This is a genomic window from Neobacillus sp. SuZ13 (assembly GCF_030123365.1).
GTDB lineage: Bacteria > Bacillota > Bacilli > Bacillales > Cytobacillaceae > Neobacillus.
Genome location: NZ_CP126107.1, coordinates 5,197,501 through 5,312,843 on the forward strand (window position 1 = coordinate 5,197,501; position 115,343 = coordinate 5,312,843).

Consider the following 115,343-nt stretch of genomic DNA (forward strand, 5'->3'; position numbering starts at 1 on the left):
GAACTATTTCACTCCCCTTCCGGGGTGCTTTTCACCTTTCCCTCACGGTACTGGTTCACTATCGGTCACTAGGGAGTATTTAGCCTTGGGAGATGGTCCTCCCTGCTTCCGACCGGATTTCACGTGTCCGGCCGTACTCAGGATCCACTCAGGAGGGAACGAAGTTTCGACTACAGGGTTTTTACCTTCTCTGACGGACCTTTCCAGGTCGCTTCATCTACCCCGTTCCTTTGTAACTCCATGTTGAGTGTCCTACAACCCCAAGAGGCAAGCCTCTTGGTTTGGGCTATGTCCCGTTTCGCTCGCCGCTACTCAGGGAATCGCGTTTGCTTTCTCTTCCTCCGGGTACTTAGATGTTTCAGTTCCCCGGGTATGCCTTCTATACCCTATGTATTCAGGTAAAGATACTGTTCCATTACGAACAGTGGGTTCCCCCATTCGGAAATCTCCGGATCAAAGCTTACTTACAGCTCCCCGAAGCATATCGGTGTTAGTCCCGTCCTTCATCGGCTCCTAGTGCCAAGGCATTCACCGTGCGCCCTTTCTAACTTAACCTAAAAGGTTTATAACTCTTACTAAATAAGAGAGAAAAACTAAAATGGCGATTACTCGATGTTTACTTTGCTTCTTCATTACGATTATCTAGTTTTCAAAGAACGATTAAAAAAAGCTTTGAGAGAATTGCTCCCTCAAAACTAAACAAACAAAGATCGTGTACAAACTGTTTTGTCTGGCTCACAGGTCCAGCTTTATCCTTAGAAAGGAGGTGATCCAGCCGCACCTTCCGATACGGCTACCTTGTTACGACTTCACCCCAATCATCTGTCCCACCTTAGGCGGCTGGCTCCTTACGGTTACCCCACCGACTTCGGGTGTTACAAACTCTCGTGGTGTGACGGGCGGTGTGTACAAGGCCCGGGAACGTATTCACCGCGGCATGCTGATCCGCGATTACTAGCGATTCCGGCTTCATGCAGGCGAGTTGCAGCCTGCAATCCGAACTGAGAATGGTTTTATGGGATTGGCTAAACCTCGCGGTCTTGCAGCCCTTTGTACCATCCATTGTAGCACGTGTGTAGCCCAGGTCATAAGGGGCATGATGATTTGACGTCATCCCCACCTTCCTCCGGTTTGTCACCGGCAGTCACCTTAGAGTGCCCAACTGAATGCTGGCAACTAAGATCAAGGGTTGCGCTCGTTGCGGGACTTAACCCAACATCTCACGACACGAGCTGACGACAACCATGCACCACCTGTCACTCTGTCCCCCGAAGGGGAAAGTCCTATCTCTAGGAGTGTCAGAGGATGTCAAGACCTGGTAAGGTTCTTCGCGTTGCTTCGAATTAAACCACATGCTCCACCGCTTGTGCGGGCCCCCGTCAATTCCTTTGAGTTTCAGCCTTGCGGCCGTACTCCCCAGGCGGAGTGCTTAATGCGTTAGCTGCAGCACTAAAGGGCGGAAACCCTCTAACACTTAGCACTCATCGTTTACGGCGTGGACTACCAGGGTATCTAATCCTGTTTGCTCCCCACGCTTTCGCGCCTCAGCGTCAGTTACAGACCAGAAAGCCGCCTTCGCCACTGGTGTTCCTCCACATCTCTACGCATTTCACCGCTACACGTGGAATTCCGCTTTCCTCTTCTGCACTCAAGTCCCCCAGTTTCCAATGACCCTCCACGGTTGAGCCGTGGGCTTTCACATCAGACTTAAAGGACCGCCTGCGCGCGCTTTACGCCCAATAATTCCGGACAACGCTTGCCACCTACGTATTACCGCGGCTGCTGGCACGTAGTTAGCCGTGGCTTTCTGGTTAGGTACCGTCAAGGTACCGGCAGTTACTCCGGTACTTGTTCTTCCCTAACAACAGAGCTTTACGACCCGAAGGCCTTCATCGCTCACGCGGCGTTGCTCCATCAGACTTTCGTCCATTGTGGAAGATTCCCTACTGCTGCCTCCCGTAGGAGTCTGGGCCGTGTCTCAGTCCCAGTGTGGCCGATCACCCTCTCAGGTCGGCTACGCATCGTCGCCTTGGTGAGCCGTTACCTCACCAACTAGCTAATGCGCCGCGGGCCCATCTGTAAGTGTCAGCCGAAACCGACTTTCAGCTTTTCCTCATGAGAGGAAAAGGATTATCCGGTATTAGCACCGGTTTCCCGGTGTTATCCCAGTCTTACAGGCAGGTTGCCCACGTGTTACTCACCCGTCCGCCGCTAGACTCCGAAGAGTCTCGCTCGACTTGCATGTATTAGGCACGCCGCCAGCGTTCGTCCTGAGCCAGGATCAAACTCTCCAAGAAAGTTGATTAGCTCATAAAGTTACGTTGGCTTAGTTTCTTAAAAGAAACTAAAATTTATTGTTTGTTTGCACGATTTTGTTTGTTTAGTTTTCAAAGAACAATACGATAAGACAACTTTTATATCTTATCACTTTTTAATAGTGATGTCAATGATTTTTTAATGCTTTTTTTTAAAAAGATTAATAGTTTCGATGACAACTTTTATACTTTAACATTTTCTAAACGATGTTGTCAACAACTTCTTTGAAATATTTAGTGTCCCGCTGACAACTTTTATATCTTATCACCTCCCAGATAATTAGGCAACAAAAATTTTCCCCAATTTTAAACTTACTTCTATTGGGGATAAATTATCTTTTATATATTATGATAGAATGAGATAAACTTTAAGCATTTAAAGGGGTGTGAAAATTGCTTTCTTTTATATTAGTAGTAATCGTATTATTTCTCATTCCAGGTCCAGCGGTTTTACTTACCATATCTCAAACGGCTCAAGGCGGAAGAAAAACAGGTATCATCACAGGCATCGGGATTGCTGTAGGCGACCTGATTCATACGGTTGCTGCCGTACTCGGACTTTCAGCCATTTTGATGACTTCGGCTCTTGCATTTGAAATCGTAAAATATTTAGGTGCGGCATATTTAATCTTTTTAGGAATTAAGGCGCTCCTTGAAAAGTCCAAGAAACAAGAGCAGCCTGTCGTGAAAAAAAGCTCTTCTGTCACTTCGTTTCGTCAGGCTTTATTAATTGAATTACTCAATCCGAAAACAGCTCTTTTCTTCTTAGCCTTCTTACCGCAGTTCGTTCACAACAATGGGACCCCAGTTGTCATTCAGTTGCTTACTCTAGGGCTAACTTTCGTGTTAATGAGCATCTTGTACACTACCCTTCTTGCATTCCTAACAAGTTCCTTAGGAGAAAGATTTTTCGCAAACAAAAATGGCAAACTCGCACGATGGCAAGGGAAAGTTGTCGGATCAATCTATATTGGCCTTGGCCTGCAGCTCGTACTTCAAAATCAAAAATAAACGGCATATTAAAAGCGATACCATCGAAGTATCGCTTTTAATATTGCTCAAGTTTTTTGAACAGCCCATGCCCTGCTTGGTTTGAGGTTTGCTTCGATGATGCAGTGGTCACCGCAGTTGGTTATGCCGATGTCTAGGCCGATTAAACGGGAACTTTGATAGTATTCACCTAATTCGTATGCTGATCCCCACTACGTGGGACCGCATCATAAATATATTTTACTACTCTTTAAATCCAGCCTTTTTGTTTGGCGATGCCGGCGGCTTCGGTTCGGTTTTTGTGTCTAATTTGTAGTAAGCATTGTCACCAATATGAGGAGACAAATGTCATCTTTATCAGGAAATTTTGATGATAGCGAAGAATTAATAGAGAAAGTTTTTGAGGACCGCAAAAGGTGTTTGTAGCCAAATGGGAGAAATTTGCAGATATTAACAACGTTATCAACATTAATACTGATTATATCCACATGATTTTCAGAAATATCCACAATTTTTCAAATTTTATACACAGATAATGTGAATAAATTTTGAATTTTTCCAATATATTAATCAATGGATGAAATTATCCACAAAACCCACAGTTTTATCCACAAAATTAACAAGTTTACCCACAATTCGTATTAATATATCCACATTATTGATGAATATTATCCACTTTCCACATTACAAATGGCCTAGCGAGATGGCTAGGCCATTGTCATTATCTATTCGAGTCTTCTGCCGGGTTTTCACTGTCATATCGATCCACAATTTCCTTTATCTCGCCCGTGTCGCCTTTTGCATTAATAATTTCAAAAATTTCATTTAAGCCTTCACTAGTATTATCTTCATTCTGCTTCATCACGGCACCCCCTTTTTTTATAGGATGCCCGATGTTGATTGAAACTATTTCTGGAAGAATTATGTCGAAAACAATCTGGTCAAGGCTGACAGGATTCTTCTTTTTTCCGGGTGGTTATTTGCTATCTTAGAAGAAAATCATCATTTGGAGGGCAATCTCATGTATTTTGAGTGCTTGTTAGATGCCATATTGGTGGAACGACAAATTTTCCATATTATCGATTGCTCCATTTGCGGGTTTGAAGAAATATATTATGAATGCCCAACTGCCAATCAACTGATTGGACGAGCCTGCTCAAATTGTAATTTTGTTCAAAGATTTGAGTAAAAGAGGCGCGAATCAACGGAATTGTTCTAATTAAAGGGCTTGGATTTGACCAAGCTCCTTCCATCATTTTACGATGGCCCCTCTTAATTGGTTAATGCCAAACTCCAAATATCCCTTTAAACAGGTCAGCATAAAAACCCAGCCTTCTTTATTATCGAGCAGATTACTCATTAACTCGTCATCATCTTCTCTAAATCCTTCTTCGGTGATTTCTATGATGGTGCTCGAAGAATCCAATTCTTCAAGTAAAATCGTTACAATATTTCCTTGTCCATCTGTACCCCAGCGGTACACAATTTTCTTGTTGGGCAATACCTCGATGACTTCGATAACTACTTCGGCATTATATTCCTCATATCTAAGTGTAACGGTCTGGCCCTGTTCCCATCTTGCAGCTGATGAGAACCAGAAATTCTTGATTTTTGCAGGATCCACAAAAGCTTCAAACACTTCATTCGCTGGTTTCATGATTTTAAATTTTGTCAGATTGTACATTTAGATAATCCCCTCTCAGTCATTAACGTTTCTACCTGTAATGGTTGTCCTATGGAAATATTTTATACGTTAATACGTAAAAAAAGCCGGTATTAATATACTGGCTTTCTTCAAATACGGTTTCGCTTACATTTTTAAAGAAAATTCAACCGCTTTACTATTATGATAACTGGCTCTTACTTTTAACTTTGCTCTTAATTCCTCATCCAGACAGTCTTGCTTTAAAAGTTCATTGTGGCGGTGCTGGATTAAATGATAGTAATATCTGCCTTTTATAAACATTTTCAACACAAAAAATCCCCCTCACTAGTGATTAACATAAATCGCAGGAGTGATCGTGTTCGGTAACTGGCAAGCATCGTTCTTAAAACCTTAGCCCCTGTAGTTTTGCGTCACCACTTTTCAATGGCTTTGCCGTTTCGTACGATTTATGTGTTTATTTAGAATATAAGCAACTAATTTATAAAATAAAAGTGCCTTTGGACCCACTATCTATCAACAGTTGGTAAGTTATACTTCTTTTTTGTTTGCAAATAAATGCTAGATTAGCCGGTTAATGCATCTTAAAATTCTCACTCCGTATAGGATCCCTATGGAACAGAGCGGAAAAGACGTTTTAAAATCTATGTTCCTGTCCATGATGTTACTGGGGTGAATTTTTAATTATGATTAAGATACGGTTTATTTTTTTATTTCTAGTTGTGTTTACACTCTTATTAGCAGGCTGCACAGGGAAATTGCACTTTTTTCAGAATGAAGGGAACTTGTCGCAGAATAGTTCTCCTCGTGCTGAAGTTCAACAACAGGATAAGGATACTAGCAGCCAATCGATTTCCTCGCAAGAAGTTATACCTGTTCTTGTGAATAAGAGCAATAAACTGCCAGATCAATATCAGCCAAGCGATTTAATTTATCCTGATATCCCCTTTATGTTTAATCAAAAATCAGAAAAGCGGCAAATGAGAGCTGATGCAGGTGCAGCGATTGAAAGATTATTTGCAGGCGCTAAACAACAGGGCGTGAATCTATTAGGGGTGTCGGCCTACAGGTCCCATGCTTCCCAAGCAGCTTTGTTTAACTACTATGTGAACCAAGATGGATACGAGGCAGCAAGAAAATATAGTGCCATACCTGGAACGAGTGAACATGAAACCGGCCTTGCGATTGATGTAACGGGTGGTGATGGTAAATGTGCCGCTGAGGACTGCTTTGCAGGAACTGAGGAGGCGGTTTGGCTCGAGGATCATGCCGCGGATTACGGCTTTATCATCCGCTACCCAAAAGGCAAAGATGAGATCACCGGCTATCAATACGAACCATGGCATCTGCGCTACGTCGGCAAAGAAATCGCCAAAGAAATCATGGAACGCGGCATCACGCTTGAAGAATACGTGGATGCAACCGTTGTGAATAATTGAATGACTTTGGTGCCTGACACCATAAAAGGCCCTCGCTGCACTTAATTGGTTGCATCGAGGGCCTATTTTTTATTTCCCTTTAATCTCTAGTAGTTTTAATCGAAGATCGTTTTCCATTGATGCCAGTTCCTGCTCGGCTAGGCGGCGCTTATGGCGGCCTTCCTCTTGGATTCGCATCGTTTCTTCGAGAGTTGTGATCAGGCTTTCCTGTGTTTTCTTTAAGGTTTCAATATCAACGATGCCACGCTCGTTTTCTTTCGCCGTCTCGATGGTATTGGTTTTTAGCATTTCTGCATTTTTCAACAGCAGCTCATTGGTTGTTTTCGAAACTTGCTTTTGCGCCTCGACGGCATGACGCTGGCGAATCAAAGTTAAGGCAATCGCGACTTGATTTTTCCATAATGGAATCGCCGTCATAATTGAAGATTGAATTTTTTCCACAAGCGCCTGATTCGTATTTTGAATCAAACGAATCTGAGGTGCGCTTTGAATCGTAATTTCTCGGCTTAATTTCAAATCATGCAGACGTTTATCCAACCGATCGGCAAATTGAATCATATCGTTAACTTCTTGGAACTTCATTTGATCATTGGTCTGTTCCGCTGCTTTTTTCAGCTGAGGAATCGTCTTTTCCTGCATTTCCTCCAGCTTAATCTCCCCAGCGGCAATATAGACATTCAGGGCATGGAAGTAATCTTTATTCGTCTCATACAACTGTTCGAGCAATTTAATATCGGACATCAGGACATTTTTGCTGCGGTCCAGTTTTACACTGATTCGGTCAATTTGGGCGCCTGTTTTTTGATATTTGGAGAGTACTTCTTGAACCGAGCTTGAAATTTTTCCAAACATACGAGCAAATAAGGATGGCTTCCCATCCTTCAAATCATCGGGATTCACTTCATCCAACCGCTTCATTAAATCACTAATGATCTGCCCGATTTCACCCACATCCTGTTTCTGCACATGTTCAAGCATGGTATGTGAGAATGACAGCAGCTTTCCTTGGGCCTGGGTACCATATTGAATCATCGACTGATGATTTGTCGGATCGATTTGCTCAGCAATCTGATAAGCTTTGGCCCGATGTTCTTCCGGGATTACATCAATTAATTTAACAGGTTTCGCATCGCTTGTTTGCTGAACTGGATTTTTGGCTAACTCTAGGTTCTCGCCAAAAGGATCAGCAAGGATATCATCTAATAAATTACCAGTTTTATTTGGTTGATTCGGGTTGTTTTCGTTCATTTTAGCCACCTATTTTCTTCCGGGAATTTAGCGTCCTTTTCCTTATTGAGAGTATGCTTCGCGACGTCAATTTCAAAATTCAAGTGATCGATATCATCGGAAATCACCTTGTATAAATCCTCTTCCACTACCCTTGTTAGTTCATCTAGAGTATGGCGGGTTTCAATGAGAGATTGGCCCATCTCCATGTTCTTTTTCGGCTGGGAAGATAAGAAGCTGTATTTTTCGGTAAGTTCAACAATGGAGTCCAAATGGGAAAAATAAAATTGCTCCGCTTGGTAAAATCGCTTCGGTTCTTTGGTTGTCATCTTGTGTATTTTTTTTGTAATTCTAAGGAGATCAATTCTTTGTTTGACAGATGAAATATCGCGAATTGAGAAAAGATTTTTATTCAAGCGATTGATTTTCTGTTTGGCTTCCATAAGGTTCTTCCTTATGTACCGATATTCTTTTCTGGATATCTGATGCTTTTTTAAAAAGCGGGTGTTCATCACAATGCCGAGAATGAAATGGGTGAGAAACCCTGCGGTTAATGCGATTCCCGTTGCTCCCCAAAAGGTTTGGTCAAAAGGGAAATAGCTGATTAGCCACGTTAAGAAAGTTATTGGGACGGCTGCAGATGAGCGGATAAGAAACGACAAAACCGGGTTCATATTTGATCGACTCCTGACTTAAGACATCTTTATATTCCTACGATTGAAAGCAATGGAATGTTTCATTTCCCTCCAAAATATATGTCAAAAAGAAAATTATTTCCATTTACTACTTCCACAATACATGAAAAAACTCCTCCTCGCCATAGACCTCAAACGGAAAGAATTCTAGGACTTGAGACGTATTTTTCATACGTGTGGGTGCGGTAGCCTCGATTATGTGGGCTTGTGCCCAAGAGTAGGTTAGTAAGATGCATAGGATAGATAGGATAGTGAGGAGAGAGGAGAAGAAATATGTATAATCCTTATTATATGCCGCTTGAGTATCAAAATAGTGTAGTAAATCAGCTGAATCTGCAAAGACAATATCATGGTGGCGGGATGCAGCATAATCATGGCGGGCACCATCATCATGGCGGTCAGCAGCACAATAACGGTGTGCAACATTACCATGGTGGACAGCACCACAACCATGGCGGACATGGCGGACATTCAGGATTTAATCTTGGATCATTAGGTTCAAGCCTTCTCGGGCTTGGATTAGGGTATTTAGGTGGGGCGGGGCTGGCAAATGCAACTAATCCAGGAGGTTATGGATTGGGCGGTGGTTATGGCGGCTTCCCTGGATACGGTGGATTCGGAGGATACCCTGGAGGACCTAGTCAAGGTTATAATCTATATGGTCCCGGGCTTGGCGGAGGCTATCCGACTGGCAGCAGCCCGGGTTACCCAGGAGTTGGACCTCATATGAACAAGTACGGCCAGCCTTTCCAACCAGCTCCTAGTTTAAGCGGCTATGGAACATGGTCTCCAAGCGAATATGGCCTGCCAAGTCCAAGGCAGGGATTGGGTAGTTTTTAGTTTTTGCACAAAACACCACTCATTTTACATCTAAAAAAAGAGCAAGATCACGGGTCCTGCTCTTTTGGCATTTAATTTGGGTACTGAATTAGGTAAAACTACCGTTCATACAGTTCAATCGGCAGTCCATCTGGGTCTGCGAAGAAGGTAAATTTCTTGTTTGTTACTGGGTCAACACGAACGTCTTCAACATTCACTTGATGATTGGTCATAAATTGAACCGCCTCTACGATATCATCTACTTCAAAAGCAAGATGCCTCAAACCAGCGGCTTCAGGATAGCTTGGCCGTTCAGCTGGGGTCGGGAACGAAAACAATTCAATTTGATATTGACCATTCACTGCTAAATCAAGCTTATAGGAATCTCGTTCCTCCCGATATACCTCATTTATGGGAGTGAGCCCAAGAATTCGCACATAAAAATCCTTTGATTTTTCATAATCCGAACAAATGACCGCCACATGATGAATCTTATTTAACTTCATCTAACCATATCCCCTTAATCAATCATTCTCAAACAACCACCGCTTGTCCAGAGACAAGTGGTTCCATTTAAACTTAACATGTCCCCCTCCAAACGGACAACACATCAAAGTGTCCACGGATGGTGCCTGACACCACTCTATTCTCCTAAGTCCGATGGCCGTTCTTCTTTTTTGAAGTGGTGGAGGATGGCTTTAACGATGCGTTCAGAAGCGTAGCCATCTCCGTAAGGATTGGAAGCGTGAGCCATCTTGTCATGGGCGGCTCGGTCTGAAAGCAGCTCATCTGCAAGATCAAATATCGTTTCCTCATCTGTTCCAGCAAGTTTAAGTGTGCCCGCTTCAATTCCTTCAGGGCGCTCGGTGGTATCACGCAACACTAGCACCGGTACACCTAAGGATGGCGCCTCTTCCTGGACACCGCCAGAGTCCGTTAAAATCAAATAGGCTCTTGAGGCAAAGTTATGAAAATCGATCACATCAAGAGGTTCGATAAGATGAATCCTTTCATGTTCGCCCAGCACACGATTGGCAATCTCGCGAACGACAGGATTCATATGAACTGGATACACCACCTGAACATCCTCATGCTTTTCAACCAATCGTCGAATCGCACGGAACATGTTTTCCATTGGCTCCCCTGTGTTTTCCCTGCGATGGGCCGTCATGAGAATTAATCGATCACTCCCAAGGCGGTCTAAAACAGGATGTGAATAATTTCCCCTTACTGTTGTTTTTAGCGCATCGATGGCCGTATTTCCAGTGATATAAATGGATTCTTCCCGCTTATTTTCCAACAAAAGGTTTTGCTTCGATTGGGAGGTTGGCGAAAAGTGAAGATCCGCCAACACTCCCGTCAACTGACGGTTCATTTCCTCCGGGTACGGGGAATATTTATTATGAGTCCGGAGTCCAGCTTCAACGTGTCCGATCGGAATCGAATGATAAAAAGCAGCTAAGCTCGCGACAAAGGTGGTCGTCGTATCACCATGGACCAGGACAATATCTGGCTTAACGTCGGCAAGAACTTGATTGAGCCCTTCTAAACTCCGGGTTGTTACTTCTAGCAACGTTTGTCGTTCCTTCATTATATTTAAATCATAATCAGGAGTAATTTCAAAAATTTGCAACACCTGATCAAGCATCTCCCGGTGCTGCGCGGTAACCGTAACAATCGGCTTAATGTGATCAGGGTATTTCCCTAATTCTTTTACTAAGGGAGCCATTTTTATCGCTTCCGGTCTCGTTCCAAATACAGTCATTACCTTCAATTGATTCTCCATAGCGGCCTCCAACGATCTCTTCCATCCAATATAATTTTCATTCACTAACATGATACCAAAGATTGCTCAATTATGAAAAAATCATATTCCTTCACTTCCAATGTCATCTTGATATTTTCTAAATATTCCTTTGTACAATATTACTTTTCTTGTCAGGGCGAATATATTGCATAGTATATTTTGAAAAATATCCAACCTAGGAGTGAATAATATTTTGAAAAAAAGGGCCCTTATTACCATACCTATCACCTTGCTGCTTATTGCGGTCATGGTGGCTTCCATTTTCCTAATGAATCTCAAACCAGCAGCCGGGAAAATTGCTCAAGCCCAAAAACTTGCTGAATACTCGAAGCCAGCAGTGGTTCGAATTCTCGACTATGCTGTTGTACAATGGCAGTTTAATAATCCGTATGATCCAGAAGTCATTGCCATATTAGAACAGCTAAATAACCAATCTATCGTAGGCGGCTCAGGTTCAGGGGCCATTATCAGCTCTAACGGCTATATCGTCACAAATGCACATGTGGTGGAAGCGACTCAACAGGAAGATGAGGAAATTGCCAATGCCGCATTTGAACAACTAGTAACGATCATCGCAGACTATTTTAAGGTAGAATATGATACAGCCTATAATTACATGGTCCAATACACGCAATACTCTGGAATTCAAAAAGTAATCAAAGTAATTTTACCCGGCGGAGATGTCCTTGATGGCGAAGTGAAAAGCTACGGGGCTCCTATTAATGAAGGAAAAGACGTCGCGGTTCTAAAAATTGAAGGAAAAAACTTACCGACTTTACCGCTTGGAGATTCAGATAATATCCAGAACCAAGATAATATTTGGGTCAGCGGATATCCAGCCGCTGCTGATTCGGATCTATTATCTCCTGATTCATCGTTAGTTTCTTCAATGAATGCTGGTCAAATTTCAGCAACTTCTAAAAAGACAGACCAAGGAAGCCCGGTCATTCAAATTAATGCTGCAGCTACCCATGGGAATAGCGGTGGACCTGTCATCAATGAAAACGGTGAAATCATTGGGTTGCTCACCTTTAGGGGGGACACAGTCAATGGCCAAGAAGTTCAAGGGTTTAACTTTGCCGTTCCTGTTAATACCGTCAAAGAATTTGTAAACCAAGCTGGGGCGAAAAATGCGAAGAGCGAAACGGATAAGCTTTATCAAGAAGGACTTAATCTATACTGGGGCGGCTACTATAAGCATGCGTTAGAAAAATTTGAGGCGGTTCAGCGGATTTACCCAAATCATTCTGAAATCAAACAATATATCGCAAACGCTGAGAAAAGGATGGGCAACAGTAAGACACTCTGGTCGGATTACGCCACAATCTTCTATATAGTGGACGGTGTTTCTGGCGTTCTCATCATCATTCTTCTGTTGTTTACGTTTGCTTTTAGACCGAAGCAGCCAGCAGTTGCTCTGGCACCGCCGAAAGCAGAGCCAGAAAATACACTAACCGACCTTAACAACGATGGAAAAATCGACGTTCAAGACATCCTCCTTGCCCTCCAAGAGGCACAGAAAAAGCAGAAAAAAGACGAGGAATAATGTGGTACCTGACACCAATATAATATATTGAGATAAAACCGATAGAACAAGGGGATGTAGCGGAAACTACGTCCCCTTTCTATCATACGGATTCAGTTCATGAAGGAGTGATCACAATGACTGAAAATTTGGTATTAGCCTTTGGATTAACATTGTTTGCAGGGCTGGCCACAGGAATTGGCAGCATTCTTGCCTTCTTTACCTCACATACCAATACTAAATTTTTATCCGTAACTCTCGGATTCTCTGCAGGTGTCATGATCTATGTATCAATGGTTGAAATTTTTGTAAAGGCCAAGGTAGCTCTTGTTGATTCCTTGGGCATTGGATTAGGAAACTGGTTAACGGTTGGTGGATTTTTTGCTGGGATGGTGTTAATTGCTAGCATTGATAAATTTATTCCTAAGCAAAGCAACCCCCATGAACTAAAGAAAGTTGAGGACATGACAACGGGAGGAAGTACGAGTACAGGGGAAAAGCCCGATTTATTAAAAATGGGTACATTTACAGCTCTTGCGATCGGAATTCATAACTTTCCGGAAGGGATTGCCACCTTCACTTCGGCGTTGCAAGACCCTACACTTGGGATAGCCATTGCCGTCGCGATTGCGATTCACAATATACCAGAAGGCATCGCCGTCTCCGTACCTGTCTACTTTGCGACTGGTGATAAGAAGCGGGCTTTTAAACTATCATTCTTGTCTGGTTTATCTGAACCGGTTGGGGCGTTAGCCGCCTACCTCTTTTTAATGCCGTTTCTCAACGAAATCATGTTTGGGATTATTTTTGCAGCAGTGGCGGGGATCATGGTCTTCATCTCCCTCGACGAATTACTGCCTGCCGCAAAAAGATATGACGAAGCACATCTATCAATCTACGGATTAATTGGCGGGATGGCAGTAATGGCCCTCAGTCTGTTATTATTCATATGAGAGTCTAAAGTCTGTTGGTGGTGTTTTTGGTGTCAGGCACCATGTGTATTTTTCACATGGTACCTGATACCGTAACTCCTCTTTATTTTAGAGTTTTAGCCAGCAATGCTTCTACTTCATGCTTATATGGCATGGCCGGTGCTGTGCCTATTTTTGTGACGGATACGGCAGCAACAGCGTTAGCAAATTCCATGGCATTTTTAACCGAATAACCATTGCTAATCGCATGGGCAAAGCCACCGTTAAAGGCATCTCCTGCTCCCGTTGTATCGACCGCTTCAACCGTAAAACTCGGAATCAGTTCCCCTTTTTCTCCTCCGGTGTAAAGGAATGCTCCCTTGCTGCCCAAGGTTATGATAACTGATTTAACTCCCAGTCCATGAATTATTTGTGCGGCTGATAGTGCCGTACTTTCATCTCGTACTTCAATCCCTGTCAACTCAAAGGCCTCAGTTTCATTTGGAGTGATGTAAGCAACATCCCGCAGAATTTCCCTAGGAAACTCTTGATATGGGGCTGGATTTAAAATGATTGGTACGCCATGATTCCTAGCTAATTTCACTGTTGTCACAATTGCTTCAATGCTTGTTTCTAATTGGATCAACACAATATCTGCTTCCTTTATTTTTTCTTCTGCTTCTACTACCTCTTCTTCCGTTATTGTTCCACATGCCCCCAGAGCAACCACGATACTATTTTCGCCCTTTTCATCTACTTCAATTAAAGCAGCCCCTGTAGCCTGATTCGGATCGACTTTAATATATTCCGTATTCACATTTTCTTTCGTAAAGTGCTTCAATGCTTCTCTTCCAAATACATCATCACCCAATTTGGTTAAAAACGTCACTTCAGAACCGCTCCGAGCAGCAGCAGTTGCCTGGTTTCCACCTTTCCCGCCAGGCCCCATTTGAAATGGCCCGCCAAGAACTGTTTCCCCCGGTTTCGGAAGATGAGGAGTACGACTCATTAAATCAACAACATAACTCCCGACAACAACAACTTTTGACATATAATTCCCCGCCTCTACTATATTTTTGAAGAATATAAAAGTAAAAACGCAATACGATTGCGTTTTTACCTTATAAACTATGATTATTTCGTTTTAACTTCATTCACGTTTTCTTTTGTAACAAGTGTAGAATCAAGAATGACTTCTTTTTCAACATTTTCTTTCTTAGAAATTTTTTGAGCAGTAATCACTGCTTCTTTTCCAAGGAAGAACGGCGGCTCAGCAATTGTTGCTTCTAATTTACCAGCTTTTATGGCTTCAATCGATGGGTCAATGGCATCACAGCCAATTAACGTGATTTCATCTAAACGGCCTGCCGCTTCAATTGCAGCTAATGCGCCAAGTGCCATTTCATCATTTGCTGCGTATACTCCATCAATCTTAGGGTTTGCTTGAAGAATATCTTCCATTACTTTCATCGCTTCACCGCGGTCAAAGTTTGCTGCTTGTCTAGCTACAACTTTAAAGCCAGAATTAGCATCCATAATTTCATTAAAGCCTTTGCTTCTTAACTGTCCTACGTTTGTTCCTAAGATTCCTTGTATCTCAACGATGTTCCCTTTACCTCCAAGTGCATCCTTTAAGAAAGTACCTGCAATATTACCAGACTTAAGTGCATCAAAACCGATATGAGTGATTACTTCTCCACCATTAGAAGAACGGTCGATTGTAAAAACAGGGATATCTGCATCGTTTGCTTTTTTAACTGCTTGGACAATCGCGTCACTATCCGTTGGGTCAATGACTAACACATTGATATTTTGTTGTAAAAGATTTTCTACGTCAGATAGTTGTTTACCAGGGTCGTTTTGCGCATCTGTTATAACGAGCTCAACCTTATCTTCTTTGGCTTGTGCTTCTGCTCCTTCTTTCACTGCAACAAAGAAAGGATTGTTTAACGTATTCATGGATAAACCAACTTTTAGCTTACCGTTATCCTTTGCTTTTGAATCTGGTTTCGTGCTAGACGCTTCATCCATACTACATCCAACAAGACCAATAATGACCATAAACATTGCCAACAATGAAATAATTTTTTTCATCGTAAAACCCCCAATTTCTTATTTTTTAATTTTTGAAAACTTACTATCAACTAATACAGCAACTAATATAACGAGACCTTTAGCAATACTTTGGTAAAAGGGAGACACGTTCATCAAATTCAAAATATTATCAAGAACGCCCATAATCAAAGCACCAATCAGCGTTCCGGTAACTGCTCCTTTTCCTCCTGCCAAACTTGTCCCACCAATAATAACTGCTGCGATAGCATCTAACTCAATTCCATTTCCCGCAGTTGGCTGTGCTGACATTAATCGTGAGGTGTAAATAATAGCGGATAGGGCTGAAAGCAAACCAGCAATTCCGAAGACAGCTATTTTAATAGCCTTAACGTTAATCCCTGCCAGAATAGCCGTTTCTTCATTGCCACCGATGGCATAAATGTAACGGCCAAAGCTGGTGTATTTTAACATCCAATACATAATTCCAAAGATGACAAACATGAGAATGATGGGGACTGGGATACCAAAAATCCGTCCACTTCCAATAAAACGGTAAGCTTCATTACTAACAACCAGCGGATATCCCTTTGTATAAACCAAGGTCATTCCGCGTGCAATAACCATAATTGCCAATGTGACAATGAAAGAAGGAATTCCAAATCTTGCTACAAAGAAACCATTACAAAGACCAAATAATAGACCAACTCCAAGAGCGGCCAGTAATGCAAGTGGAAGCGGCCAGCCAGCGGTTAAGGCACCAGCTAAAATCGCACCAGAAAAAGCCATTACAGCACCAACGGAAAGGTCAATTCCCGCAATTAAAATAACAAGAGTCATTCCACTAGCGATAATCGCAATAATAGAAACCTGCCGAAGCACATTCATTACGTTACTCATCGTAAAAAAGACATCAGACAGAAATCCTGCAATTACACATAACACGATAAAAATTAATAGTACACGGTATTTTTCAATGAGGGAGAGCGAATTGAACTCCGCCTTTTTCTCCACTTGTTTTTGAACTGATGTTGTACTAGGCATTCATTACACCTCCGGATGCGTAATAAAAGATTTTTTCCTGCGTCGCTTCATTTTGGCTTAGCTCAGCGGTAATTCGACCTTCATTCATCACCAAGATGCGGTTACTTAATCCAAGCAATTCCGGCATTTCGGATGAAATCATAATAATCGAAATACCCTCATCTGTAAGCCTTTTCATAATTTGATAAATTTCGGCCTTTGCGCCAACATCAATACCCCTTGTTGGTTCATTCAAAATGAGCACCTTTGGATTCATTTGGAGCCATTTCCCAAGAACCACTTTCTGCTGGTTACCTCCGCTCAGGGTTCTTACCTCTACTTTTGGATCATGGACCTTTATTTTTAAATCGTTTACCCATCGGTTGACAATCTCGTCCTTCTTGCGTTTTTGCTGAATACCAAATCTGGAAATTTTCCGATAAGTGGGTAACAGTAAGTTTTCATAGACTGATAACCCAAGAACAAGACCTTCCTGCTTTCGATCATCTGTAACTAATGCAATTCCGGCATCAATCGCACCTCTAGGGCTGTTTACTAGTTTCGAATCAACCTTCACATACCCCGTCATATTCCTATACATCCCGAAGATCGCCTTCGAAAGTTCCGTTTTGCCGGACCCCATTAAACCAGCAATTCCGAGGATTTCACCTTTTTTCACGGTGAAATTAATGCCTTCAAGGATACCTGGCACCGAAACATCTTTCACTTCCAGGCAAAGTTGCTTAGATGGTTTACTTTTTTCAGGAAATAATTCCGTCAGCTCACGTCCAACCATCATTGTCACCATATCATCCTTTGTAACGTCCTTCACCAGAGCACTTCCAATATACTTTCCATCCCTTAAAACTGCGATCGAATCGGCAACCACTAGTACCTCTTCCAACCGGTGAGTAATAAAAATGACACCCATTCCCTGTTGCTTCAATTCTTTCATAATGGTTAAGAGCTTATTTGTTTCTTCATCATTTAAAGCTGCCGTCGGCTCATCCATAATGATAATTTTCGAATTAAACGACAGTGTTTTTGCAATTTCAACCAACTGTTGCTCGGCTACTGATAAATCGGCGATTAATGCGTCAGGGGAGATCTTAGTCAAACCAACCCGATCCAGCCACTTCCTTGTTTCCTGCTTAATTTGTTTGCGATCTAAGATACCTTTTGTTTTACGTGGCTCCCGCCCGATAAAGATATTTTCAGCAACACTCATATGCGGGATAAGGTTAAATTCTTGATAAATGATACTTATTCCAAGGCTTTGTGAATGCTTTGGCCCTTCGATTGTTACTTGATTTCCATTTATGTAGATTTTCCCATTGTTTGGCTGGTGAACACCAGCTAGCACCTTCATTAAAGTAGATTTTCCGGCACCATTTTCACCAAGCAAGGCAAGAACTTCAGACTGGTTTACGCGGATAGATACTTTATCAAGTGCCTTCACTCCAGGAAATTCCTTCGATATATCTTTCATTTCCAGCAATGCTGTACTCACTTGCCACTCCCCCTTTGAATGAGGTCAAATTATTAATAAACGACACCAGCGACTAAGATGACATTCGCATATCCGGTAAACTCACCTGTTCGAATTAATCCCCTTGCCTGTTTTGTTTGCTGCTTAAATTCCACATGTGGAACATATTCAATCGGAAGATTTGGGAATCTGCTAACGATTTGGTCATGCATCCCAGGACTGGCCGTTTTAACTTCTTCGGCTAAAATGACTTTTTCCACTTCCAGCTCGGTTAGTACCGCATCAAGCGTTTCTAAAAAACCTGGCAGGCCTTCTTTCAACGCTAAATCAATCCGATGGGTCACATTTTCAGGAATCGGTAAACCAGCATCTGTCACCACGACGTAGTCAGTATGACCAGTTTCAGAGATTAATTGATTTATTTTGGGATTTAATATACCACCCTTTTTCATAGTTTTCTTCCTCCTAAAATTGATAAATGTAAACGTTTAGATTTTATGACATGACTCGCGAATTTTTAATTCTGGTTTCAATAAATACTCCCTTTTAGGAAGGTTTTCTTTAAAATGAATACGTTCGTACACCAATTGAAAGGCAATTTCACCAATGGTCGTCATCGGACGTGAAACAACAGATAGTTTTGGTTTGATGAAGGTAGCTATTTCAACATCATCAAAACCGATAAAGGAGACTTCCTCCCCCAACTTCCAATCCAGCTCGGTTAGTGCTTTAACGCAGCCAATCGTCATCTGGTTATTCGATGAAAATATCGCAGTAGGTCTATTTTTTAAATAAAACAATTGCAACGCACCCTTATAGCCGCTGTTTTCCATAAAATCCCCCTGATAAACCAAACTGGGGTCAAAGGGAATATTATATTCCTCGAGCGCTTTCTTATAACCAAGGTAACGTTCCCGACCTGGCGTTGTGTTTTGTGGACCGCAAATAATTGCAATGCTCTCGTGTCCCTGCAAAATTAATTGGCGAACAGCCTGGTAGGCTCCATTGACATTATCAACCAAAACCGTATCCACTTCAAAATTCTTAATTGCCCGGTCAACCGCAACAATTGGGATTCCTTGATCTTGTAACAACTTGATATGGTCCCCTGTTTCATTTGCAGTTGTTATGATGACTCCATCTACCCCTCTTTCAATAAAGATTTTCACAATCTCTTCTTCAATAATTGGGGATTCGTTGGTACTGCTAAGTATAGTATAATATCCTTTTTCTCTTGCCTTCTGTTCAATTCCAGCAACTACGTGAGGAAAAAATGGGTTAGTAATATCAGGCACAATAATACCAATGGTGTTTGTTTCCTTTCTTTTCATGCTCCTCGCCACAGCACTACGGATATAACCAAGTTCACTGATAGCGCTTACAATCCGGTCTTCAGTTACCTTCCGAACTCCACCTTGGTTATTTATTACCCTTGATACAGTTGCTATTGAAACTTTTGCAAGCTTAGCTACATCCTCAATTGTTGGTTTGTACTCCATAATATGTAAACTCCTAAAATATAAAATCCCAAATGTAAACGTTTAGATTTTCTAAAACAACATCTCTTCTTTTAAAGAGTTTAGAAAGGTTTTCTATCTTTAATAAAAATGTAAACGTTTAGATTTTTATAAATTGATAATATCACCGCTTATGAATGTAGGCAAGAACGTTTTTTATAAAAATTTACAATTAATTTTGTATCTTTAAAATAGGATAATAATATGATAACAATTATTCACATAAACTACAGTTCCATTTTCCCTGCAAATATGGATTCTTTTACACTCAAGAAAGTAGAACTACTGTGTAATAGGCATTCTAGAAGTGATCACTTGAAAGTCGGGAGTTCATTTACTCATTAACGATATTTTAAAAAAGTAAATCCCTTCTAAAATTTCAAGGTGAAAAATTTTTCAATCGGATTAAGCTTTGGTGCCTGACACCAAAATTGTAATTGAAGGTGATACGGATGATTTGGTTGTATTTTGTTTTATCCTACTTAATTGGAAGCTTCATGTTTGGATTTCTTGTTACAAAAACATTGTTTCATAAGGATATCCGCCGTGAAGGGAGTGGAAATGTTGGGGCCAGGAATGCCGGCCGCCTACATGGGAAAAAGGCATTTGTGTTGATATTTCTAGGTGATGCTCTAAAAGGGGTTCTCGTTATATTGATCGCTCGCTATTTTGGTTTCTCTGCCCAGATTCAACTTGTTGGTTTAGGCTTGGCCATATTAGGACATTTGAAACCAATTACGTTGAACTTTAAGGGAGGGAAAGGGATCTCAACCTTTATTGGCGGGATCATCATGTTTGAACCGCTTCTTGTTTTCGTGATTGCCGGAGTATTTCTTGTCCTTTTTCCCTTTACTAAGAGTTTCACCTTTTCAGGCCTAGGGGCATTCCTTTTCATTCCCGTTTTTCTATTATTCTTAGATTATGATTGGATATGCTTTGCTGCAGCATTAGGAATCTTATTCTTCATTTTTCTGGCCCATTGGGAAAATATTAAGCTGAGACTAAGAAGGTAGAAATGTATGGATCTCACCGGTGGCTTAGATTGGCATATAACTGGTCCACAATGACCATTTAAGGAATACAAAAGCTTCTATAACTCTGTTTTTCAAATTGAACGGGCATCATACATTTCCTATGGTTACTGTTCACACTGTTTTTTTATTGAACGGGTATTATACACCTCCTATGGTTACCGTTCTCACTGTTTTTTTGACTGAACGGGCATCATACACCTCCTATGGTTACCGTTCTCACTGTTTTTTTGACTGAACGGGCATCATACACCTCCTATGGTTACCGTTCTCACTGTTTTTTTGCCGAACGGGCATCATACACCTCCTATGGTTACCGTTCTCACTGTTTTTTTGACTGAACGGGCATCATACACCTCCTATGGTTACCGTTCTCACTGTTTTTTTGACTGAACGGGCATCATACACCTCCTATGGTTACCGTTCTCACTGTTTTTTTGCCGAACGGGCATCATACACCTCCTATGGTTACCGTTCTCACTGTTTTTTTGACTGAACGGGCATCATACACCTCCTATGGTTACCGTTCTCACTGTTTTTTTGACTGAACGGGCATCATACACCTCCTTTGGTTACCGTTCACACTGTTTTTTTGCCTAAACGGGCATCATACGCCTCCTTTGGTTACCGTTCACACTGTTTTTTGCTCGAACGGGCATCATACGCCTCCTTTGGTTACCGTCCACACTGTTTTTTTAACTGAACGGGCATCATACACTTCCTATGGTTACCGTTCACACTGTTTTTTTGCTTGAACGGGCATCATACACCTCCTATGGTTTATACGATGGCGCCTTTGCTTAAACTCAATAGCAACCTGATATCCTAACCATAACTCTTAACAAAGCTCTTCCAACAGTACCTTAACTGTAAAGACTCTTAAAAAGATGTATAAAAAGACCTAGGATGTAATATTTATTTTGTGTGGCTTTATTTTTCTTACTTATTATTTGGGGGTGGATGTCTCTGAACGCGGTAAGAATAATTCAATGGCTGTTGGGTGGATTGCTTCTCATCTATGGGATTTATCTTATTTTTGGAGTACAGGAGTTCTTTGGAACCTTAGCTATAATTGCTGCCTTTTTTATCTTTCCGAGTATTAGAAAAGGACCAAAAAAATCTTATAGCAACGATTATCAAAATGATACAGACTACTCCGATAACAATGTCGATACCGATTCCAGCGGGGATTCTGGAGGAGATTCCGGTGGAGACAGCGGCGGGGATTAATGACCACTGATAAACACAAATAAAAATACCCTTGCCTTTAGAGACAAGGGTGAACTTTTGCCCGTTAACCATCTGGGTTTACTTATTTTTAGAATAATAGTACAAAAACCAGACTGCATGATTTTGCTCATCAGCGGCCGCCCTTCGAAATGCTTCTTTTATGGAAGGATCCGAAGCACCATCAGCAACTTCCAGGTAAAAATCCACCGTCATTTGCTCATCTTGTAAAGCAAACTCTAATCCTTCTAAGTAAACATCTGGACATTCTTCACTGAGCTTTGGTTGTTGTGGCTTTCTTCCGGTCAGCTGAGTATAAATCTGTTCAAATTGTTTATGGTGCTTTATTTCATCTTGGCGAATTTCAAGGATTTGACTTTTCTCCTTCTCATTGGTAGCTAATTTTGCTAATTTACTATAACAATGGATGGCATTGTACTCACCATTAATTGCTTTTTCAACTTCTCTAATCAGTTTATTATTTTGTCTATATAAAGCATCGTAATAATTCGTGTACGGATACATAGTAAAACCTCCCCGTTTTCTCTCAAAAATATCCTACGTGAAACGAGACTCTCGGGTGCCTACTATTGAGTACTTTTCCCTAAAAACATTATGAAAATATCAACAATGGTGCCTAACACCGTTTAGAATTTTATACTTTTAGAAAGAATGGATTAGGGGATGCTTCAAGAAGTATGTGGAACTTCTAACTTAACAAAGTTCCTATTATTTTTATTGATATTAACTTACTGAACTGCTTATGCATTAGCAACAAAACAAATTTTTATCCATATGATAATGATAGGATTTTTCATGGACGTGGATTCAATTAACATCACGTTCGGCCCCTTCATCAGCATATTTTGCTTCTCAAAAACTGATAAAACGGAGGTTTCTACATGAAAAAGAAGGTATTAGTATTCGCTGCTGCAATTTTATTTCTCCTGAGTGGTTGTTCTTTACTAAATGATGCAAAAGATACTCTCTCGTATGTGAATGATGCAACGGACTATCTAAATAAAGCGACAGCTTTTGCAAATGATGCTCCATCTGTTGCGCAACAAGCCGTAAGCGACCAGCAGGCCACCGCAGAACTAAAAAAGATGCTCCAGGAAATGAAACAAGAAATCAATACATTCAATAAACTCCAAGCACCAGAAATAGCAGCCGACTTACATCAGCAACTTGTTGACCAAAACAACAAATTAACAGCTGGCATAGATCTATATTTAAAAAATATCCAGAATGGATTACTCGACCCTTCTACCCTTGAAAACACAGAAATTTTTCAAAGTGTCCAAGAAATAAGCAACATCCTTGATCAAATAAAACAACTAGGTCAGTAATAGTTAATTCAAAACCTCAGTTCAAGTAATATCTTAAGGTGGTCACATTGAAAGGAACTTCTCGATGTGACCCATTTCATTTTATGCACTCTTCTCTATTTCTTCATAAAAACCCCCCTCTTCATTGCCTCGAAAATTAGCTCACCATATTTGCCTATACCAAAGAATTTGATGTTATTATAGTAACAATATTAGAAATTAGCATTTAACATATTGGGAGGTGCTGTCTCTCATATAAGGACAGTTGTCGATAAGCGGTGCCTGACACCAAACACGAAAGGAGATTGATAAGGCTATGAGTTCTTATATTCAGGAACGAGATGGTGTTTTTCATGGGGTTTGCCCGCTGGATTGCCCGGATCAGTGTGGTTTACTTCTACATAAGGAAAATGGGAAGATTATTAAAGTGGAAGGAGACCCAGAGCACCCGGTCACCAAAGGGCATATTTGCAACAAAGTCCGGAATATGACGGAACGAATCTATGATAAAGACCGCTTGAAATACCCGCTAAAACGGACCGGCCCCAAAGGAGAAGGCAAGTTCGAACGAATCAGTTGGAAGGAAGCCATCGAGACCATTTCCTCCCGGTGGACCAATTTAATAGAATCTAGCGGACCGGAAAGCATCCTTCCCTACAGCTTTTACGGAAATATGGGCCGGCTTAATGCTGAGGGTATGGACCGCCGCTTCTTCCATCGCCTCGGGGCTTCCCGCTTGGATCAAACGATCTGCTCTGCAGCCGGATCTGTAGGCTATAAGTATACGATGGGCGGCAGCATTGGCATCGACCCGGAAGATACGATTCATTCCAAGCTATTCCTATTTTGGGGGATTAATGCCGCCAGCACCAACATGCATCAAGTCGCCCTTGCCCAAAAAGCCCGTAAACAAAACGGTGCCAAAATCATCGTTATTGATGTTCTCAAAAATCAAACTGGTAGATTAGCAGATTGGTTTATTCCGATTTTACCTGGCACGGACAGTGCCCTCGCTTTGGGGATGATGCACATCCTATTTGCCGAAAACCTGGTCAACCAAGATTTTTTAGAAAAGTATACAATCGGTCACAAGGAACTGCGTGAGCATGTCATCCAATACGACCCAAGCACCGTTTCAGCAATCACAGGTGTCCCAGTAGATGATATATACAAACTGGCCCGAATGTACGGTGAAACATCACCAGCATTTATCCGCATCGGAAATGGACCACAGCATCATGACAATGGCGGCATGTTCGTCCGGACTGTCTCCTGCCTTCCAGCCCTTACAGGCCAATGGCTTGTCAAAGGAGGCGGCGCAATCAAAGGAAATTCGGCCTATCTGGCACCGAATACCGCGCACTTACAACGACCGGAATTATTGAAAAATAAACAAACCCGCGTGATTAACATGAACGTACTGGGCGACACGTTGCTCTCACTAGACCCACCCGTGAAATCACTCTATGTGTACGGGTCTAATCCTGCCGTAGTCGCACCTAATTCCACTAAGGTCAGAAAAGGTCTAGCGCGTGAAGATTTATTTACGGTGGTTCATGATTTATTTTTAACAGAAACGGCCAAATATGCGGATATCGTTTTACCTGCGACATCCTCCTTTGAAAACACTGACATGTACACATCGTATTGGCATCATTACATTCAGTTGCAGCAGCCGATCATTGAACCATTTGCTGAGTCAAAATCCAATGTTGAGGTGTTCCGATTGCTTGCCAAGGGGATGGATTTCACGGAACCACTTTTTCAGGAAACGGAAGCGGTGATGATTACACAAGCCTTGGATAATCCGTGCAATCCTTATTTAAACGGGATTAGCTATGAATCTTTAGTGGAACAGACATTCATGAAAGCCCAGGTAAAACCGATATTCCCTGGCACACTTGAAACCCCTAGTGGAAAAATTGAGTTATTTTCTGAAAAGATGAAAGAAAATGGGTACCCCCCATTGCCAACCTACGTACCATTAGAAGATGATGGAAACCACCGATACCAATTTGTTCCAGGCCCAAATCATAATTTCTTAAATTCTACCTTTTCAAACAATCAAAAGCATATGACGTTGGAAAAAGAGCCGAAAGTCTATATGAATCAACTTGATGCCTTAACGGAGGGTATTGAAGATGGCGATACGGTTCGAATCTGGAACCAGCGCGGTGAATGCGAACTGAAGGTTTCTGTAGGGGACCAAGTCCTGCCAGGAGTCGTGGTGACGCAAGGTCTTTGGGCTGATACAGACGACTCGAAACAGCTAGTAAATGCACTCACTCCCGACCGTATCGCCGATATGGGCGGCGGCGCCACCTTCTTCTCAGGGCGTGTAAGTGTATCAAAAAGATAAAAATGGTGCCTGACACCATCTTGGGTATCAGGCACTAACTTTTAACTTGCCTTATAACCATGCCCGATCATCTCGTGGACATTGTGGACGGTGACGTAGGCGTGTTTATCTGTTTCTTTTATAATACTTTTCAGCTGAACGATTTCCTGCTTATTGATGACGATGTATAGAACTTCTCGGTTCTGTCCTGTGTAGCCGCCACGGCCGTCGAGTACTGTCAGCCCGCGCGACATCTGGCTCGTAATGTTGGCCAACACCTGCTCAGGCTCATTCGAAATAATCAGCACTGCTACCTTTTCATCCAATCCCTCGACAATGAAATCGATCGCTTTCGCCCCAATAAACACAATCAATAACGTATACATTCCTTTTTCTAAGCCAATGATAAAAATCGACCCAACTACGACTAAAATATCAATAATTAACATACCCTTACCAATGCTCCAGCCTAACAATTGGTTGGCCAATCTTGCTAAAATCGTCGACCCTCCAGAGGTTCCTCCTGTCCGAAAAATCAATCCCAGCCCTACACCGACCAGCAAACCCGCAAACATGGATGCCAAAAATGTATCCTCGGTGAGCCGATGTCCAGCATCCTCAGTTAAATACAAACACAACGAGCAGGCGGCAATCGAAATCAGTGTATAGACAAAGGTTCTTTTTTCAAAAAATTTGTACCCAACTGCTAACAGCGCCACATTCAAGACAAAATTCACAATACCGGGCGACCAATCAAACAAATAGTGGGTAATAATCGTTATCCCTAAAATACCGCCTTCTGAAAGATGATTAGGAATCGTGAAATAATTAACCCCTAAGGCAAAAATGAGCGCTCCTAGTAAAATATAAAAAATATCCTTTAACGTCCTCTTCATAAAAAATCCATCCTTTATTTGTACCGCATATGACCTATCTTACCCTAAGAATTAATAGCCATCAATTCACATTTGTGCTCCCAAAAACAAAAAAATACTGCAAGAATACATACATTCTTACAGCATTTTTAACAACTTGATGGTGTCAGGCACCAAGTTCTTCGCTTTTAAAAGATCGGTCGAGCCAGTTCTTCCCTTCGACTAATCGTGTGACAAGCATCGCGGAGACGGTGTTTCCTGTGGAGTTGAGCAGGGTTGCTGGTGCATCAATGATCGTGCTGATTACGGCAATAATCGGCAAGGTTTCTGGCGGGAAGCCAGCATAGTAAATTATTATACTGACCATCTTCATCATCATTACTGCTGTTGCTGCCGACAAAAAGCTTGCCACGGGTCTCGCTTTTTCCCCAACCGTGAATGTGGCAACAAGATGATCGAGAAAATGATAATTTCCCAAGATCTGTCTCAACTGATGAGTTGTTCATCACTCTTGAATTTAGGAAATATCAGCATTTTCAATCGGATGGATAATGAAGGCTCCTGTTAAGCCACGGATTGCAGCTATAGTGGCCGTCACCAGGAAAACAACCAGAATGCTGCCCATGATTTTTCCAAGCCGTTTCATTCCGTTCATATTTGGGTATGCTTTTCACAGGGACATATTGAAGGGTTGTGGAAGGTTTGAAATTATTCTATAAAACTTCGATTTACACTTATCCTGCTAACTACCATTATTGCAGGGGGGCGGCAGGTTTGATATTTGGACCGTAGGCTGCACTTGTTAAGCCATTGGGGGATTTATTTTTAAATTTAATGTTCGTGATGATCGTTCCATTGGTGTTTTTCAGCATCGCGTCTGCGATTTCAAGTTAGGTACACAGGTAAATGAGCAATTAAGTCTAAACCTTGAATTTTATTAACCAAACATAATTCAACAAAAAAGCCGCATCCCCTATAATTCTACAAATTCTAAACGTGGGCAAGCGCGGATATTGTCTATTTTTTTGTATTTATATTCATTTATTAATAGATTCCACTTCCATACAATTAAGATAGAAACGGAGGGATTATTTTGAAAATATTCACAAAAGTACTGATCGCACTAACACTGTTCCTAACGATCCTCATGCCCTTTCAAACGGTTTCCTACGCAGCTTCTACATCTTCTGCAACCGTAAATACGAAAGCACTAAATGTACGTGAAAAGCCTACAACTCACTCCAAGAAAAAAGGCGTCCTTAAAAAAGGCACCAAAGTAACGGTTTATTCGAAAACCAAAACAGGCTGGTCACAAATTAAATACAAATCCAAAACAGCGTATGTTTCCACAAAGTATTTGAAGTTCATCTCCAAACGGGCAAGCTTCCTGCTCGATAAAACCAAGGTCTATACTTATAAAGGGACGGAAGGATCCTATCAATTAATCCCTACTAGGAAAAAATATGATTCGTGGGACATTTGGTACTACGCTACTTCTTCTGATAAGCAAAAATTCATTGTCGGCGAAGATAGTAAAGGACTCTATACCGGGTATATTGACTCCGAATATTATATCGATATCAAATATCCTGCGAAGGTCGGCCAGAAATGGGATATCGGCTATGAAGGAGACGGACAAGCACGGATTACTTCCATAAAAGAGACCGTGAAAACACCAGCCGGTACGTTTAAAAACTGTATCGAGGTAAAGGAAGATTCTGGGTATATTTACTACTATGCGAAAAATATCGGGCAAGTAAAAACGGTTCGAGACGGAATAACAGTCATGGAGTTAGTGAGTTTGAAGAAAAAATAACCATATTGATACAAAACAAGGTAACTCTTCACCTAAGAGAGTTACCTTGTTTTTGTTCTTAGTATGATTTTTGTCTTTTTGAAATTCTGATAGACGCAAATCTTTTTTAATAGGTTTTGCACCTGTAATATTCTAATTTGGTTAGTGTCTTAAATGAACCTACCTCAGTGGCCCCAATGTTGATTTAAAACTGCTGTTGTTGGTGCCATTTCCAGGCATCCTCAATGATTCGTTCTAAGTTCCGTTCAGCCTTCCAGCCAAGTTCGGAATTGATCTTTTGGGAGGAAGCGACAAGCATGGCTGGATCTCCGGCACGGCGGTCGGCCATTTCGACGTTCGCCTCTTTACCTGTTACTTTTTCACATGTTTCAATAACTTCCTTTACCGAATAGCCAAGACCGTTGCCAAGATTATAAATCTCAGTTGACTTCTTTCCGGTTAATAATGCTTCTAGGGCAAGGATATGCGCACTCGCTAAATCAGTGACATGGATATAATCACGAATACATGTACCATCAGCCGTATCATAATCAGATCCGAAAACAGATATCTTCTCCCTCTGCCCTAACAGCTGTTGAAGGACAATTGGGATTAAATGAGTCTCTGGGTCATGACTCTCGCCGATTACTGCTGATTCATGGGCTCCTGCTGCATTGAAGTATCTTAGAATCACATAGTTTAGTCCATAGGATTTCGAGAAATCAGATAGGATTTGTTCAATCATCAGTTTGGAATGTCCATAAGGATTAATCGGTCTGGTTGGAGTTGTTTCATCAATAAGTTCCACATCTGGAATTCCATAGGTAGCAGCAGTGGAAGAGAAAATAAAGTTTTTTATATTGTTTTTGTTCATGACTTTCAACAAGGTAAGCGTAGCCGCCACGTTGTTCTCATAATATTTCAACGGATCAACAACAGACTCCCCGACCAAACTAAAGGCTGCAAAGTGCATTACGGCCTTGATGGGATAACTTTTGAAGATCATTTGTAAATCCTCTTCATTACCTAAATCACCTTCAACAAAAACCGCACGGCTATCGACAGCTTCACGGTGACCGGTTGATAAATTATCGAGGACAACCACTTCTTCTTTTTCAACTAATTCCTTCACAAGATGGCTACCAATGTAACCTGCTCCGCCAACGACGAGAATCATATTCATTTCCCCTTAGCTAGAATTTCAATTACTATCTTTATTATAGCATTTTGTCGAAAAAACAACATAATTTGTGCAAATGCATTGAAAAGCGGAGTGGCCAAAAAGGGTGTCAGGCACCATATGAATTTGTACTGCACCCCAAAAGTTAGAGTGATATCTGACTTTTGGGGTGTATTTTTATGACTAAATATAGTGAAAAGTTTAAGTTAATGTTAGTAAAAGAGTATCAAAAAGGTAAATTGGGATATAAGCTTTTAGCTGAGAAGTATGGTATGAAAGACAGCACGCCAATTAAGAGATGGGTTAAAGTTTACGAGAAATTCGGAGCAGAAGGATTAATGAGTAAGAACCATAAGGAAACTTATTCTACTCAATTCAAGCTAGATGTATTAAGATACATGGAGAGAACAGGTTCTTCAGAAATGGATACCGCCATTCAATTTGGGATAACCAGCCATTCTACAATAGGTCCGTGGAAGAAGGCTTATTTGGAAGGTGGTCCTGAAGCCCTGGATAAATCGAAAGGACGGTCTTCCATGTCTGATGAAGCAAAGAACAAAAAAAGGAAAAAACCTCTAGAAGAAGCAGAAATGACGTACGAACAAAAATTAGAAAGAGAAAATGAACTTCTACGTTTAGAGGTAGAATACTTAAAAAAGTTGCGAGCTTTTCAGATGGATCCGGAGGGCTATCTCGAAGAGCACAAGCAGCGCTATCATTCGAACTCAGAGAAACCTTCAAACTAAAAGATGTTTTACAAAGAGTCGGAATTCCAGAATCCACCTACCATTATCATATAAAAATGATGAAAAAGGAGAATCCAGACCAAAAGTTAGAAGAACTTATTCAAACCATTTTCGAAGAAAATAACAGAAATTATGGTTATCGTCGTATTAAATTAGAACTTAACAATCTTGGATTTGAAGTGAATCATAAAAAGGTGCAACGCATCATGAATAAATTCGGAATCAAAGTGGAGAAGTTTAGTAGAAAATCACGTAAATATAGTTCTTACAAAGGTACGACAGGAAGAGTTGCCAAGAACCTTATCAATCGTCGTTTTCACACTAACGTGTGTCATCAAAAATTAACCACAGATATAACAGAATTTAAGTGTTCGGATGGTATAAAACTGTATCTAAATCCAATTATGGATATGTTCAATGGAGAAATTCTTTCGTTTGGGATTAGCATGCGTCCAACCTTAGAATTAGCGATAAAACCTCTCGAGGAAGCACTAAATATTGTAAAAGATTCAAAGTTTAGAACGACTATACATTCTGATCAAGGATGGCATTATCAGCATAATAAATGGGTAAAGACCCTCAAGGATAACAATGTGTTCCAGAGCATGTCACGTAAAGGGAACTGTTTAGATAATTCGCCCATGGAGAACTTCTTCGGATTACTGAAACAAGAAATGTATTATGGGGAACCTCGGTGCTCATTTGAGGAATTAAAAAAGAGAATTGAAGAATATATCCAATATTATAATAACAAACGAATAAAACAAAAATTGGCAGGCATGAGTCCGGTTCAATACCGTATCCATACCAGCCAATTAGCTGCTTAATATAAAACTCTAACTTTTGGGGGTCACCTCAATTTTTTCACATGGTGCCTGACACCCAACCTTAACTGTACTCCTGAATTACGCTACTTGCCCTTCAGTATTACGTTTTCTTCTCTTTTTATCTGCTTTGAGGACTTTCATGGATAGGTAAATGCCTGAACCGGTTAAAAAGATTAACGCGATCGCCACTAAGTCGACCAGCCATTTTACATTCGTTGTGCCGATTTTTCCTTCGTGGAGACCCCTGATAATCCCTGTGATTGAAGTAGTTCCTCCTTCACCGCCGGCTCCAGGTCGGCCTGGGAATTGAGTTGGCACTGCCGCTTGACCAGTTTGGCCTGTTTGACCGTTTGCGGTTGTTCCAGTTTGTGCTTGAGCCTGCCCTTGGGTTTGTCCTGAATTGCTTGTTGTTCCTTGTGGCATAGCTTCTCGATTAAACTGTCCTGGCTGGAAATTACCTTTATTTCCTTCCATTTGGGTCTGGCCAATCAGCCAAGGTTCATTCATCAACAATCCCGTTACCGACTCGATTAAAATAAAGATAGAGCAGATTAAACCGATCCATAAGTGTGCTTTTCTTGTTTTTTTCATATACATTCTCCTCGTTTTTTAGCTTTGTTTTGACTATTTCGTTTAAAGTGTGCTCTACTCTGTCTGAAATCCTACTGATAGCGAAGTGCCTGAATCGGATTCAATTTAGATGCCTTATTGGCTGGGAATACTCCGAAGACCACACCCACGGCGAGTGAGAATAGGAACGATGACAGAATTACGGTTGGTGAAAAGGCGATACTTAAACTCATCAGAGATGAGACCATTTTTCCTACCCCTAACCCAAACAGAATTCCAATCAAGCCCCCCATCGAACTTAGCACCACAGCCTCAATTAAAAATTGTAAGAGCACATCTCGACGTTTGGCGCCAATTGCTTTTCTAATCCCAATTTCTTTTGTTCTTTCTGACACTGACACAAGCATGATATTCATGATGCCAATTCCGCCGACTAGCAAGGAGATACTCGCAATTCCGCCCAGCATCATGGTCATGGTGTCAGAAACGGAACTCATCGTGTCCATCACATCCTGCTGATTTGTTACACCATAATAATCGCTTTTCCCAGGATACATACTGGCGAGTGCCATTTTAACCTCGTTCATCACGAAATCCATCTGATCCTCGCTTTTGCCCTGCAAATAAACAGTGCTAATCGTCGTACTGCCAACTAAACGCTGACCCGTGCTCAATGGGACAATGACCACATTATCCCCGCTCTGCCCGAGAGAGCTTCCTTTCGAAGCCAGTACTCCGACTACTTTGAATGAGGTGCCTGACACCTGAATGTATTGTCCAATCGGATTCTCTGTACCGAAAAAGGTACTAGCTGTTTCCGAACCGAGTACGGCAATCTTTTGGCGGTACTCGACATCTAAATCGGTAATAAAGCGCCCTTGAGTGACCTTCGCATCACGAACAGATGAATAGGCCGCATTTGTTCCTGTTAAGGTAATCTGAGAGGAAGTCCGCTCTTTTTTCACATAGACCCGGCCAGAAACAACCGGCGCAACAGCTTTCACACCATCGATCTCACTTAACTCACTAATTTTATCCTCTGTTAGTTCAATATCGGTACTATAGGTATTTACCGTCAATAGGTTGGTTCCCAATTGATTGATTTGACTCGTGACGTTTTTCGCCGATCCCTGGGCAATCGAAACTAGGACGATAACTGACGAAACTCCAATAATGATTCCAAGCATCGTCAAGACCGCCCGGAGTTTATTGCTTCTGATACTCCGCAGCGCCATTTTAATGGATTGCAACATTCCCAAGGAGGACACCTCCATTCTCAAAGAGTTGGCCGTCTTGAATACTGACCATTCTTTTTGCTTGTTTTGCGATTTCTAGATCATGAGTGATTAAAATAATCGTATGCCCTAATTCATTCAGTTCCTTCATTAAAAGGAGGATCTCTTTGCTAGTTTTACTATCAAGGGCACCGGTTGGTTCATCGGCGAGGAGAATCGACGGCTGGCCAACCAAGGCTCTCGCAATCGCCACCCGTTGTTGTTGTCCCCCCGATAGCTGGGTCGGCAGGTGGCCGGCGCGATCCTTCAAGCCGACCTTATCCAATCCGTCTAATGCCCGCTCACGCCTTTCACGTGTAGGTACGCCGGCGTATAACAATGGTAATTCCACATTTTCGAGTGCGGAGAGCTTACCTAATAAGTTAAAGTTTTGAAAAATAAACCCGATCTTCCGATTCCGAATCGTTGCTAAACTATTGTCATCCATTTTTCCAATATCTCTGCCATCAAGGTGATAAGTCCCTTTATTAGGCCGATCAAGACAGCCCAGCATGTTCATTAGGGTCGATTTCCCTGACCCAGACGGACCAATGATGGCTAAAAATTCACCCTTTTGGATTTCTAATGATACATCATTGAGGGCATGGACCATTTCACCGCCAAGCCGATAGGTTTTCATCATATTTTTTATTTGAATGATCGGTGTACTCATTAATTGCCACCCTTTCCGCTTTGCGCTCCTTGTCCATTTCCTCCCGGTGGCATGCCTCCGCCAGTCATACCTCCCATGCCACCCATGTTACCTCTCATCATACCGCCTTGGCTGTTAGACGAGCTGCTTGTAGCAAGTTCCGGTAATTGGATCGTTTCACCTGCGGTAACTCCTTCTGTTAGTTCTACATATTCATCTGTAGAAATTCCTGTCTTAACCGTCTTTTGCTGGCTTGTGCCTGCCGATGCATCAGAACTTGAATCCGTTGAAGTCGCAGTCACAATCACATATTTCTCGTTATTGTTTGTATAAACTCCATCGACAGGAACATAAAGAGCATTTTCCTTACTTTGAGTTAAAATACTAGCTTCCGTACTCATCCCGACTTTTAAATTTGTAGGTTTATCAATGTGGATGGTGACATCAAAAGTCGATGTTCCATTCGCAGAAGTTCCCTCAGCAGCAATCGCCGTTACCTTTCCTGTATAAGAAGTGTCAGGATACGCACTTACAGTTAAGCTGACCGTCTGCTTCTTTTTAATTTTTGTAATATCTAACTCATCCACTGAAACAACCGTTTGTAGATCCTTGTAATCGGTTAGATGGGCGACCACCTGACCATTTGTTACCCGTTCTCCTTCTAAAACAGAAACCGTTGTAATCGTCCCGTCAGCAGGAGCTGTAATCGGATCACTATCATCCGTGAAGGTAATTAATTCATCCCCCTCACTTACTTTGTCACCAGCTGAGACCAACACTTCATCGATTTCATCATTATCATCTGTTGCTTTAATATCTTCACTAGTGACCGGTGCAACCGTACCTGAACCGCTTATCTTAACTTCGAGCTTTCCTTGTTGAACCACAGCTGTTCGAGTTTGAGTGGCCGCCTCAGTACTAACCGTTTTCGATTTATAATATTGAAACCCGACAAACCCGATGACCACAACACTTACAAGTATCCAAATCACTTTCTTCAACAATCTCGACTCCTTTACTCCCCACTGCCATTACGCCTCAGCCAGCAGGAAAATGATTTATTTGATGAGCCTATTATCTTGTCCGTTCCTTAAGTTATCCTTAAGAAAATGGCCAAGGATATTTATTCAGTAAACCACTTCCTGCTGCTGAAATAGAGCATTTATTCAAGAAAAAGCTATTGAAAACTTGTTAAAATCACAAAAAAGCCTTCATTCCTTTACAAAAGGAATGAAGGCTTTTTCATGTTAATTAACTATTAGTCTTAAAGATTTTTTTGATTGCCTTGTGCATCACGTTCAACTTGCATTTTTGTTACAGGAAGGTATCCTTGCTCTTGTAATAAAGTATTTTGGACATCATCTGACATCATATAATCAAGGAATGCTTTTGCAAGATCTGTTGCCTCACCCTTAGTATAAGAGTGTTGGTAAGCCCAAACTGGGAATTTACCTGATTGTACATTTTCTGCAGTTGGTTCAATACCGTCAATTGCAAGAGGTGTTACTGTTTCATCAGTGAAATATGAGAATGCAAGGTAACCAATCGCACCATCTGTTTCATTAATAATCTTTTTAACTGTGTTTGAAGAATCTTCCGTGATTCCTTCAGCTGGTGTTGCGCCATCAAGAGCAAATTTATTAAATATTGCACGAGTTCCAGAAGAATCAGGACGGTTTACAAGAACGATTTTTTGGTCTGCTCCACCAAGTTCTTTCCAGTTTGTAATTTTTCCAGTGAAAACTTTAATTAAATCCGCTTTTTTAATATCTTTAATCCCTACTTTAGGGTTAACAGCAGCAGTCATACCTACTACAGCAACTTTATGGTCAACAATCTGATCAGCTGGAATTCCTTCTTTTTCTTCAGCAAAAACGTCAGAGTTACCAATTTGAACAGATCCTTCAGCAACTTGTGATAAGCCTGTACCAGATCCACCCGCGTTTACTTGTATATCAACTTTAGGGTTAGTAGCCATAAATTCTTCAGCTGCAGCTGCCACAAGAGGTTGCATTGCCGAAGAGCCAGAAATAGTTAATGAGCCTGAAAGTTCTTTCGTTTCTTCAGTCTTTGGCGTTTCTTTCTTCGCAGTTCCTTCTGTCTTCTCTGTAGATGCTGCGCCTCCGCAAGCAGCCATGAAAACCATTAACGCAGCTAGCAATGTAAGAAGGCTTAAGTTTTTCAATCTTTTCATTTGTTTGAATCCCCCTAAGAATTATTATTGTTGTTGTTTACAGGTATAAGATTAATCCTTTTTTGTTAAGTGAGTATTAATGCTTTGTATAGTTTTGTAAAGATTTGATGTTGTTTGTAAACTTTTGTCGGTTTCTTCTTAAAATCTAGCTTTCTTTAAAAATAGAAATATCACCAACCTTCTTAGGCAGGTGATATTTGCTTTCTAGTAATAAAGCTGCTAACAATTCTAATTGATTACTTTTTTATATTATTCCCCAGAGTCTTCTGTACCTTGATCAGATCCGCTGTCTGGGGAATCTGTATTGCCACTATCTTGATTTTGCTCTGTATCCGCATCTGTTTTTGTATTGCTACAACCTGAGGCAACTCCTAACAACATGAAAGACGCCATTAACACTAACATCCATTTTTTTAAATCCTTCATTTTTTTCATCCTCCTTGATTGTTTCAAAATTTGGTACAATCCCATGATATAAAAATTCGCGAGAAAAAGAAGATGAATCACTCATTCTTTACAATCATTAACCAATTATTTACAATTTTTATAAAAATTTAGCGAAATATTAAAACTGACTAGTTCATTTCATCCTTTCTTTTTTACCGTTTGGGTGCATTGATTGAGATAAAAAACCAAAATAAAAAGCCGAAAATAGAAAGGTTCTAAAGTAGAACTAATCTATTTTCGACTTTTTGCATGATGAAGTAATAATCACTTCATTAATAGTTACTTCAAACTACCTTTTCTTTACGGCTGGCAGGAGAAGCAACCGTAATTCCTGTGGTTTCTTCAAAATTAAACAGGCTAGTTGGCAAATCCGTAAACCGCTCTAATTCATTGTAAGCCGGAATGCCGTGATAGGACATATCCAAGCCTTCTTCTTCTTCCCGCTCTGTTGCTCTGAAACCGACTGTTTTTTCGCATACCTTTGCGATAAAAGCACCGCCGAGTAACCCCCAAACAATCACAACAACAGCGCCTAAAAGCTGCACTTCTAATAATGAGGCATGACCCGTTGTCAATAATCCTTGCGTGTTATCAAATAATCCAACCGCGATCGTCCCGAACACCCCGCTGAAACCATGGACCGCAACAGCACCGACCGGATCATCCACTTTTAAATAATCGACAAAAAGGGTGGTATAAATGACGAGAGTACCACTTATTGCGCCAATGAGAACGGCGCTCCACTCCGAAACAAAGGCACAGCCTGCTGTGATTGCAACCAGTCCAGCCAGCACTCCATTTATCGTCATACTTGGATCGGCTTTTCCAAACTTTTTCATTGTCATAAACAGTGCCACCGCTCCCCCACTTGCTCCCGCTAGCATGGTGTTGATGGCAATCGGTGCTAATGCAGAACTGGAAGCATCCAATGTACTCCCCGCATTAAACGCAAACCACCCGAACCATAAGATAAACGCACCGGCAGAAGCTAACGGAATGTTACTAGGGGCAAACACATTGGAACTTCCATCAGAATTAAATCTTCCTTTTCTTGGGCCCAATAGTTTTGCCATTGCAAAAGCAGCGAAGCCACCGACGGCATGAATCGCGGCAGATCCAGCAAAGTCCTTCATTCCTAATTTGGCTAACCATCCATCACTATTCCATATCCAATGACCCGATAGGGGGTAAATAATAATACAAATGAGTGCCGCTGTCACCACATAGGCTTTAAAGTTCATTCGTTCCGCGACAGCGCCTGAAATAATCGAGACTGATGCCACTGCAAATCCCATTTGAAAAAGCACGAAAGCCACACTTGGCAGTTCAATCGAAAGAGCAATTTTCTCAGGGCTTCCAAATAGGCTGGTCCCAACGAATCCAAACGCATCGTTTCCAAACATGATCCCAAAGCCAATGAGCCAAAACGCTAAAGCACCAATCGTCAAGTCGACAAAAATCTTCATTGTCACATTTACGGCATTTTTCGTTCGTACCAACCCGGCCTCTAATAAACTAAAACCGCCTTCCATGAACAATACCATCGCGGCTGCTAGGACGACCCACACGGTATTTATATACATTAATTCCACAAGTCATCCCTCCTTATTTGCTAAATCCTCGATATCATAATCTATTGTCCCAGTCCGAATGTTATAGGCTTCTAAAATCGGGTAAACATATATTTTACCGTCCCCATCTTCACCCGTTTGGGCCGCATCCACAATCGTCCGAATCGTGGATTCTACCAAATAATCCGAGAGGACAATCTCCAGTTTCACTTTAGGATGCAGAGTTACCTGATAATTTTTCCCACGATAGACTCCCTGTGTATCCTTTTGTTTTCCTCTGCCGACTACTTGTGAAACCGTAAAACCTAAAATACCCATATTTTTCAAACCCTTAATCGTCTCTGTGAGTCGTTCCGGTCGAATAATTGCTTCTATTTTTTTCAAGAGAATCGGCTCCTCGCTTCATGTTATATAACCTAACATGTTATTGTTACACTATATAACACGTATAGGTTTACCGTCAATATATTTTTCTTATAATCAGTTAATTATAAATAATCAAAAACCTAAGCGTGGTGCCTGACACCTTCAGTTTTTAAATGGTGCTATTGTAACTGTCAAAAAAGAGAGAATTATCCCAACACTTACATTTGAGTTAGAAGCCGTCCTCCTATAAAATCAATAGTATGAAATTCAAATCAGGAGGCACCTTATGAAATTAACGAATGAAGAATTAGAAATATTAAAGCTTATCGAAGAAAACCATAAAATCTCTGAGGAAACAATTGCTTTAATGGTAATGAGCAGTGAAGAATCAGTCAGAAAAACCATTAAAAAATTAGAAGAAGAAAAAGTAATCGTCAGTTACCCAGCGCTCATCGATTGGAGCAAAGTTGAAGGTCAGGAAAATATCGTTGCAATGATTGATGTAAAGGTAACACCCAAGCGCGGTGTAGGTTTCGATGAAGTTGCTGAGAGAATTTATCGTTTTCCAGAAGTAACCTCTCTCTACCTCATGAGTGGTGCGTACGATTTGTCGATCACCATTGAAGGGCAAACGATGAATCAAATCGCGACGTTTGTATCGGAAAAACTCTCAACGATTGAAAATGTCATCTCGACCACGACGCATTTCATGTTAAAGAAATACAAACACGATGGGGTGGTTTTTGGCAGTAGTGATGATAAAGACCGGAGAATGGTGATTACACCATGAAAAAGGATTATTCCCACTATATATCTAACACCGCTATTGAATTACAGCCATCTGGGATTAGGAAGTTTTTCGATTTAGCAGCCAGTATGAAAGACGTGATCTCTTTAGGCGTAGGCGAACCAGACTTTATCACGCCTTGGAACATTCGTGAGGCAGCCATTTTATCGATGGAACAAGGCTATACTGCCTATACCGCAAATCCAGGATTATTAGAATTACGACAGGAAATCTCTAATTACCTTAGTACAAGATTCGCTGTCAACTATGATCCCAAAAATCAAATTATTGTTACGGTTGGAGCCAGCCAAGCAATCGACCTCGCCTTTCGGGCCATTTTAAACCAAGGCGATGAAGTGCTGATTGTGGAACCAGCCTTCGTTTCTTACGCTCCATTGGTAGCGATTGCCGGCGGGACACCTGTCGCAATTTCCACCTCACCTACAAACGGGTTTAAATTAACGCCTGAACAGCTCGAAGGGGCGATTACGGAAAAAACCAAGGCGATTTTGTTTTGTTCACCAAACAACCCAACTGGCAGCACCTTAAATCGAGAAGAACTAATGGAAATTGCTGCAATTGTTGAAAAGCATGATTTAATCGTCATCTCGGATGAGATTTACGCAGAGTTAACCTACGAAGAAACCTATACCAGTTTCGCGGCGATTGAAGGCATGTACGAGCGAACCATATTAATCAATGGTTTCTCAAAAGGCTTTGCGATGACCGGCTGGCGCTTAGGGATGCTCGCTGCCCCGAAAGAATTTATTGAAGTGATGTTGAAAATTTTTCAATATACCACCATGTGTGCACCGACCATGCTCCAATACGGCGCGCTCGAAGCACTTAAGAATACTTTTCAAGAAGTGGAAGCAATGAAACGAAGCTACCGGATGAGACGGAACTACGTTGTGCAAACCTTGAATAAAATCGGGTTGGACTGTCATACACCTGGAGGAGCCTTCTATGTCTTCCCATCCATTAAGGCAACCGGCCTCAGCTCCGAACAATTTGCCGAAGAACTGCTAATGCAGGAAAGGGTGGCCGTTGTACCGGGCAATGTGTTTGGGGAAAGCGGCGAAGGCTACATCCGCTGCTCATACGCAGCTTCAATGCCGCAGCTGCAAGAAGCCCTAAAAAGAATCCAGCAATTTCTTGAATCAAAAGGAATTTACGGCGAAAAACAAACAGTAGAAGTAAAAATAAACCATTAAGTACTAACTAAAAAAGAGCCCCGTTCTGACAGTTTCATCAGCCAGAAATGGGCTCTTTCGATGTTTCAATGCCGGTGTCTTTCACTAGTGCCTGACACCAATCTTTTTATAGTGCCTGACACCCATTTTTTTGTGACAGGTATCCCAAATTATGTTAAAATACCTGAGGTAATGGTAAAAAAGGGGGGGGATAATTGAGGACCTTTGCATTCGATCTTTTTAATAGAAAGATGATGAATTCTATTACTAGGCGTGAGTTTATACATCATAACTACGTTGAATTATATGAGCGAATTAAACTAATTTCATATATGTTAACTTTTACCTATCCCTGTTTTTTCATCGTAGACTTTTTCCTGTTTAATAAACTGAGCAGCCCGACTTTTAAATTCAATCTTTCTGCCATACACATCACAGGACTTGTTGTCTCCCTTCTATTTCTATTCATTTATCATATGTATAAAAATGCTCCTAAAGGAGTCATTGTCACTAGTTATATCCTTACTTATTTGTTGATCGGTGCAGTCTCTTCTATTAATAGCCAATTATTTACCGGGAATATTTACGCCTATATCATTATAATATTAGGGGTTGCTGTATTTTTACCGGTCCAGCCAAAACACTTACTCATGCTATTTTTGGTTATTCATATTTTCTTTATCATAGGGCTTTATTTTTTTGAACCGGACCACTTCGCATTTTTATCAAAGATGATTAACTCGACTGGGACAGCTGTCATCTCCTTTATGATTGCCTTATCTTTCTATTCATTTCGAAAAAATGATTTTATGAATAAATTAAAACTTAGACAGAATGAGGAAAATTTCAGGCGCCTATTCAACCTTAATCCCAATCCACTCATTCTTACAAAGCTAGATAATAATGAAATCTTGCTCATGAACAAACATGCGCTTGAATACTACCATTTGCATACTAACAACCTTGCTCACCTCGACGGAAAATTCTTATTTCAAAATCAGGAGGAAAAACACGATATCCTTAAGCGGCTAATCGAGCAGCAAAGCATAAAAAACTATTGTATGGAGCAGCAAATCACGCCTACGATAAAAAAATGGGTGATGCTGAGTTTAGAATTGGTAGATTACTTGGATGAACCTTGTATCTTGATCGGTGTTACGGACATCACCGACTTGAAAAAAAATGAGGAAGAGCTATTTAGACATGCTTCGATTGACATGCTTACGGGGGTGTTAAACCGACGAAGCGGTATGGAGATCCTTAACCAGCAATTGTCCGCTGGTCCAGAATCTCAAGAATTTATTGTCGCCTATATCGATATTAACGATTTAAAAAAGACAAACGATCGATTCGGCCATTCCATTGGTGATGACCTCATCAAGACTTGTTGTGACACAATCAACTGCCATATCACAGATGTGGATATTTTATTCCGCCTAGGCGGCGATGAATTTATCATTGTGTTCTTTCACAAGCAAATGAATGATGTGCGTGAGTTAATAAAGACTATCAAACTAGGTTTCGAGGAGATTAATATCACGCAGCAAAAACCTTATTCTATCTCCGCAAGTTACGGTTTTTATCACTATAAACCGGGAACTGTCATGACCCCTGAGGAAATTCTTGAAATGGCCGATCAGGAGATGTACAAGGAAAAAGCCGAACACAAAAGAAAAAACACCTCCCTCCCATCTGCAATGCAAAAGTCAATAATATAGTCTGATTAATGGAACCATCCCTTAGGCACGGGGTGGTTCTTTTTTTGGTGTGAGGCACCAGAATAACCAAGAAAGGCGCAAGCGCCCTGGTCAGCGGCGTATGGCCTCCTCGAAAGAGCTAACGCTCTTTCTTCGTGCGATGCTTATGCTGCCGAAGCCTTCCTTGTGGAGCGCTCCAACTGAGATAAAGGAAAGCAGAAAAGCGGAAGCGCCTTGCCCAGGGGCGACAGGCATAAGACGAGCAGGCGAGAAGGTTGCTCTTTAACCTTCTTGACGGATTGGCTTATGACCCCGAGCCCCTAGGCGCTGTAGCTAGACAACACGAAGAGCCGGAGGCGCATTCGTGCTTACTTATCGTAGGGCGGAGAGCGAAGGACACTAGCCGCTAGGGCGCTGGAGCTAGACAGTAATCTAAGTTCAAAAACTTATACTTCTTATCATAGAACAAAATAGAAGGTAACTCTTGTGTTTTTATCTAAAAACGAATATTATAGTTTAGGTCTTATTAAAATGTTCGTATTTTGGAGGAACAACTATGTTTAAACTAAAAGAAAATCATACAAATACAAAAACGGAACTACTTTCGGGGTTTACAACTTTTTTTACAATGGTCTATATTGTGGTTGTAAATCCGGTCATTCTTGCTGACGCAGGGGTTCCGTTCGGGCAGGTGTTCACCGCAACCATCATTGCCGCTGTCGTAGCAACATTATGGATGGCACTTTTTGCTAATTATCCAATCGCCATTGCCCCAGGAATGGGGCTCAACGCTTTTTTTGCTTATTCTGTTGTAGGCGGACATCAAGGGATTACCTACCAAACGGCCTTTGCAGCCGTTTTTGTCGCTGGCGTTATCTTCGTCTCCTTATCGTTAACGCCCCTTAGGGAAAAATTAATTGACGCAATCCCGGAAAACCTTAAACACGGAATTACTGCAGGGATTGGCTTGTTTATTGCCTTCATCGGTCTTCGCCTTACAAAAATCATTACAGCTCATCCCACTAATCTTGTCGGTCTCGGCGACCTTCATTCAGCATCTGCTCTTTTAGCAATAGTGGGTCTGGCGATTACACTTGTATTGATGGCACTCCGAGTCAATGGTGCAATATTTTTTGGAATGGTTATTACTGGACTGATCGCTTTCTTTACCGGCCAGCTTGAGTTCAGTCAAGGATTTATGTCCCTGCCTACTCTGCCTGAGGGACTAATTATCGCTAATCCAGTGACAGCATTGACCGATGTAATTCAGCACAGCCTTTATGCCGTTGTCTTTTCTTTCATTTTAGTAACCATTTTTGATACGACCGGTACGATGATTGGTGTTGCTAATCAAGCCGGTTTAATGAAAAATGGCAAATTGCCGCGAGCGAGAGAGGCTTTACTTGCAGATTCAATCGGTACGGCAGTCGGTGCCATGTTTGGGACGAGCCCAACAACGGCCTATATCGAATCATCGTCAGGAGTAGCAGCCGGAGGCCGGACGGGTTTAACGTCGCTTACGGTTGCGATATTATTCATCCTGTCAGCCTTTTTCGGACCGCTTGTCAGTTCAGTTTCCGGGATATCAGCGATTACCGCACCAGCATTAATCATTGTCGGCAGTCTAATGATGGGAAGTATCGCAAAAATCCGCTGGAATGAGCTGGATGAAGCCTTCCCTGCTTTTTTGACAGTCCTGAGCATGCCGCTAACATCAAGCATTGCAACGGGGATTGCTCTCGGTTTTATAAGCTATCCGCTTCTGAAGTTGGTAAAAGGGAAGTGGCGCGAAATTCATCCATTACTTTATGTATTCGCTGTCCTCTTCTTTATCCAACTTGCATTTTTACAGCATTAAAAGACAAAAAAGAGTGTCAGGCACCAATGCGGTGCCTGACACTCTTTTTATGTTCCCTACTTTTTCGGCTGATCAAGTGCTTGATAGGCTAATTGATATTTCCCACCGTCTGCCACTTCTGAATGGTACAAGGCTTTTAGGGCCGTGTTTTTCTCGAGGCCATGTTCCACCTTTAACTCTTTCAAGCGTGTATGCAATTCTTTATTATCTTTAATTAGCTGCTGCATTTGTGATTTTAAATACTTCATAAAATGATGAACCCCTTCCACGAACTAAATCGTTCCCCAAGTATAGCATTAATTAACTTGATTTATATAAACCATCCCATATTTATTTTCTCTGACCATGTCCTTTTGGCCGACTTTTTTCTATATAGAAGGTGAAAGGAGGTGAGTAATCATGGCACAAGCATTATTAGAAGGAACAAAACTTCGGTTGCATTTCGAAATTGGCATGGATGAAGATGGAGCACCCATTCTCCGTGCAAAAACGTTCAGCAATGTGAATAAGGATGCAACGGTAGATCAGTTATCCCAAGCTGCCCAAGCGATTACTGTTTTATCCAAGGACACACTTAACAAAGTGGAACGGAATGACAGCTCAGAAATCATTGCCTAATAAGCTCGTCAATTAATTTATCGAAAGGAGGTGGGATAAATGGCAAAAACCTTAGAATTACACTTTAATACAGAACTTGGTAAAACGGTGAGTTTATCAATTGAAAATCCAAAGGAACCGATTGATGAGGCTGTCATCAAACAATCGATGGCTCAAATTATTGCATCTGAAATCTTTACTGCTCCCGGCGGAAAATTTGTGACGGCCAAATTGGCCAGAGTTGTTGACCGAAATGTAACGGATTATGAACTAGTTTAATAACGGAGAGGCCGATTCCACCTAGGGATGGCCTTTTTTTACAAAGGAGGTGAAAAAAGTGGAGCAGCTCATTCCGATCATAAGCGAGGTTGGTTTTCCCATCGTCGTGACCCTTTATTTGCTTTACCGCATTGAATCAAAATTGGATATGGTCGTCACCTCGATTCAAAATCTTCCCGAGCGCATGAAGGAAAGAATGTAAATACTTAGGACAACCCCTGGATATTAGGTAAGGGTTGTTCTTTTTGTTCCATTAAACGATAGAGAATCAATGGTTTAGGATGCATCAACAATTACCGTGACAAGCACCCGCACATACTTGTCCACTTCTACATAGCATGTATTATAATCAATTTTAGAAATGGAGAGGATGAAATGAAGCTTTATTTAGATCCAGGTCATGGCGGACAAGACCCTGGTGCTCAAGGTCATGGATTGGATGAAAAGGATTTAACATTAGCGATCGCGCTCAAAATACGTTCCATTTTACAAAATGATTATGAAAACATTGACGTAAAAATGAGCAGGAGCAGCGATACTACTAAAAGCTTAGGTCAGCGTTCCAGCGAGGCCAATGCTTGGGGAGCTGATTTTTTCTTAGCGATTCACATCAATTCTGGGCCAAGCTCCGCCCAAGGTTATGAGGACTATATTTATAACGGTCTGTCGAACTCCTCAAAGGCCGCACAATATCAGGATATCATCCATGCCGAAGTCATCAAAGTGAATCAGCTACAAGACCGCGGCCAGAAAAAGGCGAACTTTCATGTATTACGTGAGACAAATATGCCAGCACTTTTAACCGAAAATGGATTTATCAGTAACGATCATGACGCCGCATTAATGAAACAATCATCTTGGATTCAAAAAGTAGCACAAGGTCACGTCAACGGAATTGCCAAAGCCTTTGGTCTGATACGTAAACCAGTTGATCCACCTGATGACGGAACACTTTTCAAAGTGATTGCTGGTTCATTCAAATCCAAAGAAAATGCGGACGAACGAGTCGACCAACTCAAGTCAAAAGGCATTGAATCTTTTGTTGATACCACAAAAATCTCTGGTGTAACATGGTACCGAGTCCAAGCTGGAGCATTTTCCAGCCGTGATAATGCAGAAGATCGTTTAACAGAAGTAAAAAAAGCCGGAATAAACGATGCATTCCTCGTTGCAGAATAAATACCCTACAAAAGACCTCCTATTCACATATAGTACGGAGGTCTTTTGTATGGTTTTGTGTTTATGTAAGGCAAATTGAGTCCACAAGATTGGATTTGCCATAACATATAGATGAACGTATTTTAAATGAAATGGAGGAGTAAGTATGAAGCTATATTTAGACCCAGGCCATGGCGGTGAGGATCCCGGTGCCCAAGGGAATGGGCTGAATGAAAAAGATATTACCTTAGCTATTGCACTTAAAATACGAAAAATCATCCTCAATGATTATGAAAATGTTCAAGTTAAGATGAGTCGTACAAGCGATACGACCAGAAGCTTAGCTCAGCGCTCAAGCGCCGCCAACGCATGGGACGCAGACTTTTTCTTGGCTATTCATATCAATTCTGCTGACAGTTCCGCCCAAGGATATGAGGATTTTATTTATGATGGAGCATCTAATACTAGTAAAGCAGCAAAATACCAGGATATCATCCATGCAGAGGTCATCAAAGTGAATCAACTGAAAGACCGCGGGCAAAAAAAGGCCAATTTTCACGTCATAAGAGAAACGAAAATGCCTTCCATTCTAACGGAAAACGGCTTTATCAGCAACAAACATGATGCTGCACTAATAAAAGACTCGGCCTGGCAGCAAAAAGTGGCCCAAGGCCACGTGAACGGGATTGCCAAAGCCTTTGGCCTGAAGCGAAAGGCTGTGAAGGAAACACCGAAAACAACAACCACACCCAAAACTACCCAAACTACAAAAACAGTCTATACGGTTTATGTCGGCTCTTATAAATCAAAAGAAAATGCCCAAGATAGGGTTGCAGAATTGAAGAAAAAAAGCATTAAATCATCCATTGTTACCACAAAAATATCTGGAGCTACCTGGTACCGAGTGAAAGTAGCGAGCTATACGACCAATGCCAATGCAGAAAAACGCCTAAAAGCAATTGAAAAAGCAGGTTACGATGATGCCTTTATTATTACGGAAAAAGAAACTATTACAACGACAACTAAAACAGAAACCAAAAAGCCTGCAGCAAGCACCAGTACAACAGCAAAGCCTGCAACAGGCACTAAACCTGCCACATCAACACCGACCACAAGCTCCAGTAAACCAGCAACCACCACACCAACCACAAACACTAGTAAACCAGCAACCACCACACCCGCTACGAGCACGAATCCAACTACGACTCCAAACAACACTAACAATGAAATCCCCATCATCACGGACCCCGGACAGTTTACTATTTTAGGTCCGACCTTCCTTTCACCTGAACAGATGGACCAATTTGTGAAAAAGGTCAATCCAAAAGCGCCGGAATTAGGTGAATTTTATCAAACCCTCGGAAAATATTACGGGATTCGCGGGGATGTAGCCTTTGCACAAGCCATTCACGAAACAGACTATTTTCGGTTTACCGGAGTCGTCAATCCTGAACAGAACAACTTCGCAGGAATTGGAGCAACTGGAGGAGATACGCGTGGTGCACGGTTTGAAAGTGAAGAAGAAGGTGTCCTTGCACAGCTTCAGCACCTATACGCGTATGCGACAACCAAGCCACTGCCAAATCAATATCCATTAGTTGATCCCCGCTTCCATCTTGTCGATAGAGGTTCTGCTCCAACATGGACCGCTTTAAACGGAAAATGGGCTGTTCCAGGTACAACCTATGGGCAATCCATTCTTGCTCTTTATCAAAAAATGATTCATTCTGTCTAATGGATTGGATAGTCTATCCAAAAACTCCATTCATCTCCCAAAGCCTGACACTTCCCCCTACGAAAGACCTCTTTTAATCATAAAAAAGAGGTCTTTTCCTGTTTGCTTGTTGATTTCCTCCCATTCGAAGTATATTACGAAAAAAATAGGACTACAATGAACGGAAACAGGAGGTCGTTGTATGCGTGAATTTTTTATTTTATTATGGGCTCTAGCCATCCTTATTTTTACATGCACCGCTAGTTTTTCAGAATTAATAGAGTCTGGCCAAGTTCATTTTCAATGGGACAGTCATCCCAACTTTTCGGAACTTCTAGACCCATTACCGCTCGAACTTACCCGTGACTTTCTGCTCCAAAAATGCGGCCATGCCCTTGCTTTTCTCTTCCTGACCATATTGCTGCAAACCAAATTCCGCTCCAAAGCATGGATTCTATTCTTGGCTATTTCCTTTGCTTCTTTAACTGAAATCCTTCAATTATTCTTCACTCGGGATGGGAGAATTTTTGATATAGCAATCGATCTAATCGGGGTATTACTAGCAACAGGTTCAAAAAGTCTGTTTACAACACCTCAATCAAAGCAAACCCATCTTTGATGGAAAACCAAATTAGCCCTCGATTTTAATAATAGGTTTAGTTTTAGGGTTTAGCCATTTCATCACTTGAATTATGAAGATTATCCCCCCAAAAAAAATCAACAATCATTTGGTCTGCATCAATTAAGAAGCGGCCAACTCTATTATGAAGGCCGCTCCCAAACCAATGATTCTATTAAAATGGTACTTTTTTATAATACCTTCTCGTTGTCAGCGGATGATTCCTTTGCTCTTCCAAGTGGCAGCTGACTCTCTCAAGTAACGCCGCAAACACAATCGGAGAAACCAGACTTCGCAGACCTTCGGAAATGCCCTCTAATTGATAATCCTTCGTATCAAAAACAGTTAACTCCTTCGAGTAATATTCAGCAAATCGCTCGACTCTCTCCGTTAGCGGACGGGATCGATCTTCCCCTTTTAGGAGGATTATACTCGTGTCTTCTTCCACTAATTCCAATGTTCCATGGAAGAAATCAGAGGCATGAACCGATCGTGTTTTAATCCACTGCATTTCCTCTAAAATACACATGCCATAGTAATAGGTTTGACCCCAATCGATCCCTGCCCCTGAAAGGATATGGTACGGTGTCTCTTTATGCTTGCGGGCAAACTCCGCTGCCCGCGGTTCTACCGCTTCCTTCACGTTAAGGAGCGCCTCGGGCAGATGTCTCATTTCCTCAACGAATTGATGATAGTCTGGAAATTCATTCAGCTTATACATCAAACGGAACGCTAGTAAATAAGACTGGATATAGAACGATTCACAGGAAGTATCATCAGCCGCATAATTGATAAAAGTATAATCAGTTCCATTCGCTAACGGTGTAGCAGCATGCCCCACCAAGCTGATTGTTACCGCACCTTTTTCCTTACAAAACGCCGCTGCCTCCACTGTTTCTTTGGTTGTACCAGACAAAGAAGGCAAGATGACCAATGAATGTTCACCCAGGTGCTGATGATCCATCAACATCAACTCCGAGGAGATTTCTGTATAAACAGGTAAGGTGGAATGTGTTTTTAAAATATATTCAGCCGGACGCATCAGGATGGCTGCGCCGCCAGTTCCTACAAAAAATACATTTTCCAACCCTTTTTCCAACACCGAATCAATCACCTGATCGAATTCATCCTTAAGAGATAAGGCACCAGTTTGAATGGTTACATATCTTTCCACATCAAAGTTAAACATGACAACTGCCTCCTAGTAAGCCATTTTACGGTAATATCTGCGAGTCTCTAACGGATGATTTCTTTCACGCTCAAGATAAACACTGATTCGGCCGGTTAGGGCCCAATTCAGACAGATTGCAAAGTGCTTTCTAAATTCCTCACTAATTCCTTCCAAGCGATAATCCTTTGTATCTACTATGAACAATTCGTTGGTGATATTTTCTGCGAATCGTTCAACACGTTCCACCAATGGCCGAGTTTCATCTTCACCTTTGAATAGAATCACGCTTGTATCCTCTTCAACCAACTCAAGCGTGCCGTGGAAGAATTCAGCAGCATGGATAGATTTGGACTTAATCCACTGCATTTCTTCTAAGATACACATTGCGTAGGAATACGTATTCCCCCAAAGGTTCCCGGCCCCAACCAGCATATGGTAACCAGTATTTTTATGCTTGATTGCAAATTGCTCAGCTTGTGAGTCAAACTGCTCTAAGGCATCAACGATACCTTGTGGTAAAAGGGCAATTTCTTTCGCAAATTGATCATATTGCGGGAACTCATCATTGTTATGAATAAAGCGGAACGTTAGCAACTGCAAATGTAAAAAGAAGGTATCAAATGAGTATTTCTCATGACCAGTGGAGATACAGTAATCAACGGCTTCAGCCAATGGCGTGCCTTGTTCAGCTACTAATCCAATTGTTGTCGCACCTTTGCTCTTACAGAACTCAGCAGCAGCCACTGTTTCTTTTGTTGTCCCTGTAACAGATGAAAAGATACAAACAGAATCCTTGGTCAGGTGACGGTTATTCATGACAAGTAGCTCTGCCGCTATCTCCGCATGCACCTCGAGCGTGGAATTGGACTTTAAAATATATTCATAGGGATACATCATCGCAATCGTCCCACCGGAACCAATTAAGAAGATATTTTTAAATCCTTTAGCCGAAATTCCATCAACAATTTTCTCAATTTCTTCCCTCTTTGCAATTGCCTCTTGACCAACTAATTGTAAATATTGCTCAGCATCAAATTTTAACATGTTTCATTCCTCCAAATTTATATTAGAATTATTGGGACTACAATATTTAGTGGTATTTTTCATGGTGCCTGACACCAACACCACTTTTAGTAAGGAACTTTCCACATATATCTTCTGGTGCTTAGTGGATGATTTCGGGCTGTTGCTAGTTCTTCTGCGTATTGGCGCAGGATGGTTTGCATGACGAGTGGGGCTATGTAGCCTTTGACGCTTTCTGCTATACCCGTTAGATCAAAGTCCTTTGCATCAAGAACAACCACCCTTTCGCCATATCTTTGGGTGAATTCCAATGAGCGTTCTTCTAATGGACGTGTCTCGTCTAAACCTACTAGCTGAATCACTGGCACATCTTTATCCAAGACTTCAAACGGTCCGTGGAAATACTCTCCGGCATGGAGGGCGTGGGAATGAATCCACTGCATTTCCATCAGCAGGCAAATCGCAAACCAATAGGCAGTTCCATAATTGGCGCCGCTTGCCATTGTATAAATCACTTTTTCATCTTTATAACTTTGAGCAAATTGCTTTGCTTGATCTAAATACTTGGCTTTCTCTTGAACCAAAATTTTATCTAAATTCTCTAGAGAGGAAACCACATCGGAAAACTTTTCATTTCCTTCCTTGGCAGCCAGTAGTCCAAAAACAAGTTCCAGCATCACGGCCGGTGACTCATTCACATACTTCGCTTCTTTCCCATCTTCATACACAATGACATGTTCAGAAGCTTCGGCAAGCGGAGATTCTGGGTCAAAGGTTAACGAGACGGTAATTGCACCTTTTTCCCTTGCGAAACGGGCAGCTTCAACAGATTCCGGTGTTTTTCCAAAGTGGGAGCACAAAATCACCAGCGATTTCTCATTGAGTTTCCGCGGGTTGCGATGCACAAACTCATTGGAACTATACAGGTCAGAATCGATCGTTGCACTTTCCCGGTCTAATACGTATTTACTTGCATACATCAGAGAGGAAGAGCCACCGCACCCTACGAAATATACCCGATCGATTTCCCTTTCTTTAAAAATATCCAAAGCCTTTTGTACGTCAGCTAACATTTTTTATCCTCCTTTATTTATTTACTTTTACAGATGAAACTTCATTTTGCGTATATTGGAACCTTTGATATGTAAAAAAACAAATCAAGGCAAATCCACCAATGAAAATACATACATACAACAGCACCGTCGGCCCAAAGCCATCGTACAAGAGCCCGCCTAGTAAGGGGCCGATTGTTCTCCCCACGTTGGCCGCACCACTTACTAAACCTTGGTACATACCTCTTCTATCATTGGGTGCCAGTCGATCCGCAATCGCTGGCACGGCCGGAAAAATAAGGATTTCCCCAATGGTCATAATCACCATCCCCGCTACAAACCCGACGTAAGCATGGCTTTGTGTCAAGAGGCCGAAGGTAGCCATAAAAAAGAATACTCCTGATAAAAGCTGCCACTTCATCGGTACTTTTTTGCGGGCCATAAACCATTGGATCAAAGGCTGCCCCAGCAAGATTAGGAACCCGTTGATGGTCCACAAAGAACTATAGGCCGATAACGGAAATCCTAACTGGTGCATATAGTTAGAAATACTCGTTTGCCATTGAATATAAGTAACCCAGCAGAACATAAATCCTAGACAAAGAATGATTAAGGAATGAAAGCTTTGTGCACTGCGGATTTCCTGTTTTGGTCCCAGGACTGGATCCTTCTTTACTTTAATCTTCGCAGTCTCAATAACTGATTCAGGTTCTTCAAGCGCGAACCAAACGATGAAGATAAAGACAACATAGGTGAATCCATTAATCCAAAAGACATATTGAAACGAAAATTGAGCAACGATTCCGCCGAGAGAGGTACCTACTGCCACACCGAAATTAAGAACCAGATAAATGAGATTAAAGCTTTTTCTGCCGCCTTCCTTCCAAACAATCCCTGCAAGAGCATAGATGGGAGGAAAAATTGTTCCAATCGCTAGTCCAAGCAGGATCATCATCAGAATATACACGGGCCACGCCAAGCCGACGGAAATAATAAAAATACAACAGGCAGATGATAGAACCGCAAGGAGAAGGGTTCGCTTCCCCCGAATACGGTCATACAGATAGCCGCCAAGGAAACTGCCAACAATTTCTGCTCCTGAATGCAGCATTAAGACAAAACCTGCTTCCGACAGGGTCTTCCCCATCCCCTGCGTTATGTAAATGGTGTGCAAGGGCCAAAGAAAAGCCATACCTGTGGAATTGATCAACATAGCGATTAATAAAACCTTTAAGTTCTTGGGATAACTCCTCCAAATAGACATAGGATAAAACTCCTTTATACCACTGAATTAGTCACCCTATTCAAAACACCCCCCTCCGTCCCTTACACCAAGTAAGGAGCAAGACTTCGCAGGGACTTTTCAACTGCCTCGTTAGGGTCAATCAAGTATTGTGATGATGTAAACTCCAACGTAAGGGCGCGATTGTAGTTGTAGTCTCCTAAGGTTTTCAAATATTTCTCCAATGGCAGGCTTCCGTCCCCCCAAGCTAAATGCCCGCTCGGGTTCCCATCAATAAAGTGGATATGGACAAAGTCATCCTGTAATTGTTCAAAATAACTGGCAAGTTCCTCCCCCTCTACCGCAAGCGGGATGGTATCAACCATTCCTTTTAAATGAGGTGAAGAGACAGCCCCAAGCATTTCTTTTAACTCAGGCAGAGTGGTAATTAGATTGGATTCAATTTTTTGTAATGGCTCCAGAGCGAGAATAATTCCTTGTTTCTCGGCATAGGAGCTAAGCTGCGCTAACGAATCTTGGGTGCGATTTAAGGCTTCATGCCTGTCTTCATTCCGGTAACCCCAGCCCGCCGTTACTAACACCATAGGCGCTTCCAATTCAAGCGCAGCATCAATTGATTTTTTAAAATAAGCGATACTTCTTTCGCGAATCTCAGTCTCCTTTGCTGCCAGATTAATTGGGTACATACACTGTTCTGGCGTAAAGCAAACCACTTCCAATTCACGCTGGTCGATCCCTTTCTTAATTGAATGAATCTCAGCTAAAGACAAATCTTCCACATATAGATGCGGCGCAGCACCCCACAGTTCAATTTTTTCGAACTCATATTTCACCATCGCATCTAAAAAATAGTCCAGTGGGAAATGCAGATAGTGAAAATTCATCCCTGTTATTTGCGAACGTTTGATTTTGCCCATCTAATCCCTCCTGCTCAGTGAAGATTCATACAAATGAACTACATAAGGTATGATAAAAAACCATATGGTATATACCATTTAAACCAGTCATAAGTAACCGAAGGGAATGAACATGGAATAGGAAAGTGACCACCCCTATCCTATTCCATCCTCACTCAGGTACATTCCAAGTTTGATTATCCTTTTACACTTCCAGCTGAGAGACCACGGACAAATTGTTTTTGGAAAACGATGTACGCAATAATCATTGGTAGTGCAGAAATGGCTAATCCAGCCAATTGGATTCCAAAGTTCGTGTTCAACTGGCTCCGCAAATTCATTAGACCTACAGGAATTGTCCGCAGCGCAGAATCTTCCACAAATACTAGGGCAAACATAAATTCATTCCATACGTTCATCCCTGCTAATAAAGCACACGAGGCAATGATCGGTTTACCCAGCGGTACAATAATATGCCAATACACCTGGAAGATATTACACCCATCAATAATCGCCGACTCCTCCAGTTCTTTAGAGATTGACAGGAAATAAGAGCGCATTAAGAAAATCGCAAATGGCAATTGAAAAGCAACATACGGAAGAATTAACGCCCAGTAGGTATTATAAAGCCCAACCGCCTGCAATAATTTGTAAAGTGGAATTAAGCTGACCTGGGGTGCAAGCATCAAACCGCTTAGGATAATAACAAGAAAAATGTTTTGCCCCTTAAACTGAAAGCGGCTCAACCCAAAAGCTGCCATTGATCCGAATAGTAATACCGCTACGACCGATACCACCGTAATGAACACACTATTTAGAAAAAATTGGCCAATCCCGGCATCCCAGGCAGCCCGGTAATTACTCCAAAGCCATTCCTCCGGCAACTTCCAAGTATTTAAGAAAAAGTCAGCATTAGACTTTAATCCGCTCAAGCCGAGCCAAAGAATTGGACAAATGATGACCAAAGCAAAGAGACTAAACCACACGAGCACAACCGATTGAAAAATTCGATTCTTAACCTTCAGCGTCAGCTTGGAACTTCCTGTCCCGATTTCTTTGATCTGATTTGTCTTTACCACTGAGTTTGTATGATTGGCCATTGGTTACGCCTCCTCTCCGGATTTGCCTATTTTCAGCTGAATTAAGGATAGGGTAAGGGTTATGACAAAAATAATTGTTCCGATTGTGGAAGCATAGCCCATTTCATCATTTCGGAAGGCTGATCGGTAGAGCATGGTTCCTAACACTTCCGTAGAACGGCCTGGTCCACCATTTGTCATAACATAGACTTCGTCGAATACTTTGAATGCACCGATTACGGTGATTACCGTACCAACAAGGATCATTTCCTTCATCTGCGGCAAGGTGATAAAAAAGAATGTTTTTATCTTAGAAGCACCATCAATCATTGACGCTTCATAATATTCAAAAGGAATTTTTTGCATTGCGAGCAAGAATAACATCACCATATAACCGGTGTATTGCCATTGCGAAACAGCAACTACAGCATAAATGGCTGTTTTACTGTCACCCAGCCAAGACATGGCCCATTCCGATTGGCCAATTGCGTTTAATACCCCGTTAACTAAACCCACTTCTGGATTATAGAGAAGCTGCCATAACAAACCAACCACTGCGATCGAGATAACTGAAGGGATAAAAAAGACAGTTCGGAAAAAGGGCTGAAACTTTCTAATCAACTTATCTTCTAAAAGGGCGGCTATGATTAAGCCAAGACCTACCTGAAACACCAACGAAATAACTGCATATAGAGAATTATTTTTTAATGCGGTAAAAAAGACTGGATCCTTAAACAATCGGCCATAATACTCGAAGCCAACAAAAACTCTTCCCGCATCAAAGGAATTCCACCGAAACAAACTGTTATAGAGGTTTAACACAATCGGCAAAAATACAAAAAACAGGATGAAAAGGAGTGCTGGTAAAATAAATAGTATGGCGGTTCGGCTGTTTCGAAAGGTTCTTGTCATATCCCCAACTTCCTCCTAGGAGGGGGTAAGCAGTGCCTGCCTACCCTTACTCGTTTATAAAGTATTGCATGATTTAACTTAGATTACTGTCTAGCTGCAGCGGCTATTGGACTCGCTCTTCTCCCTGCGAAAAGTCAAAGTGCTCCATTCCATACGCCGCTAAACGGGCACTTTCGCTATTCTTATTCCACTTCACTTTGTACTTGCTTCGCTACGTCTTGGACTTCTTTAATAATTTCTTCTGGTGATTTAGAACCATCTAGCAATAACTGGATATTAGATAGATACACATCCGCTACTTTTGCATGGACATCTGTGTCAAGCCACTCGGCCATACCTTCTGCCTTCTTCATGACTTCAACACCTTCAGCTACTTCCTTCAGGGCAGTATCTGGATTTGTTGCTCCGTCAATTGGACTTGGCCAGCCAATTTGTTTCACAAGCTTTAAGGCGTTATCTTTACTAGTTAAAAACTTCAAGAATTTAATGGCTTCTTCCGGATGTTTTGATTTGGAGGAAACGATAAATCCATCTGGTGCTCCAGTGATGAAACTTTGACTGCCCTTACCTTCTGCAATGGATGGCATTGGGAAGAAGCCCCAGTTTCCTTTCATATTATTCTCGATTGTTTGGAACTCTTCTAATTCCACATAGATGATGGCTCCCTTGCCAGCTGCAAATAATTGATTTGCCATATCATGAGAACTAGAGTTAGCATTCTTCATAAAATAACCCTTTTTATTGAGGTCAGCTAACATTTGCATTGCGGTAACATAACCAGGATCTGTGAACTCACCTGATTTTGGATTATAGTCTTTCATTCTCACATCCTGTGCCACTATTTTTTGGTTTAAGCCTGTTAAGTAATGAATTGCTGCCCAAGGACTTTGGTTACCAAGAATAATTGGCGTTTCTCCACCTTTTTTCAAAGTTTCTAGGACTTGTAAAAATTCATCCCAAGTAGTTGGTGCCTGCAGTTGATATTTATCAAAAATCTTTTTGTTGTAAACAAAGAATTTACCATTGAAGCGAAGAGGAATACCGTAATTTTTATCGTTGGATGTGAAAGGCTGCAGGGATGCCGGAATAAAACTGTTTTTCCAAGCGGTATCTTCATTTAAGTAGGGAGTTAAATCTAAGGCTGCATTCGCACGAACGAATTTGCGAGCAAATTCACCCGACCAGGAAAACATAATGTCTGGAACTTCTTTACCGCCTAGGATCACACGGAGTTTGTCTTTAATTGGTTCATCTGCAATCGCTTCCATTTTAATTTTGATATCTGGGTTTTCCTTTTCAAAAGCCTTGACCACTTCTTCAAAATAAGGAGCGTATTCTGGCTGTGGCCACTTATGCAAAAACTTTAAAACGACTTTCCCCGACTCTTCATTAGTGGATGAGGAACTGGAGCAACCCGTCAGGACGAGTGCGAACACCAACAGTACTGCAAATAATACATTTATTTTCGTTCTCATTCATTGACCCTCCTTATTTTTTACATCAACCTAAACAAACTAGACTCCCCTCACCTCCCAAACCTTCTATTATTTCGATGCCTTTAAGAAATTAAAAGGGAATTCCATAACCAAAGGCACCATCAACAAGACATGTTTTTGCCGCAAACTTCGCCCCTTCCTCCATGCTGTTTTTTAAAAGGAAGCCTTCCTGAATATCAGGGTTTTCCTTTTTTCCAGATAGATAATGTAAGATAAATGCTGTAAAAAAGGAATCTCCGGCACCTAGCGTATCAACCGGTTGAACAAAGTGAGGCTCCTGGCGGTAAAAGGATTGGCCGTCAAACACAATCGAGCCGCGTGAACCCATAGTACCCAGCACTAATTTACTCCCGTAGGAATATACACGTTTTAATAGATTTGCTACTTCCTCGTCGTCCAATTGGCCACAACTTAACAGACTTATATCAATATTCTTACAATTCTTCTCAAGTAATGCATCGGTATAATCACTTGAAAAATCATAGGATACTAGAATGCCAAATTCTTTTAATTTATGTAACTCTGAATCCATATCACTGTAGATACTGCTATGTGCAATATCAAAGCTTTTAATATATTCCAGGTCTTCTAGGCTAAGGACAATCGGATGGTCGATTTGAACACCGCCCCCATTCCCACCGATGAATACCCGATCACCATCCACTAAATCAACAGCCGCGAAGCCATTCTCACCTTCATGCTGCCGGCAATGAGAAATATCGACATCCAACCTTTTTAAGGTGGCAATAATATGCTCTCCGGCCCGATCATTGCCGAACACACCAAGATAGGCTGCTTCAATCCCTAACTGCTTAGCATAAACACTGAAATTCAACGCATTTCCACCTGGATACATCGTTTTTTTATACATATATTTATCCACCACATTATCACCAACGCCGATTACCCTCATGAAAAAGCCTCCTTATAATCAATTTGGTATATACCATTTGTTCTAAAAAGGAACTGAAATGATTTTTCTCATTTCAGTTTTAATTCGGAATAAAATTTCACAATATCGCTTCTTGTTAGCGATGTTGAGAATTCAATTTCCTTTTCATTTTTATCAAATGCAACCGATTCTTGTAGAATACACGGACTCTCCACACGTACTTTTAACAATTTACTTTCACCTTCATCCGACAAGGTCACCTGCATATATTCTTTTGCCATGACCAGTACAATTCCGTACTCTCTCTCTAAAATTTCATATAGGGAATCATTGTCGGTAATCATTTCATCTAGCCCCGGGCAAAGTTTTTCGGGCAGAAACGACTCTTCAATCGAAATTGGAGTCTCGTCAACAAGTCGAAGCCGCTTAATAACAATCATCCCTTCACCCAACTCCAGTTTTAGTTTTTGGGCCAGATTTTCATTCGCTTCGATTTTACGTATGGACAAAATCTGTGTACTCGGGGTTAATCCCTTACTTAGCATGTTTTTAGTGAAACTGTTAAACGTGACAAAATCCATTTCAATTTTTTTATAATTAATAAAGGTTCCTGCACCAACACGCCGTTCCACTACACCTTCTCTTTCCAGAATCGACAGGGTATGTCTTGCTGTCATCCGGCTGATTTGAAACTGCTCAGCCAATTCGCGTTCCGAAGGAAGCTTGTCCCCATGTTTAAGTTTACCGCTCTTGATCTCCTCGAGAATTTGTTTCTTTAATTGTTTGTAAAAAGGAACCGCCTCATCATCACTTATCATTCTACTCATCTCTAATTCTCCTGTTTATGCAGAAATTCAAACTCTTATCTAAAGATTATCGTATTTCTGCTACTTTTGTAAATTCTTGCTTCCAAAATGGTATATACCTTTTCGAATAAGATGAAAACCAATATTTCTGGAAGTTAGAGAATTCGAACTTAATAAAGCGCTTACATTGACTTATTTTTAGAATAATTAAAATTTTTAACTATGTCAATGATTATTAATCAAACAAATATCTACAAAATTTTTAAGCAGCCATTTATTTTTTCCCACCATGTCCTTTTGACCAAATTTTTTCTATATAGAAGGTGAAAGGAGGTGAGGGACGATGGCACAATCACTTTTAGAAGGGACAAAGCTTCGCTTAGTGTTTGAAGGAGGCATGGACGAGAATGGCGAACCCATCCTACGCGCCAAAACGTTTAGCAATGTCAAAAAAGATGCGACAACAGATCAGATATTTCAAGCAGCAATAGCTATTTCTGTTTTGTGTAACGACATGCTAAACAAAGTAGAGCGAAATGACAGTTCTGAGATCATCGCTTAGTAGGATAGGAATTTTAGTTGAGAACGGAGGTGAACGAATATGGCAAAAACATTAGAATTACAATTTGCTACGGAGCTTGGAAAGACGGCACGTGTGACGATTGAAAATCCCAAAGAACCTATTGATGAAGAAGTCGTAAAGCTATCGATGGGACAGATCATTGCCTCTGAAGTTTTCACTACAAGCAGTGGCAAATTTGTCTCTTCCAAAAGTGCGAGAGTCGTCGACCGCAGCGTGACTGATTATGAACTAGTTTAAGTGGCGGAAAGCCCCTTTAGAGGAAACGAAATTTTTATCGATAACACACAAATGCGGTTCATCTCGGTTGAACCGCATTTTTCTATTAAAATAAACAATAATCAGCAAGGATCAGCATGGCTGCAATGACGCCGCCAATGATCATCTTGTTTGCTCTTCTATGCTTGCCCTTTTCCACTTTTCTACGTTCGCGTTCTGCAGCTTCTGCTTTTTGAGTTATGCTTTTTCTTTCAAAAAAGGCGGCCAGTTTATTATCCTCACTTATGCCTTCTTTTCTTTCCGTACGAAATAGAATTTGTTCTAATTCCTCAGCCGTCATCGGTTCTTCAAGGTTGAGCCGTTCCAATATCGACTCGCTTAAGGTAGAAAAACGCTGGATGACCGCAATCAACTGCCGTATATCAGAAACAGCTCCTAAGCGGGTCTTCCCTTCAAGGACCCTTGCCTCCCCAGCTCCATATAAAATCACTCTTCCTTGAGTGGTGATCCAGATGTTTTTAGGTGAAATCGCCCCATGAATCATCTGATGATCGTGAAGATGGCGGACAGCAGCAATGAGCTGTTGGATTTGATCGGGCCCGAGTGACCCTTTTTCACTTAAGGTCTCCCCTTCTTCCCCGTCAAAAAGAGAATATAAGTGGTCTTCATCAACCTTAGCTGCCTGTTCGATACACGGCAAATGGCTATAATCGGAGATCAACGTCTGGTATTCATTCTGCAATTGGTTCCATTGCGCCTTCTTAAAATCCGTTGATTTGTTCGAAAAATCAACCAACCTTAGGATAAACGTCCGGCCCGTTTCAATTTCTACGACCTCAAAAACACTAAGACCAAAATCATTGGAAAATTACTTCCTCTTTATATCAAAACCATCAATATCCACTGTTTACACCAGGCTTTCTTCTTATGTTAAGTGGGCTCTCCTCTAATTGTGGAAAGAATCGAATCGAGCGGCCCTCGATTTAATCGTTGAGTCACCTATTTTTTACTCTCCTTCTATTATAGTCACGAAAAAATTGGCAATGATAGTAGAGGAGGTGAAGAAATGATGACAAAAGACCCGAATCTTCGTGGAGATATGCTGGCAGATGAATGGAATAGCGAAGAGGTTCAAAATGAAATGATGTTCACCGGCATAACTCACGATGAGTGGCTAGTCAACCGGCTAAATGATGATGATGACTTTCAAGAAGAAGAACATGATGATTACGCATGGTAGTCCACAGGAAAAAGCCACGGCAGGCCCGTGGCTTTTAGGTTAAGTGTGCTTAATTGGTAGATGGCGCCACTTACTGGCGGATGGGAGCCATTTACTGGCGGATGGGCGCCACTTACTAGCGGATGGGCATCACTTACTGGCGGATAGCCTTCACTTACTGGCGATAGCCTTTACTTACTAGCGAATAACCGCCACTTACTGGCGGATAGCCGCCACTTACTGGCGGATAGCCGTCACTTACTAGCGAATAACCACCACTTACTGGTGTTATGAGCCCCTTACTAAACACTTATCATAAAAAAAGGCCGGAAACCCGGCCCTTCTAATTAACGATTATCCACTTTCTCCGGATAGATGTCATGATTCATTAAACGGAAATGGGCCATCTCTTCATACTTGGTCCCTGGCTTTCCATAATTGCACCATGGATCAATGGAAATTCCGCCACGTGGAGTGAACTTACCCCAAACCTCAATATACCTTGGGTCAAGCAGCTTAATTAAATCATTCATGATGATATTGACACAATCCTCATGGAAATCCCCATGATTCCTGAAGCTAAACAAATACAGTTTCAACGATTTGCTCTCAACAATCTTTTTATCCGGAACATACGAAATATACATCGTTGCAAAATCCGGCTGGCGCGTCAACGGACATAAACTAGTAAACTCCGGGCAATTAAATTTTACAAAATAATCACGATCCGGGTGAAGATTATCGACTGCCTCTAACACCTCAGGCGCATATTCAAATGAATAGGTAGTCCCTTGATTACCTAATAATGTTAAATCCTTTAAACCTTCCTCATGGCTTCTGCCAGACATAAAAAAACCTCCTTGCAATGTGTCCCACACTTTTTAAAAGAAAGAGTTACTGCAACAGCTCTACTCTTCAACTAACAGACCCAACAAAAAAGCCACGTCCAATATGGACATGGCCTAATAGTCATGTATCCATAGTTTTTTATAGAGGGTATCAGCTATGAACCTCTCCCGCAGTACGGGTATTCTCTTCTTCATATCATATAGAACCGCACACCATTCGTCAATGGTAGATGAAGGCAAAATCCAACAAACCATTTATAATGAAAAATTTTACTGCGTTGGTGCCTGACACCATGTGATATAATAAACAATATTTGTACAACTTTCGGTTGGCGAAAGAGTTCGTATTTACTGAAATAGACCTGTAAAAGGCAAAGGGGGATATAATGAAACAACAAGAAGTAGGTTCAAGGGGTATCGGGCTGCCCCTTACCATTTCCATCATTGCCATTTCATTTTCGGCGATTTTTGTCAAATGGTCGGACGCACCAGCCTCGATTTTGAGTATGTACCGGATGTGGCTTGCCAGTCTCTTAATGATACCGATCGTCTGGAATAAACGAAATGAATTTAAAAACATTGTTAAAAAAGATTGGTTGTTTTTATTTTTTTCAGGCGTCTTTTTAGCTCTGCATTTTGTCCTTTGGTTCGGGTCATTGAAATTAACCACAGTCGCAAGTTCGACCATTATCCTTGCCTTGCAGCCAATCGTCTCCTTGCTCGGCGGATTTCTTCTATTTAAAGAACGAACCACTATGTCTGCATTAATGACGATGGGTATTGCCATTATCGGAGCGATGATGATAGGCTGGGGTGATTTCGGTGTAAGCAATGATGCGATTATGGGCGATTTACTTTCCTTCTTTAGTGTCATCTCTGTGGTGGGCTACTTATTAATTGGGCAATCGATTGTTAAAAAAGTATCTCATTGGCTTTATAGCTTTTGTGTATTTTTCTCAGCAGCCATTGTTCTTACCATTTATAACGTATCAACAGGCGTTTCACTAACCGGCTATCCAGCAAAGGAATGGGGCATCTTCCTTTTACTCGCCACTGTTCCAACGGTCAGTCACGTGATCAATAACTGGCTCTTAAACTACGTCAATGCAACAACAATTTCAATGAGTATTTTAGGTGAGCCCGTTGGTGCTACGGTCCTAGCAGTGATTCTCTTAAATGAGCATCTCGTCACCTGGCAAATTGTTGGAGGAGTGCTCGTCCTGCTCGGTGTCTTCTTCTTTTTGAGCCAGAAGCAAAAACCGCTGCCACATATGGTGAAAGAAGAAACGGTTAATTGAATAGTAATATATAAAAAAAGGGGCTAAAATTAGCCCCTTTTACCTTTATATCTTGCTCAATTTTTTTGTAATGAAACGCTCCAGAGTAGAGAGAACCTCCCAGGTACCTACTGCATCAACCAAACTGTCTTACCCGCCAATTTCCCGCGGTACCAATTTGTGCTTCCTACTTTTGCAGTGAGCTCTGCCGTAAATTTCTTATTTTTGTAGGAAGAAAGTGTTTTATAAACGACGTCTTTCTTTCCGCCCCATGCTTTGCTATAAGCACTGCCTGTTCCTTTGAGAATCATGCTTTTGGCTTTTTGGCTTACCACTGCATAGCTAATATCGGAAATATCGGCGGAATTTACCCAGCCGATGGCGTTTGCACCGGTTGAACTTATACTAATTAAATAATAGATTTGACCGTTTAGTTTACCTTTTCTTTTAATATAGTAAACCTTATTGGTATAGGTAGTTCCTGCCTTATAGTAGAAACTCGAACCTAACTTTCTATAAATCTTGACGCTGGTTTTTTTTATATTGCCTAAACGACTTGTCGCACTTTCCAACGTTTTATTTAGGTAGGAGCTATGAATCCATACCGTTTTACCTGCAAAACTTCCGCGGTACCAAGTGTTATTGCCAACTTTTTCTGTTAAATTGATCTTAAATTCTTGGTTCTTATTTTTTGAAAGATCTTTAAGAACAATATCCTTCGTACTGCCCCATGGCTTGCTATAGACGCTGCCTTTACCCATTAAATACATCGTTTTTGCATTTTGGTCATAGGTAGTATGGGAGTAATTAGTCAAATCAGTGGATTTTACCCAGCCGATTACACCTGATACACTACTAGACTGTGTACTAATTAAATAATAGGTTTGATCGTTGATGGTTGCTTGTTTCTTAATGTAATAGACGGTTCCAGTGTAAGTGGATCCAGCTGTAAATGCTCCGGTTTCGGTGCCGACCGTTTTATAAATTTTGACAGTACTATTTTTGATTTGACCTAACCTGCTGGTCGACCGCTCCACCTTTGGTGCCACTCTGCTCGAATATATCCATACGGTTTTTCCGTCCAAATTCCCACGGTACCAAACCATATTGCCAACCGTTTCTGTTGCGTTCACCTTAAATTCTCGGTCTTTAAATATGGCAAGCGAAGAATAAATGACATCTTTCTTCATGCCCCAGGCTTTGCTATAAGCGGCGCCTTTACCCGTAAAATACAACGTTTTCGACGTTGACTTTAGACTCGATTCTGGATACGAAAGCAAATCCGAAGCCTTGGCCCAGCCGATTACACCGTTTACACTACTAGCCTGCTCACTCAGCAGATAATACGTTTGTCCGCTTACAAAGGCTAATTTTTTAATATAAAATGTTTGATTCGTATACGTTTCCCCTGCTGGTGAGGCGGATGCTGTATTTTTATAATCTTTATAAATCAAAACCTTGCTGCTTGGGATTTGCGCTAAACGATTCGTATTCTCCGTTTTATCAGGGAGGGCTTTATATTTCATCGTCACTAACTGAACAAATTGATCCCAGCTATAGCCCCACTTTTTAAAATAAGCATGTGGGTCGCCATGAGTTGTGGCGCCAAGATACTTAGTGACCGCAGCATGCGACCAGAGGGTACCTTCACCAGTTTTTTCAGCACTTTTTAAAGGTAAATTATAATCATAGAGTACAGTTGCAATGTAATTCCCATAGTTATTGATTGAACGTGCAAATTTGTCAAAGGATTTCTCTCTGACCAACTCAATATGTACGAATCGTTGGTTTGCATAATATCCTGCACCCCAGGCCCCGTAATTAGGGTTATGGATTTCAATCACACGCGACCCATCTGCGAACGCATGAACAAAGGCATTTCTATGATTTCTCGACATATAGGCAATTTCACTGGTGATCGTCGAGCTGCTGTTGGCCGTTTCATGAGCGACAACGCCCTCAACCTCACCATACCCATTCCGATACGTAAATTTTGTAAAAATGCTTTTGTGCTGATCTTCTACTTTCGCGGGGACTAATTTCTTAGAAATGATATAATCATTCACTTTGGGATAGGTCGTTCCCGCGGCACTCATAAAAGAGGGGTGAACTAAAACAAAAATAAGCAGTGACAAAACAGAGATGACAACTTTCTTCATTTTTCCTCCTAAAATAATAGTTTAAATGTCGAATAGACTCATAAAAACTATTATACTACGACAAACGACCTGATTCTAAGAAAATATTAGTTTTACTAAATAATTTTGGAAATATATTGGGTGGTGTCAGGCACCAGTGAAAAATAGAGAGAAGTGCATGAAGCACCTCTCTCCTTTCAATCCTTCCAAGTTGGAAAATCCGCTTCTTTTTGTTTTTCATATGTTTTCATTCTAGAGTAGGAGTTCGCTAGTTTGGAAAGAATGTATCCCTGAGGGCTAGGTGTTTCATCTTGCTTGCTTAGCTCTTGAATTTTAATATTCGTAAACATTTTTGAAACTTGGGCTAAATTTTCAATCGTGTCCATTAATTCAGGGTTGTCGTTGTAATTGCTTTTTGCGATATAGTAAATATAATCAAGTTTGTTCCTTATGTGCTTTAATATCTCGATATCAAACGGTTCAGTTGACATAACATTCACCCCTTATCCTAAAGCATATGGAATAAAAGGTAATTTTGAACAGAATCTAAAAATAAATATTAATGTAAAAAAATAAAGGCAGGCATTAGAAATGGAAAACAATGAAATTGAAATATCGGAAGGCAATCTAAGTGAGCTAAGGGACGTCTATCAACGATTATCGGCCGACTTTCCAGCAAATGAATTAAAAGATTACTCGCATTTTCAATTGCTTTTAGCCAACGAGAAATACAAACTCCTCTGGGCAAAGCAACAAGAAGAAATCGTGGGCTATGCCTTAATTTATCAATTTGAACATATCCCGGCGCTTTGGCTCGACTATATGGCCATTGATCAACACTGTCGTAATACTGGGTACGGGTCCCTCTTTTTTCAGAAAATGATTCAATCAAGGCAGGACGGATTTATCGGCACGTTTGTTGAAGTGGAAATACCTGAAGAAGATGGAGATTCGAGAGTACAACAGTTACGGCGGATAAATTTTTACGAACGATTGGGAGCAAGAAGATTAAATATCCCTTATAAACTCCCCACAAATGATCTGCCCCGTAAATGTTAGACACCATTCTAACATTTACGGGGTGTTTTTTATGGCTAAATTTAATTCGGAGGATAAAATAGCTGCTGCTCAGCGCTATTTGAATGGCAATGATAGTTATCAAAAGATTGGTGATTCCATTGGAGCACACTCTTCTCTCATAAAAACTTGGGTGAAGCAATACGAGATAAACGGTGTAGAAGCGTTTCAAAAATCCTATACAAGTTTCTCAACAGAGTTTAAACTAGACGTACTAAAATATATGAATAACTACGGGACGTCACCGAATGAAACAGCTGCTATTTTTAAGATAGCTGATCCTTCTACCATTCGAAAATGGAGCAGGCAGTTCGAGGAACATGGAATTGATGCCCTTAAATTAAAGAAAAAGGGGCGTCCATCCATGAAAAAAGAAACAGTGAAAACAGAAACACAGAAACAAAAAGCCAACAAACCAATACATAGCGAAGAATCTTTGGAGTTTTTACAATCAAAAGTTGAACGTTTAGAAATGGAGATTGCCTACTTAAAAAAGTTGAATGCTTTAGTTCAAATGCAGGAAAAATTACAAACAAAATCAAAGCGCAAGTAATTTTTGATCTAAAGCAAAAGTATGAGGTTGTGGATCTAGTTGAAGTCGCTGACATGAAACGCAGCACGTATTATTATTGGGAAAAACGATTAAATCAGCCTGATAAATATGAAAAAATAAAGGATGCAATTAAAGAGATTTTCCATGAACATAAAGGTCGTTATGGGTACCGTCGAATCACGAAAGAATTAGAAAAAAGAGGTTTCCACCATGATCCCAAAACCATCAATAGTTTAATGAATGATATGGGGATAAAATGTATGGTGCGTATGAAGAAGTATAAATCTTATAAAGGTAAGGAAGGCAAAATAGCTCCGAATGTCTTAAATCGAGATTTTACTGCTGAGAATATGAATGAAAAATGGGTAACAGATGTTACAGAATTCCGCCTATTTGGTGAGAAGCGCTACCTCTCTCCTGTCCTGGATTTGTGTAATGGTGAGATCATTGCCTATAGCGTCATGAATCGTCCTGTATATACATTGGTAGGAGACATGTTAAATCAAGCAATTGAACGTCTTAAGCCCGGAGACAAGGTCATTCTTCATTCAGATCAGGGTTGGCACTATCAAATGGGAAAATATCAAAAAAAATTGAAACAACATCAAATTACACAGAGTATGTCCCGGAAAGGAAATTGTTTTGATAATGCAGTCATGGAAAATTTCTTTGGCTTATTAAAGTCCGAACTCCTTTATCTACAGGAATTTGATAGTTTAGAGCATTTTGAACGGGAATTAGCTGATTATATTTACTATTACAATCACAAGAGAATGAAGTCAAAATTAAAAGACCTGAGTCCAGTAGAATTCCGAACTCAAGTCTTAAAAGTTGCATAAAAGTATTTGTCTAACTTTTTTGGGTCAGTTCAAAACGATGGCGGGTTTCCCATGTACCTATATTTTAGACCTTCCTCCAATGTACACCGATTACCAAAGGAACAAATAGAGGCAGCAATCGAAGAAGTATTTCAATTTATCCATTCTAATGTAATCGATAGACATTCTATTTTAGACGAATTTTCCTCGTTCATTGAGGATCTTTATTTTAGCTAAAAAGAAAAGCAGAAGTTGAGCCCTAGAGTCGCTTCTGCTTTTCTTAAACTTAAGCTTTTACTTTTTCGTGACCAGTGTGACCAGTGCCTTTTTTGCTCATTTTAGTAATGAATGGAACCACCCAGCGGTCTAAACCGATTCTACCAGCGTTGTAACCAGCTGTTAGAATAATGAAGCCAAGGAAGATGTCTCTAGGGTTGTGAGATACAGTACCTGCTAAGAAGAAGCTGAAGTTCATCACTAGGCCAAAGAACATCGCTGTAGTTGTTAAGCAACCTAAGATCAATCCTAAACCGATTAATGTTTCGCCCCAAGGAACGATGACGTTGAACACATCCACGTTAGGCAGTGCAAAGTGTTTTAAAAAGTCTACGTACCAGCCAAATACGACCGCGCCGTCTGGACCTTTTACTGGGTTGGCAATCGCTCCTTTTAAGAATCCAGAAGCATCAAAACCGCCGCTAGTTAATTTTCCAAAACCTGCTGTGAACCAAGAATAACCAAGGTATAAACGTAAGACAGTTAAGATGGCTGCCGCAATTTTATTTTCTCTTAAAAATTTATTAAACATAAATGATTCCGCCTTTCAAATTTTGTTTGTTCTTTATGATTACACTATATTCCTTTTTTCAGATAAACAACATGGGTATAGTGACAAGTTCACAGGATGTTTGAAATGTTATGGCGAACTGATGAACAGCCCCTAATGGTGGTCATACGAACAATGATTAGAATGCTTGCATATAGTAAAATATTAAAACGTAAAGGATGTTCTTTTATGTCAAAGTTTCCAATTCCAGTGAAAATTGATACAGTCAGTGGCGGGATTGTTCAATTTGGCAATTCCTTGTTTATTTCTCCTAAAAGCGCCACGAAAAGTACACATGGCTCTGGTTCTTCCAATACAGGGGTCCATATCACAACCTTTACGGGGCAAAGTAATACTACTGCAGTCAATTCTGATCTATTTGACCAACCTATTGTTAACGATAATTAACTAATACCATCTCGCATAAATTAAAACAAAAGACGATTCGGAATGGAGCCCGAATCGTCTTTTGTTTACAAATTATTTATGCACTTACCTTTGCTTTTTCATGCCCCGTACCTTTTTTGCTAGTCTTTTTGAAGAATGGAACCACCCAGCGGTCTAAACCGATTCTACCAGCGTTGTAACCAGCTGTTAGAATGATGAAGCCAAAGAAAATGTCTCTTGGGTTGTGAGATACAGTACCAGCTAAGAAGAAGCTGAAGTTCATCACTAGGCCGAAGAACATTGCTGTAGTTGTTAAGCAGCCTAAGATTAAGCCTAAACCGATTAATGTTTCGCCCCAAGGAACGATGACGTTGAACACATCCACGTTTGGTAACGCAAAGTGTTTTAAGAAGTCTACATACCAGCTAAATACGACTGCACCGTCTGGACCTTTTACTGGGTTGGCGATGGCTCCTTTTAAGAATCCAGAAGCATCAAAGCCGCCGCCAGTTAATTTTCCAAAACCTGCTGTGAACCAAGAATAGCCAAGGTATAAACGTAAGACAGTTAAGATGGCTGCCGCAATTTTATTTTCTCTTAAAAATTTGTTAAACATAAATGATTCCGCCCTTCAAATTTTATTTGTTCTTTATGCTTACACTATATTCCTTTTTTCGGATAAACAACATGGGTATAGTGACAAGTTCACACTTTGTTTGAAATGTTATGGCGAACTTTTGAACGGCAGTGGTGCCTGACACCAAAAAAATCCCAGCTGCCATTAGCTGGGATCATGTATGTTTGAAAAAATTCCGCCAAGATATTCGGCATGTGCAAGATATTGGCTCACAAAGTCGGCCAGTGACATCGGAATTTCTGTATCTTCTACCCAATAATCATAACTAGTCGCGATTGTCCTCTTGATTAAGTCGTTATTTAACCAATATGGGGCCAGCGGATGATCCAAACTGGCAAGGATTGCAGCAATTTCCTCAGTTGTGGTTATGGTAAACACCTTCCTAGAAAAATGTCTTCTCACCTTTTCTAATCTATGTAATTATCTTCCCCAAAAATACAAAAAAGGCTTGGAGTTTTTCTCCAAGCCTTGTTCTTCAAATCTTTATTCTTAATGCAATACTCTTGCTGCAGTTGTAGTCGTAGACGGATTATACGTAGAAATTTTCACAACATCACCCGTTTGCGGAGCATGAATATATTTCCCGCCTCCAATATAAATGCCTACATGATGAGCAGGGTTACCTCTAAATATTAAATCACCTTTCTTTACGTTATAAGGTGAAATGCTAGTTCCAATATCCTGTTGGTCACGAGAAACCCTTGGAAGGGAAATTCCAATATGACGGAACACATATTGAGTGAACCCTGAACAGTCAAACCCGTTTGGTGTTGTCCCTCCCCAAACGTATTTAACGCCCAAGAATTGTTTAGCATAGGCGATTAACTCATCAGCATCTCCTGAATTAATCACTGTTTCCTTCGGTGTATCATCATCATCATTAGATTTGACCGGCTTTTTAGCTGGAGATTCTTGTTCCGGTTGACTTGGACTTTTTGGAGCTTGTTGCTCTGCTCTTTCTGGTGCAGCTTGACGTGCTCTTTCTTGAGCTGCAGCTCTTTCTTGCGCTTCGCGTTGGGCTCTTGCTTGCGCTTCTTGACGCGCTTTATCTTGAGCAATTTTTAGTGTTTGTTGACTAGCAAGTTGCGTTTGTTGCTGCTTTAAGGTATTTTTTGACTCCGCCAATACGGTTTTAATTTCTGCCTTATCCGCTTCAATTTGCTTTTGTTTAGAAGCTAGGTCTTCCTGGCTCTTTTTTAATTGACCTAATTCGTTCTCTAACTTTTGTTCCGCACCGAGTAAGTTTTCTTCTTTTTTAGATAAAGCCTTCATGATATCTGTATTACTATCAAGAATCTGCATAATAGCAGTTGAGCGAGTTAGTAACTGAGAAAAACTATCTGACGAAAGAATAAACTCTGCGTATGTAATCATCGGCTGCTGGCCTTGTTCTTGCATGGTTTTTAGTCTAGCAGAATAGTAGGTTTTGTTCGTCTCTAAGTCTTGCTTTGCTTTTTCAATGTCTGCCTTAGTTTTTACGATTTGACCTTGTTGCACTTTAATATCAGTGTTTAATTGTTTGCTTTTCTCCATACCCATGACGATTCGGTCGTCTAGTTGTTGAATCTTATTTTCTATGTCTTCAATCTGATTTTGTGTTTCAGTTATTTTGACTTTTGTATGATTGATTTGATCTTGGGTTACAGTTGGACTTGCAAAAGTCGGGGTTGCTTGAAAGACCGAAGTTAATAGAGCGATCGATACCGAATATATTAAAAGTTTCCGTTTCATTCCATTCTCACCTTTTCTAAAAGAAAATTTTTCCGTTTTAATATATTTATAGTTTAATTTTCTAACAGAATAATAACAATGGAATTAGGGAAAATGTAATGAATTTGTAATGTTATGTAGAAAATTCAGTGAAAGGGTCGAAAAAAAACTCGAAGAATGCAGGCTTCGAGGTTTTTTTATGAATTTTTATTGTCATCTATATCTTTTATTTTCTCAAACAAATACTGCACTCCATATAAAAGATACGCTTTATAGTGTAAGTAGATAAAAAATTGAAAATGATTTAACCGATTCAGACGAATGATTTTCATTTTTTTAAGAACATCAATGAAAAAGAAAGCAAAGAGTCCATCTGAAATCACATTAAGCAACACAAACTTTTTAAAGTTTCCGAATGAAAATTTAAGTAACCACATGGAGAAAGGCATATAAGGACCAATACTAAACGGCAGCTCATCCTTGATAAAGGATCTTCGATCATCATAAAACTTCCACCAATGTTTCTTGTGTCCATACAGATGATTAATGATTTCAAAAATCACAATAAAAACGCCAGCAAAAGAATAACGTTTGAAACTACGCTTGCCTATAAATAACAGTGATAACCAAGGAATCATTATTATCGATGAATTAAATACTTTGTGCCTCCTTGTTGCCATATACTTTTTTCACCTCTGCCAACTTTTTCTAATTCTGTTTATAGTATCCAAAAACAGACAAAAAAACCGCCCTTTTGAGCGGTCACATTTTAATATAACTAGACAAAATTCTGTGTCGTATGATTTCGGCTGAATCGATAAATGGCAATTAAGAAAAATGCGGCCGCAAAGGCAAATAGGATGATGACATTCAAATACAAGCTGCTCATCGCATTTCCTTCCTGCAGCTTTGTTAACGTATCCAAGGTCCAGCGCTGCGGCAGGAAATCGGCAATTTTTTGTAAGGATTTTGGCATCACTTCCACCGGCCAGAAACAGCCGGAAAGCATTACGGTCGGAGTGATAATTAAATTTTGCAGGGCAGCAGCGGCACTGCGGTTGTTGGAAAAAGAAACAATCACTAGCGAGATCCCGACTGATATTAATGAAAACAGTAACATCACAAAGGCTGCTGACCAAAACGACATGTTCATACCAATATGAAAGATTCCTTTCATGATGGTTAACGTAATAAACACCTGGATTGTCATCACAATCATGTTGACCACAATATTTGAGAAGATGTATTTCCGCGCATTAATCGGTGTCGATAATAATCGAAAATAGGTACGGCCTTCTTTTTCCAACAGGATGATCTCAGCCATATTCCCGGCTGACATTAACATGATCATGATCAAGAAGCCAATCGTTTGGTTAGTCATGTTCTTATTTTTCGAAGCGTCTTCGAGAGAATGAGTCGTTAGCTTATAGTTTCTTTGCTGAAAATCGCTATACATTTGCTCAAACGTCTGTTGATTCCCTCCCGCAACATAACTGATCGTCGCGATATTATCGATATACTGATGTAAATAAGATTTTACGTATGCGGTAATGGCAGCCCCCTTGATGGAGGTCAGTTCGATATAATCTGGCTTCCCCGCCAAAACACTATCTGCATACCCTTTTTCAAAAGTAATCACACTATCTAGTTTGCCAGAAGAGATTTTATCCTGGACCTGCCCGGTTGAAATTGTCGAAATTTCTACATTATCTAAACCCTTTAAAAAATCGATGGTATCCGTAGTAATCTCATGTTTATCCTCGTTCACAACCCCGACATGCAGGATCGCCTTTTGATCTCCGCCATAGACGAGCAGGGCAATTAAGATACCGATTAACGGCATACACAGGTACATAATAATGTTTTTCTTTTTCCGAAACGTTACTCGGAGTGTGTTCTGAATTAACCAGAGGATATCCTTCATTATAATCCCTCCCGTCGTTGCAATGAGATAATCGCTACGAGCAAGAATAGTAGCGCCCCGGTTAGATTGATGGTGAGTGCCGGAATGGCCGCCTCAAAATCATTCGTATAAATAATCTTCGTCAACGCTGTATTCATCCAAGTCAGCGGTGAGAGATCAGTAATTAATTTAAAAATACCCTCGGGATTCTCAATTTTAAAATAGGCTCCGCCAAAAAAGGACGCTAATTGAGCAAATAGCATGATAATCACTTTTGGACCCGCACTCGTTTTTGCCAAGAAACTGACGCCAATTCCCATGCTGACCGCAAACACCACTTCTGTCAGAAGCACCAGGAAGACCAAGCCTAAATGATCGCCCCAATTGGCTTTGAAAATGAGTTTGCTAAAAAGGATGACCAGAACAATACAGATGCTGTTACTGACTAGACTCCCTAGCACTTTTCCAATGAAAATTTCGCTTTTTAGAACCGGCGAAGCGATCAGCCGGTCACCCGTCTTTCGCACACGTTCACTCACAATTAACGAACTGGCCGACATTGCCCCGTACAGAATAATCATCGTCGTGATCACAATTGCGTAATAATCCATCGACCCAGGTTGTTTATCGGGAAGCAGTGAGGTCTCCTTGATATAATCAGCCGGCTTCTCACGCGTAAAGGCACTCTCCAGCTTTTCCGGTGCCACCTTTATAATTTCGGATGCGATATTGTATTGATCGACAAACGAAGCGAGCATGCCTTGTAGAATATTCCCTTCGATACTGGTCCCATTATTGATATAGAGCTGAATCCCTTGTTCGGTTACTTCCACGTAGCCATCAAAGTTACCTTGCTTTACTTCGTTTTCGCCATCAGTCGTGCCGGTTGCTTTTTTAAAATGAACCCCAGATTTTTCAACCTCGTTAATAAAATGAGGAAAAAACTCACCCTTGGTTGTATCTTTATATAAAACATCGATATCATCAACAGGGAGACTGGTCGTAAATGTGTTCGACAAAGCTGTTCCAAGGACGAGCATTAATACAATCGGAAAAGCTAACATGAAAAATAACGTTCGGGTGTCCCTGAAGTCTGTTTTAATTCCCTTCCATGCAATATTGAGTATATTCAAAGTGAATCCCCCTTATTGGTCACGCAAATTTCTACCCGTTAATGTTAAAAATACCGTCTCCAGGTTCGGGGCCTTTTCTAGTAAGGAGCGGATTTCAATCTGGCTGCTCATAAAGTGTTCAATAATTTTGTTTAAGTTATTGACCCCAGTATCTGAGTTGATTTTAATCATATTTTCATCGACGGAAACAGTTTCAACGCCATGAATGCTTTTAATTGCCGCTAGGTTCACCTTTTCAGTCGATTTGACCTCAATCCAAACATCCTTCGTATTGGTAATAATCGACTTCAACTGCTCCTTCGTACCTTCGGCAATTATTTTCCCATGATCAATGATGGCGATACGTGAACAGATTTCCTCGACTTCCTCCATGTAGTGGCTCGTGTAAATGATCGTACAGCCCATTTCATTTAACTTGCGGACCGAAGTAAGAATATAGTTCCTTGATTGCGGATCAATCCCGACCGTTGGTTCATCCATAATAATCAACTTCGGGCGGTGGGCAATCGCACATGCGATATTGAGTCGCCGTTTCATCCCGCCTGAGAAACTTTTTGGATAGCTTTTATGTTTATCCTGGAGGCCGACGAATTCAAGGGCCTCCTCGACTCTCTCATTCAGTTCGGTACCGCGGAGGCCGTAAAGTCCGGCAAAGAATTTCACGTTTTCATATGCTGTCATATCCTCATAGATCGCCAAATCCTGAGGGACCATGCCAATATTCATTTTGGCAAAGCGGCTGTATTTAGCACTATTTTTACCAAGAATATTAATCGTTCCATCATTGCTGCGGAGCAGGCCGGCAATCATATTTATCGTCGTACTTTTCCCAGCTCCATTGGCACCAAGAAACCCAAAGATCTCACCTTCAGCCACAGTTAAACTCATATTATCAACCGCAATAAAGTCAGCGAATTTTTTCGTTAGGTTCTTAATTTCTAAAACATTCATCCTCTCACCCCTAATTCGTTTATCTTCTTCCAGTATATAGAAAAAGAATGAACGCGCATAAGTGCAATCGTTCATTCTTTTCATATGAGAATATTCATATTTTCAGCGTGAGATGCTCATAAGGTGAAACTTCAATCAGTGGGGGTTTCACCATCCCCACTGATGTTAGCTGAACCAATCGGGCAGTTAGGGGACCTTATTGCCGTTAATGAGGGATGGACCCAGAGGCAGAAGCGTGGTGACGGAGAATCCATGGGTGCTGTCGACAATGATCTTTCCATTAACAGCGGCCGTCCGCTCTTCCATCCCAATTATGCCTAGACCTTTTTTGATGATCTCCGTTCCGGCCCCATTATCCTTTACTTCAACTCGAATCATCTTATTTAGGACCTTTAGATCGACCGACACTTGTCTGGCATGAGAATATTTCATGGTGTTCGTCAGTGCCTCCGTGACATTTTCATGGATGATTTTCCAATGAATCGGTGCGATGATATCTAGATTGCCTTCATTTGTGACGATCGTTTTGATTGGTTGTTTGGCGTTAAAATCATCAATCAACAGCTTCAGGCGGTGAATCCCCACTTGCTCTGTCGGCGGTTTCATATTTTTTAAGGTCAGGCGGATATTTTCAATCCCATCTTTGGAAATATTGATGGCATTTTGGAGGAGCTCGGTTGCTTTATGTTGATCTGTCTCTACCAGCCGTTTTGCCGCTTCCATTTGAAAAAGAGCACCCGTCATCGAGTGGCCAATTTTATCATGAATTTCTTGTGAAATTCGATTGCGCTCCTCTAATTTAAAAGTGTATTCTGACTGCCTTATGTATTCGCTATTTTCATGAATATGTTTGGTTAGTTTCTGGAGCTGCTTTCTCATCGAATCGATTTGAGCTTCATTTTTCATCAATTTCTCTCCATAAATGGATGTGATTGAAAAAATCATAAAAGAAACACCCGCCGCTAAGCCGTAAATCGGCTGCAGCGGTGCATTCAAATATAAGATGGGAAGCAAAGCTAGCAACAAAACGGTAAGTTTCTTGTCGATAAAACTGGCCGCCAGCTCGACTATCGTAAGTGGCAGCAGCAAACTAAACAAAGGATTTACACTTAGGTAGGCAACTGTCAAAATACCAATGGACAGGACATACAGGACCCTTTTCAGCGTGGCATTTTTTAAAATATAAATGGTAATATTGGCGCAAAAATAAACCAAAAACGCAAGGACCACCCAGGAGATATGGCTGACATTTGCTTGTGCACATTGAATCGCGATATACACAAGCAAGATCATCTTCGTAAAAATAATCCAAATCTCCATCTTAGTCGACTTTCCCGGTGAGGTAGTAAATCGCGATTTGGGTTCGGTGATCTAGACCTGTCTTTCCTAAAATAGATGTAATGTAATTCGCGACTGTCCCTTCTGAGATAAATAATTCCTTGGAGATACCTTTATTGGAATATCCCTTCGCAATCAGTGACAGGATATCACGTTCTCGTTCGGTAAACTGGGTGAGGTCAATCTTTGTTTCAGCAGCATTATTAGTGGTCGACAAATTGGACTTTATTTTTTCAAAAATGACATCCTGAAGAATGCTGTTTCCGCGGAATACACTCTTCATCGCATCCCGGATTTGTTCAGGGTCATTATTTTTTAACAAATAGCCTTTGGCTCCATTTTGGATAGCCTCAAGAATATATTCATCGTCATCAAAGGTCGTTAGAATAATCGGCTTGGTGCTTGTTTGCTCGGCAATCAGCTTCGTTGCTTCCACCCCGTTCATATTGGGCATGCGTACATCGAGTAAGGCAAGATCGACTTCATGGGCTAGACAGTAATCAACTGCCTCCTTTCCGTCACTCACGGTGTCGAGCACGGCAAATTCCTCGTAAGTAGATAAAATAATTTTTAGACCCTCTCGAATAAATGAGTTATCATCTGCGATGATGACCTTTATTTTCATACGCTAAAAACCCACTCCCTCATTTACATCATTTACCTATTATTATAGCAGGAAAAACGATAGTGATTGGATCTTATCAGACATTAAATTCATGCAGCCCATTCCCATGGATGCTCCCCGTATTAGTAGATCTCAGTAAAAAAAGCGTATAAGACCTCTCCAGAGGGCTTGTACGCTTTTTTTACGCTGGGATATTAGTGGTGGCATACTATTTTATCGGCTAAATACATCTATATACTCAAGCAGAAATCTTCGTAAATAGCCCCATTTGTAAGTTAATTAACTTATCAAGTCTTTCGCTTAGTTTTACAGTTTCCACTGAATTTAAACCTTTCGTTAGCCCCACTCTTATCATATTGTTTCTCAAATTTTCGATTTGTACAAAAAGATCGTCGTTAGTCATCATCACTAAACTCCTTAATATATGAACTATGTACTTAAAAGTTTATCAATTGAAAGCGCCTACAAGTAACTAGTTTTCGTCATCAAATATCGACAGTTTATACCATCTTCATGATGCTTATGACAATTAACCCTAAAGCGTTTTTCGGAATATGCCGAAAACTGGATTACTTTGTGCTAAAAAGTTCACTTTCTTGACACATGTTCTAGAAAAAGAAAAAAATTTGTGCCTTCGCTCCTTAAATTTTGCTAAGCTGAGGGCTAATCCCATTATTTATTCTGGTTATCCCCAAAGCAGTATTTTCCCATAAAATCTTTTCAATGGTTTCCCATTGATGTTCTTCACAGCGAATCATTAAAACAATTTCCGCTGTGATGCCCTTGTCCCCTCGCTTCTTATTTTTGACAAGGAGCATTTTGATTAAAAACCCTAAAAGTAACCCGCTGACCGCACCAATAATTCCCCAGATAATCGGACCCCATTTTAGAACATACCCGTAAATGGCACCGAGCAGCATGAAACAGGTCCCCAGCATTGCAGCACCGTCAAACATACTCAAACCATCCGCTCGATGAATCGTATCAAACAATTGTCTTGGTTCCGAACGTTTATCGAGCGGAGCAGCAAGAATCTTTTCTTTAGGGATCCCCTTTTGTTCCATCTCGGAGATAGCTAACTCAATAAATAAGGAATTCTCGAAAGTGGCTATGACATACACTTGATAACACTCACTTTCTATAGTGGAAAAATAAAGTCTTTACTTTGATACCTTTGCCGCAGATATTTTGACATTTCTTTTTCACACAATTTGTTGTGCTCAATGGCATATGCATAAGAATCATAAATAATGAAAAAGTAGATTGAAGGAAAATACAAAGCCCATTGCATATCTATTATTTCTTTGGCATGAGCAAAATTACCAGTCATCGAGGCATGGATGGCATGTGGAATATGCCCCAAATACGTGATTGCCACGGCATAAACAAAAATAAAGAACCCCGTTATGACATGATGGAGATAGAGATGACCAAGCCCAGGAAATAAAGCGGACCAAATCAACGCATTGACAGGTTTTCGTTTATCTAAAAAATTGGTGTCCCATGTTCCCATCTTCATGTGGAGAAGGGGGGCGTCTTCGCGGTCGGCCAATACATATTGCTTATTGAGATCAACGGTTGTCCGATAACTATCCCAAATACCAAACATGTACATCGCCAGATACAAAATTAGCCATCGTTGATCCAGAACGTCCTTCGCCTTCTCAAATTCACCGATTAACGTATATAAAATGCCAAGATTCACTTTCGCTTTTTCGTTAATAAACGTCTCCCAAAGAATAAGAATATAGCCAACCATGTAGCGATGCAGCATGATATGTCCAAATCCAGGATAGGAAAACGAAAAAAAAGCGGCAATCCAGGGATTCTTTAAATGTAATTGTCCAGTGGTAAATTGGGAAAGATAAGATCTTTGCCTGCGAAACGGAGGTATTTGATTCACTTGTTGTACTTTCCTCCTTAAAAAACATATGTCTCGGCTAGTGTTTACAAATAATGGGATAATTATCCGTGCGGGCTAGAATTAGCCAATTACCAAAAAGAGTGTACAATAGGTTTATGTTAATGAAAGGTTGGGATGAAGGAAGATGGTTTGGAAGATTAGTAGTTCGAAGAAAGAACAAGTGGACCGTTTTGGTGTAGTGATTGAAAAGGTTATTGTCCCGAACGGGGAGGAAAGGAACTTCTCCTATTTAGATTTTGCAAAGGGCGTCTGTATCCTTCCCATCACGGCGGATAAGGAAATCATTTGCCTAAAACAATATCGCCATGCGATTAAAAGCTGGGAATGGGAACTACCCGCTGGAATGATTGACAACGAAAGCGATGCTCCCATCGAAACTGCGAAAAAAGAGTTGGAAGAAGAGACCGGTAATACAGCTGACTATTGGCTCGATTTAGGCAGTTTTTATCCGTCACCAGGCTCTACAAGCGAGGAAATTTATTTATTTGCAGCCACCGGCCTTAACGCTACGGAGCAACGACTGGAAACCAGCGAACAAATTGAATTACATAAATTGACGATGCAAGAAGTGAAAACCTTAATTGAAAAAGGCGAATTCAAGCATGGCGCAGGGCTTGCTGCGGTATTGAGATATATGTTGATTACGGATAATCGGTAATTAATTATTATGAATAAGAAGTAACAACCAATTAGCTGTTACTTCTTATTTTATGTTATATCGCCTTTTCCCCTTTAACCCCATTGATCGAATAGCTTACGGTGATCTCTGCATTTAAGGAATGGGAGACGGAACAGTATTTGTCTTTCGACAATTGTATCGCCCGGACCACCTTATCTTCAGGCAGCTCTCCGTCTAACGCATAATGAATATTAATCGTCGTAAAACGCTTCGGATGCTCCTCGGCCCGTTCTCCTTTGACATCCATTTGAAATGCGGAAGGTTCAAGGCGCATTTTGTTCAGGATTGAGATAATATCAATCCCCGTGCAGCCGGCAACCGCCTGCAACAGCAGTTCCGTCGGCCTTGGACCTGAATTCTCCCCGCCAACTTCAGGTGCTGCATCCATAATAAATTCATGCCCGGTTGGGGAGACCCCCGAAAAAGCCATTTTCCCTTTCCAGTTTATTGATAAGTCCATACACATCCCCCTTTCATTAATTTATTTTTACCCATGAATCACTTCCTTATTTTACATTTTTTCAAGGTGAACGATTAGCAGTTTTGATTATTTATTTTGCTAATACATTCGATCATATCCATTAATAGGGATATTGGTCTATCCTATCGAAAAAACTTAGTACTTTTCACTTGTTGACTAAGGTATTCGTTTAAACGATAATGATAATCGTTATCACTGATAATAATTATCAATTATTTGGAGGAGGGTATTATGTTTATTCAATTTTTAAAGGAAAACCGTTATGTATCACCGCTGCTTACAATTCTTCGTCTCTATCTAGGTTGGCAGTGGTTAAATGCTGGTTGGGGAAAAATCTCTAGTGGAAAATTTGATGCCAGCGGCTTTATGTTTGGAGCAATTAAAAATATGTCTGGTGAACACCCTGCTGTTCAACCTTGGTGGGGGAATTTTTTAAAAGATGTAGCATTACCATACGTCGATCTTTTTAATATATTAGTTCCTTGGGGCGAATTTTTAGTAGGTCTCGGATTAATTTTGGGTATTTTCACGTCATTTTCTATTCTTATGGGTCTTACAATGAACTTTGCTTATATGTTCTCTGGAACCACCAGTACAAATCCTCAAATGGTTTTACTAGGAATGTTTATTTTAATTGCTGGAATAAATGCTGGAAGAATTGGATTGGATCGCTGGTCCATACCATTGTTGAGAAGAGTATTATTAAAAAAAACAGACAAAGAACAATTTCCCCAAAGTGCTTAAAGTTTTATGAAGATAATCTGCTTATTAAATTAACCCGCTTACATTAATTTATTAAGAAAAACCATTTCCTTATAGAATAATAGAGGTAGTTAGTTCTTAACTAACTACCTCTGATGGAGCCAGCTTTTTCTGTTTCATTACTCCAACTAAGATGGTGGCAGCTACAATAATGGAAAAGAGCGAAATAAAACTACTCGCGAAATAAACAAGATTAGGAGCAAGTCGATCTAGGAGCATCCCTCCGGCGAGGCTTCCAATGATCCCTCCGATTCCTCCAAAAACAGCAGCGAAAGTAGTTTGCGAAGTAGCTTTTACCTCATCTGAAACAATCAAGCCGATATACTCCATCGATGCCACAAAAAAGAGGGCAAACGTGACACCTTGGGTGAGTTGTAAAACACTAATAATCGTTGGGTCCTTAAAATAGCCATAAGCAACCCAACGAAGGGTAAACAATAATGTGGCAATTGTAATCAGGATCATCGGATGATATTTTCTAAATAAAAAGAACGAAATCGCAAAGATAGGTATCTCACTCAACGAAGCAAACATCCAGGCACTGCCAATTTGACCCTTAGTTGCACCGAGGTCGTTCAAATAGAGTCCTAAGATACTATCATTCAGCCGGTGAGGGATTCCTGCCAACGCGGCCACCGCCAAAAAAATAACAAACTCTTTGTTTTTGAATAATTTTTTCAGCGAACCTTTATTAACCGGTGCTGTATTCAGCTTGGTATCCTGAACAAATAATAACGCGATGATCGCAAGGATGATTAAAGCATAATAGGATAGGTCTAAATAAATAAGCCCAATCTTTTCCAACAGCAACCCGATTCCGATGGATGATACTGCAAATCCTGCCGATGACCATAACCGGATGGAACCATAGGATCTTCCTCTTTGCTTAGCATAGGAGAACGTCATACTGTCTGTCACCGGACCAACAGGGGACAGAAAAAACATGAAGCATGTCATTAACGCAATATTCATGACGAAACTATCAGACATAAATAGCCCCCAACTTATTAACAAGGAAACAGTGAGCAGAATAAGCAGCACTGATTTAGCACTTTTTCTTTTATCACAGATATACCCCCAAATTGGCTGGGCAATTAGGGAAATAAATGGCCCAGTCGAGAAAATAATCCCCACCTCCGTGTTGGTAAACCCTTTACCAATTAAAAAGAGCGGCAGAAATCCAACAATGATGGCGACTGTGCATCCAAACGCAAAATTGAAGCCTGACAATGAAAACATTTTTACATCCCCCCTTTTTTCCGAAAAGAAAAGGAACTAGCGTTTTAGTTCCTTTTCCTATACTGGCTACTCCCATTGAAAATGCTCTGCATTTACTGATCGATGCCTTCCTTATTCACTTCTAAAAACTCAGTAATTTCTTTCTGCGCGGGAATCGAATGTTGAGCTCCCTCCCGTGTAACAGTGATCGCTGATGCAGCAGTAGCGAACAATAGGGCGTCCTTCGTATCCTTTCCGGATGCTTTAGCGGATGCAAAAGCACCGATAAACGTGTCTCCGGCTGCGGTTGTATCTATTGCGTTCACTTTGAATCCATTTGTGATAATCTTTCCTTCATTCCTAGAATAATAGTGCGAGCCTTGCTCGCCAAGCGTTAAAATGACTGACTCTACTCCTTTTTCAATCAACAAGTTAATCCCCCGCTCTTGCTCCTTCTCTGTGTCAACACGTATACCAGTGACCACTTCAATTTCGGTTTCATTTAAAATAAGAAAATCAATGAACTGAAAAACATCAATAGGAATCTCCAAAGCTGGGGCAGGATTGAAATACGTCTGGACATTACGCCGCGCGGCTTCTTTTAAAACGAATAAGGTGGTTGCTAACGGTACCTCATTTTGTAATAAAAGAATATTCGCCTCTTCTAATAACTGTAATCTCTCTTCTACATCTTTTATCGAGAGTTTTCCATTCGAGCCTTCCGATAAGATAATCGTATTTTCTCCAGACTCGTCGACGGTGATAAAGGCCATTCCTGATGTTCCTTCTTTTTTAATAATTTCACTTGTATCGACATTCGATTTCTCTAATGAAGAAACTAACTCCAAACTAAACGGATCTTTCCCAACGGCCCCCAGCATCTTCACATGGCCGCCTGCCAATGATGCAGCGACCGCCTGATTGGCGCCTTTCCCTCCAGGTGCATACATCGTCCCTAAACCTTTAATCGTTTCACCTGGAAGCGGGTGCTTTACAACCCGATTAACAATATCCATATTTATACTTCCAACGACGAGAATATTCATTGTTATCCGCCCCATTTTAAAAAGATACACCCGGTATAGCTCGAGTCACGCTTATATCTGATTAACATGGAAAGAGACCCTCTCAAACCAGGTCTCTTTCCCTTTTTATTACTACAACCCCTTCACCGAAAACCCTGCATAATGGGTATGACTTCCGTTAAAGTTAGAGAACCCAACTTGGCCAAATAAATAAGGGTTATCAATGTCAGTATACTCGATCACCTTGTCGCCATTGACAGAAACGATGAAATGATTATCTTTTGCTTCAACCATCAATCGATAAGACTGCTGGTCATCCCATAGGTAACTGGTTGATACTAACGAACGGTACCCGTTCTCATTTTTATATAAAACTACTTCATGATTCGGCGCAAGCCCTACGGCATAGGAACGTATCCCGCCTTGGACACGGAATTGAATATTATGATGTGCACCAAGCTTTGGCTTCACTTCTGCAGAGAATTGATAGTCTCTCCACTCGCGCTCACCGGTATAACATTCGGCAGGCTCACCGAAGTAACTGCCGCTTAATTCTCCATCCTCCAAACTCCAGATACCACGAAGATAGGTAAATTGACTTACCTCTAAATGAAGTGGGGTCCAATGCTCCATTCGTTCATTTTTAAAATTAATCTCATAGTCGGGGCTACCTGAAAAATCGAAGGAATCAATGTAGGCAATTAGGCTGCCCGTATAATATCTGTCAACGACAGGTACGAATTCAATACCCGCCTCTTCAATATGAACATCCTGTAATGCCGGGATAGCATACTTAAGCGAGCAGAATTTACCTGGCTCTACTATTTTCTCTTCACCGTAAAAATAGGATCCTTTATTTCCATCCTTCACATATAAACGGGCCTTTGCTCTGATACCAAGGTCATCGGGAACGAGTACTTTTGCTTCCAATGATTGCCCAGGATAAACAATCGGTGAAAAGCTTGGATCGTAGCGGCTGTCATTAAAATCTTCTGGTTTGTAATAGGTTTTATGATAGACACGGTACGCATCTCCACCTTGAACATTATCAAAAACAACTTTTAGAGATCTAGTTCCGATTTCGGAGTACTCCTCTGAATTTTGGAGCGTACCAGTTATATGCACATTCAACTTCGATTGATGTTCCAAGCGGAACGCATGCGTAGAACCTGGATATTCAAAATGAAAGCGCGGTGACTTGCCTTCCAAGATTGCTTTCCATTCACCCGGCGGCTCTTCTCCAGCAATCAAATACCCGAGCTTAGAAATATAGGTCGCACACCATGGTATATCGACAATATTAAGCGACCCGATGACACTGGAACAACAAAGAAAATCGTTAATTGGTTTTCTCCAGCTCGGATCAATACCTTCGATTCCGTTTCGAACGCCAATTATCGTCCCAACATTAGCAACATTGCAATCTGTATCCCAGCCGCACATATTACAAATGTTGATCGATTGGCTGAAATCACCTTCGCCATATAAAAGGGATAAGACAATAACAGCCGAATTCGGAATGATATGGCAGACACCAGGATAACGGTCATAGCCATAATTCGCTTGAACAAACTTAAAGCAGTCACGCCAATTGGATGGATTCTCTTTGTAAAAACGAATCACATCCCTGGTCATCCGAGTATATTCGCTATCCGCTGGAATCACGGACAAACCGGCTTCAATGATTTTTTCAATATCTTTTTCCACAAAAGCTTGCGCTATACAAGCGGCAATAAACTCTCCGCCGTATTTTCCGTTGCCATCATGGGTGACACTCGCCATTTTACTGGCATACTCTGCTGCTAGCTGTGGATTTCCAGGAGCCACAAGCCCCCAGACATCGATGAAGATTTGACCGCCAATTTGCTCTGCCACCGCATGACCATTTTGTTCAATGGATCCAGACCGAGGGGCTGTGATTCCATTTTTTAAATTGAGGTAGGCGGTATGTTCTGTTGATTTTCCGTACCCGCCCCACCAAAAGAAGCCATGCCCATCAGGAGCGTAATTCAAGAGCGTTAAGCCCATTTGTTCAGCCGTAATTTCACTAGTATGAGTAAAATCTTCGAGCGCTCGTAAAAAGAACATCGGACCGTTCGTATCATCATCAGCTGCAAAATTCTTAAATTCATGTAAATACCCAGTGATCTCCCCATACGTTCTTTCAAGGCGCTCATAAGACCAGCCTTCAACATTCCCTCCATGACGGACTCCAATAACCTTACCAAGCCATCCAGCGTACACTTTTTCAATATAATCCGCAGGAATACGACTGCCTTTTTTTACATTTGAGATCGGATTGACATTTATTTGACTCATTTAAATTCCTCCCTATTAACCTTTAATACTTCCTTCGGTAAGACCTTCAATAAATTGACGCTGTAAGAATAGGTAAAGAATGACCATCGGCAGAGTAGAAATTAGACCAGCTGCTGAAACCTTGCTCCAATCTGAACTAAAACTTCCAACAAACGCTAAATACTTCGTTGAAACGGTTCGTAACTCATCCGACTGAATAAATGCATTTGCAAAGAAAAATTCATTCCAAGTCCAAAGGCCGACCAATAAAGCCACTGTTAAAAAGACAGGTTTTGATAATGGAACCATTAATTTCATAAAAACTTGAAACTCATTACAGCCGTCTACCCTCGCACTTTCGAGGAGTTCCTTTGGAATCCCGATAAAAAAGGACCTTAGCAGGAAGATATTAAATGGCAGGAAGATGCCGCTATAGATAATAATTAAACCAAACAAGGAATCCATGAGGTGTAAATTTTGCCACACATAGAATAATGGAACGAGAAATAATCCCATAGGGACAGACATGGTTAGCAGTAAAAACGCCATAATCGCACTTTGTCCCTTAAATTCATATTTCGATAAGGCATAGGCTGCAAATCCACCGCTGATACAAACAATGATGATTGTGGCCACACCTACTAGTAAACTATTAATAAAGGCTTGCCCATACTGCCCTTCTGTCCATGCGGCCATCATGTTTTCAAAGGTTATTTTTGAAGGCAAACCAAACGGACTCGTTAAAAACTCTTCCTTTGGCTTAAAGGCATTCATCAATAACAGCATAAGCGGACCCACAGCAAAGAGAAAAACACAAAATAGGAAGAAGTGGCGGGAAACAACCTCAAAAGGTTTATTTTTCATTACATATCCCAACCCTTCTTTTTTAATATTCCGAAAATAGCGATGATAATCCCGCTCAGTACAGCCATGGCTAAAGCAATCGAGCTCGCATAACCAGGTGCTTGATTCTGCAGGGCTTCCTTATACATGTAGGTGCTGATTAATTCCGTTGCATTCCCTGGACCGCCATTGGTCATTACGAATACATAATCAAAGGCAGCAAACGACCAAATCATCGTTAACATAAGAATCAACATCAGTGTCGGACGTAATTGCGGAAGGATAACATACCAGAAAATCTGAACTTTATTGGCTCCTTCGACGATCGCCGCTTCTTCCAAACTTTTATCTGTTTGATGAAGGGCCGTTAAGATAAGGACCATCAAGAAACACCAATATCTCCAGCCATCCACTAAGGCAACGGAAAATAAGGCAATCGCTGGATCTCCTAACCACATGGGCACATTATGAATGCCCCATTTTGTTAAAAGTGTGTTAATGCCAAAAAACGGATTGTAAATCCAGGCCCAAACTTTCGCACTGACAACAGTTGAAACAATTTGGGGAAGAAAGAACGTCGAACGGTAAAACATTTGACCCCGTTTTACTTTACTAACCATATAGGCAATGATTAACGCAAAAATGATCGGAACAGTACAAAAAAGTGCCATCCACTTAAAGTTATTCCCTAACGCCGCAAAGAAGTTAGGATCTGAAAGGAGAGATTGGTAGTTTTCTAGACCAATGAATTGGGGCGGCTGAATGCCATCCCAATTGGTTAGCGACAAAATTAATGTCCCTATGGTTGGACCTGCTACTACCAGGATTATTAACAGCATAGCTGGTGTAAGGAATAGCCACGGGACGATGGCTTTTTTCCAGTTTTTACGATTCTTTTTTTGTATGTGTATCGACTCTTTCATAACAGCTAAATCTGCACTCACTTAGTAGTTCCTCCTTTCTATTAAGAAAAAAAGAGGAGGAAAAGATTCCTCCTAATTAAATTTGAATAGTTTCCCCTTCTCTTTGTCTTTTTCAAATTCTTTTTGGAGCTTTTCCAAATAAGTATCGACATCAATCTGGCCTAACCACACAGATTCAATATTACTCCATGCAAAGGTTTCAGCAGATGGCGGCCAATACGTCCAAGCAGCATAGCCAGTTTGATTATTAGCCATCGCATCGTTTAATAGATCAAACGATTTTTGAACATGCGGTTCAAGGTTCCCTGCTTTCATGCCGTTAATTGGCAGGAATCCGCCAAGTTCCAGGAGTTTTTCGGCATTTTCATTACTGTGCATCCAATCAAGAAATTTGGCTGTTTCATCTGGATGCTTAGAATTTTTGTTAATACCCACGGCTGCACCTAAGGCAAGTGGCAGATTAGCTTCTACTCCATCTTTCCAAGAAGGCATAGTAAACACGTCCCAATCAAATGGCGGCGGACTTCCCTTTAATGTCGATAACATCCAAGTCCCTTCCATTTTCATTGCAGCTTTCCCACTCATAAACAGGGTGGTCGCATCATCAAGGGTAATTGCTTGGGATTGTTTATCGTTTATATAACCATCTTTCCAAAGGTTGTTTAATTTCGTTATCGCTTCCTTCATTTCTGGACTATTCCAAGGTGTTTCCCCTGTTAATACCTTTTTAAAGTCGTCGGCCCCGACCGTTTCATTGAAGGCTAAAGACAACCACCATTCATTGGCAGCCTTAAAGTCAGAGCTTCCAAACGCAAATGGGATAACACCCTTATCGTCCATTTTTTTACTAAGAGTTAGTAGTTCATCATAGCTTGTTGGAATTTCCCAGCCATTTTGCTTGAACATATCTTTGTTATAGTAAACTACTAATGTTTCATAAGTACCTGGCAGGGCAACCTGCTTTCCATTTGCTTGAACGGTTTGATAGGCCCACGGATAATAACGATCCGCCCAATTATACTTCTTGGCATACTTATCTAAAGGGAGCAAATAGTTTGCTGCCGCAAAATCCTGAGCGGAAGTTGGACCATTTAAGTTAACGACATCCGGTCCGCCTCCTGCAGCTAACTGCTGTTTAGCCAAGCCTTCGGGATCTGAGTTTTTCACAAGCTTGACTTTAATGTTCGGATTCTTTGCTTCAAACCCTTTAATGACATCATTTTGCAGATAGTTTAAATATTCTGTCCCGCCTTGGTTGTTTGCATAGATTGAAATTTCAACCTTACCTTTTGAGCTGGAAGAACCTGAACTTGTTGAGCTGCAGCCAGATATCAACAGTAGAGATGCAGCCACTGCAGGTAACCACTTGCTAATTTTCATTCCCTTTCCCCCTTTTTTACGAAAATTTGTAAGCGTTTTCGTTACTATCATTATGACAAGTAATTTTAAGATGGGACACCCGTCAGATTTGATATCATTTCTTCACTTTTTTGATAATTCGGATTTCTAGAGTGAGGAAGCCTGACTTGAATCGTCAATCCAAACTCTTTATTTTCAAAAATGCACAGCCCGTAATTCTCTCCGTACGTCATCTTGATTCGATTATGGACATTAGCTAGTCCAATCTTTTCAAACGAGGGACTTTCATCTTTTCCATCTGTTATAAACTTCATTAATTCCGTTATTTTTTCGGGCTCTAATCCAATTCCATTATCGGAGATTTCATAATAAAGGTGATTAGCTTCAACAATGGCAGTAATCGATATCTTTCCTTTTCCCCCAAGAGGCTCTAAGCCATGCTGGACCGCATTTTCTACTAGTGGCTGCAAAGTAAAGCGTGGAATCGGCTGCTCTAGTAATTCATCAGGGATATGAAAGTCAAACTCTATACTATCCCCAGTACGAAAACGAATTATTTCACTATATAGCAGGACATGTTGGAACTCCTCACTCGCTTTGACCAAGGGAGTAGAACGGTCTAAGCTATAGCGAAGCATACCTGCCAATGAATCGACAACTGCCGTAATTTCACGAATTCCCTTATCCCTAGCCAACCAGCTGACTGAATCTAGCGTGTTATAGAGAAAATGCGGGGCAATTCTTGCCTGAAGTGCCTGGTACTGAGCTTCTTTTTGCAGATATTTAGCCTGTGATTCACTGACCCTTGAGACATGAATATCATTAATCAATTGCTGAATCTGTTCAATCATATGGTTAAAACTTTTTCCAAGTTTCCCTATTTCGTCATTCCGCTTAAAATTTGACCTTGCAGCTAAGTTACCGCCCTCGACATCAAGCATTAGTTTTTGCAATCGTTGAATCGGTTTGACTAGATACGTCCGTAGAAAAAAAGCTACTCCACCAACCGCAAGAATAATAATTAAAGCAAACAGGAACACAATATTTCTTGTCTTCTTTAATTGATTAGTGATCTCTTGATAAGGAACCACACCACTAATATGCCAATTCGATAACGAAGATGTGGAGTGAATCACCAACTCTTTCTTCACATCCCGATTCAGAAAATAATTATCTTTTTTCGATGATGATGCCAACAGCTTCTTGCTATTAAAGTTTTTCGGTGCATATATTTCTTCTCCTTGATTATTTTTGACGACAATAAATCCGGATTGAAGCAACCTCGATTCTTTTAAGTAATCTTGAATTTGCTGCAGGTCAAGATCAACAATAACCGCACCAATTACCTGGCCGTTTTCTGGATCTAAGATAGATTGAACATAAGGAATAACCCAGCGTGATTGTTCGCCTATTTCTGGTGAGAGAACGGTTGGTTTTCTTAACTTTAATAGTTTCGCAAATTTTGCCTTGTTCAGATTGCCTCCTGTTGGCAAATATCTTCCCATACTATCGATTCGTGACAAATCATTCCTGATAATCGTAATTCGCTGAATGTCTTGATGAGTTAGGATCATTAACTTGGAAAAGGCTACAAAGTTTTGTGTTTTTGTATAAAGGAGATAATTCTCCGCCATTGGTTCACTTGCAAGAAGTTGAAATTCTTCATAATTGGCAACAGTTTTAGCAACCGAGTCGACATCGGTAATGTAACTGTCCAATCGAGCTTGTACCTGCCCGATGGTTTCAGTGTTTGATTTGACTATTTTCTCTTCCAGAATGCTTGAAAAGTATTCATACCCTAAATAGCCAACCGAAAGTAAAGGCATCACCGTAAGAAATAGCAGCGTGAAAATGATTTTTTGATAGAGTGTCCCTTTGCTCATTAGCGGACACCCTTGGTTAGGAAATGGTAACGATAATCTTGAGGGGAGATACCACACTGTCTTTTAAAGATCCTTGAAAAATAATCAGGGTTGTCATAGCCAACCGTTTTAGAAATATCCATCACCTTAAAATTGGTTGACTCCAGCATGTTCTTAGCTTTTTCTATACGTAAGTCGACAATATATTCGGTAAAATTCTTCCCGAGCTCTTTTTTGACAACTCTGCTTAAATGTGCGGCAGATACACCAATAATTTCGGCCACTTCTTGTAGAGAGATTTCCTTATTATAATTGGCATCCATGATTTCTTTGCATCTGATGACTAAGTCGGGAGAGGTAGTTTTTTTATACTGACCGACGATGTAAACACTAGAATCAAGTAAATAGTGAATATTTTCCTCAATCCTAGTAAAATCTGTTTCAGGAACAATAGATTCGATTGTCTTTTCAACAATGGGTTCGATGAACCCTCTTAGTTCATCATTGGTGATGATCCTTTTTCTAAGTGAGACCAGGAAGTCCGTCAGATAAGGAATTGATTGAATAGTATCGTTTTGGTAGCGCTTTCTTAATTCCGCAATAAATAATTGTGCTTTATCTGATAGTCCAGATTTATTGGCCATTTCCACACAATCAAGCAGCTCCGATTCTAAGCGGATTAGCCCCATATCCCACTTTGGTTGATTTTGGAGGAGATGAGAGTATTTAACCGATCCTTTGACCACTTCGGCCATAAGCCTGTTTAATGTCGTTCCGAATACATCCTTATTAATCGGTTTTAATAAATAATCGGACACCCCAAAACGCATCGCCCTAGTTGCATAGGTAAAATCTGCATAGCCGCTTAGGATTGCAATGATTATATCCGGGTACATTTTTTTAACTTTTTCCGCAAGGGTTAGTCCATCCATTTTCGGCATCTTAATATCTGTAATCACAATATGCGGGGAATGTGACTGAATCATTTCTAAGGCTTCCAGGCCATTAGAAGCTGTACCGATTAGGTCAAAGGAGTGACCCATTTCCTTAATAAAGTTTGAGATTCCATTGCGGACAACCAACTCATCTTCAACAATTAGTACTTTAACTAGCATGACTAGCCTCCCATTGCTGATTAATATTGTTACTACTATAAAAAAGGTAGTATATTATTTTTTCATTCTATCATTATCTTTAGAGCTAAAAACCTCTTAAACTTCGACAAAAATCGGGCAGGAATGAAAAAAGTGGAATAGTGAATAATATCTTCAAAATGCTTGGAGGGGAAGATGATGGGGACATGTGAACTTTGTGGGCGGCAGATGGTGGAAACCACTGTCCATCATCTGCTTCCTAAAGAAATGGGTGGAACATTTGGAGGAACAGCCAATTTATGTATTCCCTGTCATAAGCAAATTCATGCCCTATATACGAATGAAGAAATCGCTGTACGGTTAACAACCCTGCCTGAGTTACGAGGCGATGAAAAACTATCTAGTTTTATTCGGTGGATTCGAAAACAACCATCCACGAAAATAATGAAAATTAGAAAATCGAATGAGCGAAAAAGAAAGAAATAGGTTTTTATCTAGTGTGGGAAACGATTCGCGTTTATTTGTGACCGTTCGCATTAAAAAAGGCCCTTACCGGTAACGATTAGGGCTCACTCGTGCCTGACACCTTGAAAAAGCGGAGGTGTCAGGCACTATGAATTAACATGGAATTAAAGTAGAAAGGAAAGCAGGAGTCAAAGAGAAATAAAAAAACAGACTTTCTCCTAATACGAAAAAGTCTGCTGCTTCTATAGAGTTAATTCCTGGTGTTAAAATCAAAATCTTTCAAGCAATTCGATGATTACTTTGTATGTAGCGGTAGTATCCATATAAGCATATCGACCTTTTCCATTCCAGAAATTTCCCCTTTGAATGACCGGATAGCCCATATCCTCTAACAATTTCACTTTCTCCTCCATATCCTTTACCACAAAGGAAATATGGTGAACCCCTTCGCCATATGCTTCAAGGTGCTTTTTCCACGTGCTTGGTGAATCACCCGGCTCGATTAATTCTAGTTGAAGTAATGGGGTATTTATAAACATGTATTTTGAGTCAGCCTCCGTTGGCTTTCCTTCAAAAATAACCTGTGTAAGTTCACTTGGGCCAGATTGAATTACAGGCGGCTTCTCGACACCTAGTAACCTGCAGTACGCATCAGCAGCGGCGTCCAAATCCCTCACGACAATGGCCAGCTGTTCCACTTTATTGGTTCCTAGTAATGGAGTGAAGATATCGGTATTTGGTGCCGTATCTCTAGGCTCAGCACTTTCCAGCAGTTCTAATAGTGTCTTATGACTATTTAATGTATCCACATATACATATCTTCCATCACTAGATGTAAATTCCCCGCTCTGCAGTAACGGAAATCCGTTCCCTTCAAAAACGGGTAACTTCTCTTTAATTGAGTCCACATCAAAAGCAATATGATGGATACCTTCCCCCACCGTATCTAAAAATTCGCGCATGGTGCCAGGTTCCAAGTTAGGTTCAATCAATTCGATCTGTACAGTTGATGTGTTTAAAAATACGAGTTTACTTCGGGAATTGGTTGGCTTACCGCGAAAGACCACTTTAGAAACATCACGGCCGCCTGTTAAAAACCATTTAGTTGTCGGTATCCCCAGAAGTTTCGCAAATGCTTCAGAAGCTTGCTCAATATCACGAACAACAAATGCAATTTGATTAATGACATTATTTCCAGCTAACGGCTTTAATTCCGTCAATGACTCATTCATGCAAATTCCCCCCGTTATTTCATGCTAAAATCAACCAAGCCCGCGAACGGCCAAGCCTCCATCACTTGAAATCACTTCACCGGTAATTGCACGGGCCTGATCAGAAGCAAGCAGGAGATAGGCTCCGACATGATCTTCCGATTGCATCGCAATTTGAAGTGGATTTCGTTTCTTAATACTCTTCTCTTTTGTCTCATTATCGACAATTTTTACAAAGGGCTGCAGCGGGGGAATGACATGAAGCGCTGTTAACGTTCCTCCAGGCGCGACTGCATTAACTCGAATGTCTGGGGCTAATTCAAACGCGAGTTGACGCATTAATCCAATTTGGGCATGCTTGCTCGCCGTGTACCAAACACCGCCGCCATCTGGATAAAACCCTGCTCCAGAAACAGTGAAAATCATATTTCCGGCTGTTTTCTTAAGCTCCGCAACAGCCGCTTTGGCCCCGTTAAAATACCCTTTTACATTTATAGTAAATAGCAGGTCATAGGCATCGGACATGGCTTCCGGGGTCACGTTTTCAAATTTGGCGAAGCCATCGAATACACCGGCATTTGCGACAAACACGTCTAATTTCCCATAGGTTTCAACAGCTGTTTGCACGGCTCGGACATGATCTTCATAGACGGTCACATCGCCTTCAAGGCATTGAACCTGTTCTCCAAATTGCTGTTTGAGGTCATTTAATCCGGCTAGAGACCGATCAAGGATGGTGACAACAGCACCCTCTTTCACAAATGCCTCGGTGACAGCTTTTCCAATCCCGGAGGCACCTCCGGTCAAATAGACTGATTTTCCTGTAAGTTGAGCCATCTTGGTGCTCCTTTCTATTTTAGCTACTAAACAAAAATAGCCAGATTCCTAGTATTTAACGTCGTTTGATCCACAATAAAAACCCGCTTAGATAGCTTCCATTCCCCATTAACATAGGTAAACTCATCTTGACGCTCCCCTGAAATCAAATCATGATGGATATCAGTACTGCGGCTGCGGTAGATGGTTAAATAACTGTGAACGACTGCCTTTTCATTCGGAACGTACTCCATGAGGCGCACATTATTGACAGACCTCCGTGTCCGCGACGGCGGTATCTCAGCCCAGGCGTAATCCGTTTTTAAGCGATCAACGCGGATTTTCAATAATTCAATATCATCATCAAATGCAAACATATCTAAGGAATAATCAGGTCGCTCAATCCCTTCCTTATTGACCCGAACCGGCATTTGATAGGAAATGTCCGGATGCAGCAGGTTAAACCAGCCATCAAAATCAATATCATCAAGAAATTTGGCTTCTCCATACAGCCACTGTTCAAATTCATAAGTTGCCAGCATTTTCTCTAAACTCATACATGACTCCTCCCATCATTCACACGTATTTCAAAAGGCTCTTACACATCAGGTCGTCATTAGATCGAGCCAGTAACGATAAAAGTTTCGTTGATTAGCCTCAGTGAATTTATCATCAAAAACCACACCAGGTCCAACAAAGTCCTCGACAGGTTGACGATGTAATCCCATCGTATAATTAAAGGTCAATTGTTTCACTAAAGGCATCGTCCCAGAGGCAGCCGCAGTAATATCAGTAAATACCTCGGTATCATCCTGTTCAAAAATTCCAGACGGGCTGAAAGTTAGAATAAACGACTCGCGAGAGCGCTTTTTCCAATCGAGCGATGCATTTTTCTCAACTAAAAACCAAGTAATGACCTCCATTTTGTCGACACCCACCGGCCTCCAGAGACGAACCGAAGTATTTGAGATTAACTGTCCTTTTACCTTTGTATGAGAAATTAAGAAGGATAGATTCGGAAAAATATTTCCAATCATATTTTTCAAATTCGACAAGACGTCATATTGTTCATCGGTTAAATTGGACCTATATTCATCTTTCAGCTCTTCAGGGAAAGCAAAATCGGGATTAGGCGTACCAAGATTTAAGCCATGTCCATGGTTCGTATGGATTTGATACCCTTTTTTGGAATAGGTAGCACTTGGAACCATCCCCAATTTAACAATCGAACCATGCGTCACCATCGTATGGTAAGAATCACCGACAAAATTATCGGCACCAATTTTCCAGTTCGATTGAATAATAAATCGTTGCGGCGGCCCGACAACTTCCATTTCGGCACGCCCAACTAGAATATCAAGGTACCATTTAAAATCACCTAAAAAATCATCTAATGATTCTGCTTCGTCATTCCATGTACCAAAGATTAGGCCTTTGTAAGTTTCGATTCTGACCTTATGCAGCCCTAAACCTGATTTATCAAAGCCCTCACCGTAAATATCCTTTTGGAGCGGAACGCCGACACAATCGCCATTGTTTTTAAAATTAAAGCCATGATATGGACATGTAAACGAAGATTTATTACCGGCATCCGCCCGGCAAAGCTTCATGCCGCGGTGGGTACACATATTATATAGTCCGCGAATTTCGCCATCAGCACCGCGTGTAAGAATGACTGAATAACCAGCTACATCTCGTGTAATGAAATCATTTTTTTTGGGGATTTCTGATTCATGACCAATAAACAGCCAGGTTTTTAAAAATACCTTCTTGTGTTCAATGTCATAAATCTTTGGGTCACCTAAAAGCGAGGCAGGAATGGAACCTTCTTCTGGTCGAACGGATTCGATTAAGTATTCAATTGCTTCTTTTTGCGACATTTCTTCAAGATTGATGTTCGTTTTAATCATAGGCCTATCCCCCTAATTTTTTCCTCATATTCACAGGAGAATGATATCAACTCTTCGGGTTTCCCCTGTTTTTTACTATAATAAAATTATTTTATCATTATCCCACTTTAACAACCGCATCTTTATTTTTCAAAACAGACAACACACTCAGCGCAGCCAAGTAACTTGTCTTCGGATTATTTGGCATTGGATCATTTTCCACTTGAAGTGATAGTTTTCCGAAAGAACCGGATGCCTCAATCGAGTGACTATTTTTCCTCACGGTTGGATCAGAGATAATCTTGACACCTGTTTGATCTGGACCCAGTCCCGCTAAAGACAAAATAATCGATACATTAATATTTTTCGGGAATAATTCAATTGCTTCATTCGCCGAGCCTTCGAACATCACCTGTTCTCGATCAGCAGGTGCTCCTGGCAATGCTTGCGGCGGTTTCCTCGTAATAATAGAAACCGAATCTAGTTCGCCAATCGCTTTAGCCGCTTTCAAGACATCCAAGCCGCCGATGGCCCCTGCGGGTAAATGGATTCTCGTGCCGCTTGCTTGACAGATTCCTTCGAGTTCCTTGTAAAAATCCTCATCGGCTAGGGCCCCCACACTGCTTAACACAAAATCTTTTCCATTTCTCAGAATGGCAGCCGCATATTCCTTCACCACTTCAATGGTCGCAGCTTCAATCACAACGTCAATCGTAGGATCTTCGATTAACCGTTGAACATCCTGATAGTTTTCTGTATCAAACTCAGCAGCAAGTTGCTCCGCCGTTTGTTTGTTCCGTGTATAGAGGCCGACAATTCTACCATTAGGAAGAAGACCTTCGATATTGATGCGTTGAAGAAGGAACTTGCCAATATTTCCTCCCCCAATTAACCCTATTCTCATCTGGATTCCCCCTTAGTTGGCCAAACCATAAGAATCTGCGAAATATTCTAGCCCGCAATGCCTCGTTTCACGAGAGAGACCGCTTTCCTTTAACCCAGGAAAATCAAGATGAAGGTCTTGGAAAACCGTATGATTATTATGAAAAACAGCCCCTGCTTCCAAACGGTCCGCTAACTTCACGGCCGTTGCTTCGTCCTCTGTCCAAACAGACGCCCTCAAACCGAATTCACTGTCATTAGCTAGTTGTACAACTTCATCAACATCTGAGAACGGTAGAATCGGAATCACGGGGCCGAATTGTTCTGCACGCACGATTTCACTAGTTTGCTCTACTCCAGTAATAATCGTCGGTGCAATAAAATAACCTTGTTCCCACGATTCCGGATCGAGCTGAATTCCACCCGTAATCACATTTGCTCCTGCATCAGCAGCCCGTTTGATCAAGCCGTTTACATAGTCAAATTGTGACTTGTTATTTAATGGACCCATCTCCACATCTGGTTGAATCCCATTTCCTACCCGAATGCGGCTGAATTCCTTCGTTAATTTTTCAACGACCTCTTCATAACGAGATTCGTGCACATAAATCCTTTTAATGGCGGAGCACACTTGCCCTGCCGCACGAAGAACACCAAACCTGAGACGCTTCACAGCTTCATCATCTAAATTTGCATCAGCAAGAAGAATCGCTGCGTCATTCCCTCCCAGTTCCATATACAGTTTTTTGACGGTCCCGGCAGCGGCGCGCATAATTTCTTTGCCCGTACCGGTACTGCCAACAAATGCAATCGTGCGAACCCGCGGGTCTGAACAAAGCGCATCTCCAATCACACTGCCTGAACCCGTGATCACATTGATAACTCCATCCGGAAAATAGGAAGCTACCACTTTTAAAAAAGTCATAATTGTTAAGGGACAACTCGTTGCCGGCTTCACCACGACGGTATTTCCTGCTAACACCGCAGGGATAACGCGCTTAAAGGTAAGAATCAGCGGGGAGTTCCACGGAGAGATGATCGCTGCCACCCCGCGCGGACGTTTGCGAATTTGCACCTTTTGACCCCCTGGCAGGCTCTCAGGTTTCCACCATTCAAGTAGTTCGTCTGCTCCTTGTTTCATTATATCGACACAACGAAGCAAATCTTTCTTCGCTTCGACCAAAACCTTGCCATTCTCGCGAACTAGTAAACTAACATTCTCTTCAACAACTGCTTTAATCTCTTCAGCTGCGAGCCTCATCCGATTGGCCCGGTCTTCAATCTCACTTTGCGACCAGCTTTCATAGGCTTTAGCTGCGGTTCCCACTGCTTCTTCTACATCCGCTTTTGAACATAAAGCAACTTCGCCGACCACTTCACTCGTCTGAGCTGGATTGATGACTTTTGCTGTTTTTTCAGATACAATCCACTGTCCGCCAATTAGGTATTTTCCTGAAACATAAGGATGTGTTGAAATCACGTTTATTCCTCCCTACAACTTTTTCGGTTTGAAAGCATCGGCTGCACCTGGAGGACCTCCAAATGGTTTCGCCATCGGTCCGACTGCTTCCATATCGACCACAATCATGCTAGGCTTTTTGCTTGCAACGGCCTTTTCCAGTTCTGTGACAAATTCTCCAGCTGAACCAATTCGCGCGGCGTCAAATCCCATCGATTGCGCCAATAACACAAAGTCAGGGCTCATTAAATCAACCGCTACCTGACGGCCATATGCCGCATCTTGAATATTTCGGAGCACTCCGTAGCCAGCATCATCAAATAGAACGACAATCAACGGCAGTTTTTCTTGGGCAGCGGTGGCCATTTCGCCGACATTAACCATAAAGCCGCCATCTCCTGTCATTAATACAACAGACTGATCCTTATTGGCCATTTGCGCACCAATCGCCGTTGGCAGCCCTTGACCAATTCCCCCGCCTGATGCGTGAATCGATGTTCTCGGTTCATAGATTTCAAACAACCGGCTTCCCCAAACATTCGCCTGAACAGTTACATCCCGGACTAAAATTGTGTTTTTAGGCAATACGCTTCGCATGCCATCAAGGATTTGCTCATAAGGACCAAGTGTCGCTCGTAACTGGGTCCGCAATTCTTCGCGAACGGACTGCACTTCATCAAGATAAGAAGGATCCGGAGCCACTGACGTTTGAGTTAATGCTTGATTTAATCCTTGTAAAATATGTTTGGCATCGCCGACAAGTCCATAGCTGGTTTCATAGTTTCGGTTCATTGCCTGCCAGTCTGCATCAATCGCGATATGTTCTTTTGGAGCAGGGACTTTCCAGTTCGCTGTTTCATTTCCTCTAAATCTCACGCCAATACTGATCAACAAATCAGCATCTTTCAGCAAGTTTTTCGTTAATTCATTCGCAGCAAAGTGGCCGATACATTGTGGATGATCTTCAGGTATACTTCCTTTACCTGATTGGCTGGTGATCACGGCTGCCCCAATCTTTTCAGCAAGTGCTGTCACCTCTTTGGATGCGCCAGAAGTAATCACCCCTCCTCCTGCCCAAATAACCGGCCGGCGAGCATGACTAATTTTGCTTACTACCTCTTCTGGTAAGGTTGGAATGGTTTGATTGGTTGGAGCTAAATAGCTGAATTCTTCAATCGAATGCTTAGGGATAATGGCCGATTGAAAATCAATGGGGATTTCAAGTGTCACGGGTCCTGCTGGATAAGCAAACGCGTCTTGGATCGCTTGTCTAACGACGGCACCTGCTTGCTCAGGTCTTCTTAACCGAACGGCTTTTTTACAAGAGCCTTCCATCATCGATAACTGGTCTTTACATTCATGAATATATCCTCTGCCCGTCCCTAAGTAAGAGGATGCCACCTCACCCGTTAGATGCAGAACAGGTACACCTGCGGCCCATGCTTCAATTAACGAGCCTGCTGCATTTCCAGCTCCTGTTCCCGTACTCGTGATCACGACGCCCAATTTCCCTGTCGCTCTCGCATAGCCATCTGCCATATTGGCCGCTCCGCTTTCCCCGCGGGAACAGACTAAATGAATACTTCCTTCGCGGAGAATTGCATCGTAAATCGGCATATTGTGGATACTCACAATTCCAAACGCTACATCTACACCAGCACGAATAAGTTCTTGGACCACTGCGTCAGCTGTTGTAAATTCTAATTGCTTATCTTCACTCATCATTCATTCCTGCCTTTATCTATGAATTAAAGCGCTTTCCCGAGCGCTCCAGCGGTTTCGATTGTTGAACCTGATACATAGCTTGCTTTATTTGAGGCTAAAAATAAAATCACGCTAGCTACTTCTTCTGCTTCCCCTACTCTGCCTAAAGGGATATTTCGTTTTTTGGCTAAGTCAGCATAATAGTCTTCCGCGTTCATATCAGGAGCGTTTTTCAATCTTCTACGTTCCCATTGATCAGTACGAATTAAGCCTAAGCTGACTGAGTTGACTAAAATATTATCGGACGCAAGTTCTTGCGATAATGTCTTGCTTAAATTCAATAATCCTGCCCTCGTTGCCGCTGTGGCAATCATATGCCTTTCCGGCTCTTTTGCTAAGGTTGCATTAATATTTACGATGCGGCCTCCGCCTTGTTTAACCAAATAAGGATGAACTGCCTTCACCGCATAAATAATCGCAAAGTATTTCAACTGGATTTGCTGCTGCCATTGTTCATCGGTAACATCAAAGAAATGCCCCATCACACTTTGTCCGGCAGCATTGACTAGGATATCAATCCCGCCAAAATAGTCTGCTGCACCGCTGATAAATTCATTGACTTCATCTTTATTGGTAACGTCACAGGTTGCGGCAAAAATGGAGGTGGTTGGTCCAAATTTCGTGAGGTGATCATAAGCTTGATCTTTCCGCTCACTATTTCTGCCGCAAACCGCGACGCGGGCCCCTTCCTGAAGAAACATCTCTGCTGTCTTTAAACCAACACCAGAGGTTCCTCCCATAATGACCGCTACTTTACCCTTTAATCCTAGATCCATCATGACACCCCTTTTCAGCTATACCAATGTTTTTACATCGACCCATCCTGGATCTGGCACTCCGCCCATCGCTGCTCGCGTTTCCGGTTTTGGCGGTCCGGCAATGCCCCATTGGTCCATTAGATGTGGGACCCGCTTCCAGACACGTGCTCTCCATTCGGATTCATCTTCAATCGTTTCTAGATAACAGGTATACTCCATCACAAACTTCCCTGGATCTTGAAAATAACAAAATACATTATTACCAGGACCATGGCGGCCTGGGCCCCAAATCTCTTGATAGCCTGCTTTTCTTACATTACTGATTCCTCTCATCACCTCATCGACGGTATCCACTTCATAGGCGATATGGTTAACAGAGGCGTGAGCATCTTGATTGAAGGCAATCGAGTGGTGTTTTCGGTTACAGCGCAAGAAGGACATTTGATGCTCACTCCAGTCCGTCACCTTAAACCCTAAGACATTCGTATAAAAATCAGTAATCATATCTAGGTCTTGCGTGTTCATTACGACATGGTTCAGTTTGACCGGATCGACATTTTTCTTGTTCCAAATCGAAGTATGAATTTCAACCCAAGCGGATAATTCAATGCAGCGATTTTCTGGATCGACAAAGCGCAAGCCGTATCCTTTTCCTTCTTCATCTAAATATCCTGGTGGGGAAACAATCTTGACACCTTTTGAAGCAAGGATTTCCGCTGCACGATCGACAGCATTTTTATCCACCATTCCAAACGCAATATGGTGCAGTCCTCTTTTTTCACCTGCATGAAGGCTTAATATATGGTTTTCAGGGCCTGCGCCTCGAAAATAAACCGATTGTTCATCTTGTGCCACTTTATCTAAGCCCCAAATCTTTTCATAAAAATCAGCTTGTTCCTTTAGAACGGGGGTAATTAAGCTGATATGCCGTAAATGAGTAATACCTAACATCTCTCCACCTCCAATTTTAAAAAACAGGGATGATCCGTTAAAAAGTAAGAGGACCATCCCTGTCAACAAAGTAATCAGGGAGTATGTTTCCCTAAAACATCTGCCTAATTGTCAAATTACTTCCCTTTAATAATTGCTTCTCTTTCCTTAGCACGCTGGATGCGTAGCTCTTCTAGGGGACTGTCTTTTGGATAGGTTGGTAAATTCGGTTTGACTGCTCCTAACATGACAAGCATTAACGCCTCTTCGTCAGTATCATTGCGGAGGCCGCGGTAGACGCCTGGTGGAGAGCTAATGCAATCTCTCTCATTTAAGACAATTTCGTGGACTTCGCTTTCGCCCTCTTCTTGGATAAGAGCAGTTACACTGCCTTTAATCACAAAGAAAACTTCTTCGACATCATCGTGTAAATGAAGCGGTCCCATACACCCTGCTGGTAAAACCATCGTGCTTAAGGTAAAGTGTTCCGCTGCAATTACATTTGAATCATTATTCGCTGTCGCACCTCGGCCAATATATCTCATTTGCGCCCGGCGATAAGCTGGATCAATTTCCTCCTGGAACTTCAGCACATTCCAATCGAGCGTGCGATCCTTTAACCTCGCCACATATTTCTTTTCAAATGCTTCTACCGAAAATTTTTCCTCAGACATTTTCAACACTCCTCTTTGTTTTATATGCAAAACATTGTTTTCTTTATAAACCAATAATAAATCTCAATATTATAATTGTCAATTAAAAATATTGAGAAAATTTAATATTTAAAACTATGTTTTATATACGTAACATTTAACATACTAGATTGTCACTCGATTGGGAGGGACACTCTCAATCTTGAGCTCAGATGCTTCTCTTTTTAAGGTAAACAGGTACGCAACGAATCCGAGCGCAGCTGCGATAATCAACATAACAATCGACGGTCCAAAGTCCCCGCCAGCGATATCAACCATAAAGCCCATAATATAGCTAGAAAACCCGCCTAGAATGTTCGTGAAACCCATTAATCCAGCTGCACGGCCGGCTGTTTCAGGTGTCGAGAATTTAACCATAAATAAGTTACTTAAATGGAATACTCCCCCTTGCGTTCCCATCGCTAAGCCCATGCAAATCCCCGCCATCACTGGCTGCGGCGAAAGAATTGCTGCTGTTAAAAAGGTGGCTGTCAAAAGAAATAGAATCGTCGCAAGTAAACTAGGACGCTTAGTTTTATCGGCCAAATACCCGCAAATGAGAACGAATCCCAAGGCAAAGAGCCAAGATAACGAGGTGATTCCAGTCATCGCCTCTCTTGAGAAACCTTTCGCACCAACTAAATAAGTAGGAAGCCAAATACTAATCCCAAAAAATAAGAACGATGACACTAACATGCCGAACCAAACAATCCAATAACGGTAATCTTGAGCAAAGTTTTGTTTTTTCGTTGTTACCTTGGAATCTGTTTGACGAATATAATCTAATTCCCTTGGATCCAATCGTGGATGTTCTTCAGGAGTATCACGTGTAAGGAAGATAAACATGGGAAGAACAATTAAAATATTAAACGCTGCTAAAACAAAAAAGGCTGCTTGCCAATGGAAGGTAGCAATCACAAGAGTTAAGATAATGGCTCCACATGCCGGTCCTAAATAGTTTCCTGCCAGCCATGATGATTGCGCCCTGCCGAGTTCGCGTTGGTGGAACCAATTGGAAATAAATTTCCCACAAATTGGAATCATCATTCCTTCACCGATACCAAGTATGACACGGCTCACGATAAACATCTCGTAGGAAGTGGATAACCCGCCAATCACCATCGTAATCGCCCATACAATTAGACCGATGATACCTGTCTTCCTTGCCCCGAGCTTGTCTATGATAAATCCCCAGAAGATATTGGATAAGGCATAAGAAATCGTAAAGATAAAAGTAATCAATCCAATTTTTGCGTTCTTATCGGCACCAGTTAATCCTAGATCAGTTAAGAAACCTTGATCGGTTTGGATAATCGAAATCCCTAATTTATCAATTTGTCCAAAAAACCAAAAAAAGAAAATAGGCATGGCAATATAAATCCAACGTTTATTCGTTTTCAGCAAGAAAAGTGCCCCCTTTTTGTTTTGAATCCCAGTGAATGCGCTTCCATAAGATTTTATTATCAATTATATAATATTTCATTGCCCCAAACGGACTTTTATCCCTCCTTTAATATTTTCCAGTAGCAACGAATATGTTTTATATACAAAACAAGGTTTGCTACCTAAGTTTATTTTAAAGTTTTGAGAAAATTGTGTCAACCGTAATTATTCAATTTGTTTCATTTGATAAAATGCGTTTTGTATATAAAACAAACAAAAAGCTTGCGATGGTCCGCAAGCTCACTAATTTATTTTTGTATGATAGCCCATAAAGCCTGAAAGAATTTCAGAAGTTTCCAATACTTTAGGTACAGCTATTTTTTCAATAAAATCTTGGCTGAAAGTAGCCTCAGTTGCAACCACATTAAGGGCAGCCATTACTTTACCAGTTCGCTCAAAGATCGGTGCTGCCACGGACTGAATTCCATGGTGGAATTCTCCTTTAGTAATCGCATATCCCTTTTGCCTGATTGTTGCTAACTCCTCTTGAAAATCCATATAATCGGTTTGCGTTCGTTCCGTGTAAGGTTTTAAATTTGAGCCAAATAATATTTGATTTAGTTTTTCTTGAGGTTGATAAGCCAGCTGCACCTTTCCATTAGCGATCGCATGGGCGGGCAGTCTTAACCCGATATTCACATTGACCGCAGACACCCCTCGGACAGGTGCACTGCCGACATAAACGACTTCTTGTCCATCCAAAATAGATAAGTGACAAGATGCCCCTGTCTCATCCCTTAATTTTTCTAAATAAGGCTGCGCAATTTCCGGGAGTTTTAATGTACTTAAATAAGCAAAGCCTAATTCTAGCACTTTCGGAGTTAAACTGTAGCGTTTCGTGTGTTCATCCTGATCGAGATATCCAAGTGTTTGGAGTGTATACAATAATCGGAACGGAACAGTTCGACTCACTTCAAGTTCTTTTGCAATTTCAACTAAGGATAATGTCGGACGCTCTTCACTAAATAACTTTAAAATTTCCAATCCCCTTACTAGCGAATTGGCATTATATCTGTCCTTTTCTTCTTTTGCCATCAGCACTTCACCATCTCATTGTTAATTTACTTATACTACTATTTTATCAAAATTTAAGCAAAGAAAGATATTCCCTTATTTTTTTATCGGTAAAGAGGTTAGAAAGTCACGGACGATTTCATTAAAACGAGTTGGGTCTTCTTGATAACATAAATGTCCGGTTCCAGGAATCGTAACAAATGTTGATCCCTTAATACCCTCATGAAATATCTGAGATTCACTAACAGGTGTCACTCGATCTAATTCTCCACAAATTACTAGAGTTGGTACATGGATAGCAGAGAGGATATCCATTTGATTCAGAGAAAAAAGCGAATAGGCCACAGAGCGAAAGCCCATCGGTCTGATTTGCGAATAGATTCTTTCTGCTTCTTTCTTTATTTCAGGATCCGGTTGTGGTGATAAAAGTTCCTGTACACGTAATTTCGCAAGTTCTTTTGGATCTAGTGTTTCAATGTTACGAAGGCGATTGTTTAATCTCCGTTCATTCTCTTCTTCTCTCAAGGCCGCCGCTCCTCTGGTTGCATCTGAAATAATTAAAGCGTCTACCATTTCTGGAAAGCGGTAACAAAAGTCGAGTGCAATTGCAGAGCCCATCGAATGTCCTAGGAGCGTGACGGATGGATAGTTTAATTTTTCGATGAATCCTTTCAACACATCAGCAAACACACTAAATTCTTTCAATTCTACTACTGGATCCGAACTTTTCCCGTATCCAGGCGCATCCCATGCAATTACCTTGAATTGCTTAGATAGGCCCTGTAATTGCTTTTTCCAGGACTGAGAGTTGTTCCCCATTCCATGTAAGATTATTAATGGGGGTCCCTCTCCCTCGATTTCAAAATGAATCTTCAAATCTTCTACTTGTAAAAATGGCATATGTCCCCTCCTATATATCGTTTTACTAGCAAAACGATGTTTTATATTTCTATATTAAAACAACAACGCGATAAGTCAACTGAATTTTCAGAAGTTCCTGAAATCTCTATGAGTTGGTCAACCACTATAAAGGCAAAAAAGACAAGAGCATGCGCTCTCGCCTCACTTTACCGTTTTATGCATATTCTAATTCTCTTTTACTTTTTGAATACGTTGAAGAATGGTGGTAAGGGTGTGATCTAAATTCTTCAATTCTTCATAATCCGTTGATAGGTTTTGTAACAATTGCGAAGGAATGCATTCGGCTTTCTGTTTCAGTTCTTCCCCTTTTTTTGTCAGTGAAATGATCACACTTCTTTCATCCTCTAAGGATCGCTTGCGCTCTAAAAGACGATTTCCCTCCATCCGTTTGAGCATAGGAGTTAACGTACCGGAATCTAAAAATAGCTTTTGTCCCAGTTCTTTTACAGTGATTGAATTTTTCTCCCATAATACTAACAAGACAAGATATTGCGGGTATGTGACATCGAGATCTTCAAGTAAATCTCTATATAGCTTTGTGATTTCCCGTTCGGCTGTATAAATTTTAAAACAGATTTGATTTTCAAGCTTTAAATTCTGATTATCCATCCCTAAGTTCCTTTCACGTTTCCTAATTTATATCATACACAAATCGCCACTTAATAAACACAATTTAATTTTACACAATATAATTGTTGACTTCTATAATCATGGAAGGTAAGATGATTTTGTGATATTTAATTTTGCACAATTTAATTTTACAAAATCGAAAAGGGGTCATTAAAATGAATTCATTATATACAGCGAAAGCTACAGCAGAGGGCGGAAGATTAGGGAAAGTAAAAAGTAGTGACGGTACACTAGACTTGGCGCTATCCATGCCCAAATCACTCGGTGGACAAGAAAAAGAAAATGCTACAAATCCAGAACAATTATTTGCAGCTGGATATGCTGCATGCTTCGATAGTGCATTGAATTTAGTGGCAAGACAATCGAGAATGCGGATTGAATCAAAAGTTACAGCAGAAGTGTCAATTGGGAAGGATCTAGATGGAGGATTCAAACTAGCAGTTGCACTGTTTGTTGCCGTTAAAGGAATTTCATTGGAAGAAGCAGAGGATTTAGTCGCTCTAGCGCATACTGTTTGCCCTTACTCGAAGGCAACGAAAGGGAATATAGAAGTGGCATTACAAACCGTATTATTGTAACTAGCTTTTGAAAAATGGGATAGGCTTGCTTGCCTATCCCATTTAAATTTGAAGTTTTTATTTAACCATTGTGCATAGACAGTTTCTCACGAACCAATCGTGTTGCTGCTAGAAGCACCGTAAACAGAGATAATGGCTGAACCACTTTTGAGAAGCATTTCGGCCTTGAGGCATTATGGGGAAAAATAAATGAAAATCATAGTACAATTCAATTCCTTGCTAATCGATAATCTGAAGGCCTAAACTGCATATACTTTTTAAACATACGGCTAAAATAATTGGCATCCTGGAAACCTATTTTCTCAGCAATCTCACTAATGGGCAAATCAGTCATTTCTAAATACGACAATGACATGTCAATTCTCATTCGATTTAAATAATCAATCAAACTAATCCCTACTTCTTTTTTAAACAAAATGATGCCGGCTCAAGCAGCAATATTGTGCTATCTCATTTAGAGAAATACTCTTCTGATGGTGTTCTTTAATATTACCAATAGCTTGTTGAATAACAGGACTTACTTCATTAAGATACTTGTTTTCAGATTGCTCTGTCAGCCAAACTGCATATTCAAGAGCCTGATTATTTTTTAACTGTGTTGGACTTCGTAATCCCAGATGTTTAGACAGAAAATCATAAGTGCCTTCCCCGCTAATGTACATTTCAATTGATTTCAACTAAATTTTTCCGTATTGTGTTGAAAAGTTTGTCTCTTTATAGCCATAGAAAAATCCCCTCCAAATAGTAGTGTAACACCCAAGTTAATTTCATGGGCTTTTTACACTGTCTACTTAAAGGGGATAATATCAAATTTCAGCCTTTATTGTGTTTGTTAATATTCGTCAGTCAGGGCTTATATGGCTATGGACAGTATTAAACCCAAATACAATGCGACGATAAAACCAACACTAAACACGACTCCTAGAATAGGTTTTACCCTTTTAAAACTGATTAAAATCAGCACCAAAAATAGGATAGCAACGATAATTAATAATCCCGATTGAAATGACGGGACTATATGCAGCTGTAAGGTTGAGAGAATATTTTCCCCCAATAACAATTCGACCCACTTAGATGCACCTTCCGACTTCACAGTGAATTCAACTTCATGTGGTGGCGATAACGTTCCCATCACGGCTGTAAAATAGAAAACGATCAATAAAATAATGCTTTCAGCTTTTACCCACGGTTTAGGATTAAAGCTAGGGAGTTTTAATGCTTTTCTTGAAAGCACACCATTTATTAAGGCAAAAACTAATACGGGAACGATACTAATATGCTTTAAAAGAAGCATTTGTCCATACGGCAAGACCCAAGTTTGTATATACTCTCTAGGTTCAACTACAAATAACATTAGATAAATCCCACTAATAATTATGATAATGATGCAGAAAACGGCAAAAGGCGTAAACCACCGCAAAAATTTAGACCAATTCGACCACTCTTTAGAGAACCAAGCAACATGAATAAGTGTCCCTGTCCATAATGTAATAATTAGAAAATGAGTGCTATGTGACAGCAATCCTGGCCAAAATGACAGAGAAGCAGAATGACTGGAATATCCAACAGCTAATATCATCAGTAACAGCAATATAGTTTGCACATATTTGGACACCTTTAGCAAAATTGCTAGATATAAGAATGTCGCCATAAATCCAATAAACATCCATGCTTTTCCTACCTGGAAGTCCAACAAAACAGATTTTATGGCTAAGGGAAGACCCACTCCCCCCTGAAAATAGGAAACAGTCTGAACAATAGGACCTAATGAGAAAATAATAATTCCAAGTGTGGATAGCAGTAAAACTGGTATTGGGATATTTATTTTTGGTTTATTTGTTTCAGGTACAAACTGTAAAGCCATATGCCCAACAAGGATCGAATACAACAAATAATTACAGAATTCTGCAATAGGAATTAAGAACCCCATTTTAACGCTTCCTTCTAAATAATAGGAATACTCCTATGATTAAAATGAGGACTACCACGCCTAGAATAATATTCTTCATAATTAATGGGGAATCCGTCGATTCATTTTTTGTTTTTTGCTGGTTAGTATTCTCTTTTTTAGGCTCTTCCTTGTTTGGAGTAACCGGCTGTTTTGTTTCAGCCTTCGGTTCTTCCTTCACCACCTTTTGCACTGTAAATGGAATTTCACCAGATATAGGGTGACCATCTTCGCCAGCAATACTCCACTGTACCGAATAAGTACCATTTTCTAAGGCGGTTGATACAGTACCGATTAGTTGATTGTCGTTCGGGGTAACACTTACTAAAGGTATTTCCTTACCATCCTTTACTAAGGTCATTGTGCTTAACGATTCAATCTTTCCTTCATAGGTAAGCACGATTTCTTTAAGGTCCTCTTTAACAACTTGTCCAGAAGTTGGATTGGATGTTGTTAATTCAGTATGAGCGCTGGCAATCGAAGGAAGCATGACCAACATGCCAACTAGTATGAGTAGTAATTTTTTCATTATGTATATCCTTTCTTAGTAGCCAATATTTTTTTACACATTCCATTCATTATAACATCATCATTCTGAATCAAATGACACGGATTTTCAACTTCTTTGCACTCATCAAAAATACATCAAAGTATTCATTATTCGTACCCTTTTTTAGAAATGAATAACTGATTATTTCAATCAAAAATAAAAGGATGAAACCATTTCAGTATCATCCTTAAGTATTTTCTAATTTATATTAATTCTTTTCAATGATGATCTGTTGTGAATCATCCGCTTTCCGGTAGACCATCATTTTGTAGAGCTGCTTCAAGCAACAATTTTTTCCTGTAAACAATCTTAGACAAGGATACGCTCAGTTCATATAGTAGTAGCAATGGAATCATAACCAGAAAATCTGAAAGAAAATCAGGCGGAGTGATCAAAATGGATACAACAATTAGACTAAAATAGGAGAGTTTCCTTGCCTTTGCTAGCCTAATTGGATTTAGAATACCTAATCTTGTTAAAAACATCACCACAAGCGGCATTTCAAACAGAAAGCCAAATGGCAGTGTTAGGTTGATCATGAATCGAAAATATTTTTCAGCTGTGAACATCGTTTCAAATTGTCCTGCTGAAAGATTCGTTAAAAATCCCAGCACAATTGGAAACAGCACGAAATACCCGAATGAAATTCCTCCAATAAACAACAGAAATAACCCAGGGATGAACCTTAAGGTCACCTTACTTTCTTCACGATTCAGCGCCGGTGCCACAAAACGCCACGTCTGGTAGGCAGCTACTGGAATAGTTCCAGCGACTGAAAATACTGCTGCAATCATCATGTAGACCCAGAGGATATCACTCGGACCAAGGATAGCCAGTTTTCCATCAAGATCCTTCACAAGCCAATTATAAATGTCCTGCACAAAAATACAATTGGCGATCAGAAAAGTAACAAAAGCCAGTACCGTCATAATCAAACGCCGGCGAAATTCCTCTAAATGATCTGTCAGTCGCATCTCTTTGGTGTCCATACTAGAAACCTCCTTTTTATTCCTACGCGGTTAGGTAAGTTACTCCAACATTCCTGGCACACATAGAAAGAGAGCTGACGGGCAGTCCGCCTGCTCTCTTTTCTATTAGTTTTCCTTTCTCACAGCGGAAAGTGCAGGTTTTTTTTCTTCCTCTTTGTGATCATCAGATACTAATTCCTTTGCAGCTCCTTTGAATTCGGTTAAGGTACGACCAAATGCCCGGCCAATTTCCGGCAACTTTGATGGCCCGAAAATAATTAGAGCAATGACGAGTACTAAAATTAACCCTGGAATACCAATATTGGAAAGCATATAAGTTCATCTCCTCTAAGTGTCAGTAGGGGTGATTCGATAATGTCTTTAAACCAAGCCTTTCAACTAAATTAATTAGTAACGGCTCCGCGTTTGCGCTTTTTCTCCATTTGCTTTTCGTGCGCGCGAGCGTGGGCAAGGTGACGGTCTTCTTCGACTTCTGCAGACATTTTGATACCCATAGGCACTGTAGTTGCAGCTATTTCCTTGATCCCTGTCTGATCTTTCTTATAAACAAATGACGCTCTTGTGGAAATATCAGCTCCCGGCTCGGTTACGAACGGAACAACACGGTAATCTGCACGCCATTGCTCTGGAGTGACCTGGCATCGAACGTAACCGCGGTAATTATTAAAGAATTTAATGTGCGGGTTATCTGCTAAAGATTTGGCTGTGTCTGCACGCCAATCCGAACCATTTCCTCCTGTAGTAATCGATGTTCCCACAAACTCTGCTCCAAAAATCGGAGCGTCCGGATTGTTGTAATCAGTCGTCAGGTTAGAAGCCCAGCTTGCATGGACATCTCCAGTTATAACGATAATGTTGTTAATGTTCTTGCCAGCAATAAAATCTGTGACACGCTGGCGTTGTGCTGGATAGCCGTCCCATGAATCCATGCTGAATTTTGGAACCGTGCTGGTTCCAGACTTGCGCTGTGCAAAGAAAATCTGCTGGGCAAGGACGTTCCAATGAGATTTAGAATTTCCTAGATTGTTAAACAACCATTGTTCTTGCTCAGCACCGAGAAGAGTACGCTTTGGATCTAAGGATTCCGGTGTATGAGCTTTCGTACCATCACCATTCGCCTGGTCATCCCGGTACTGGCGTGTATCAAGAACATAGAAATTCGCCAAATCACCATAAGTGAAATCTCTGTATAATTGCATCCCGCCATCGTGGGGCAATGACGACATGCGGAGCGGCATGTGCTCGTAATATGCCTGGTAAGCAGCGGCACGGCGCTTGATAAACTCTTCAACTGACTGGTCCTTTTCTGGAATGACATTCGCGTAATTGTTTTCCACTTCATGGTCATCCCATGTAACCACCCACGGGAATGCAGCGTGTGCAGCCCTTAGGTGTTCATCTGAACGATATTGAGCATGACGAGTACGGTAATCTTCAAGCGTGATAATTTCATCGCCTTTGTGTGCACGGACATTGCCCGTTGCAGAAAGATACTCATTCGTACCGTATTCATATATGTAATCGCCGACATGGAACACAAGATCGAGATCCTCTTTCGCCATATGCTTGTACGCCGTATAATAGCCGTGTTCATATTGCTGACAGGAAGCGAATGCGAACGTCATGCTTGCTACGCTGGCACCTGCTGCCGGAAGGGTTTTTGTTTTTCCAACAGGGCTTAGTTCATTTCCGGTCTTAAATCGGTAAAAATACACCGTGTTCGCCTTCAGCCCGCTTACTTCTACATGGACAGAATGTGCGAGGTTAGGCGAGGCATGTTCTGTTCCTCGTTTGATTACGTTGCGGAAGTTTTCATCTGTTGCAAGTTCCCAATTGACTGGAACGATATGAGATGGCATCCCTCCGCCATTTAACGGATCCGGAGCCAACCTTGTCCATAAAACGACACTATCAGATAACGGATCACCGGAAGCTACACCAAGTGTAAAAGGATATTCACTGAAATTCGGAGCCGCATCAACTTTAAATCCTCCCATTGACTGAGCAATGGCCAACCCTAGGGACAGTCCTGCAATCTTTCCAGCTCCATAAAGAAAACTGCGGCGATTTACATTCTTTTTCAAATTCCGTTCGGTAAAATTCCTAATTAATTCGTCCAAAGTTCTCTCATTTGTCATGATTTCTTCCCCCTCTGATTATAGGATTTCTTAAACACGACTTTGATTATAAATGGTGTTTATTGATAGAGTGTGAAGATTGTAAATAGTAAAATAATAAGGAGGCCAATAGATGGTGAATCAATAACAGTAATTTGGAACTAAGTAGAGAGAAAAATTCAAATAAGTAATCTATATTTTTTCCAATCAACGGCAAATTCTATCAATTTCCGTAGTCATTTTGTCTTGTTTTATTTAATGTTTTCTTAATAAAAAACTTACAAACACTGGTTAACCAGCATTAGAATCAAAAAGTGGCTTCCCAAACTGTTGGGAAGCCATGGCTTATTTGTATGATTAAAGGTTTTATTAGTTAATTATTTAATATTTAGAAATCACTCTTCATTTGCTGCTTCGTCTACCCTTTTCTTAAAATCATTATAGGTATTCCCTTCAAATTTCACACCATTAATAAAAATGGAAGGAGTGCTTGTAATACTTAACTTATTAGCTGCACTCATATCTTTCTCCCATGCCTCTTTTGATTGGTCATTATTAAAGGCATTGACCACTCTTTTCACCTCTGCTTCAGAGACAATTTCACTTAAAGTGTCATTAAGAAAGGCTTCTGTATAGATATCCATTTGCTCCGCTTTAGGATCATCAGGTTGTTTGTCATATAACAATTCATGGAACTTCCAAAACGTTTCATTTCCCAGCTCATTAAAGACAGTTTCCGCAAATTTGGCAGAACGAGTTGAATCAACATTGATAAACGAATAATTCATAAAATAAAACGAAGCTTTTCCTGTATCGATAAAATCCTTTTCGATATTTGGAAATAGTGTATCATTAAAATTTTTGCAATAAGGACATTTATAATCACCAAATTCAACAATCTTTACAGGGGCAGACTTTTCCCCTAAAACTGGCTGTCCATCATAGTCCATTGCTTCTTTTTTAGCCGTATTTGATAAGAATATTAAACCAACTAGACAAAAGGCAATTAATCCAATCACCCAGAAAATAAATTTAGATGATTGATTATTCGACTTTTTCGTTTTTTTGTTCTTTGAAGACATCTATTCACCCTCTAATTTCTCTAAGTATTTAAATCTCTTTATTGTGGGTTTTTTGAGAATAATTTTGAATCAAGAGAAAGAACCGAATTTGAATTTAAGAATAGAAATACTGCCATAACAGCAAAGGCAAGATCCAATTCAAACCCCGCACCTTGTCCATTTCCCATGAATCCAGCGGCCAATTTCACCTTTAAAATAGCTCCTATCATGATGAATACAAACAGAGCAGCAATATATCTTGTTCCAAATCCGATGGTTAATAAAAGACCCCCGCCTAATTCGATAATGGCTACTATGTACCCCATAAAACCCGGAATTCCTATACTATCAAACCAACCTACAGTATTTTCAATACCATTTTGAAACTTTGAAACACCGTGAATAAAAAATGATAACCCTAAAAATATTCTTAAAATGAGTGTCCCAACTTCTAATTTTTTCAATTTACTTTCTCCTCTCAGATTCCGTTTAATCACACTACAAACCGTAGTGTAAAAGAGTAACAAATTCTCCCTTTTACACGAAAAAAACCTACTTAACACTACTAATTGTAGTGTAACATATTACAAGTGGTCAAGTGATATTACTTCTCTACCAATTAATCTATTAACTACTTAATTAAATAAAGGATTGGACTTAACCTCCAATCCTTATTAGGCTATAACTAATAGCAATAATATTAAAATAAATACATTTAAAGAGATAACGATTGATCGTGTGTCTACTTTAACTGGAATTGATTGTTGCGGATTAATTAATTGTTGAAGCCTATAATCGATTGTACTATCTGCAAAATGGACTATAGCTGGAGTTAGATTTGAATTAACCTTCAGCTGCTTCTTGATTAACTTTAAAAGAGCGCTGCCTAATCCCAGTTCTGAACCCATCCGATTAATCGCATATTCATCGGCAACTAGCTCAATCATAATCCGATAATTCTGATAGGACCATCTCGTAAGAGGGATATACCATATCGATTCTGAAATGATTTGTAAAATAAACACCTTAATTCCATCATAATATCTTTGGTGCGAAGTCTCGTGATAGATGACTGCTTCTAATTCCTTTGCATCTAACATTTCAATAAGTGTAGTAGAAAGGACAATTACTGGGTTCGAAAAACCAAAAGTAAATGCCAACGGATCGTTATGATTGATCACAACAATATCATTATTTTTTCTGTTAAAGATTTGATTCAATTGTTTGGATTTACCTTTATTTATAAGTAGTTGAATTTTACTTTGAAATGAATTTAAAACTAGGATTTGCTGTACGACCTTTTTACAAATCAAGAAAACTGTATAAAAAATATACGCATTCACAATTATTAAGATCACATAGTAGGCAAAAGTGCCTTTTTTAAATAAACTAACGCAAAAATTAAAGATATTAAATAGCTCTAATGGGCCAAATAAGATATTAACTAGAAACATAGCCATTTGAACAAACAAGATAATCGCAAAGAAAAGGGCTAATCCTAAAACGGCAGTAGATTTATGTTTCCAGACCATGTTACTTTCTTCCCTTTTTTAATTGTTCAATTTTTTGTTCCAATTTCTGAAGTAACCGGTCATCCACTTCATTTAAAGAATCGAGCATATGATTAACCACTAATCCGCCAAATTCGTCCAAAAGGTTATCTGTTAGTTTTTTGGATTGGTCGCTAATAAAATCCTCTTTAGTTTTTACTGGTTTAAAGAGAGATGTTCTTCCTTCTACTCTTTTCGTAAGGATATTTTTATCGACAAGACGATTCATAACGGTCATAACTGTATTGAAGTTGAGCGGTTTTTCATTTTCTAACTTTTGTTGAACGTCCTTTATACTCTTTTCATTGCCTTCCCAAAGAATGTCCATTATTTTAGATTCAAGCGGACCGAAAAAACGATTAAGTCCTTCTTGGTCAAAACGAAAATTGTTTATTGTCATTTAACATCCTCCCTTCCATTACATATTGTAGTGTAATACCCTTAATTTTTCAATTTGAGCCTTATGTCTATCCAAGCCCGAAACCGAATGTTTTTATTAAGTTTTCTTTTCCCATCACACATGGTCTGCCTATTGAATGGTATTCAACAGGGAAACCTTTCATGGCATCTAGCTGAAAGCAATTTCTGCCATCAAAAATAACTG

At 40.8% G+C, this 115,343-nt stretch carries 121 protein-coding genes, 2 rRNA genes, 3 pseudogenes and 2 riboswitches (2 of these 128 only partly in view); of the genes and pseudogenes, 35 read left to right on the plus strand and 91 right to left on the minus strand.

Features of this window, described 5'->3' with window-relative positions; genetic code table 11:
• Window positions 1-555, minus strand: a 23S ribosomal RNA gene (locus tag QNH17_RS25615); it reaches 2,380 nt to the left of the window's first position.
• Window positions 556-759: 204 nt separating this feature from the next.
• A 16S ribosomal RNA gene (locus QNH17_RS25620) occupies window positions 760-2,297 on the minus strand.
• Together the 16S and 23S rRNA genes form the textbook arrangement of a ribosomal RNA operon.
• Window positions 2,298-2,708: 411 nt before the next feature.
• On the opposite strand from QNH17_RS25620, the gene QNH17_RS25625 reads away from it, so the two are divergent.
• Window positions 2,709-3,326: a LysE family translocator gene (locus QNH17_RS25625; protein ID WP_283875961.1), complete on the plus strand. Its 618-nt coding sequence runs from the start codon at window positions 2,709-2,711 to the stop codon at window positions 3,324-3,326.
• A gap of 700 nt (window positions 3,327-4,026) precedes the next feature.
• On the opposite strand, the gene QNH17_RS25630 is transcribed toward QNH17_RS25625, so the two are convergent.
• Window positions 4,027-4,167 (minus strand): hypothetical protein, encoded by a 141-nt coding sequence (locus tag QNH17_RS25630; protein ID WP_283875962.1) that lies wholly within the window; start codon window positions 4,165-4,167, stop codon window positions 4,027-4,029.
• Between the two features lie 159 nt (window positions 4,168-4,326).
• Here QNH17_RS25630 and QNH17_RS25635 point away from each other — a divergent pair, with 159 nt between their 5' ends.
• Window positions 4,327-4,494 carry an acyltransferase gene (locus tag QNH17_RS25635; RefSeq protein WP_283875964.1) on the plus strand — a complete coding sequence of 56 codons (168 nt, stop codon included), beginning with the start codon at window positions 4,327-4,329 and terminating at the stop codon, window positions 4,492-4,494.
• Between the two features lie 63 nt (window positions 4,495-4,557).
• Here the strand turns inward: QNH17_RS25635 and QNH17_RS25640 are convergent, their stop codons facing one another.
• Together QNH17_RS25640 and QNH17_RS25645 are read right to left on the minus strand one after the other, a co-directional pair.
• The gene (locus QNH17_RS25640; protein WP_283875965.1) at window positions 4,558-4,989 is read right to left on the minus strand and encodes an SRPBCC family protein; all 432 of its coding nucleotides are present in this window, start codon (window positions 4,987-4,989) and stop codon (window positions 4,558-4,560) included.
• Window positions 4,990-5,115: 126 nt separating this feature from the next.
• The gene (locus tag QNH17_RS25645) at window positions 5,116-5,280 is read right to left on the minus strand and encodes a hypothetical protein (protein WP_186328706.1); all 165 of its coding nucleotides are present in this window, start codon (window positions 5,278-5,280) and stop codon (window positions 5,116-5,118) included.
• Between the two features lie 49 nt (window positions 5,281-5,329).
• Window positions 5,330-5,415, minus strand: a riboswitch (cyclic di-GMP riboswitch).
• Window positions 5,416-5,654: 239 nt separating this feature from the next.
• On the opposite strand from QNH17_RS25645, the gene QNH17_RS25650 reads away from it, so the two are divergent.
• A complete protein-coding gene (locus QNH17_RS25650; RefSeq protein ID WP_283875966.1) occupies window positions 5,655-6,407 on the plus strand; it encodes a M15 family metallopeptidase in 753 nt (250 codons plus the stop codon).
• Window positions 6,408-6,476: 69 nt separating this feature from the next.
• On the opposite strand, the gene QNH17_RS25655 is transcribed toward QNH17_RS25650, so the two are convergent.
• Both QNH17_RS25655 and QNH17_RS25660 read right to left on the minus strand, forming a co-directional pair.
• Window positions 6,477-7,655, minus strand: a complete 1,179-nt coding sequence (locus QNH17_RS25655; RefSeq protein WP_283879600.1) for a toxic anion resistance protein — start codon at window positions 7,653-7,655, stop codon at window positions 6,477-6,479.
• On the minus strand, window positions 7,652-8,308 hold the full coding sequence (locus QNH17_RS25660) for a 5-bromo-4-chloroindolyl phosphate hydrolysis family protein (RefSeq protein ID WP_283875967.1): 657 nt from the start codon (window positions 8,306-8,308) through the stop codon (window positions 7,652-7,654). Before QNH17_RS25660 ends, QNH17_RS25655 begins: the two co-directional genes overlap by 4 nt.
• Window positions 8,309-8,602: 294 nt before the next feature.
• Between QNH17_RS25660 and QNH17_RS25665 the strand changes: the two genes are divergently transcribed.
• Window positions 8,603-9,169, plus strand: a complete 567-nt coding sequence (locus QNH17_RS25665; RefSeq protein ID WP_283875968.1) for a hypothetical protein — start codon at window positions 8,603-8,605, stop codon at window positions 9,167-9,169.
• A 98-nt stretch (window positions 9,170-9,267) separates the two neighbouring features.
• Here the strand turns inward: QNH17_RS25665 and gloA2 are convergent, their stop codons facing one another.
• Entirely contained in the window at window positions 9,268-9,654 is a 387-nt protein-coding gene (gloA2, locus tag QNH17_RS25670) for an SMU1112c/YaeR family gloxylase I-like metalloprotein (RefSeq protein ID WP_283875969.1), read from the minus strand.
• A gap of 137 nt (window positions 9,655-9,791) precedes the next feature.
• The gene (wecB, locus tag QNH17_RS25675) at window positions 9,792-10,934 is read right to left on the minus strand and encodes a non-hydrolyzing UDP-N-acetylglucosamine 2-epimerase (RefSeq protein WP_283875971.1); all 1,143 of its coding nucleotides are present in this window, start codon (window positions 10,932-10,934) and stop codon (window positions 9,792-9,794) included.
• Between the two features lie 214 nt (window positions 10,935-11,148).
• Here wecB and QNH17_RS25680 point away from each other — a divergent pair, with 214 nt between their 5' ends.
• A complete protein-coding gene (locus QNH17_RS25680) occupies window positions 11,149-12,501 on the plus strand; it encodes a S1C family serine protease (protein WP_283875972.1) in 1,353 nt (450 codons plus the stop codon).
• 116 nt (window positions 12,502-12,617) lie between these two features.
• Window positions 12,618-13,433 (plus strand): zinc transporter ZupT, encoded by an 816-nt coding sequence (gene zupT, locus QNH17_RS25685; protein WP_283875974.1) that lies wholly within the window; start codon window positions 12,618-12,620, stop codon window positions 13,431-13,433.
• 82 nt (window positions 13,434-13,515) lie between these two features.
• On the opposite strand, the gene rbsK (QNH17_RS25690) is transcribed toward zupT, so the two are convergent.
• The 6 genes from rbsK (QNH17_RS25690) to QNH17_RS25715 form a co-directional block, all read right to left on the minus strand.
• Window positions 13,516-14,442, minus strand: a complete 927-nt coding sequence (gene rbsK / locus QNH17_RS25690) for a ribokinase (protein WP_283875975.1) — start codon at window positions 14,440-14,442, stop codon at window positions 13,516-13,518.
• An 83-nt stretch (window positions 14,443-14,525) separates the two neighbouring features.
• Window positions 14,526-15,485 (minus strand): substrate-binding domain-containing protein, encoded by a 960-nt coding sequence (locus QNH17_RS25695; RefSeq protein ID WP_283875977.1) that lies wholly within the window; start codon window positions 15,483-15,485, stop codon window positions 14,526-14,528.
• 18 nt (window positions 15,486-15,503) lie between these two features.
• Entirely contained in the window at window positions 15,504-16,487 is a 984-nt protein-coding gene (locus QNH17_RS25700; RefSeq protein ID WP_283875979.1) for an ABC transporter permease, read from the minus strand.
• A complete protein-coding gene (locus tag QNH17_RS25705) occupies window positions 16,480-17,976 on the minus strand; it encodes a sugar ABC transporter ATP-binding protein (protein WP_283875980.1) in 1,497 nt (498 codons plus the stop codon). The genes QNH17_RS25700 and QNH17_RS25705 overlap by 8 nt, the downstream gene beginning before the upstream one ends.
• Window positions 17,977-18,008: 32 nt before the next feature.
• Window positions 18,009-18,407, minus strand: coding sequence for a D-ribose pyranase (gene rbsD / locus QNH17_RS25710; protein ID WP_283875981.1), 399 nt, complete (start codon window positions 18,405-18,407; stop codon window positions 18,009-18,011).
• A 36-nt stretch (window positions 18,408-18,443) separates the two neighbouring features.
• Window positions 18,444-19,454 carry a LacI family DNA-binding transcriptional regulator gene (locus QNH17_RS25715; protein ID WP_283875982.1) on the minus strand — a complete coding sequence of 337 codons (1,011 nt, stop codon included), beginning with the start codon at window positions 19,452-19,454 and terminating at the stop codon, window positions 18,444-18,446.
• 470 nt (window positions 19,455-19,924) lie between these two features.
• On the opposite strand from QNH17_RS25715, the gene QNH17_RS25720 reads away from it, so the two are divergent.
• Together QNH17_RS25720 and QNH17_RS25725 are read left to right on the plus strand one after the other, a co-directional pair.
• A complete protein-coding gene (locus QNH17_RS25720; RefSeq protein WP_283875983.1) occupies window positions 19,925-20,485 on the plus strand; it encodes a glycerol-3-phosphate acyltransferase in 561 nt (186 codons plus the stop codon).
• A 978-nt stretch (window positions 20,486-21,463) separates the two neighbouring features.
• Entirely contained in the window at window positions 21,464-21,733 is a 270-nt protein-coding gene (locus tag QNH17_RS25725; protein ID WP_283875984.1) for a hypothetical protein, read from the plus strand.
• A 78-nt stretch (window positions 21,734-21,811) separates the two neighbouring features.
• Here QNH17_RS25725 and QNH17_RS25730 read toward each other — a convergent pair whose 3' ends face one another.
• A complete protein-coding gene (locus QNH17_RS25730) occupies window positions 21,812-22,255 on the minus strand; it encodes a ferritin-like domain-containing protein (RefSeq protein WP_283875985.1) in 444 nt (147 codons plus the stop codon).
• Window positions 22,256-22,632: 377 nt separating this feature from the next.
• Here QNH17_RS25730 and QNH17_RS25735 point away from each other — a divergent pair, with 377 nt between their 5' ends.
• Window positions 22,633-23,079: a DUF6376 family protein gene (locus tag QNH17_RS25735; protein WP_283875987.1), complete on the plus strand. Its 447-nt coding sequence runs from the start codon at window positions 22,633-22,635 to the stop codon at window positions 23,077-23,079.
• Between the two features lie 295 nt (window positions 23,080-23,374).
• Complete coding sequence (locus QNH17_RS25740; RefSeq protein ID WP_283875988.1) at window positions 23,375-25,417, plus strand: molybdopterin-dependent oxidoreductase; 2,043 nt, start codon at window positions 23,375-23,377, stop codon at window positions 25,415-25,417.
• Between the two features lie 41 nt (window positions 25,418-25,458).
• On the opposite strand, the gene QNH17_RS25745 is transcribed toward QNH17_RS25740, so the two are convergent.
• The 3 genes and pseudogenes from QNH17_RS25745 to QNH17_RS25755 all read right to left on the minus strand — a co-directional run bounded on the left by QNH17_RS25745 (window position 25,459) and on the right by QNH17_RS25755 (window position 26,926).
• Complete coding sequence (locus tag QNH17_RS25745) at window positions 25,459-26,292, minus strand: YitT family protein (protein ID WP_283875989.1); 834 nt, start codon at window positions 26,290-26,292, stop codon at window positions 25,459-25,461.
• 145 nt (window positions 26,293-26,437) lie between these two features.
• Window positions 26,438-26,617, minus strand: a pseudogene (locus QNH17_RS25750) (dicarboxylate/amino acid:cation symporter); the annotation flags it as partial.
• 171 nt (window positions 26,618-26,788) lie between these two features.
• The gene (locus QNH17_RS25755) at window positions 26,789-26,926 is read right to left on the minus strand and encodes a cation:dicarboxylase symporter family transporter (protein ID WP_283875990.1); all 138 of its coding nucleotides are present in this window, start codon (window positions 26,924-26,926) and stop codon (window positions 26,789-26,791) included.
• Between the two features lie 60 nt (window positions 26,927-26,986).
• On the opposite strand from QNH17_RS25755, the pseudogene QNH17_RS25760 reads away from it, so the two are divergent.
• Both QNH17_RS25760 and QNH17_RS25765 read left to right on the plus strand, forming a co-directional pair.
• Window positions 26,987-27,162: pseudogene (locus tag QNH17_RS25760) on the plus strand (cation:dicarboxylate symporter family transporter); the annotation flags it as partial.
• A gap of 202 nt (window positions 27,163-27,364) precedes the next feature.
• Window positions 27,365-28,087 carry an SH3 domain-containing protein gene (locus tag QNH17_RS25765; protein ID WP_283875991.1) on the plus strand — a complete coding sequence of 241 codons (723 nt, stop codon included), beginning with the start codon at window positions 27,365-27,367 and terminating at the stop codon, window positions 28,085-28,087.
• 184 nt (window positions 28,088-28,271) lie between these two features.
• Here QNH17_RS25765 and galE read toward each other — a convergent pair whose 3' ends face one another.
• Window positions 28,272-29,243, minus strand: coding sequence for a UDP-glucose 4-epimerase GalE (gene galE / locus QNH17_RS25770; protein WP_283875992.1), 972 nt, complete (start codon window positions 29,241-29,243; stop codon window positions 28,272-28,274).
• A gap of 182 nt (window positions 29,244-29,425) precedes the next feature.
• Here galE and QNH17_RS25775 point away from each other — a divergent pair, with 182 nt between their 5' ends.
• Both QNH17_RS25775 and QNH17_RS25780 read left to right on the plus strand, forming a co-directional pair.
• A complete protein-coding gene (locus QNH17_RS25775; protein ID WP_283875993.1) occupies window positions 29,426-29,992 on the plus strand; it encodes a helix-turn-helix domain-containing protein in 567 nt (188 codons plus the stop codon).
• Window positions 29,893-30,819 (plus strand): IS3 family transposase, encoded by a 927-nt coding sequence (locus tag QNH17_RS25780; RefSeq protein ID WP_283879601.1) that lies wholly within the window; start codon window positions 29,893-29,895, stop codon window positions 30,817-30,819. Before QNH17_RS25775 ends, QNH17_RS25780 begins: the two co-directional genes overlap by 100 nt.
• Before the next feature lie 78 nt (window positions 30,820-30,897).
• Here QNH17_RS25780 and QNH17_RS25785 read toward each other — a convergent pair whose 3' ends face one another.
• The 8 genes from QNH17_RS25785 to QNH17_RS25820 form a co-directional block, all read right to left on the minus strand.
• Window positions 30,898-31,410 carry a PepSY-associated TM helix domain-containing protein gene (locus QNH17_RS25785; protein WP_283875995.1) on the minus strand — a complete coding sequence of 171 codons (513 nt, stop codon included), beginning with the start codon at window positions 31,408-31,410 and terminating at the stop codon, window positions 30,898-30,900.
• Between the two features lie 71 nt (window positions 31,411-31,481).
• Complete coding sequence (locus tag QNH17_RS25790) at window positions 31,482-32,648, minus strand: ABC transporter permease (RefSeq protein WP_283875997.1); 1,167 nt, start codon at window positions 32,646-32,648, stop codon at window positions 31,482-31,484.
• Entirely contained in the window at window positions 32,626-33,336 is a 711-nt protein-coding gene (locus QNH17_RS25795) for an ABC transporter ATP-binding protein (RefSeq protein ID WP_283875998.1), read from the minus strand. Before QNH17_RS25795 ends, QNH17_RS25790 begins: the two co-directional genes overlap by 23 nt.
• Window positions 33,336-34,307, minus strand: coding sequence for a biotin/lipoyl-containing protein (locus QNH17_RS25800; protein ID WP_283879602.1), 972 nt, complete (start codon window positions 34,305-34,307; stop codon window positions 33,336-33,338). The genes QNH17_RS25795 and QNH17_RS25800 overlap by 1 nt, the downstream gene beginning before the upstream one ends.
• 272 nt (window positions 34,308-34,579) lie before the next feature.
• Window positions 34,580-35,509: a phosphate ABC transporter substrate-binding protein gene (locus QNH17_RS25805; protein ID WP_283875999.1), complete on the minus strand. Its 930-nt coding sequence runs from the start codon at window positions 35,507-35,509 to the stop codon at window positions 34,580-34,582.
• 249 nt (window positions 35,510-35,758) lie between these two features.
• On the minus strand, window positions 35,759-35,935 hold the full coding sequence (locus QNH17_RS25810; protein ID WP_283876001.1) for a hypothetical protein: 177 nt from the start codon (window positions 35,933-35,935) through the stop codon (window positions 35,759-35,761).
• A gap of 305 nt (window positions 35,936-36,240) precedes the next feature.
• Complete coding sequence (locus QNH17_RS25815) at window positions 36,241-37,548, minus strand: ammonium transporter (RefSeq protein WP_283876003.1); 1,308 nt, start codon at window positions 37,546-37,548, stop codon at window positions 36,241-36,243.
• Window positions 37,549-37,551: 3 nt separating this feature from the next.
• The gene (locus QNH17_RS25820; protein ID WP_144550502.1) at window positions 37,552-37,911 is read right to left on the minus strand and encodes a P-II family nitrogen regulator; all 360 of its coding nucleotides are present in this window, start codon (window positions 37,909-37,911) and stop codon (window positions 37,552-37,554) included.
• A 268-nt stretch (window positions 37,912-38,179) separates the two neighbouring features.
• Here QNH17_RS25820 and QNH17_RS25825 point away from each other — a divergent pair, with 268 nt between their 5' ends.
• The 4 genes from QNH17_RS25825 to QNH17_RS25840 all read left to right on the plus strand — a co-directional run bounded on the left by QNH17_RS25825 (window position 38,180) and on the right by QNH17_RS25840 (window position 43,428).
• Window positions 38,180-38,683: an Lrp/AsnC family transcriptional regulator gene (locus QNH17_RS25825; RefSeq protein WP_283876005.1), complete on the plus strand. Its 504-nt coding sequence runs from the start codon at window positions 38,180-38,182 to the stop codon at window positions 38,681-38,683.
• Window positions 38,680-39,894: an aminotransferase gene (locus QNH17_RS25830; RefSeq protein WP_283876007.1), complete on the plus strand. Its 1,215-nt coding sequence runs from the start codon at window positions 38,680-38,682 to the stop codon at window positions 39,892-39,894. Before QNH17_RS25825 ends, QNH17_RS25830 begins: the two co-directional genes overlap by 4 nt.
• A gap of 194 nt (window positions 39,895-40,088) precedes the next feature.
• Window positions 40,089-41,591, plus strand: a complete 1,503-nt coding sequence (locus QNH17_RS25835; RefSeq protein WP_283876009.1) for a sensor domain-containing diguanylate cyclase — start codon at window positions 40,089-40,091, stop codon at window positions 41,589-41,591.
• 535 nt (window positions 41,592-42,126) lie between these two features.
• Window positions 42,127-43,428, plus strand: coding sequence for an NCS2 family permease (locus QNH17_RS25840; protein WP_283876011.1), 1,302 nt, complete (start codon window positions 42,127-42,129; stop codon window positions 43,426-43,428).
• 56 nt (window positions 43,429-43,484) lie between these two features.
• Here QNH17_RS25840 and QNH17_RS25845 read toward each other — a convergent pair whose 3' ends face one another.
• Complete coding sequence (locus QNH17_RS25845; protein ID WP_026564084.1) at window positions 43,485-43,676, minus strand: hypothetical protein; 192 nt, start codon at window positions 43,674-43,676, stop codon at window positions 43,485-43,487.
• A gap of 151 nt (window positions 43,677-43,827) precedes the next feature.
• On the opposite strand from QNH17_RS25845, the gene QNH17_RS25850 reads away from it, so the two are divergent.
• The 6 genes from QNH17_RS25850 (at window position 43,828) to QNH17_RS25875 (ending at window position 47,795) form a co-directional block, all read left to right on the plus strand.
• Entirely contained in the window at window positions 43,828-44,046 is a 219-nt protein-coding gene (locus QNH17_RS25850) for a DUF1659 domain-containing protein (protein WP_283876015.1), read from the plus strand.
• Window positions 44,047-44,085: 39 nt separating this feature from the next.
• Complete coding sequence (locus QNH17_RS25855) at window positions 44,086-44,304, plus strand: DUF2922 domain-containing protein (protein ID WP_283876017.1); 219 nt, start codon at window positions 44,086-44,088, stop codon at window positions 44,302-44,304.
• Between the two features lie 58 nt (window positions 44,305-44,362).
• Complete coding sequence (locus QNH17_RS25860) at window positions 44,363-44,506, plus strand: YvrJ family protein (RefSeq protein WP_283876019.1); 144 nt, start codon at window positions 44,363-44,365, stop codon at window positions 44,504-44,506.
• A 173-nt stretch (window positions 44,507-44,679) separates the two neighbouring features.
• Window positions 44,680-45,483 carry an N-acetylmuramoyl-L-alanine amidase gene (locus tag QNH17_RS25865; RefSeq protein ID WP_283876020.1) on the plus strand — a complete coding sequence of 268 codons (804 nt, stop codon included), beginning with the start codon at window positions 44,680-44,682 and terminating at the stop codon, window positions 45,481-45,483.
• Between the two features lie 145 nt (window positions 45,484-45,628).
• Window positions 45,629-47,197, plus strand: coding sequence for an N-acetylmuramoyl-L-alanine amidase (locus QNH17_RS25870; protein WP_283876022.1), 1,569 nt, complete (start codon window positions 45,629-45,631; stop codon window positions 47,195-47,197).
• Window positions 47,198-47,378: 181 nt separating this feature from the next.
• Window positions 47,379-47,795, plus strand: a complete 417-nt coding sequence (locus tag QNH17_RS25875; protein WP_283876024.1) for a VanZ family protein — start codon at window positions 47,379-47,381, stop codon at window positions 47,793-47,795.
• Window positions 47,796-47,970: 175 nt separating this feature from the next.
• On the opposite strand, the gene QNH17_RS25880 is transcribed toward QNH17_RS25875, so the two are convergent.
• The 10 genes from QNH17_RS25880 to QNH17_RS25925 all read right to left on the minus strand — a co-directional run bounded on the left by QNH17_RS25880 (window position 47,971) and on the right by QNH17_RS25925 (window position 58,386).
• On the minus strand, window positions 47,971-48,984 hold the full coding sequence (locus QNH17_RS25880) for an SIS domain-containing protein (protein WP_283876026.1): 1,014 nt from the start codon (window positions 48,982-48,984) through the stop codon (window positions 47,971-47,973).
• A gap of 12 nt (window positions 48,985-48,996) precedes the next feature.
• Window positions 48,997-50,010: an SIS domain-containing protein gene (locus tag QNH17_RS25885; RefSeq protein ID WP_283876028.1), complete on the minus strand. Its 1,014-nt coding sequence runs from the start codon at window positions 50,008-50,010 to the stop codon at window positions 48,997-48,999.
• An 86-nt stretch (window positions 50,011-50,096) separates the two neighbouring features.
• Window positions 50,097-51,062 carry an SIS domain-containing protein gene (locus tag QNH17_RS25890; RefSeq protein WP_283876030.1) on the minus strand — a complete coding sequence of 322 codons (966 nt, stop codon included), beginning with the start codon at window positions 51,060-51,062 and terminating at the stop codon, window positions 50,097-50,099.
• 13 nt (window positions 51,063-51,075) lie between these two features.
• The gene (locus QNH17_RS25895) at window positions 51,076-52,305 is read right to left on the minus strand and encodes an MDR family MFS transporter (RefSeq protein ID WP_283876032.1); all 1,230 of its coding nucleotides are present in this window, start codon (window positions 52,303-52,305) and stop codon (window positions 51,076-51,078) included.
• A gap of 62 nt (window positions 52,306-52,367) precedes the next feature.
• Window positions 52,368-53,201 carry a TIM barrel protein gene (locus tag QNH17_RS25900; RefSeq protein WP_283876033.1) on the minus strand — a complete coding sequence of 278 codons (834 nt, stop codon included), beginning with the start codon at window positions 53,199-53,201 and terminating at the stop codon, window positions 52,368-52,370.
• 176 nt (window positions 53,202-53,377) lie between these two features.
• Entirely contained in the window at window positions 53,378-54,280 is a 903-nt protein-coding gene (locus QNH17_RS25905; protein WP_283876034.1) for a carbohydrate ABC transporter permease, read from the minus strand.
• Window positions 54,281-54,283: 3 nt separating this feature from the next.
• Window positions 54,284-55,171: a carbohydrate ABC transporter permease gene (locus QNH17_RS25910; protein WP_283876036.1), complete on the minus strand. Its 888-nt coding sequence runs from the start codon at window positions 55,169-55,171 to the stop codon at window positions 54,284-54,286.
• Window positions 55,172-55,353: 182 nt separating this feature from the next.
• Complete coding sequence (locus QNH17_RS25915; protein ID WP_283876038.1) at window positions 55,354-56,646, minus strand: ABC transporter substrate-binding protein; 1,293 nt, start codon at window positions 56,644-56,646, stop codon at window positions 55,354-55,356.
• 91 nt (window positions 56,647-56,737) lie between these two features.
• Window positions 56,738-57,580 carry a fructoselysine 6-kinase gene (locus QNH17_RS25920; protein WP_283876040.1) on the minus strand — a complete coding sequence of 281 codons (843 nt, stop codon included), beginning with the start codon at window positions 57,578-57,580 and terminating at the stop codon, window positions 56,738-56,740.
• 68 nt (window positions 57,581-57,648) lie between these two features.
• Complete coding sequence (locus tag QNH17_RS25925) at window positions 57,649-58,386, minus strand: GntR family transcriptional regulator (protein ID WP_283876042.1); 738 nt, start codon at window positions 58,384-58,386, stop codon at window positions 57,649-57,651.
• A gap of 322 nt (window positions 58,387-58,708) precedes the next feature.
• Here QNH17_RS25925 and QNH17_RS25930 point away from each other — a divergent pair, with 322 nt between their 5' ends.
• Both QNH17_RS25930 and QNH17_RS25935 read left to right on the plus strand, forming a co-directional pair.
• A complete protein-coding gene (locus QNH17_RS25930; RefSeq protein WP_283876044.1) occupies window positions 58,709-58,927 on the plus strand; it encodes a DUF1659 domain-containing protein in 219 nt (72 codons plus the stop codon).
• Window positions 58,928-58,966: 39 nt separating this feature from the next.
• Entirely contained in the window at window positions 58,967-59,185 is a 219-nt protein-coding gene (locus QNH17_RS25935; RefSeq protein ID WP_283876046.1) for a DUF2922 domain-containing protein, read from the plus strand.
• Window positions 59,186-59,270: 85 nt separating this feature from the next.
• Here the strand turns inward: QNH17_RS25935 and QNH17_RS25940 are convergent, their stop codons facing one another.
• A complete protein-coding gene (locus QNH17_RS25940; RefSeq protein WP_283876047.1) occupies window positions 59,271-59,960 on the minus strand; it encodes a hypothetical protein in 690 nt (229 codons plus the stop codon).
• Between the two features lie 270 nt (window positions 59,961-60,230).
• Here QNH17_RS25940 and QNH17_RS25945 point away from each other — a divergent pair, with 270 nt between their 5' ends.
• Window positions 60,231-60,404 (plus strand): hypothetical protein, encoded by a 174-nt coding sequence (locus tag QNH17_RS25945; protein ID WP_283876049.1) that lies wholly within the window; start codon window positions 60,231-60,233, stop codon window positions 60,402-60,404.
• 326 nt (window positions 60,405-60,730) lie between these two features.
• Here QNH17_RS25945 and queF read toward each other — a convergent pair whose 3' ends face one another.
• Entirely contained in the window at window positions 60,731-61,231 is a 501-nt protein-coding gene (gene queF / locus QNH17_RS25950) for a preQ(1) synthase (protein ID WP_026564093.1), read from the minus strand.
• A gap of 125 nt (window positions 61,232-61,356) precedes the next feature.
• Window positions 61,357-61,403: riboswitch (PreQ1 riboswitch) on the minus strand.
• A 214-nt stretch (window positions 61,404-61,617) separates the two neighbouring features.
• On the opposite strand from queF, the gene QNH17_RS25955 reads away from it, so the two are divergent.
• Window positions 61,618-62,529: a DMT family transporter gene (locus tag QNH17_RS25955; protein WP_283876051.1), complete on the plus strand. Its 912-nt coding sequence runs from the start codon at window positions 61,618-61,620 to the stop codon at window positions 62,527-62,529.
• A gap of 107 nt (window positions 62,530-62,636) precedes the next feature.
• Here the strand turns inward: QNH17_RS25955 and QNH17_RS25960 are convergent, their stop codons facing one another.
• Window positions 62,637-64,667, minus strand: a complete 2,031-nt coding sequence (locus QNH17_RS25960) for a peptidoglycan recognition protein family protein (protein WP_283876053.1) — start codon at window positions 64,665-64,667, stop codon at window positions 62,637-62,639.
• A 176-nt stretch (window positions 64,668-64,843) separates the two neighbouring features.
• Window positions 64,844-65,137: a hypothetical protein gene (locus QNH17_RS25965; protein ID WP_283876054.1), complete on the minus strand. Its 294-nt coding sequence runs from the start codon at window positions 65,135-65,137 to the stop codon at window positions 64,844-64,846.
• Window positions 65,138-65,237: 100 nt separating this feature from the next.
• Here QNH17_RS25965 and QNH17_RS25970 point away from each other — a divergent pair, with 100 nt between their 5' ends.
• Both QNH17_RS25970 and QNH17_RS25975 read left to right on the plus strand, forming a co-directional pair.
• The gene (locus QNH17_RS25970; RefSeq protein WP_283876056.1) at window positions 65,238-65,705 is read left to right on the plus strand and encodes a GNAT family N-acetyltransferase; all 468 of its coding nucleotides are present in this window, start codon (window positions 65,238-65,240) and stop codon (window positions 65,703-65,705) included.
• A 31-nt stretch (window positions 65,706-65,736) separates the two neighbouring features.
• Window positions 65,737-67,115, plus strand: a protein-coding gene (locus tag QNH17_RS25975; protein WP_283876058.1) for an IS3 family transposase whose coding sequence is annotated in 2 segments (ribosomal slippage) — window positions 65,737-66,211 and window positions 66,211-67,115 — 1,380 coding nt in all. Because the reading frame shifts where the segments join, the coding sequence is not laid out codon by codon here.
• Window positions 67,116-67,380: 265 nt separating this feature from the next.
• Here the strand turns inward: QNH17_RS25975 and QNH17_RS25980 are convergent.
• Window positions 67,381-67,902 carry a DoxX family membrane protein gene (locus QNH17_RS25980; protein WP_283876060.1) on the minus strand — a complete coding sequence of 174 codons (522 nt, stop codon included), beginning with the start codon at window positions 67,900-67,902 and terminating at the stop codon, window positions 67,381-67,383.
• A 207-nt stretch (window positions 67,903-68,109) separates the two neighbouring features.
• Between QNH17_RS25980 and QNH17_RS25985 the strand changes: the two genes are divergently transcribed.
• A complete protein-coding gene (locus tag QNH17_RS25985; protein ID WP_283876062.1) occupies window positions 68,110-68,328 on the plus strand; it encodes a spore germination protein in 219 nt (72 codons plus the stop codon).
• A 76-nt stretch (window positions 68,329-68,404) separates the two neighbouring features.
• Here QNH17_RS25985 and QNH17_RS25990 read toward each other — a convergent pair whose 3' ends face one another.
• The 12 genes from QNH17_RS25990 to QNH17_RS26045 form a co-directional block, all read right to left on the minus strand.
• A complete protein-coding gene (locus QNH17_RS25990) occupies window positions 68,405-68,923 on the minus strand; it encodes a DoxX family membrane protein (protein WP_283876063.1) in 519 nt (172 codons plus the stop codon).
• 165 nt (window positions 68,924-69,088) lie between these two features.
• The gene (locus QNH17_RS25995) at window positions 69,089-69,346 is read right to left on the minus strand and encodes a hypothetical protein (RefSeq protein WP_283876065.1); all 258 of its coding nucleotides are present in this window, start codon (window positions 69,344-69,346) and stop codon (window positions 69,089-69,091) included.
• 87 nt (window positions 69,347-69,433) lie between these two features.
• Window positions 69,434-70,675: a C40 family peptidase gene (locus QNH17_RS26000; protein ID WP_283876067.1), complete on the minus strand. Its 1,242-nt coding sequence runs from the start codon at window positions 70,673-70,675 to the stop codon at window positions 69,434-69,436.
• A gap of 176 nt (window positions 70,676-70,851) precedes the next feature.
• Entirely contained in the window at window positions 70,852-71,334 is a 483-nt protein-coding gene (locus QNH17_RS26005) for a hypothetical protein (protein ID WP_283876069.1), read from the minus strand.
• Window positions 71,335-71,432: 98 nt separating this feature from the next.
• On the minus strand, window positions 71,433-72,578 hold the full coding sequence (locus tag QNH17_RS26010; RefSeq protein ID WP_283876071.1) for an ABC transporter permease: 1,146 nt from the start codon (window positions 72,576-72,578) through the stop codon (window positions 71,433-71,435).
• A complete protein-coding gene (locus QNH17_RS26015) occupies window positions 72,578-73,690 on the minus strand; it encodes an ABC transporter permease (protein ID WP_283876072.1) in 1,113 nt (370 codons plus the stop codon). The genes QNH17_RS26010 and QNH17_RS26015 overlap by 1 nt, the downstream gene beginning before the upstream one ends.
• Window positions 73,691-73,702: 12 nt before the next feature.
• On the minus strand, window positions 73,703-74,641 hold the full coding sequence (locus QNH17_RS26020) for an ABC transporter ATP-binding protein (RefSeq protein WP_283876074.1): 939 nt from the start codon (window positions 74,639-74,641) through the stop codon (window positions 73,703-73,705).
• Between the two features lie 186 nt (window positions 74,642-74,827).
• A complete protein-coding gene (locus QNH17_RS26025; RefSeq protein WP_283876075.1) occupies window positions 74,828-75,961 on the minus strand; it encodes a sensor histidine kinase in 1,134 nt (377 codons plus the stop codon).
• A 1-nt stretch (window position 75,962) separates the two neighbouring features.
• Window positions 75,963-76,604, minus strand: coding sequence for a response regulator (locus QNH17_RS26030; RefSeq protein ID WP_283876077.1), 642 nt, complete (start codon window positions 76,602-76,604; stop codon window positions 75,963-75,965).
• Between the two features lie 238 nt (window positions 76,605-76,842).
• Window positions 76,843-77,007: an aspartyl-phosphate phosphatase Spo0E family protein gene (locus QNH17_RS26035; RefSeq protein WP_283876079.1), complete on the minus strand. Its 165-nt coding sequence runs from the start codon at window positions 77,005-77,007 to the stop codon at window positions 76,843-76,845.
• A 238-nt stretch (window positions 77,008-77,245) separates the two neighbouring features.
• Window positions 77,246-77,725 carry a hypothetical protein gene (locus tag QNH17_RS26040; RefSeq protein ID WP_283876081.1) on the minus strand — a complete coding sequence of 160 codons (480 nt, stop codon included), beginning with the start codon at window positions 77,723-77,725 and terminating at the stop codon, window positions 77,246-77,248.
• Window positions 77,726-77,742: 17 nt separating this feature from the next.
• Complete coding sequence (locus tag QNH17_RS26045) at window positions 77,743-78,507, minus strand: hypothetical protein (protein WP_283876083.1); 765 nt, start codon at window positions 78,505-78,507, stop codon at window positions 77,743-77,745.
• Window positions 78,508-78,652: 145 nt separating this feature from the next.
• Here QNH17_RS26045 and QNH17_RS26050 point away from each other — a divergent pair, with 145 nt between their 5' ends.
• On the plus strand, window positions 78,653-79,186 hold the full coding sequence (locus QNH17_RS26050; protein WP_283876085.1) for an NUDIX hydrolase: 534 nt from the start codon (window positions 78,653-78,655) through the stop codon (window positions 79,184-79,186).
• Window positions 79,187-79,241: 55 nt separating this feature from the next.
• Here QNH17_RS26050 and QNH17_RS26055 read toward each other — a convergent pair whose 3' ends face one another.
• Window positions 79,242-79,667 (minus strand): OsmC family protein, encoded by a 426-nt coding sequence (locus tag QNH17_RS26055; protein ID WP_098574061.1) that lies wholly within the window; start codon window positions 79,665-79,667, stop codon window positions 79,242-79,244.
• Between the two features lie 252 nt (window positions 79,668-79,919).
• Here QNH17_RS26055 and QNH17_RS26060 point away from each other — a divergent pair, with 252 nt between their 5' ends.
• Window positions 79,920-80,432: a DoxX family protein gene (locus QNH17_RS26060; protein WP_098574059.1), complete on the plus strand. Its 513-nt coding sequence runs from the start codon at window positions 79,920-79,922 to the stop codon at window positions 80,430-80,432.
• Between the two features lie 96 nt (window positions 80,433-80,528).
• On the opposite strand, the pseudogene QNH17_RS26065 reads toward QNH17_RS26060, so the two are convergent.
• From QNH17_RS26065 to QNH17_RS26100, 8 genes and pseudogenes are all read right to left on the minus strand, one after another.
• Window positions 80,529-81,695 (minus strand): annotated as a pseudogene (locus QNH17_RS26065) (MFS transporter); the annotation flags it as partial.
• An 86-nt stretch (window positions 81,696-81,781) separates the two neighbouring features.
• A complete protein-coding gene (rbsK, locus tag QNH17_RS26070) occupies window positions 81,782-82,714 on the minus strand; it encodes a ribokinase (protein WP_283876088.1) in 933 nt (310 codons plus the stop codon).
• Window positions 82,715-82,825: 111 nt separating this feature from the next.
• Window positions 82,826-85,012 carry an ADP-ribosylglycohydrolase family protein gene (locus QNH17_RS26075; protein ID WP_283876090.1) on the minus strand — a complete coding sequence of 729 codons (2,187 nt, stop codon included), beginning with the start codon at window positions 85,010-85,012 and terminating at the stop codon, window positions 82,826-82,828.
• 15 nt (window positions 85,013-85,027) lie between these two features.
• Complete coding sequence (locus QNH17_RS26080; RefSeq protein WP_283876106.1) at window positions 85,028-85,855, minus strand: carbohydrate ABC transporter permease; 828 nt, start codon at window positions 85,853-85,855, stop codon at window positions 85,028-85,030.
• Entirely contained in the window at window positions 85,855-86,778 is a 924-nt protein-coding gene (locus tag QNH17_RS26085; protein ID WP_283876108.1) for a carbohydrate ABC transporter permease, read from the minus strand. Before QNH17_RS26085 ends, QNH17_RS26080 begins: the two co-directional genes overlap by 1 nt.
• Window positions 86,779-86,829: 51 nt before the next feature.
• A complete protein-coding gene (locus QNH17_RS26090) occupies window positions 86,830-88,137 on the minus strand; it encodes an ABC transporter substrate-binding protein (RefSeq protein WP_180230111.1) in 1,308 nt (435 codons plus the stop codon).
• A gap of 65 nt (window positions 88,138-88,202) precedes the next feature.
• Window positions 88,203-89,999 carry a cache domain-containing sensor histidine kinase gene (locus tag QNH17_RS26095; protein WP_283876112.1) on the minus strand — a complete coding sequence of 599 codons (1,797 nt, stop codon included), beginning with the start codon at window positions 89,997-89,999 and terminating at the stop codon, window positions 88,203-88,205.
• On the minus strand, window positions 89,999-91,093 hold the full coding sequence (locus QNH17_RS26100) for a response regulator (protein WP_283876114.1): 1,095 nt from the start codon (window positions 91,091-91,093) through the stop codon (window positions 89,999-90,001). Before QNH17_RS26100 ends, QNH17_RS26095 begins: the two co-directional genes overlap by 1 nt.
• Before the next feature lie 177 nt (window positions 91,094-91,270).
• On the opposite strand from QNH17_RS26100, the gene QNH17_RS26105 reads away from it, so the two are divergent.
• On the plus strand, window positions 91,271-91,558 hold the full coding sequence (locus QNH17_RS26105; protein ID WP_481858551.1) for an HNH nuclease-like protein HlpB: 288 nt from the start codon (window positions 91,271-91,273) through the stop codon (window positions 91,556-91,558).
• 248 nt (window positions 91,559-91,806) lie between these two features.
• Here QNH17_RS26105 and QNH17_RS26110 read toward each other — a convergent pair whose 3' ends face one another.
• The 14 genes from QNH17_RS26110 to QNH17_RS26175 form a co-directional block, all read right to left on the minus strand.
• Window positions 91,807-92,769, minus strand: coding sequence for a VOC family protein (locus tag QNH17_RS26110; protein ID WP_283876118.1), 963 nt, complete (start codon window positions 92,767-92,769; stop codon window positions 91,807-91,809).
• 30 nt (window positions 92,770-92,799) lie between these two features.
• Window positions 92,800-93,585, minus strand: a complete 786-nt coding sequence (locus QNH17_RS26115) for an SDR family NAD(P)-dependent oxidoreductase (protein ID WP_283876120.1) — start codon at window positions 93,583-93,585, stop codon at window positions 92,800-92,802.
• A 26-nt stretch (window positions 93,586-93,611) separates the two neighbouring features.
• Window positions 93,612-94,121: an aromatic-ring-hydroxylating dioxygenase subunit beta gene (locus tag QNH17_RS26120; RefSeq protein WP_283876122.1), complete on the minus strand. Its 510-nt coding sequence runs from the start codon at window positions 94,119-94,121 to the stop codon at window positions 93,612-93,614.
• Between the two features lie 48 nt (window positions 94,122-94,169).
• Complete coding sequence (locus QNH17_RS26125; RefSeq protein WP_283876124.1) at window positions 94,170-95,474, minus strand: aromatic ring-hydroxylating oxygenase subunit alpha; 1,305 nt, start codon at window positions 95,472-95,474, stop codon at window positions 94,170-94,172.
• 97 nt (window positions 95,475-95,571) lie between these two features.
• A complete protein-coding gene (gene nadX / locus QNH17_RS26130) occupies window positions 95,572-96,357 on the minus strand; it encodes an aspartate dehydrogenase (protein ID WP_283876125.1) in 786 nt (261 codons plus the stop codon).
• A gap of 12 nt (window positions 96,358-96,369) precedes the next feature.
• Window positions 96,370-97,815: an aldehyde dehydrogenase family protein gene (locus QNH17_RS26135; protein ID WP_283876127.1), complete on the minus strand. Its 1,446-nt coding sequence runs from the start codon at window positions 97,813-97,815 to the stop codon at window positions 96,370-96,372.
• Between the two features lie 12 nt (window positions 97,816-97,827).
• The gene (locus tag QNH17_RS26140) at window positions 97,828-99,516 is read right to left on the minus strand and encodes a thiamine pyrophosphate-binding protein (RefSeq protein WP_283876129.1); all 1,689 of its coding nucleotides are present in this window, start codon (window positions 99,514-99,516) and stop codon (window positions 97,828-97,830) included.
• Window positions 99,517-99,542: 26 nt separating this feature from the next.
• A complete protein-coding gene (locus tag QNH17_RS26145) occupies window positions 99,543-100,334 on the minus strand; it encodes an SDR family oxidoreductase (RefSeq protein WP_283876131.1) in 792 nt (263 codons plus the stop codon).
• Between the two features lie 18 nt (window positions 100,335-100,352).
• Window positions 100,353-101,267 (minus strand): VOC family protein, encoded by a 915-nt coding sequence (locus QNH17_RS26150; RefSeq protein ID WP_283876132.1) that lies wholly within the window; start codon window positions 101,265-101,267, stop codon window positions 100,353-100,355.
• A 116-nt stretch (window positions 101,268-101,383) separates the two neighbouring features.
• Entirely contained in the window at window positions 101,384-101,920 is a 537-nt protein-coding gene (locus QNH17_RS26155; protein WP_283876134.1) for a cupin domain-containing protein, read from the minus strand.
• A gap of 144 nt (window positions 101,921-102,064) precedes the next feature.
• A complete protein-coding gene (locus QNH17_RS26160; RefSeq protein WP_283876136.1) occupies window positions 102,065-103,342 on the minus strand; it encodes an MFS transporter in 1,278 nt (425 codons plus the stop codon).
• A gap of 282 nt (window positions 103,343-103,624) precedes the next feature.
• The gene (locus QNH17_RS26165; RefSeq protein WP_283876137.1) at window positions 103,625-104,416 is read right to left on the minus strand and encodes an IclR family transcriptional regulator; all 792 of its coding nucleotides are present in this window, start codon (window positions 104,414-104,416) and stop codon (window positions 103,625-103,627) included.
• Window positions 104,417-104,491: 75 nt separating this feature from the next.
• The gene (locus QNH17_RS26170; RefSeq protein ID WP_283876139.1) at window positions 104,492-105,295 is read right to left on the minus strand and encodes an alpha/beta fold hydrolase; all 804 of its coding nucleotides are present in this window, start codon (window positions 105,293-105,295) and stop codon (window positions 104,492-104,494) included.
• Between the two features lie 186 nt (window positions 105,296-105,481).
• The gene (locus QNH17_RS26175) at window positions 105,482-105,925 is read right to left on the minus strand and encodes a MarR family winged helix-turn-helix transcriptional regulator (protein WP_283876141.1); all 444 of its coding nucleotides are present in this window, start codon (window positions 105,923-105,925) and stop codon (window positions 105,482-105,484) included.
• 176 nt (window positions 105,926-106,101) lie between these two features.
• On the opposite strand from QNH17_RS26175, the gene QNH17_RS26180 reads away from it, so the two are divergent.
• Entirely contained in the window at window positions 106,102-106,524 is a 423-nt protein-coding gene (locus QNH17_RS26180; protein WP_283876143.1) for an organic hydroperoxide resistance protein, read from the plus strand.
• A 208-nt stretch (window positions 106,525-106,732) separates the two neighbouring features.
• Here the strand turns inward: QNH17_RS26180 and QNH17_RS30115 are convergent, their stop codons facing one another.
• From QNH17_RS30115 to QNH17_RS26235, 12 genes are all read right to left on the minus strand, one after another.
• Window positions 106,733-106,891 carry a helix-turn-helix domain-containing protein gene (locus QNH17_RS30115; protein WP_481858637.1) on the minus strand — a complete coding sequence of 53 codons (159 nt, stop codon included), beginning with the start codon at window positions 106,889-106,891 and terminating at the stop codon, window positions 106,733-106,735.
• Window positions 106,892-106,931: 40 nt separating this feature from the next.
• Complete coding sequence (locus tag QNH17_RS26185; RefSeq protein ID WP_283876144.1) at window positions 106,932-107,201, minus strand: hypothetical protein; 270 nt, start codon at window positions 107,199-107,201, stop codon at window positions 106,932-106,934.
• A 176-nt stretch (window positions 107,202-107,377) separates the two neighbouring features.
• On the minus strand, window positions 107,378-108,454 hold the full coding sequence (locus QNH17_RS26190; RefSeq protein WP_283876146.1) for a copper resistance D family protein: 1,077 nt from the start codon (window positions 108,452-108,454) through the stop codon (window positions 107,378-107,380).
• Between the two features lies 1 nt (window position 108,455).
• On the minus strand, window positions 108,456-109,001 hold the full coding sequence (locus QNH17_RS26195; RefSeq protein WP_283876148.1) for a copper resistance CopC family protein: 546 nt from the start codon (window positions 108,999-109,001) through the stop codon (window positions 108,456-108,458).
• A 260-nt stretch (window positions 109,002-109,261) separates the two neighbouring features.
• The gene (tatC, locus tag QNH17_RS26200; RefSeq protein WP_283876150.1) at window positions 109,262-110,011 is read right to left on the minus strand and encodes a twin-arginine translocase subunit TatC; all 750 of its coding nucleotides are present in this window, start codon (window positions 110,009-110,011) and stop codon (window positions 109,262-109,264) included.
• Between the two features lie 105 nt (window positions 110,012-110,116).
• Window positions 110,117-110,323 carry a twin-arginine translocase TatA/TatE family subunit gene (locus tag QNH17_RS26205; protein ID WP_026564126.1) on the minus strand — a complete coding sequence of 69 codons (207 nt, stop codon included), beginning with the start codon at window positions 110,321-110,323 and terminating at the stop codon, window positions 110,117-110,119.
• Between the two features lie 71 nt (window positions 110,324-110,394).
• The gene (locus QNH17_RS26210; RefSeq protein WP_283876153.1) at window positions 110,395-112,149 is read right to left on the minus strand and encodes an alkaline phosphatase D family protein; all 1,755 of its coding nucleotides are present in this window, start codon (window positions 112,147-112,149) and stop codon (window positions 110,395-110,397) included.
• 374 nt (window positions 112,150-112,523) lie between these two features.
• Window positions 112,524-113,210: a DsbA family protein gene (locus tag QNH17_RS26215; RefSeq protein ID WP_283876155.1), complete on the minus strand. Its 687-nt coding sequence runs from the start codon at window positions 113,208-113,210 to the stop codon at window positions 112,524-112,526.
• 38 nt (window positions 113,211-113,248) lie between these two features.
• Entirely contained in the window at window positions 113,249-113,653 is a 405-nt protein-coding gene (locus QNH17_RS26220) for a DoxX family protein (RefSeq protein ID WP_283876156.1), read from the minus strand.
• 210 nt (window positions 113,654-113,863) lie between these two features.
• Window positions 113,864-114,721, minus strand: a complete 858-nt coding sequence (locus QNH17_RS26225; RefSeq protein WP_283876158.1) for a M56 family metallopeptidase — start codon at window positions 114,719-114,721, stop codon at window positions 113,864-113,866.
• A 1-nt stretch (window position 114,722) separates the two neighbouring features.
• Window positions 114,723-115,139, minus strand: a complete 417-nt coding sequence (locus tag QNH17_RS26230) for a BlaI/MecI/CopY family transcriptional regulator (RefSeq protein ID WP_283876160.1) — start codon at window positions 115,137-115,139, stop codon at window positions 114,723-114,725.
• Window positions 115,140-115,206: 67 nt separating this feature from the next.
• Window positions 115,207-115,343: the 3' portion of a UDP-glucose dehydrogenase family protein gene (locus QNH17_RS26235; RefSeq protein ID WP_283876162.1), read on the minus strand. It continues 1,216 nt past the right edge of the window; the window shows 137 of its 1,353 coding nt (coding positions 1,217-1,353); its start codon lies off the right edge, out of view; the stop codon is at window positions 115,207-115,209.

What these genes read in the sequence shown, in the direction of transcription:
- QNH17_RS25885 (WP_283876028.1), bottom strand. Translation starts at nt 50,010, where the DNA reads ATGTTAAAATTTGATGCTGAGCAATATTTACAATTAGTTGGTCAAGAG.
- rbsK (WP_283876088.1), bottom strand. Translation starts at nt 82,714, where the DNA reads ATGAATATTCTCGTCGTTGGAAGTATAAATATGGATATTGTTAATCGG.
- gloA2 (WP_283875969.1), bottom strand. Translation starts at nt 9,654, where the DNA reads ATGAAGTTAAATAAGATTCATCATGTGGCGGTCATTTGTTCGGATTAT.
- QNH17_RS25845 (WP_026564084.1), bottom strand. Translation starts at nt 43,676, where the DNA reads ATGAAGTATTTAAAATCACAAATGCAGCAGCTAATTAAAGATAATAAA.
- QNH17_RS25665 (WP_283875968.1), top strand. Translation starts at nt 8,603, where the DNA reads ATGTATAATCCTTATTATATGCCGCTTGAGTATCAAAATAGTGTAGTA.
- QNH17_RS26230 (WP_283876160.1), bottom strand. Translation starts at nt 115,139, where the DNA reads ATGACAATAAACAATTTTCGTTTTGACCAAGAAGGACTTAATCGTTTT.
- QNH17_RS25930 (WP_283876044.1), top strand. Translation starts at nt 58,709, where the DNA reads ATGGCACAATCACTTTTAGAAGGGACAAAGCTTCGCTTAGTGTTTGAA.
- QNH17_RS25960 (WP_283876053.1), bottom strand. Translation starts at nt 64,667, where the DNA reads ATGAAGAAAGTTGTCATCTCTGTTTTGTCACTGCTTATTTTTGTTTTA.
- QNH17_RS25895 (WP_283876032.1), bottom strand. Translation starts at nt 52,305, where the DNA reads ATGTCTATTTGGAGGAGTTATCCCAAGAACTTAAAGGTTTTATTAATC.
- QNH17_RS26030 (WP_283876077.1), bottom strand. Translation starts at nt 76,604, where the DNA reads ATGAAAATAAAGGTCATCATCGCAGATGATAACTCATTTATTCGAGAG.
- QNH17_RS25915 (WP_283876038.1), bottom strand. Translation starts at nt 56,646, where the DNA reads ATGAGAACGAAAATAAATGTATTATTTGCAGTACTGTTGGTGTTCGCA.
- QNH17_RS26120 (WP_283876122.1), bottom strand. Translation starts at nt 94,121, where the DNA reads ATGAGTTTAGAGAAAATGCTGGCAACTTATGAATTTGAACAGTGGCTG.
- QNH17_RS25910 (WP_283876036.1), bottom strand. Translation starts at nt 55,171, where the DNA reads ATGACAAGAACCTTTCGAAACAGCCGAACCGCCATACTATTTATTTTA.
- wecB (WP_283875971.1), bottom strand. Translation starts at nt 10,934, where the DNA reads ATGGAGAATCAATTGAAGGTAATGACTGTATTTGGAACGAGACCGGAA.
- QNH17_RS26100 (WP_283876114.1), bottom strand. Translation starts at nt 91,093, where the DNA reads ATGCTAGTTAAAGTACTAATTGTTGAAGATGAGTTGGTTGTCCGCAAT.
- QNH17_RS25850 (WP_283876015.1), top strand. Translation starts at nt 43,828, where the DNA reads ATGGCACAAGCATTATTAGAAGGAACAAAACTTCGGTTGCATTTCGAA.
- QNH17_RS26205 (WP_026564126.1), bottom strand. Translation starts at nt 110,323, where the DNA reads ATGCTTTCCAATATTGGTATTCCAGGGTTAATTTTAGTACTCGTCATT.
- QNH17_RS25735 (WP_283875987.1), top strand. Translation starts at nt 22,633, where the DNA reads ATGAAAAAGAAGGTATTAGTATTCGCTGCTGCAATTTTATTTCTCCTG.
- QNH17_RS26215 (WP_283876155.1), bottom strand. Translation starts at nt 113,210, where the DNA reads ATGTCTTCAAAGAACAAAAAAACGAAAAAGTCGAATAATCAATCATCT.
- galE (WP_283875992.1), bottom strand. Translation starts at nt 29,243, where the DNA reads ATGATTCTCGTCGTTGGCGGAGCAGGTTACATTGGTAGCCATCTTGTG.
- QNH17_RS30115 (WP_481858637.1), bottom strand. Translation starts at nt 106,891, where the DNA reads ATGAGAATTGACATGTCATTGTCGTATTTAGAAATGACTGATTTGCCC.
- QNH17_RS25695 (WP_283875977.1), bottom strand. Translation starts at nt 15,485, where the DNA reads ATGAAAAAAATTATTTCATTGTTGGCAATGTTTATGGTCATTATTGGT.
- QNH17_RS25755 (WP_283875990.1), bottom strand. Translation starts at nt 26,926, where the DNA reads ATGAACGGAATGAAACGGCTTGGAAAAATCATGGGCAGCATTCTGGTT.
- QNH17_RS25720 (WP_283875983.1), top strand. Translation starts at nt 19,925, where the DNA reads ATGATTTGGTTGTATTTTGTTTTATCCTACTTAATTGGAAGCTTCATG.
- QNH17_RS26075 (WP_283876090.1), bottom strand. Translation starts at nt 85,012, where the DNA reads ATGAGTCAAATAAATGTCAATCCGATCTCAAATGTAAAAAAAGGCAGT.
- QNH17_RS26115 (WP_283876120.1), bottom strand. Translation starts at nt 93,585, where the DNA reads ATGGCTCAACTTACAGGAAAATCAGTCTATTTGACCGGAGGTGCCTCC.
- QNH17_RS26170 (WP_283876139.1), bottom strand. Translation starts at nt 105,295, where the DNA reads ATGCCATTTTTACAAGTAGAAGATTTGAAGATTCATTTTGAAATCGAG.
- queF (WP_026564093.1), bottom strand. Translation starts at nt 61,231, where the DNA reads ATGTCTGGCAGAAGCCATGAGGAAGGTTTAAAGGATTTAACATTATTA.
- zupT (WP_283875974.1), top strand. Translation starts at nt 12,618, where the DNA reads ATGACTGAAAATTTGGTATTAGCCTTTGGATTAACATTGTTTGCAGGG.
- QNH17_RS26125 (WP_283876124.1), bottom strand. Translation starts at nt 95,474, where the DNA reads ATGATTAAAACGAACATCAATCTTGAAGAAATGTCGCAAAAAGAAGCA.
- QNH17_RS26000 (WP_283876067.1), bottom strand. Translation starts at nt 70,675, where the DNA reads ATGAAACGGAAACTTTTAATATATTCGGTATCGATCGCTCTATTAACT.
- QNH17_RS26150 (WP_283876132.1), bottom strand. Translation starts at nt 101,267, where the DNA reads ATGTTAGGTATTACTCATTTACGGCATATCAGCTTAATTACCCCCGTT.
- QNH17_RS25715 (WP_283875982.1), bottom strand. Translation starts at nt 19,454, where the DNA reads ATGGAGTACAAACCAACAATTGAGGATGTAGCTAAGCTTGCAAAAGTT.
- QNH17_RS25900 (WP_283876033.1), bottom strand. Translation starts at nt 53,201, where the DNA reads ATGGGCAAAATCAAACGTTCGCAAATAACAGGGATGAATTTTCACTAT.
- nadX (WP_283876125.1), bottom strand. Translation starts at nt 96,357, where the DNA reads ATGAGAATAGGGTTAATTGGGGGAGGAAATATTGGCAAGTTCCTTCTT.
- QNH17_RS26080 (WP_283876106.1), bottom strand. Translation starts at nt 85,855, where the DNA reads ATGAAAAATAAACCTTTTGAGGTTGTTTCCCGCCACTTCTTCCTATTT.
- rbsK (WP_283875975.1), bottom strand. Translation starts at nt 14,442, where the DNA reads ATGTCAAAAGTTGTTGTTGTCGGGAGTTATGTTGTTGATTTAATGAGT.
- QNH17_RS25795 (WP_283875998.1), bottom strand. Translation starts at nt 33,336, where the DNA reads ATGAGTACACCGATCATTCAAATAAAAAATATGATGAAAACCTATCGG.
- QNH17_RS26165 (WP_283876137.1), bottom strand. Translation starts at nt 104,416, where the DNA reads ATGGCAAAAGAAGAAAAGGACAGATATAATGCCAATTCGCTAGTAAGG.
- QNH17_RS25970 (WP_283876056.1), top strand. Translation starts at nt 65,238, where the DNA reads ATGGAAAACAATGAAATTGAAATATCGGAAGGCAATCTAAGTGAGCTA.
- QNH17_RS25725 (WP_283875984.1), top strand. Translation starts at nt 21,464, where the DNA reads ATGTCTCTGAACGCGGTAAGAATAATTCAATGGCTGTTGGGTGGATTG.
- QNH17_RS26180 (WP_283876143.1), top strand. Translation starts at nt 106,102, where the DNA reads ATGAATTCATTATATACAGCGAAAGCTACAGCAGAGGGCGGAAGATTA.
- QNH17_RS25965 (WP_283876054.1), bottom strand. Translation starts at nt 65,137, where the DNA reads ATGTCAACTGAACCGTTTGATATCGAGATATTAAAGCACATAAGGAAC.
- QNH17_RS26095 (WP_283876112.1), bottom strand. Translation starts at nt 89,999, where the DNA reads ATGAGCAAAGGGACACTCTATCAAAAAATCATTTTCACGCTGCTATTT.
- rbsD (WP_283875981.1), bottom strand. Translation starts at nt 18,407, where the DNA reads ATGAAAAAGGGTGGTATATTAAATCCCAAAATAAATCAATTAATCTCT.
- QNH17_RS25955 (WP_283876051.1), top strand. Translation starts at nt 61,618, where the DNA reads ATGAAACAACAAGAAGTAGGTTCAAGGGGTATCGGGCTGCCCCTTACC.
- QNH17_RS26010 (WP_283876071.1), bottom strand. Translation starts at nt 72,578, where the DNA reads ATGAAGGATATCCTCTGGTTAATTCAGAACACACTCCGAGTAACGTTT.
- QNH17_RS25785 (WP_283875995.1), bottom strand. Translation starts at nt 31,410, where the DNA reads ATGAAAAAAACAAGAAAAGCACACTTATGGATCGGTTTAATCTGCTCT.
- QNH17_RS25870 (WP_283876022.1), top strand. Translation starts at nt 45,629, where the DNA reads ATGAAGCTATATTTAGACCCAGGCCATGGCGGTGAGGATCCCGGTGCC.
- QNH17_RS25905 (WP_283876034.1), bottom strand. Translation starts at nt 54,280, where the DNA reads ATGGCCAATCATACAAACTCAGTGGTAAAGACAAATCAGATCAAAGAA.
- QNH17_RS26050 (WP_283876085.1), top strand. Translation starts at nt 78,653, where the DNA reads ATGGTTTGGAAGATTAGTAGTTCGAAGAAAGAACAAGTGGACCGTTTT.
- QNH17_RS26175 (WP_283876141.1), bottom strand. Translation starts at nt 105,925, where the DNA reads ATGGATAATCAGAATTTAAAGCTTGAAAATCAAATCTGTTTTAAAATT.
- QNH17_RS26210 (WP_283876153.1), bottom strand. Translation starts at nt 112,149, where the DNA reads ATGACAAATGAGAGAACTTTGGACGAATTAATTAGGAATTTTACCGAA.
- QNH17_RS25920 (WP_283876040.1), bottom strand. Translation starts at nt 57,580, where the DNA reads ATGAGGGTAATCGGCGTTGGTGATAATGTGGTGGATAAATATATGTAT.
- QNH17_RS25925 (WP_283876042.1), bottom strand. Translation starts at nt 58,386, where the DNA reads ATGAGTAGAATGATAAGTGATGATGAGGCGGTTCCTTTTTACAAACAA.
- QNH17_RS25660 (WP_283875967.1), bottom strand. Translation starts at nt 8,308, where the DNA reads ATGAACCCGGTTTTGTCGTTTCTTATCCGCTCATCTGCAGCCGTCCCA.
- QNH17_RS26020 (WP_283876074.1), bottom strand. Translation starts at nt 74,641, where the DNA reads ATGAATGTTTTAGAAATTAAGAACCTAACGAAAAAATTCGCTGACTTT.
- QNH17_RS25630 (WP_283875962.1), bottom strand. Translation starts at nt 4,167, where the DNA reads ATGAAGCAGAATGAAGATAATACTAGTGAAGGCTTAAATGAAATTTTT.
- QNH17_RS25840 (WP_283876011.1), top strand. Translation starts at nt 42,127, where the DNA reads ATGTTTAAACTAAAAGAAAATCATACAAATACAAAAACGGAACTACTT.
- QNH17_RS25730 (WP_283875985.1), bottom strand. Translation starts at nt 22,255, where the DNA reads ATGTATCCGTACACGAATTATTACGATGCTTTATATAGACAAAATAAT.
- QNH17_RS25700 (WP_283875979.1), bottom strand. Translation starts at nt 16,487, where the DNA reads ATGCCTAGTACAACATCAGTTCAAAAACAAGTGGAGAAAAAGGCGGAG.
- QNH17_RS25875 (WP_283876024.1), top strand. Translation starts at nt 47,379, where the DNA reads ATGCGTGAATTTTTTATTTTATTATGGGCTCTAGCCATCCTTATTTTT.
- QNH17_RS25865 (WP_283876020.1), top strand. Translation starts at nt 44,680, where the DNA reads ATGAAGCTTTATTTAGATCCAGGTCATGGCGGACAAGACCCTGGTGCT.
- QNH17_RS25805 (WP_283875999.1), bottom strand. Translation starts at nt 35,509, where the DNA reads ATGAAAAGATTGAAAAACTTAAGCCTTCTTACATTGCTAGCTGCGTTA.
- QNH17_RS26155 (WP_283876134.1), bottom strand. Translation starts at nt 101,920, where the DNA reads ATGTCTGAGGAAAAATTTTCGGTAGAAGCATTTGAAAAGAAATATGTG.
- QNH17_RS25945 (WP_283876049.1), top strand. Translation starts at nt 60,231, where the DNA reads ATGATGACAAAAGACCCGAATCTTCGTGGAGATATGCTGGCAGATGAA.
- QNH17_RS26145 (WP_283876131.1), bottom strand. Translation starts at nt 100,334, where the DNA reads ATGGATCTAGGATTAAAGGGTAAAGTAGCGGTCATTATGGGAGGAACC.
- QNH17_RS25990 (WP_283876063.1), bottom strand. Translation starts at nt 68,923, where the DNA reads ATGTTTAACAAATTTTTAAGAGAAAATAAAATTGCGGCAGCCATCTTA.
- QNH17_RS25650 (WP_283875966.1), top strand. Translation starts at nt 5,655, where the DNA reads ATGATTAAGATACGGTTTATTTTTTTATTTCTAGTTGTGTTTACACTC.
- QNH17_RS25635 (WP_283875964.1), top strand. Translation starts at nt 4,327, where the DNA reads ATGTATTTTGAGTGCTTGTTAGATGCCATATTGGTGGAACGACAAATT.
- QNH17_RS25880 (WP_283876026.1), bottom strand. Translation starts at nt 48,984, where the DNA reads ATGTTTAACTTTGATGTGGAAAGATATGTAACCATTCAAACTGGTGCC.
- QNH17_RS25830 (WP_283876007.1), top strand. Translation starts at nt 38,680, where the DNA reads ATGAAAAAGGATTATTCCCACTATATATCTAACACCGCTATTGAATTA.
- QNH17_RS25775 (WP_283875993.1), top strand. Translation starts at nt 29,426, where the DNA reads ATGACTAAATATAGTGAAAAGTTTAAGTTAATGTTAGTAAAAGAGTAT.
- QNH17_RS25745 (WP_283875989.1), bottom strand. Translation starts at nt 26,292, where the DNA reads ATGAAGAGGACGTTAAAGGATATTTTTTATATTTTACTAGGAGCGCTC.
- QNH17_RS26195 (WP_283876148.1), bottom strand. Translation starts at nt 109,001, where the DNA reads ATGAAAAAATTACTACTCATACTAGTTGGCATGTTGGTCATGCTTCCT.
- QNH17_RS25810 (WP_283876001.1), bottom strand. Translation starts at nt 35,935, where the DNA reads ATGAAGGATTTAAAAAAATGGATGTTAGTGTTAATGGCGTCTTTCATG.
- QNH17_RS26190 (WP_283876146.1), bottom strand. Translation starts at nt 108,454, where the DNA reads ATGGGGTTCTTAATTCCTATTGCAGAATTCTGTAATTATTTGTTGTAT.
- tatC (WP_283876150.1), bottom strand. Translation starts at nt 110,011, where the DNA reads ATGGACACCAAAGAGATGCGACTGACAGATCATTTAGAGGAATTTCGC.
- QNH17_RS25855 (WP_283876017.1), top strand. Translation starts at nt 44,086, where the DNA reads ATGGCAAAAACCTTAGAATTACACTTTAATACAGAACTTGGTAAAACG.
- QNH17_RS25640 (WP_283875965.1), bottom strand. Translation starts at nt 4,989, where the DNA reads ATGTACAATCTGACAAAATTTAAAATCATGAAACCAGCGAATGAAGTG.
- QNH17_RS26090 (WP_180230111.1), bottom strand. Translation starts at nt 88,137, where the DNA reads ATGAAAATTAGCAAGTGGTTACCTGCAGTGGCTGCATCTCTACTGTTG.
- QNH17_RS25655 (WP_283879600.1), bottom strand. Translation starts at nt 7,655, where the DNA reads ATGAACGAAAACAACCCGAATCAACCAAATAAAACTGGTAATTTATTA.
- QNH17_RS25740 (WP_283875988.1), top strand. Translation starts at nt 23,375, where the DNA reads ATGAGTTCTTATATTCAGGAACGAGATGGTGTTTTTCATGGGGTTTGC.
- QNH17_RS26140 (WP_283876129.1), bottom strand. Translation starts at nt 99,516, where the DNA reads ATGAGTGAAGATAAGCAATTAGAATTTACAACAGCTGACGCAGTGGTC.
- QNH17_RS25890 (WP_283876030.1), bottom strand. Translation starts at nt 51,062, where the DNA reads ATGTTAGCTGACGTACAAAAGGCTTTGGATATTTTTAAAGAAAGGGAA.
- QNH17_RS26055 (WP_098574061.1), bottom strand. Translation starts at nt 79,667, where the DNA reads ATGGACTTATCAATAAACTGGAAAGGGAAAATGGCTTTTTCGGGGGTC.
- QNH17_RS26105 (WP_481858551.1), top strand. Translation starts at nt 91,271, where the DNA reads ATGGGGACATGTGAACTTTGTGGGCGGCAGATGGTGGAAACCACTGTC.
- QNH17_RS26025 (WP_283876075.1), bottom strand. Translation starts at nt 75,961, where the DNA reads ATGGAGATTTGGATTATTTTTACGAAGATGATCTTGCTTGTGTATATC.
- QNH17_RS25980 (WP_283876060.1), bottom strand. Translation starts at nt 67,902, where the DNA reads ATGTTTAATAAATTTTTAAGAGAAAATAAAATTGCGGCAGCCATCTTA.
- QNH17_RS25825 (WP_283876005.1), top strand. Translation starts at nt 38,180, where the DNA reads ATGAAATTAACGAATGAAGAATTAGAAATATTAAAGCTTATCGAAGAA.
- QNH17_RS26060 (WP_098574059.1), top strand. Translation starts at nt 79,920, where the DNA reads ATGTTTATTCAATTTTTAAAGGAAAACCGTTATGTATCACCGCTGCTT.
- QNH17_RS25935 (WP_283876046.1), top strand. Translation starts at nt 58,967, where the DNA reads ATGGCAAAAACATTAGAATTACAATTTGCTACGGAGCTTGGAAAGACG.
- QNH17_RS26225 (WP_283876158.1), bottom strand. Translation starts at nt 114,721, where the DNA reads ATGGTCTGGAAACATAAATCTACTGCCGTTTTAGGATTAGCCCTTTTC.
- QNH17_RS26005 (WP_283876069.1), bottom strand. Translation starts at nt 71,334, where the DNA reads ATGGCAACAAGGAGGCACAAAGTATTTAATTCATCGATAATAATGATT.
- QNH17_RS26035 (WP_283876079.1), bottom strand. Translation starts at nt 77,007, where the DNA reads ATGACTAACGACGATCTTTTTGTACAAATCGAAAATTTGAGAAACAAT.
- QNH17_RS26110 (WP_283876118.1), bottom strand. Translation starts at nt 92,769, where the DNA reads ATGAATGAGTCATTGACGGAATTAAAGCCGTTAGCTGGAAATAATGTC.
- QNH17_RS25985 (WP_283876062.1), top strand. Translation starts at nt 68,110, where the DNA reads ATGTCAAAGTTTCCAATTCCAGTGAAAATTGATACAGTCAGTGGCGGG.